Below are 115343 nucleotides of genomic sequence, written 5' to 3' on the forward strand. Positions count from 1 at the left end.
AAATCGAGATTGACTCATTGGGTACACAAATCAAGATCACCACAAACACATTTGTGCTGTTCCATTTGACAGGCTTGTTGAGAATCAGAAAGGCAACCGAGAGACGATTAACCGTTTCTGGAGCCGCATGAGGCAAGGCAACACCACTTTCGATTTCAGTAGGTCCAAGCCGTTCTCTTCGAAGTAGTGATTTACCGAACTCATGAGTAACTCCACCATTATTCTCCAAGACCTTAATCAGGAACTGTAAGGCTTCTTTTCGGTCTTTGACAGAGTCTTTCCAGAAGATCAGCTTTGGATCCCCTAATTTACTGAGTACAGGATAATGTTGTTCTTCATTACTTGTCTGCGGCCGAATCAAGTAAGATGCGTAAGCTTTGAGTAACTTTTCCTGATCATTTGCATCAAATAACGGAGAGATCCTAATAAAAGGCACTTTAGAAACAAGCCCTGGAATATTGACACCAACAATCAAACCAACATCCGATAAGTCAATTGACTTAAAAGCTGTGAGATTCGTCTTTAAAAACAGGGTACCATCCGGCAAGAGATGCTTGATCTGCCCCATTACATAATCACGTAGTTGACCATGCTGATTGAAAATGACCAACACACGACGAATTGGAATCGACTGATTAATCGCAACGTGGAAGTAAATAGTAATAAATGATACTTCATCATCACTCAGTGTTATCTGGTAGCGTTCTTCAAGAAACGATATTGCGTACCAAGTCATTCCAAATAAGGCAGGATACTGCGTTTTAATATCTTTAAACAGCGGATTCTTAACCACCAAACCTTGCTTAAGGCGAAGAATCATTGCTGGAATGTGGTACATGAGTTGTTTCTCAAGGTGTGCCTTGTTTAAAAATGGCATTCCCTGAACATCTTCCATACGCGCAATTAGTTCATCGATAATCGGTTTGTAGTTCTGGTCAGCCGGAGCGGAGTCGTTACTCATTCGGTAAGCTGAGAGATTTCGTGCGAGCCATTCTTTGTCAGCGATAGTGAATTGAAGACGCAGTGCTTGACTGATTTGGTTCAAAATCGTTTCAGCAGCTTTTGCAGAACCCGTTAGAGTAGACTTTAACTGATCAGTAAAATGGAATCCAAAACATGCACGTTGCGTTTGAACTAGCGAAATCACCTGAAGCGCAAATTTGTAATAGCTTGGTAGTTCAACGTACCACGGTTTGTCTGGATCAAATATTGTTAAGACACTTTGTACAACCTTTTTGGGGAAGAATAGTGAAAAATATGTGACGTCCCCAGCTTTTCTCGAGTCAGAAGCATCTACGATGAATGTTGCTGCGGCAGTTTGGATGTTTTCTTCTTCTCCAATCGCAATCAACTCAGACCCGTTAGAACAGATCTGCAAAGATGACGATTCAATTATGGTATTAATTCGATCAACATCATTCAAAATGGAAGTTTTGCTGATCCACCACCGTTCAGACAGTTCCTTCAGCGTCAGCTGCTTGCCCTCTAAAATGATCTCCTTGGCAAGTGCAATACGCCGTTGCCTTGGGCTAAACTCTTCCACCGGTGTTTTACGCTCACTTGCATCCATAAATCTCCGAATGACACGTTCACGTTCTAAGATTGTGCCTTGAATTCGTAAGCCCAACCCCCTTTTCACATCCAGCCTGAGAGATGTGCTCTTTAGTGTATTGAGGAGCGTATCAGCATCTTTGTATATTGTTTTGGTTGATACGTGGAAGCTATTCGCAAGATCTTTTGCTGGAATAAATTTTCCAGATGAACTTAAATTGATTAGCAAGTCGACTTGTCTTTTGTTCATGATCTGCCCTCCTCATATAGAAATGTAACACTAGAGACGGATGTATGCGATTACATTTAAAGCCATTAACTTGTGGAACCTTTAACTATTGCCTGATTGTCGGGCTTTACGCTGAAATCACTTTGAAACTTTATTATAATTGTTATTGACGCTTGACGGTTACACTTATCCCGCTGTAAGCGTCAAATAGCCCACATCTTTGAATTGATATGATCCCTATTGAGTTGACGTTGACAGATGAAATAATAAAAAATCTGTTAATTCAAGGAGGTCATTTTATGTCTTATAGTGTTTGGCTTTCTGCGAAGGAAAAACTGGTGGCATTTAAAGATACTGTGGGAAGGAGAGAATCACTAGACGAGCAGCACAGAATATAGGCGTTTCAGATATCTAAAGACTGGACAGGACAAACAGCAGTATGAGTCACTAGTACAAAAAAATACCAATGAACAGCAAAAATCCCATGGATTTATTAGAGGGGCAGCTTATTACGGGAGGTCAGAAAAATGATCAATGACAGTACACGTTCAAAGTTAAATGATATGTGCCTAAGTGCAATGGCTGAGTATTAACATGAACAGCTTCATAATCCTCAGTTTAATGACCTATCCTTTGAAGAACGATTCAGCCTGCTCGTAGATCGAGAATGGGATCGCAGAAAAAACAATAAGTTGGACCGTCTCATCAAAAATACCGGATTCCCAATATCCTCAAGCCTGCATTGAAGATATTGAATATCATCAGGATCGTAGTAAACTGAATAAAAATCAAATTCTCCGATTAGCCTCCGGTCAATACATTCAAGAAAAGCATAATTTGACTATCATCAGTTTGAGTTATATTTTAAATTTTATTTATCATCAATGTTAACTTGAATAGATTGCACAAAATATTCACACACTAAATTATCTACAGGTTGTTCTAGTCCTAATTGTTTGCCCAATGTCTTACTTACTTCATTGATAAACCTAATTAAATAATCAATATCTGTTGCATCATGTCTATCTCGTGTATTAAAGAAGGGGGCAATTCGATAAAATAACTTCTCTCCTTCTAAATAGCTCTTATATTCAAAAGACGGCGTATAATCCGCAAATACTGTTCTAATGTCTAAATCAGGTAGCTCTTCATCTGAAATATTCTAATTTTGATAATCATCCCAAAATTGTGAAATTATATTCTATTAGCATAGGTTGTGGCATCTTGATATATCTGTATCTTTTCTTCAAAGCTATTTTTCAATTTTTCTGATGTGCTAGAAAATTGTTTACGTGAATCTAATTTTATACTATGCATTAATTATCATTTCCTTTTTTCTATTTCTTGCTATAAATTTATCATAATTTTGATACCCGTATTTATATTTTTATACACTCAAAAAGATTATCACTCCAATGTTTTAGTTTTTCATTTAGTGATTTTCTCTTATACTGGTAAAATAGGCGAAGCCGCTAGCAAAGCCCGCGCGGTGACAAAAACAACACTAGCAAAGCCCGTAGAATCAGTGAATAATAACTTGACCAGTGGTGCACTCCTTTACTTCCACACACGCAATTTGAGGACGGTCCGGTTCCCTACAACCCGATTGATGCTAAAGAGTTAAAAAAACAAACTGCAACAGCTACCTGATCGTAATGACCCGCTCCCCAATCAAATCGACCATGTGCGAGATCTAATTCAGCAAGTATATGAACAAATTTCCTATTATGGCAACGTATAGAATGATTTGGTCAGAATTAGCATGTTCCGAATGTGAATGATTACCCCTAACCAAATGTACCACTAGTGTTTTTGATACCTACACTCCCAAATATTCTCTTCCTTCTCCAAAATAAATTTCAAGTACGCATAATCATTTCTTCTCCATAGTTTTATTAGCTACCAATCTGGCTTCAATGACTTTTATCACCAATTTTGTTCAGTTTTTGTCTATTTTTTCAGAGTATTATAAACCCAACTATAATTATGGTATTTCCGATTAAATAGATTAGAACTGGGAGGAAAAAATTATTGTTAGTTAATATATTGACCGGATCAAGACGAGCAATCATTTCAAAGTTACAGAATGACAACAAACAACTTGACATCCAGATTCTAGCCATAATAAATGAACGGAACCGCATTCGCACTCAGTATGAGGAAGATATAAAGAAACTAAGGACCATACAAGAGCATCTCGATCACATTGAAAAAGAAATTAAGTACTTTCCGAAGGATGTCGCAAAATGAAACTATTCAGTTGGAAAGAAAATGATCAATTATCGAGACTTGAAGAAGACATCGCTTCAAAAACAAAGAAAATTCAGCACTTTGCCAATGAAAATACCGAAGAACAGCGAAGACTGAATAACCTTTTAGAAGAGCAGCGACAAGAAATTGCCACTTCCTATGAACGAATTGAAAAAGAATTACATGAAGATTCACAGAGATGGGCGTTGATAAAACGGCAGATCCAAGAAAAAAATAATGATGATGCTCCTTTCTCACAATTGCGTATTGGAGAACGTCTTCTGCTCTTAGGCATGATAAATGCCAAGCAATTAAATAAGAGTTTAAATGAACAACAGATTCATGGTGGCAGGCTTGGGGACATACTCGTTCGCCTAGGTTATATAAGTCGCGACCAACTACAGGATATTATTAACCAATCGTTCAAACGCCTCTTACTAGGTGAACAACTGGTACGTGCGGGGTATCTGCAGCGTGGTGAGCTAGAGAAGGCGCTGCATCTGCAAGGAACAGTAGGCGGAGATATTGGAGAAATTCTAATCTCAATGAACATGATCACACCAAATCAACTTGCAGAAGCCCTTGCTTCCCAAAGTCAAACGGGGAGGTTCATGACATATGACAAAAATGATGCTATCAAGGCTAAGCTTCCTGAAATGATTGCACGACAATTTAAAACTGTTGTGATTCGACAATCGGTTGATCAATGCATTATTGCCGTTGAATCAATGCTCAATAATGAAGAAATGCAACAGCTTACTACAATTGTTGATGCACCGATTACGCAAGTCATTGCATCCCCATGGGAAATGGAACTTCTTTGGGATCAAATCTATCAAGCAGAATTGCTTCACGAGAGTACCGAAAAATTAAAGAACGAGCAACCGGAGAATTCTGCCAGTCAGACATTCACGTTTACACAGATACTTAGCATGATTGTGATTGGAATCACCATCGCTGCCGCTTTGCTATGGAATTGGTTTTACACACTTGTAATCATCAATATCATCATTCAGTTAATGTATTTTTCGATGACCGTCACAAAATTTATCATGATTCTTTATGGCACAAAAGAGAAGGCGCAAGTCCGGTTCAACAGGAAGCAAATTCAGAACATTGATGAACGAGAGCTTCCAATATACACGATTTTAGTACCCATGTATAAGGAAAGTAAGGTCATTCCGCAATTAGTCCAAAATTTGAACCAACTAGACTATCCCAAGAATAAATTGGACATTCGTCTGCTCATTGAAAAGGATGATACGGAAGCTCAAGAAGTGGTTCAATCGCTGCATCTGCCGTACTTCTTCCAGATGATTATCATCCCAGACGGTCAGCCGAAGACCAAGCCGAAGGCATGCAATTATGGGCTGATTCGTGCACGCGGAAAGTACGTAGTCATTTATGATGCTGAAGATCGGCCCGACCCAGATCAATTAAAAAAGGTCTTTCTCGCCTTTCAGCAAAGTCCTGATAACACTGCTTGCATTCAAGCCAAGCTCAACTACTTTAATAGTAAACAGAATCTACTCACTCGATTTTTCACCCAAGAATACAGCAATTGGTTTGAATTGCTGCTTCCCGGCATTATGCAGATTAACATTCCTATTCCGCTCGGCGGAACATCTAATCACTTTAAAACAGATGTGCTCAAAAAGCTCGGCGCATGGGATCCTTATAACGTCACAGAGGATGCTGATCTCGGTATACGTCTTTATAAGCAAAACTATACAACCAAAGTTGTGGATTCGCGAACGTTAGAGGAAGCGAACAGCAAATTCAGAAACTGGATTCATCAACGGTCTCGCTGGATTAAGGGCTATATGCAAACTTGGCTCGTGCATATGCGCCATCCCATTAGACTCCATCGTGAGCTTGGGATCAAAGGCTTCTGGGGAGCTCAGTTTATGCTTCTGTCATCACCGCTCTTGCCCATGTTGAATCCCATTTTCTGGTCCCTACTGGGTCTATGGTATTTGACACATGCCGGTTGGATACCCGCCTTCTTTCCTGGAGTGATCTATTATTTGGCGGCTATCCAACTGATTCTCGGTAATTTCTTGTTTATTTATACAAATATCGCAGGTACCTATTGGGTCGTACATGAGCTGCACCGAAAGAAGGAAACATGGCTTTCTTACAGTCTCGTAAGATATGCATTACTCACTCCAATCTATTGGGCAATGATGAGTATCGCTTCAATAAAAGCACTATGGCAATTAATCAGAAAACCTTTTTATTGGGAGAAAACTGAGCACGGATTTGATCAAGAACATTACGATACAACAAAAACAAGCAGTATGTAATAAAGGGGGGAAGTCACTATGGATATTAGCGTAATCGTTCCAACATTCAATGAAGCAAATAATGTTCAGATTATAACAAATCGTCTTCTGGAGGTTCTGCAATCGACCGGAAAGACCTTTGAAATTTTATTTATGGACGACAGTACAGACAACACGCCAAAAATACTTGATCAACTAAGCCAAGAGAAAACATATGTTCACTATATCCATCGAACGAATCAGCGGGGATTGGCGACCGCTGTCACTGATGGACTTAAATTTGCACAAGGTGACCTACTGGTTGTGATGGATGCTGATCTTCAGCATCCGCCTGAACTAATTCCGGCAATGATTGATAAGCTTAACGACGGTTTTCAAATGGTTATTCCTTCACGGTTTGTCCCCGGAGGAAGCGATGGCGGACTTAATCTTTATCGGAAATTTGTGTCATGGACAGCAAGAATAATTGCACGTATCGCATTAAAAAGACTCCGGAAAATTTCCGATCCAACAAGTGGATTCTTTGCTGTAAAAAAATCAGTGCTACAAGAAAATATGTACCATCCCATTGGTTGGAAGGTCATGATTGAACTGATTGTCCGTGCCAATATCACGTCAATCACAGAGATTCCTTATCAATTCCATGCGCGCGATTTAGGTAGTTCAAAAATGAGCAGCACGGAACAACTGCGCTACTTAATTCACCTCGGACGCTTGGTCATGATCAGTGAAGAGGATCGCCGCTTCTTTTCCTTTTGCACCATTGGACTTAGCGGCGTGATTGTGAATCTGGCTATTTATAAATTAATGCTTCTCGTTGGCAGCCCGGTTGTCATTGCCTTTATTCTATCTTCTATTGTCAGTCTCATTTCAAATTATATTTTAAATAGTACCTTAACATGGAAATCGAGGGTACTGCACCAGGCGAATGGACGGATGATTCAATTTATTCGTTATGCGACGGTATCTGTTGGAGGTCTCTGCATCTCAAGCGGTATTCTGTCCCTTCTCTACTATATCAGTCATTTTCATCCGATGTTGAGCGGATTATTGGGGATCGTGACCGGTGTCATTTGGAATTACATTGTAAATGATCGCTGGACCTTTGCCTCGAAAAAGACGATTCAACCAGCAAATACAATGGAGACGATAACGCAGCATGTTCAAAAATAAGTACGTACCCTATTATTTTGGCTTAATCTTATTTATTCTGGAGCTCTGCTTTGGCATTTGGATGACACATTGGAATCACTTTGTTCCCGGTGATGCTGTCAGCCGTGTCGCAAATGCCTATTATGTCTTATTTAGCAGAAATCCTCATCTGGGAGCTATAGGTTTCGTTTGGAACCCATTGCCAAGCTTGCTCATGCTCCCAATTCTATTGATGAGTCCTTGGTGCAAAATCCTTGCGTCCGAAGGAATTGCGGGAATTATTCTGACGGCATTATTTGCAGCGTTCAGTGCTGTTCTGATTTTTAAATCTTTGCTTAGAAGAAAACAACCGTTTCTATTTAGCTTCGCAATAGTACTGTTATTCTCTCTTAATCCATTTATTTTTCTCTATGGATCGAATGGCATGAGCGAAATGCTCTTCATCTATTTTATTATATTTTGCGTCATTGCATTCACTGATTGGTTGGATGAAAAACGTAGCGTAACCTCGATGATCATGGTCGGGTTTGCTTTAGCACTTGCTTTTCTCACTCGATATGAATCAATTTTATTTGGTCTTGCCTTAGCACTGTCCCTTACTATCATCATCTGGAGTAAACGAAAGAAAGAAGAAACAGCAGACTATGAAGCAGCATTCATCTATAATAAATGGGAAGCAACAGAATGGCTTGCTCTCCTTCCAGCTATTTATACCGGGATCATCTGGATTGGGTTGAATTGGTCCATTATGGGTGACGGCCTGTTCTTTTTACGATCGAACTATTCCAATCTCGCACAATCTGAAGGATTAAGTAAAAATCCAATTATCGGCCCTGTCATCAGTCATTTTGGCAATACATTGTTATTCGTATTTGAAAGAAGCATACCATTCCTTTTGCTCTTCCTTGCTATCCTGATCATTCGCATCATGAGACACAAGTTATTCCACGCAGACTTTCTTTGCTTACTCATGATCGTGTTATCAATTCCATTAATGCAAATATATATGCTATATAAAGGAGCTTCATACGGATGGTTACGTTTTTTCGTCTACCCTTTTGTGATTACCGTCGCCTGGCTGCCCTATGAATTGCAAAAGCTCAGAGAGCAAGTAAAACATCTTTATTTTTTTGGCGGATGTGTCACTCTGATCTTCTTAAGTGCATCTGCCTATGTCACCGGTTATGCAATGAACGATGCGCGTCTGTCGCCGGAAGAGTATCAAGCGATCCATTTCAAACAGAGTTCAACCTACACCAGTAACAGACAATCCATGCGTATTGCTATGGATCTTGATCAGCTTCTGAGTAAGAACAAACACGCTTCACTACTCGTTGATTCATTTAACGGTTTTCAAATTATTCTCGATATGAAGCAAACCAAGCAGCTGATCATTACCAGTGATCTTGATTTTAAAAGGAGACTAAACAATCCGGTTGATAGAAAAGTAACTTATATTCTCGTGCCGAAACCAGAAGGAGTAGCCGCACTTAATGCCGTTAGTGTACGGTATAAGAACTTCTACAACAAAGGTGCGAGCTTTGCCCGGTTATATAAAACCTATGGTGATCAGTGGCGGTTGTACCAAGTGGTGAAAAAACAGAATAAAAATTAATAAACACTTGAACAATAAGCCCATTAGAAAATGCTGGATAGGTTACACTTAATGGATGGATCAGTTAAGGCCATGTACCTTTAGTTCATCGGTACCCGGGGTGGTAACGGCCAGCTGATTGTACCACCTGTGACATCTTTTTTACCATCGATCGCCAACAATTTTACCACTTGTCGCCAGGGCGTTTACCAGATGAAAAAATTCCTATAGAAATCACGATATCCCTAAGGAATCTTCTTTGTCGATAGAGATCAATATCAATTTCCTAAGAAAAATCCCCCAATTCATAAGAGGGGGATGAAAATGTTCTTTTTACATCGGTTCTATGCTTAGTTGCTTTTCCAGGCGAAGATTCTTCTCTTTCAGTTCTTCGATCTCTTGTTTAAGTCGATCAACTTCCTCCAGAAGTCGGTTTATCTTTGTCTGCGTATCAATACCGGGTTCATAGGCTGTGCCTTTAATCTGGCGCCAATCATTAAACCGATACATCCAACTCTCATCCATGATTCCTTCTGAATCAGCTTGAACCAAGGGATCCTCTCTGAGCCATTGTTCGACTTCACTTTGATCAGCTTTCCAACCGTAGGAATGGATAAATTGAAAAACTTCATCAGCGGAGATCTTGCTCATTAGCTGTCCTCCAGTCGTAATTAAATTTATGAGTCATCCATTCAAATTGCCTGGTGAGGGTTGCTTTTCTAGTCCATGACGTTCACGCATGGAGACTTCTCCGTCAATTAAAATTTGATATGAATCATGAACAATGCGATCTAGGATAGCCTCTGCCAGGGTCTCATTGCCTAATTTTTGATGCCACCCTCTGGGATCGATTTGTGAACAGAAGATCGTAGACGCTATCTTATGCCGGGATTCAGTAATCTCCAACAGGATGGAAGCTTCATCCGCAGATAGATCGGTCAGAAGCCATTCATCAAGAATGAGTAGATCCGTTTTGGTATATTTCTTAATCAATTTTCGATAACTTCCATCCGCAGCTAACTTAGCGAGTGTCAGTTCATCCATTAACTCTGGTAAGCGAGTATACTTCACTTTGTAAAATTGACGACAGGCAGATACGCCAAATGCCGAGGCGAGAAACGATTTTCCAGAGCCCGTAGGGCCCATCAAAATGATATTATGATGGTGTTGAATATAGTTTCCGCTGGCTAATTTGATAATCAGTTCCTTGTCCAGTTTTCGGTCTTCATAGTATTCAATATCTTCGACGGATGCGCTTGAATATAACAAGGCGGCAGCGTTGATCAGCCGATGAAGTTTATTGCTTTGGCGTCTTGAATGTTCAAAGTCGATGAGTAATGAAAAACGATCTTCGAAACTCAGCTTTTGAAAGTCTTTATTCGTTGATTGCTCCTTGTAGGATTCTGCCATGCCACTCAGTTTCATTTCATATAGTTTGGTAAGCGTTTGTTCATTCATCGGTTGTTTTTCCCCCATAATATGAAGCGCCGCGCGTAAAGCCATAAGCATTTCCGCTGTCCTCTGCTCGACGTTTTTGTTCTTGTTCGGCGTCACTCTTTTTGTTATTTTTTAGGATTGTCTGAAGTATTTTGACCGTCGGTCTTTGGGTCATGGAAAGACCCATCTTGCAGGCACGCTCTATTTCATATTTGGAATAACGTTGTTCCAGTTTCTTTAATGAAAAAATGGAGTGGAGTGCCTGCTTTTCAGTTGGGTAAGCGTCTAACATATAGCGTATGAGGTTCGAGGTTGCTGATCCAATACCTTCAGCCCAATTTTGAGCCGCTTCAGGTGTTTGATCCACAAACAATTGATGATGATCAGGCATATGGTCGCGAAGAGTGGATAATTGACCAAACTTCCCATATAATCGTCTATGTGAGGCAATGCGCATATGGTTGAAAAAGATCTCAACGAGATCGTCTGATCGTTTTACTTCGACCTGTCGATTGATGTATTCGTAGGGAACCGAATAGAACATGCTTTCGACGGAGATATGATAGTCAGGGCGAACTTTCGCTGTTTTCCATTCAGACATTTTATAAGGGCGGTCCGGAAGAGGAGAAAGTGCGAATTTCTCTTCTTCTTTAAATGCTGAAAAGCGGCTGCCTTTTTTGCGTGTAAAGGGCCGATTATTGAATTCATCGAGTTTCTTCCAGACTTCTTCATTCAATTCATCAATAGTAAAACACAGTACATTTCTTAATGCGGCAATGATCCATGTAGAAAGGATCCCAACAGAGTTTTCCACATTGGCCTTATCTTTTGGCGTACGAACACGCGCAGGCATCACGATGGTGTGGTAGTGGTCCGCCATTTCTCTGTACGAAGGGTTTAAAACGAGTTCCTTTCTAGTATGCTTGGTCACGCTGGCTTTCAAATTATCCGGGACGATGATTTATGTTACTCCCCCGAAATACTCATACGCACGACGATGGGCAGCTATCCATGAATGAAGGTCCATAGATAATGTTGCTTCGGCATAAGACAGCTGACTACATGGGAGTGTCGCAATAAAGATATAGGCTTTGAGTTTTTCTCCTGTATCCCGATCAATAATGAACGCTGTTGCCCCTGCCCAATCAACCTCCTGTTTTTGTCAATATGAAATTGAGCCAGAGTGATCACATCAAAAGTGAGCCACTTTATCGTGTGGTACTTCCAATTATGGAATAATATGGGTGTTAGGTGGGGACTGGCCCGGGGAGGGCCAGTTCCCACCTAACACTTGCGCTGACATTATCCCTGTCCTGAGTTTTCTTTTCTTTCCATGCTCTGCCTAAATCGGTAAGATTCGCCGTTAAGTAGATGGATGTGACAGCGATGCGTTAGTCGGTCAAGCAGGGCAGCCGTCATCTTTTCATCGCCAAACAAGCTTGTCCATTCGCTGAATTCAAGATTCGTTGTCAGAATGAGACTGGCACGCTCATACCGACTTGAAAAAAATTGAAATAGGAGTTCTGCTCCGGTTTTGGAGAAAGGAACATAGCCGAGTTCATCCACAATGACTACATCAAATTTGAGCCACCTTTTCTCCATGGCGCTTAGTTTCTGTTCCTCATAGGCCATGAGCAGTTCTTCGACTAATTCGGAGGCCGTTATAAATTTTGCTTTAAACCCGTTTTGAATCATCTCTATTCCCAACCCAATGGCCAGGTGGCTCTTGCCCGTTCCACTGTTACCGAGAAAAATCACATTCTCTTTTTTTCGGACAAACTCACCTTTGGCCAGGGTGAGAAAATGATTTCGGTTCAGACTGGGCATCAAACTGAAATCGTACGTGTCCAGCGTCTTAGAAACAGGAAAACGTGCTTGTTTCAAACGCCTTTGTCGTTGATTTTCTTCTCGACTTTGCGATTCAGCTTCAAGCAATGCCAAAAGATAATCTTCATAACGCAAATTGTGCTCCTCCGCTTCCCGTGCTAGAGAACGATACTGTCTGGCTAGGGTGGGCATCCTGAGTTGCCTGGTCAGATGGTCCAACAGAAGTTCCGTGGTCATTGGTTTTCCTCCTTCACGAGTTGTCTGTATTGATTGATATCGGTCACTTTCACCTTGTAGTTCTCCAGAGCTTCCGGTGCTTGACCAACGGGTCCTGCCACATTACCTGTCATCTTTTGAATGACCTCATGAACCGCTTCATAGGTGAAAATTTGCTTCCGTTCTGCTTCCTGAATGGCTTGGGTTAACAGATTCTGGCCAAGTTCCCGGTGGAGAAGAAGAAGCCTGACAAATTTGCGGTCTCCGGCCGCTCCCTCAGTCTCACGCATTCTACGATGGAAATGCCGGAAGATTTCAGGAATATCTGGATTCTGAAAAGGATGTGCATCTCGGATCGCACGAGGCTTTTTCAGAAGCGCCTCCAGATAATGGTCCAGACGGGTGAATAGTTGATTTCGTCCGTACGAACGGGGATATTCAGTGATCACTTGATTTTGAGCCACAATGATCAGACGATCGACAAACTGTTTAACCCAGACAGCTTGTCCAACATAAGCGCAGGGAACGGAGTATTGGTTGGTCTCTACATGGATGAGAGACAATTGATTGACCTGACAGGATATCAACCGGCAGGCTTCAAATGGTGTTCCCGGAAGGGAATGAAGGGTAAGTTTTTCTTTGGCCCAAACCTGTGCGACCGTTTCATCGGTACGCGGAACGTGAATGCGGGCCGCCTCTTTAAGGCACCAATCCATAAGATAATGATTGAGTTCATCCATGGATTGAACGTCTGGATAAGGGACCAACGCGTTGCGTCGGACATAGCCAACCGTCCCTTCAACCCTTCCCTTTTCATTTCCCCTTCGGGGATTGGCAAAGGTGGCCTTGAACCCATAATGCGCCTGGAGCGCGATAAAGGCTTCTTGTTCTAAGCGATCTCTGCCTTTCAAAACTTTGACCACGGCTGTCTTTAGATTATCAAAAAGGCCTTCGACAGGCACACCACCCAGAAATTCAAAAGCGTGTACAAAGCCGTCCAGAAAAGCCTCCTGTTTTTGATGAGTGTAAGCTCGAACAAATCGAAAACGGCTAGATGAAAGCTGCAGACAAAAAAGAAAGATTCGCTGCGTTTTTCCCTGAAGAATAACATCGGCCTCGCCCCAGTCAAATTGAAATTGAAGGCCGTATCGGAATTCAAGGGGAATGAATACTTCCTGCTGTTTCTGTCTTCGCTTGGCAACAAGCTTACGAATGTTAGAGGACGACCCCTTAAACTGATATTCCTTGACTAACCGTTGATAGATTCTCGCTGCCGTATGTTTTTGTTTCACCCAATGTTTCTGGTCCTCAAGAAGCCACTGGTCTATGATTGGAAGAATGCGTTGAGTTTCCTCCGAGTATTCTTTCTTCCCGTATGAGCGTTGCCGAACGGGAAGGGTTGGGGCTTCTTCCTGTTTCATATACTTACTCACTGTATTCCTTGAAATTCCTAATTTTCTCGCAATCTGACGTTGTGAAAGACCTTCAACCTCCTTTAGAAATTTGATACGATGATAGTGAGCCATATCGATCATCCTTTTTTTCCCTCTCCCTTATGTAGAATTGCTGGTTACTTTTCTATCATAAGGAAGATGGGCTAAGAATTGGAAATCATGTGGCTCATTTTTATGTGAGCGAATTGCTTATCAATGGCTCAATTCTAGATTATCAAAAACAATCAATGATGGGATGACCATTTTGAGCACCATATATTAGGCAATGCGTGCACACCTTATTGATCAGCCGCGGTGTACCACTAGAGAATCGGTAGATTTCTTCAATGGCATCCTCTGTAAATACCGGACGGTCGCAACCAGAAAACTTGAGTTGACACTCAATATAGGCACTGGTTTCTGAGCGATCATAATGACCGATCTTGCACTGAAGATCGATGCGCTGACGAATAGCGGCGAAACTTTGAAGTTTCAGACGGTCCCAAAGCTCACTTTGACCGACCATGATGAGAGCCATTGGACTTTGTGAATCCATTTTAAAGTTCAAAAGGAACCGAACTTCCTCCAACATTTCACGACTGAGCAGATGAGCTTCATCGACAACGCAGACAGGCTGGATACCATGAATCCCACGCATGAGTTCGATTTCATGATGCAGTTGTCTTTTCGCATCCCCCCGATAAAATTTAGCCTCACAGCCCAACTGTTCCAGGAGTCCCTTGTAGAAATGACGTGGCGTTAGCTTTGAATCGGACAAATAGAGAACACTATAATGACTTGGATCTAATTCTTGTGTAAAGCGTCGGACAATTGTCGTTTTACCTGTGCCACAGTCACCTGTTAAGACAGCGAAGAGCTGACGTTCCGCTGCGTGTATCAGGCGCCCCAAAATCTCATCCATAGATTGTGAGTGATAGAGATTGCTTGAAGGAATTGATCGGGAGAAGGGTGCCTGCTTCATCTGGTAAAATGGCTCAAACAAGGTGCTCACCTTCTCTCATCACCTTGCTGTAAGAAACCGCCGGTTTCTGCACGTCTTGCCGTTCCTCGTGCTTTTGAGTTGCTGCACGCAAGAGCCGTGACGCATCCGTTTGTTTGGGTTGAAGGTTTTCAGGTAATTCTGGTCGTTTTCCGACATGTGTGCCAATCTCAAGTTTCTTAGCTTGCCAGGGAGTATAACCTTCTTTTTCAATAGTAATTTGTGACAGATCTGATGGATCATAGATAACATCCACGGTAGTGCCGATAAATGGAGTACCCACTTCATACAGTTGGTTCTGAAAACTGATACATCCGGATTTATCTACCTTTCTTTTTTCCGCATGAAGAAAAGCCAAGCGGATGGTTTCCGCATCCAGAAAGTGTAAGACCTTTTTATCGCTCCGGTAAGCCATCTCCGGTGTGACATGCTCGCCCAGGGCCGAGTGAGGCTTGTTCAGATAACATTCACTGAGCCAGACTTTGAAGAGGTCATTCAGTTGATCAAGTGACTTGGGCTTTTCTAATGCGATTTCTCCCAAAAAAGCATCCACAACACGGTTTAGACGTTCTACCTTGCCTTTTGAGCTAGGCGAGTACGGTCGGGCATAGAGGAGCTTTGTCCCCAGTTTGGAACAGGTCCGAGCCATCCATTTCGTGCGATACTGCTTCCCGTTATCAAAAAATACAGCTTCCGGTCTCCCATACTTCTGAACAGATTGGCGGAAAGCATCTTCAACGATCCGCTGATCTAGAGTGGGATAAAAAGCACCATGAAGGACAAAACGAGTGGCGTCATCGATGAATAAAACAAGATAGGCTTGTTTCTTGATACCGCCTTGACCAATGGGGAGGAATGGTCCAAATTTGATATCCGACTGCCAGAGCTTATTTCGATGAGATTGTTGGAAGCGTCGAGCGGCTCCTGCTGTTGACTGGTAGAGCCGCATTTGCCGTGAGCTATAACCTCGTTCCGTAAGTCTTTCCTGCAGTGTTGATCGCTTAATTTCACCCGGTTTTGCTCGTCCCTCCCACTCCAATATTTGGATAATCTGCCGGACACTTCGTTGGGGTGCTTCTCTTCTGAGCAGGATTGCTTCTTCCAATAATTCATTTCTTAACGCGCCTTTTATCAAGCCTGCCTGTTTACGCATGGGCTTGAGCCCCTCGAGTCCGAGCTCTCGATAGCTGCCCAGATAACGTCGGATCGTTCTTTCTGAGAGTCCACTTGTTTCACAGATCTGTTTTTTCACTTCAGTCGCTCTGGCGGTGTCCAAATCGCCAGATAACAATGGGGCGATCAGTTGAAAACGTTGAGACGCAATTTCTTCCAGCTTTTTAGAATTTCTCATCACACATCTCTCCTCGTTTTAGCCTTCATCATGAAGTTTAAACGGGAGTCAGCCGGACAAAAATGCAGAACGGGTCTGTACCCAAAGATGAACATTAACAATCGGTCTGGCCATTCTAGCCAGCCAACCTGGTGCATCGCCAAATAGCCGTCCAATTTTTTCGAGTGCGGTCAGTGATTCCACGGACGAAGGATCCACTGGGGCTAAATTGATTTGTTGAAAGCGGAGAACGATCGAATGAAGACAGGCCAGCCAGTAATCGATATACTCAAGGAACCAACGGTTCCAACGATATAGAGTCGAATTGTCCGCAGCGACATCATTTTTGTGAGGCTGGGAAACAACTTTTTCAAAGCAACGTGACTCATAACGTTTATAAGGAATAAGCAGATCAGGGAGTTCATGATGAACTTTTGAACACGTGCCACAACACAAACGACGAATGCGCAGTGAAACGCACGTTCCTGAATCCTTTATGTATTTTCTCAAACGGCTTCCAATGACTTTAAGTTCTCCTCCACAACAAGGACAAGGCACCTTTTCCGCACCCTTAACAGAAAACACCTGTGGATGGGTTATCAACAAGCCGATAGTCTGATATAATAACCATATTGTTGGTTTTAAGGGTATCCCTCGTGTAAGTAGGATTACACGGTAAAGGGATACCTTTTTCCTTTCGTAAAATAAGTGCCAGCTATAAAGTCCTATGGACATTATAGCTGGCACCTACTGGACAGGCAATCCCGTCAACTTTCGGCTATTTTCAGGCAGCAATAACAGTCGGAAGAAAGAAACAGGAGAGTGTCTCAATCCCCAATCGTTCGGATGTTTCCCTTGCGGAAGTACAAATGACTGAGTGAAAGGAGTAAATTGATGACCTGTGAGGATGCCTTCCAATATTTACAGACGTATGGTTTGAAGTGTAAACAAGCAGAAGTGGCACAATGGCTAAAGGAAGATGGATTGATCACTAATCAGGAGGAACTAAATGAGGATGTTCTCGAACGCTTTAATGACTGGCACAGATGGAAAGGAACCGCTTATGAAGCTGATATTGATCAACCTACCCAGATCAATCGGCTGATTGAAGAGAACGCAAAGCTCAGAAAAGAAATCGAGAAATTACACACAGAAATACAGGTCTTAGAAGATCAGCTTGGCATTCAACCTTTCTAGTCTTTACCTTCTCTGTACTGAAACGACGGATTCCCCTACCAAATAAAAAATGAGGTGGGGGAATTTTAAATGACTATGATTTTCTTAGTTGAGGCACACATCTTCTCTGTGATGCCCTGCTTTTTACCATTGTCCCTTGCTTGGAAGCTCTGTCCCTCGTTTCTGTCCTAAGTGTCCCTAAAACATGGCATAAGTGGGCTTATGCCATGGCAATATACAATAATCAAGGACTCAGGCATGCTCATTGGTATAATCGTTCGGAAATACAGGGTTCAAGGATCCGGTGAAAATCACCGTTGGCCTCATTCTTGGCGATCAAGAGATCATCTAACAGCTCAGGTAAGTGCACGTACTTGATCTTGAGGAATTGACGACAGGCCCCGATGCCCAATGTCGTCACAAGCCAGGTTTTTCCATTACCAGAGGCGCACATAATAATGATGTTGTGATGTTCCTTAATTTAACTCCCGAAGCGAGCCGCGTGATCAGTTGTTGATCCAGCTGTCGATCAGGAAGATAATCAATGTTGGTGATCGAAGGTTCGATCGTTTTAAATCCGGCTTGCTTGATGAGACGTTCTAATTTATTCGACTGCCGAGCCGCGTAAGCTGTATCGACTAACAATTTTAAAGCGGTCGTTGAAACTCATGCCACGGCAGTTCTCGTTCGTCTCTTGGGCAGTGGTGGCCTCGACCATGGGGCAAGAATTTCGTCTTCGATGAAGTTCGATAATTTCTTGACCGCTATACATTAGTGTATCTCCCCTGCCCCATAAAGTGGTAATGCATCAATTCTTTATAAAATACACGTTACTTTGCAGTAGCATCCTACTTAAACTGTTCGCTTCAGGACAGGAATTTTTCTAATTATCGCTGCTGCTGCAAAGCAGAAAATAAAAACGATTAAAGCAAAAAATATTGCGCCAATAAAAGGAATTGATAAAAATGTATCGACATTTAATCCAAACACTCTTTTTTGAAATATCCCTAGAACCATTGCATGCATAATATATATGGCATATGTTAGATTTGATAAAGCAATTATTTTGATTTTATAATTCGTATTTATTTTATTGCCAATTTTACTGTTCCAACATTTGAATATATATAAAGAACTAAAGCACACTATTATCATTGGCAAAGAAAAGGCATCTGAATAGTTAAAGAAAAAGTAATCATCATGTTCAAATAATAAGGTCATTATTAAACATACAGAAAAGATAACAGAGCTTATAATTATTGTTGCCGTTAAGTACTTTTTATTGACCTCTAATCTTTTAATAAAAAATCCTAAAATAATGTAACCCCACCAACCTGTGAAAATAAAGTTCATGTTACCATTAATCTTAATTCCTACCATTGGAATTATCGAGTTAATCGTTATCCATAGCAGCAATAGATAGATTAAATCTTTATTATTTAAATTAGTAAAAAGTTTCCTTAATATTGGCGTAAATAAATACACCGCAATAATAAAATAAACATACCACAAATGGTAAGAAGCTCCAGCGCTAGATAACACATTAATAAATTGATGTAAACTAATCCCACTTAAATTCGTTTTTTCGATATACGAAGCAAGTGAATAGTAAATAAAAGACCAAAAGACAAATGGTATTAATAGCCTATTAAATCTTTTTTTGAAAAAAATACTATAAGACTCTTCTTTGTTAAACATCAAATACCCTGTTAGCATTACAAATATAGGCAATGCTGGGTATGAAAGCGATTGCAAGATAATTCCTGATGCTCGATTGTTATTAATTAACTCAAAATTATCATTAACATGTCTAAGAATAATAAGAAAACAAGATAAGATTCTCAGAAAGTCAATTGAAATCTCTCTTTTGTTAATGCCGAAAACATCCATTTTCCACTCTCCATAATATCAATTTTCACTCAATATATTTTTTACAGTTTCCTCCCAAATCGTATATCCTTTGGCATTAAGATGAACACCATCAGTTGTTAAGCTTGGATTCATTTGCCCTTTTTTCACAAAAAGAGGATATCAATTAACAAACATTACATTCTTTTTATCGGCCATTTCATGAACTTTTTTATTAAGCTGAACGATATCGTGCCAAATCCATTATCACACTGATAACCGAACACTCGGTGATGCCCTCTACTGATGAAGTAGGCTAGACTGGACTGAGTTACAACGTGGAAAGGAGGTCGCTCTTTCAATCAAGACGCCACTGACTGTATTCCTAGAACTACCCACGCCTGAAGCAATGCTTCGAATACTTAAATCCTGCGCATGAAGACGTAAGATTTCACGGTATTTGATCACACAAAAACCTCCTAGTTTAATGGATTTGCACCGATGGTGCATGGCCATCATACAGGAGGGGGCTCTTATTATGGCACAAGTGGCTCTATATTTTGTCCTAACATGCTCTAAATTATGGCACAGCTGGCTCTATTCAATGGCAATATACACAATCCGCATCGGTTGCCCTTTTGCCCTTGTTATCCCTAAAAAGTGGTACAGCTACCAATGGCAATGTTATTTTTTTGCAGCTATTGAAATATAATTAAATATTATTAACACAGGGATTAACCAAAACTGGTAATATAAAAGATTGTTAAACTGAGATGTAAAAATAAAACAAAAAATTATATATAGTACAAAAGATTTATAGAATTTGGATAATATTATTAACTCTTTTTTTTCACTTAAAGCTATCCACAATGATATTGTTTTATACGCAAAATACCCTAAAACAATCATTCCAAGTATAAATCCCAAACTAATAAATAAATTTAGAAGTGATGAATCCAATGATGTTCGTGCTATATAATCTTTTATATATAGAGCTATATAGCCATTACCTACACCCAATAAATAATTATCTTTAAACAATTGTATTCCATAGTTAAAGGTATCTAAACGTTCAAGAGCGGATCCATCATTTGACATGCCTTGAAATCTCAAAATAAATCGTTGTAAATTGTTCAGAAAAATTGGTATCATAAGTAACGTTATGAAAATGGTTGATACCAGTATTAAAACCGATCGAGTGTTCATCTTGGTAAAAAGTTTAATCAGCTCCCAAAGATACGTTATACACAAAACAAATGCCAACGTTAATAGTCCACTCCTTGAAACGGTTAAGATAATTGACGATGCTAATAAAGCCATATAAACTAAATATCTTATTTTTTTTGTTTCCTTATAAAGGAAAAAGTTTATTAAAATGGGGATACATGCGATAGCTGCATAAAAGTTTGGATCAAAATAGACGGAAACTAATCTATCAACATGAGGATCTCCATTAATTGTTACTCCAAAATTATTCATAAATGCCCATAAATCTACTGAGGATGGAAAGGCAATAAATATAATGCCACTTATAAAGAGGACTGATAAATATATATTATTGAAATAGATAAATACACTTTTGAAATCTTTTCCATACTGCTTAAATAAAAGTTCCCCAATAGCATAAGCTGAAAAAAAAGTTATCAATATTCTCATGGTATAAAGAAAAGCGACAAAAGAGTATCCATTTTTAACAACACCAAACAAGAAAGAAAACAATAGTATATAAACAACTACAACATTTTTCTTAATTGCTTTAAAAACTATCTTTGATACTGCAATATAGCCAATTGAGATTATATAAAAAAGAATCTCTGAAATTGCAATATCACTATTTTCAAATCCAGGAATAGAAATTATTCTTGGAAAATTCCCTAAAACCAAATAAATATATAGAAAAATCAGGCAGATATTATACTTTACTTTAAACATGTTTTCCTCCAGATGACCGCATAAACGTTCATAAAGCAAACAATATCGCTTTTAAAAATAATTTACAAATAATTTTTTAACAATTTATTATTTAGGTCTTCTTTTTTTAATTAACCTAGCAGGTACACCTGCATACACGCAGTAAGGGGGGACATCTCGATTGACTATAGATCCTGCACCAATAATAGATCCCTTGCCAATAGTAACTCCATCCAATATCGATACATTTGTTCCGATCCATACATCATCTTGTATATTAATACCCTTAGAAATTTCGGGATTCTCTTTAATTGGTTTTGATATGTCTTCATAGGTGTGTTGATTAGGTACAATTTGTACATTCGAAGCTATCATCACATCTTTGCCAATATTTAAATTACCCTGTCCATATAAATTACAAAAGTCTCCTATTTGAGAATTTGAACCGATATTAATTACCCCTTGCATAGACTGAATGATGCTAAATCTCGAAATTGTTGTTCCATTTCCAATGTTAACCGAAAAAGGATTATCAGCAGAAATAAACGTACCCTTTTGAATTTCATTGTTACCATCGAGTGTAATCCAATGGTAATTTTTAAATGTACAGTATTTTTCAATTAAAATCCTTCTATTTTTTTTATTAAAAGGTAAAACGTTACCTCTAACTAAACACATAAATCTATTAAGTTTCCAAATCATCCAATCAACATTTTTCATCATTATTCACCTTTTGGGCAATTTCAGTATAAATTTTCCGTACATGTTTATCGACATCATCAGTGTTAAAATCATGCATATTTTTATATTTCATCAATGAAGTAATTTTATAGCACACCATAAGAAAGGAAAGCGCCAAACCGATTGAACCGTCCCGATAGCCGCGTTTTAAAAAATATCTATTAATAAATTCTTTAAAACTAGTAGTTATTAAAGTGGCTGTTGATATTTTTTTCCCTTTCTCTATTTGCTTTGCTTCTATGGTCGTGTATCTGTTAAATTTATCGATAAAATGTTCATAAGATAAATAGTTAAAATGAATGATACTTAAACTATCATCTTCTAAAAATAATATCTTTGCATTTTCATTTAAATGTACAAATCTATGGATTTGGTTCGTATAGTTCATAAATTGCTTTTTAAAAAATCTACATTGTTTATCTTGCAAAGGACCCCAACCAGTAGCTTTTAATGGTTTCCCAAAAAAATAATTCTTTCTAGGAATCCATACAACATCATAATTATCCTTGTTAGCAATGTTAAATAACCTGTCTTTTAATTTATTGACTATAAGTTCGTCGGCATCCACAACAAGAATCCACTCGTTTGAAGACTTTTCTAAGGCAAATTGCCTTGCGGGATCAGCATAGCCCATTCTTTCAAAAAAATAAATTTTATCCGTGTACTCTCTCGCTATAGATACTGTCGTATCTTCGCTATACATATCAACAACAATAATCTCATCCGCCCATTTGACACTTTCTAGACAATTTCTTATATTCTGTTCTTCATTAAATGTATTAATTAGCACAGATATTTTGTTGTTTATCATGACATTACCTCTCTAAATATTTCTAAGTAATCTCCAACTACTTTTTCCCAACTGAAATCAAGGGATTTTTGTCTTCTCGCTCTTATTAATTCTTTGTCGTTGGAATCAGAAAATGCTTTTTCAATTGTATTACTTAAAGCTTGTACATCAGCAGCATTAACCAAAAAGCCTACATCGCCAACTATTTTTTTCCGAACTTCATCATTGTTTGCAACAACGGCTTTCCCCATGGCTAATGCTTCTACAATAACGCTTCCAAAGGCTTCATTTGAATCTGCTGGATGCACAAATACATCAGCTAAACTGAAATATGATGGCATTTCGCTAAACGGTACATGGCTTATTAATTTTATATCATCCTTATTACTCATATATCTAATATTGTCTATTTTTTCTTGAATGACTCTTTTTTCAGGTCCGTCTCCAATAATTATCAAACTTCCTTTTTGTAGTAGAGAATATGCATCAACCAATAGTTGAACTCTCTTATATGGTACTAGAGCAGAAACACATAAAATAATTGGTTTGGGAAGGGAAGAATACCTTTGTGTCACTGTTTTATCTACATTTTCAGTAGAAAACAAGTTAGTATCCACACCATTATTTACACAGTAAATTTTTTGGGGTTGGGGAAGAACAATAGAATTAAAATCTCTTTCTGAAAGTGCAATGAAAGCGTCAGAAAACTTAACGTCCTTGGGTATACCAGCATGACCTACAATAACCATCTTGGCTTTTAGATTGTAATTTTTTTTTATTCTATATAATTCTTTCAATTCCCCACTTACTGACAATAGTATATCAGGATTTTCCTCGGCTATGTACTTTTCAATCTTTCTATAAAATTTTCTAACTTCAATATCAGTTGTGTATATTCCTAATCTTCTTCTTATTTTGCTTGAAAATCTTTGATCTCCACTTAAATCTAATATTTTATGTTTTACTATATTTATTTTTTCAGAATAATCTATCAAAAATTTAGGTATTTCATCTCCTCCTTGGATAAGCCTTACATCTTCACCATTTTTAGACATGTGAAACATGATTTGATTAGTCCAAGATTCTACCCCTCTATTAATTTGCCCATTTGTCACACTGATTAATAATATTTTCATATAAAAATAAACCTCACTTTTTTAGTTCTTTGGGATACTACGAAAATCTCTTGTAATTATATTGCTATACAGTACAATAAATATACTAATAATTAGCAATGAAATTGCCATACCAACTGATCCTGTTAACTTAGTTAATAATAAACTAATAAAAAGAAAAATAATTGAGGAAAATAGATACATCTTTCTCATCTCTTCATTTTTCTTCATAGATAGAATAAAGGAATTATACAATACATTTAAAGTCGTGAATATCATTGTAATTGAGAATACTTTAAGTGTAGTAGAGAGTACTGGATTGGTCTGGCCACTAATCAAGTTTAGTATATTATCCGCAAATAACATGATAATAATAGAAAGTGTAATACCAACTGTACTAGAAAATAAAGTAATCGTTTTTCTAATTGTGAAAAATTGCTCATAGTTTTTATTATTATATAATTTGCATAAATAAGGATACATTCCCTGTGCAATTGGCTGGGATAGTCCGACAATACTTCCTTCTATTTTCTGCGCTAACGCAACATAACCAGCTGCAACAGGACCTGTCACTATACCTGTTATAAAAACGCAACCATTTCCAAACAATCCTCCTAGTAATTGAGCGATAAATACATCCTTTCCCTCTGATACTTGTTCTTTTATCTCTGTTATATCTACTCTAAACTGTATTTTAATTTTAAATAATTTCCTAATTAAATATATACTAACTATTCCACAGATGATTACCCCTACAGATTGTATAAATAAAGCATTTGTATAATCTGTCTGCTTATGAACAAATATGAATAAACTTCCAGTGGCAATAAATTTGGCAATAATATTAAAAATTGTAATATATTTCATTTCTTCTAATCCTTGAAATACCCAAACTGGAAACAAAATATTACCTAAAACAATGAGTAAAGATACATTGAACACCACCCAATATTCTTGAATATGGGGTAACATTGAAAAAGCAATTAAACTTACAAGAAAAATTAAAACTAAAAGAAATAACTTCGTGAGAATTACACTTGTAAATAAGCTTGAAATCTGTTTGTTATTTCCTTGCAATAGAGCTATTTTGCGTGTGGCTGTATAATTGAAACCATAATCAGTTATAATAGTTAAATATTGTGCTAATGCCCAAAAAAATGTATAAATGCCAAAATTATTTAATCCTAAAACTCTTGTAAGATATGGAATTGATATCAACGGTAATATATAATTAAGTCCTTGTAAGATTAATAAATACAGTATATTTTTACTGACTTTTTTATCAATTATCAATTAATTATACCTCAACAACATTGTTTTATAGTTTCAAATATATAATTATTAACTTGAGAAGCAAACATGTGGTCAAAATTATCACTTTACTAATTTGAATTAATAAGCACATATAACAATTGAATTTTGCATGTAATTCTATCTGCTTGAATGTCATTCTAATTTTATTATGAAAAAGCGCAACTTGTCTAGCGATGTTTTTCTTTATCGTACAAGATTGATGATATGCTAATATCATTAACAAAAATATCAACAGCATTTTTTCTGATATCATTAAATATCTTATTAAGTATTGTCAAATAATCCCTTTATAATGTATCGTAATCGCAATTTTTTTTGATCTTGGTTATACACCACTAACTTGATTGTTTTTTTTACCGTATTATACCATTTGTAGACATACGCTGTGATTACTTTTATTTTGTTTCGTTGAGTACGTTTAATCATCAAAAAAGCATTACGAATATCATAATAAGCAACAAAAGGCGCAGTTGATTTTTCACTTCCCGTTGTTGTTGATACTTTATGATATACCCGAGACTGGGGCACATAGACAATCTTCCAACCACTATTTTTTGCTCTTAAATTCCAATCTGTCTCTTCGTAATACAGAAAATAATCTTCCTGCATTAATCCTATTGAATCAATCACTTCTTTTCTAAAAAACAAACTGCACCCAGTAACATAGCCAGTTTCACACTTTAAATTGGGTAACGCACTGTCTTTCATCTTAAACCCAATATGTTTTGTTTTCCCTAAATATGTATTGACTATTCCGCCAGCGAACCAAACTATATCAGAATTGTAATAGAGTATTTTTGAACCAGCAATACCAGTTTTATTGTTGTGAACAAATTCATCAATTAAATATGTAAGACTATTTTCATCAACCACAGTATCATTATTTATCATCCAAAAATAAGAATGGCCCAAATTATAAGCTTTTCTAATAGCAACATTATTCCCACCAGCAAAGCCTAAATTATCGCCTGACTGTATAAAATCAATCGCAACCTTGAACTTACCCTTTTTTCCATCCATTTTAAGCTTATCAAATGAATAATCTGTAGAAGCATTATCAACAAGGAACACATGAAATTTTTTATATTTCAGCTTCTCTAATGAACATAAACATTCGTATGTCTCTTCATAGGCGTTCCAATTCAATATAATGATCGCAACTTTTTCTTTTGCATTATCCATTCATTTGTCCTCAACTTTATTTTCGATGATTTGTTTCATCACTTTCTGAACCTCTTTAGAACATTTCAGCCAAGAAAAATTAGTTGCATGTTGTTTCCCCAGTCTAGATAATTGCGTCATTCGCTTTTTGTTATTTAATAAGTTCCTAATAGTTAGCGCAATGTCTTTTATACTATATGGATCAAAATAAGCAGCACAATTGCCGCAAACTTCTTTAAGTGGAGGTATATTTGACACTGCAACAGGTGTCCCACAAGCCATTGCTTCTAACGGAGGTAGCCCAAATCCTTCATATTGTGATGGGAACACAAAAATGTCCGCATTAGCCACATAACGTTTTAGGACACTATCTTCTACTCTTCCAGTTAAAACAATTCTACCATTAGCTTCATCAATCCATTGCTCAATATTATGCTCCCCTGTTACAAATCCTTCCTTTTTCCCAACGATGACTAAGTTGTGGGGGATCTGATTTTGAATTAATTTAAAAGCTTGAATTAAATTTTTTAAATTTTTGTGAGGTTTTACATTACCGACATACAGTAGATATGGAACATGGATCGGGTCAGTTTTTTCTAAACCCACTTCTTCAAACCATTTTTGGCTCACACCATTGTGGACTGTTATAATTTTATTTTGCTCACAACCTGATAACCTAGTTAGTTCATCTCTTGAAAAATTCGACACTGTTATTATTTTATTTGCTTTTTTCTTCACGGCATTAAACATAAATTTAGCATATGCTGTTTTTATACAACTATTTACATATTGAGGCATAGCGAGATGGAAAATATCATGAACAGTAACAAGTAAATTGCCACGATATAAAATGGGTATGTTATAGTGTGGAGCCCAAAATAAATCATTTTTATTAGGAATAGCTTTAATTAATTCAAATTGCTCCTTAATTGAGTATATCTCTGCTGAACAATTGATAATTTTTACGTTTGGATATTTCTTAAAATCCATCAATTCCTCAGAATGACCCAACAAAAAGAAGTCTATATCTTTCCGACTGTTAATAATCAACGGTGTGACATTAGCAATATAAGTACCAATGCCTGAACAATTAAGCATCCTCATATCTATTGTTACTATTTTTCTCATATAGTTACCTTTCAACAGAAGTCATTTCAGAAAATTATTGTTCACTTTGTATGGAAAAAATTCTTTTAATAATTACTTCATACAAATTGGCGGATCATATTTCTACGAATATATTAATACAAAAATAATATCATCTTTCCATTTAGACTTTATTGTGCTTCTATCTTTGATTCAATATATGTTTTTATCCTATTTCGAAATTTTTGAACAGTAAATCTTTCTGCGTTTTTTCTACACATTAAAGGATCAAATACATCTATAAGCTCTTCAAATTTTTTCACAGCAGAGATGATCGCATCTGGAGTTTGCTTGTCAAAAAAAATCCCTGTAGGTCTCTCTCCATCAATCGATCTTACACTTTCCAATGCTCCACCTCGACCATATGCAATTACTGGTGTACCACACGCTTGTGCTTCTACAGGTGTAATTCCAAAATCTTCTTCCGACGCAAATATAAAAGCTTTTGCTTCCTGCAGATATGATTTTAGTACAGAAAAATCTTGATACCCCATAATTTCAATGTTAGGTTTAGCTAAATTTTTAACTCTTTCATACCCGGGACCATCGCCAATAACGACCAACCTTTTATCAGGCATTTCGTTAAATGCTTCAACAATCGTCTCGACTTTTTTATAAGGAACAATTCTTGAGGCTGTAACATAAAAGTTCTTCTTATTCACTTGTAAAGGAAAACTTTCTATGTCAACTGGTGGATATATAACTTCAGATTTTCTGCGGTAAATTTTCCAAATTCTTCTCCCAATATATTTGGAATTCGCTACAAAAAAGTCAACACCATTTGCTGTTCGACTATCCCATAATCTTATTTTATGAAGAATATATCTTACTATCCAGCTTTTCAATCCATTTTCTAGGTTGGATTCCTTAAGATATTGCCATTGTAAATCCCAAGCATACCGAATTGGAGAATGAACATATGAAATATGTATTTGGTCAGGGCCGGTAATAACTCCTTTTGCCACAGCATGAGAACTTGAAATAATAATGTCGTAGTCAGAAAGATCAAATTGTTCAACTGCTAATGGCATTAATGATAAATAATTACGAAATTTTTTCTTCGCAAATGGCAACTTTTGAATAAAACTTGTCGTAACTTTTTTGCCGTGAAGAAAGCCTCTTTTTTCTGGAGGCATAAAATCAACTATGCTAAATAGATCAGCCTCTGGAAAGACATTTATTAGCTGTTCTACAACTTTTTCCGAACCAGCATATGAGACAAACCATTCGTGAACAATAGCGATCTTCATTTTGATACATCCTTTATATTAAATTTATTATACAAAAATAATAATCCTTACATTAATATGCTCCTTTTCCAATCATTACTGAATAGATAGTCAAAAATATTATTTTTATATCAAGAAAAAATGACTGATTAAAGACATAATATAGTTCTATGTCAACTCTTTCAGGATACCCAACGCTACTTCGACCACATGCCTGCCAATAGCCTGTTAACCCAGGCTGTGCAGACAAGAACAATTTTTTCTTATCGCCATATTCTCTAAGTTCTTCCTCCACCACAGGTCTTGGACCAACAATACTCATCTCCCCTTTTAATACATTAATAAATTGTGGGAGCTCATCTAAACTAGTTTTTCGTAATAAACGACCAATCTTGGTTATTCTTGGATCTTCATCTGGTTCAAGTTTATAATTGTTTTCAATATATTTTTTGTAGAGTTCGTTGTTAGCTTTTAATTTTTCTTCAGCATTAACCACCATAGATCGAAACTTGTAAATATAAAACAATTCTCCATACTGACCTGTTCTTTTTTGTTTAAAAAACACCGGTCCTTTTTGATCACCAAACAAATAAACTACCCCAATTATAAAGAAAATTGGACAACTGAGGATTAAACCAATTGTTGCTCCAATCAGATCCATAGCTCTTTTAATAAATAGATATGTAGCATTATGATTTATACTAGCTTCATCAACTAATTCAGTCTTCACCGAATATTGTGAGTTAGCCTGAGATTTTGACATTGCCATCTTTTATCACCTCACACTAATGGTAGCTTGTTATATTCGAGTATTTGCTTAATACCCTTAAGTACATCTTGTTGAATATCCTTATTTTTCAATGCCATTTCAATATTGGTTAATACAAATCCCAAGGTCTCCCCCACATCGTAGCGCTTGCCCTCGAATTGATAGGCATAGACACCTTGTGATTCATTTAGTCTCTGAATGGCATCGGTCAATTGGATTTCGCCGCCCGCACCGATTTCTTTTTTATCTAGAAAATCAAAGATTTCAGGTGTTAGAACATATCGTCCGATAATTGCGAGATTAGATGGCGGATTTTTTTTTGGCTTTTCAACAAACTGATGGACATTAAATAAACGACCATCTTGTGATTTTGGATCAATGATGCCATAACGATGTGTTTGATTCATAGGTACTTCTTGTACCCCAATAACGGAACAAACAGTTTGTTCATAGTTCTCTACAAGCTGTTGAATGCATGGCTTTTCGTTCTGAACAATATCATCACCGAGTAATACAGCAAATGGTTCATCACCAATGAACTTACGCGCACACCATACGGCATGTCCTAGCCCTTTTGGGGATTTTTGTCTTATGTAGTGAATATCAATTTTGGATGACGCTTGAACTTTTTCAAGCAAATCTAATTTATTTTTCTTTTTTAGGTTTTCTTCTAGTTCATACGAATTATCAAAGTGGTCCTCAATGGCTCGTTTCCCTTTACCGGTAACGATAATGATTTCTTCAATCCCCGCTTGTACCGCTTCTTCGACAATATACTGGATCGTTGGCTTGTTAACGATTGGCAGCATTTCCTTTGGTAATGCTTTGGTCGCCGGCAGAAATCGAGTACCTAAACCTGCAGCCGGAATGACGGCTTTTCTCACCTTTTTCATTTCTAACTCCCCCTGAATAAATTAAAAGATACCTAGAAATTTTTTCTCTTTTATCTCAACCGGCGCTTCTCGGTTTACGAGTTCACCGTTGATTAACAATTCCGCGTTTTCTCGAAACAGATTTGCTAAGTCTCTTCCAAATCGTTTCTTTAAATCTAGAAAGGCTTCTTGCATATAGAAAGGGCGCGTGGTGACATTATGTGCGTCCGAAGCAACAAACTGTGTGAGATTGTTTTCAATAAATTGTAAGGTCAGCTTTTTAGTGGATCGGCCGTTCTTGCCAATCAGGCTGGCTGCCGTCACTTGTGACAGAGCGCCGTCGGCAATGAATTGATAGAGCATGTTGGGATGTTGAACGATTTCTTCGTTCTTTTCCGGATGGACAATGACCGGTGTTACGCCTTGCACTTGCAGATCAAAGAACAGCTGCTGCGCGTATCTCGGGACATGGTGTGTTGGGAATTCGATGAGGATGTATTTCTTATTGTCATTAACGGTTAGTAATTCCTGTGATGCATCTTCACTGGCCATTTCACCGAAAATTCTCGGCTCCTGTCCGGGAAGCACCCGCAGGCCAATCTGATTTTGTTCAAAAAGCTGATTCATCTTTTGAACCCGTGAAAGTATTTCAGGCTTGGGATTATCCCAATGCCTGTTCTTATGATGAGGCGTCGCGACAATCTGTGTGATGCCTTCGGCGACTGCTTGCTTCGCCATGTTCAAGGACACCTGTTCATCTTGAGCACCATCGTCTATTCCAGGCAGTATATGGCAATGGATGTCAATCAATTGTACCGACGCTCCTTTCATTTAAGATCCAATTTCGTATGTTAGTCATTGCCATAATAGTTGTAGTAATAATAATCATTACCCTTGCTGATCGGCTTGGCATTCAGAATCACACCAAGAATACGTGCCTTTGCTTTGGTTAACAAATCCTTCGCCTTAATTGCTGCTTCTTTTTCGGCAACACCGCTACGGATAACTAGAATTGCGCCATCGCAAAGGTTCGCGAGTACTTGAGCATCAGTTACCGCGAGAATCGGCGGTGTATCAATGATGACCGTGTCAAACAGTGTTAATGCATGTTTGATAAAGCTAGCCATCCCGACAGAACTTAAAAGCTCAGCCGGATTCGGAGGAATCGGACCGCTTGTTAGCACGAACAAATTGTCAACCTCTGTTTTCTTGACTGAATCATCGAAGGTCGTCAGTTTCCGCAACATCGTCGTTAAGCCTTCCGTATTCGAGAGACGGAAGGTGTAATGCATCGTCGGTTTACGTAAATCGGCATCAATCAACAGTACTTTTTTGCCTTGCTGTGCCATGACCACTGCCAAGTTAGCCGATGAGGTTGATTTTCCTTCGCCAGGACCTGAGGAAGTTAACATAATCGTTTTTAATTCCGAATCGACCTGAGAAAAGTCGACGTTACTTCGAATGGTACGAAATTGTTCCGCAGTCGTCGATTTCGGTTTATGAAAAGCAATCAAATGCCGTTGTTTCGAAAGAATATTTTTACTTCGTCTCAACATGTCCAGCTCCTCTCACTTGATGACGTCCTGCCGTATGTGATGCAGATCGTGAATGTGCATTGTTTGGTTCACGATTATCTTTAATTTCTGAGATCACGCCAAGAACCGGGAGACCAAGAATCTTTTCAATATCTTCTTCGGTCTTAACGGTATTGTCTAGATATTCAAGCAAGAAAGCTAATCCGACGGATACCATCAAACCGACAACAAATGCGATTGCTAGATTAATCGTCGCTTTTGGCTTAACCGGATTAAGACTTGAAGCAACATTCGCTGGCGACAAGATGCTGACGTTATCGACATTCATCACTTTTTGAACCTGTGATTTGAAAGCCGTCGCAACACCATTAACAATCCGAACCGATTGAGAAGGGCTGTCGGTTTCCGCAGTTAACGTAAATACTTGGGAATTTTGCTCCGTACTTACCGTGAGCATACCTTTTAATTCACCGGCAGTCATATCAAGGTTCAGTTTCTTTATCACTTGATTCAGAACTGAAGGATTATTGATGATGACGCTGTATGTGTTGACCAATTGCACGTTCGTCTGAACGGTGTTTGCCTGCTGATAGATCGTATTGCTATTGGCATTCGACTGATTGACAAGAATTTGAGTTGAGGCATCGTATTTCGGTGTCATCAGAAAGAAGGTGACTCCTGCGCTGACCATGACTGCTAAGAGTGTAATCGTCACGATTAGCATCAAATGCTTTCTCAATGTAGCAAAAATCTCTTTAAGGCTGATTGTTTCTTCCATGATATCCCTCGCAAAGTAGATTAGTCGCTGAATCGCTCAACAATTTCCGATAAATTCTAATAAATTATATCATAGAATTCCATTTGCTAACGTAACAGTTTCATAGTAAATGCGGAAATTAGTGCCAATTGCGAGGCAACAAAGGTAGAAAAAGGGCAAAATTGCATCAAAATTACGGAATTTTGTTCAGAAACAGTACAGTTTCGTCTGTTAATGTTAAAATTGGGAAGAATTATTCATTACTATTCTCCGTGAATTAAAGACTACTGATGCATGAAATAAGTCTCAAATAAACAAGAAATATTATAGCACATTCACATACTTTATGTAGTTATTTACATAATCTTATTAAAGAGAACGAACGAAATAAACAAGCTCCTGCAGCTTGCCAAATAAACTCTTTTTTTCAAAGAAAATGCGGTAGTCTTTTTCAGCAAGCTGATCCCGTTTGACTTCCTTCACCTTGTTTTTCTCAGCAAAGTGACGTGCAGCCTGATCAATGGAATCTGCGACCATCGTCTCGACTGGCACGTCGTATCCATGTGATACCGTTTTGCGACCATCGTATTCCATGTAGAACTGATACGTGTTCATCATTTGTTCCTTTCTTAAACATATAGAAACTAAGTTATGATACTTGTCACGTAATCAGATTACCATGTACTATTAATCTCGTATTATCAATTTTGTCTCATTATTTTGACCTAGTTAGAATGTTCTACTTGTGGGGTGACATACAGTGCTTGGCGAAGTTCTTAGAAACCAGATGAATCGATATCATCATTTTACAGGCAGGGAAAATGAATTAGCACAGTTTAAAACGTGGTTATGTGATTCCGAGGCACCCTTTCGTCTGTTCTACATCTCCGGTATCGGCGGCATCGGAAAGAGCTCCCTGCTTATGGAAATGGCACGGATGGCGATGGACGATCATGCGCGGGTGATTGCCCTCGATGGCAGCGCCTGTCTTAAAACACCGACCGGATTTATTGACTACCTCGCTGCCTCTTTTAAGCTTGCCTTTATGGATATGGGGGAAAATACAAACACAATTGAGGCTCTACGGCATGCTGCTCCCCAACATCGAATTCTTATTACCGTTGATCATTTTGAGCAGCTCAAGCTTGTGGAACGTCTTTTTATCAATGATTTTCTGCCTCACCTGCCCGGTGTCGGTGTCACGGCTATTCTCGCTTCACGACTGCCGTTATCAGAAGAATGGCGGATCCATCCTGATCTTGATCGAAAAATCGTTGAACTTGCTCTGCAGCCATTCACTTATCAGGAAACGGTCACTTATACAAAAGGATACGGAGCGATGAAACCGGAGCTGATACATAAAATCAATCAAATTTCCGGGGGACTCCCTCTGGCGCTCGCATTGCTTACGGATTCGTGGCTCAGGCATGAACAGCTATCGGATCAGGACTATCATTTGGCCTCACAAAAAATAAGTGCCAAGGTGCTGCGAGAACTCACAGATCCGGAGCTTCAACCGATGATCGACGTACTGACCATTCTGCAGTATGCCAATCAAGAAACGATCGCTCAGATTATCGGGCATCCTGTAACACGTGAGCATTATCTCTCGCTTCTAAAGCTGTCATTTACTCGACTGCTTCCGGAAGGTATTGCTATCCATGATATTGCTCGAGCGCATTTACTGAATGACCTGAGGCTGCGCGAACCCGAACGTTTGAAATCGCTCAGAGCGAAGACCGCCGAGCTCTTGTATACTCAGCTCAGTAAAGCTGATAAGGGAGAACGGCGTCCCATAGCTACTCAGCTGCTTAATTTATGTAAGGATGAGCTGCCACTTGATCGTTTATATGCCGATTTCTCGGGTGCAGCCAGTGCGTCACCGATTGAATATGCCTCTGCACAGGACCTTCCAGTGCTGTACAAGCTGCTTGATCTTTGGTGCTCTTACAGCGTGGATTCGTGGCAGAGTGCGCCTTACTACAAGCTAGTCGCCGAACTCATCAACGAAGCGCCTGAGAGCATTGCCGTTCTTCGAAATGATAGCGGTGAAGCGATTGGCATGTTCATAGCTGTCCTTGTCCATCAGCAGACCGGTCAAATTCTGAAAAAGTATTTTCCGGCAGAAATGTCCGAATGCTTCTCAGAGGAGGAATTGTCACGCAGCCTTGATCACGCAGACACCTACTATGCCGTGCTTGGTGCTGCGACCGATCAGCTGCAGAATTACTCTCAGCAGGAGCTCGTCGGTCTGCTCTCACTAGATCAATTGTCATTGCTTGGAGAAGACTCGCGCGCCATCCTGGTCGCAACCAATAGCCACCTCATCGGCTTCCTCCAGCAAATTGGATTCACCGTGCGACAGGCAAAATCAAAGGACTGCGATACCTCATGGGCGAAGGCATTTGTTCTTGAATTGGATTTAAGAAACAAACGGTTCGGAGACTGGGCAATCTCCTTTCTTCTAGAAGCGCCCAATGCTCTATCCGCACCTGTTGCTCATGCAGAACTGACGGAAGCTGTTGTCCGCAAAATGATCAAACTGCTGCGCACGCCCGCCGAGTTGCAAGCTTACCTGATCCATTTTGACACGATCACTACTGTGCAGGAATTACGTCAGCATTTAATCGACGTCATCTCCAATGACTCGTCGATTCTTTCTGACGAAGACCGCATGCTTTTTAAGACCGGAGTCCTGCGTTATCCGGATAATACAATTGCGGCAGCAGAAGCATGTCAGATGAGCCGTGCGACCTACTACCGCCATGTGCAGAAAGCAATCAGCCACCTCACCCATCTCCTGCATCAGGAAGCAAATAATTGAGCTTAATAAACAAGAAGGGTAGCTCATCTCTGATTGAGACGAGCTACCCTTCTTGTCCAGACATTAAACAATTCAATTATTCTCTAGTATCTTGCTGAATGAAATAAACAATCTCTCTTGAACGGCCGAAATGCGCTTTTTTAATAAAAAATGCGCGATAATTACCATTATCAAGACCTTCATTTCTCACTTTTTTCAACTTATTTTTTTCCGCAAATGCAGAAACCGCGCCAAGCACCCCATCTGCCTGAACCACATCAACCGGCGCTTCGTACGTGTTGGATACCGTTCGTTTTCCATCATATTCCAAATAAAATAAAAAGCGACCCATTCCCAATCCCCCTAAAATGATGCAAATATCATTTATAAGCTATGTGGCACCAACCTCACGTCTGCCCACAGCTCCCAATCGTTTCTCTATATTTTTAAATAAAACCGTAGACCCCTACTTAATAACCGTACACATACCAATGAGTAAAAGAAAACCTGTAATGTTTTCCAAATCACTCCCTCTGTTAAATTTCCATATCAACTTTAAATCGGTGTTTTAGAAAAAATGAATGAAGAAAACAGAAATGGCTTAAAGAGGCAAAACACTTCCGATGCAAATTAACCGTACACGATGAAATTCTTAAAACAATACCTTAATCATTTACAAATATTTTTGTAAAAATTGGATTTACATAAGTCTTTAGAATCATGTCCTATGAATCATCTATGATTATAGCATAAATTTATTTTTGTACACCCGTATTTTCTGCAATTTTATTAAAAAAATAGAAAATTCATCGATTTTTTGAACACAACAGCAAATTTGATGCAAAAAAATAACCGGGTTCGATGGAACACGGTTGTGAAGCAAACGTTCAAATTATTTAGTAGGATTGAAAATCATTGCTTCCCGTCGTCACTTGCCCTTGCTCCAGAATACTTTGCTGCTGAACCTGAGTCTGATCTCCATTCACAGTCAGTAAAAAGCTAGGTGCAAATGTTGAGTGCTGCGTTGAGGATATATTGCGGTTCGTCATATAGCTCGTTATTAACAAATTGTTCGATCCCGATGAAACAGGCATTCCATAATAAGCATACGTATAGGTTCGGCTGTTATAGCCTTCATTCCCAACAAGTACTAATCCGGTCTTATTAAGTGGCTTATAAGGACCAGTCAAATTATCGGAAACATAGCCAAGCATATAAGTGTTATCTGACGGAAAACCATCCACTCTCTGGTTATATCCTTTCGTAATTGTGAAAAGATACCATTTTCCATTTATCTTTACTACATTCGGTCTCTCAATTTCATCAGTCACAAGATTCGCAGTCACGAGTGGCTTCATTACTGACTTTAGACTATAATCTTCATTCAGCTCAATGATGCCAATCGCAGCATTCGCCTTGATTACGTTGTTGCGATCTGTCCGTGCCAAGAGACTGTTCTTGGATGAGTTGAAATAATCATCGTTGCCACCATAATAGGCCTTATTAAATAATGCGCGGTATTCTTGATAACCATTTGCAGTTCCGGTATTGCCTTCAAAAACGAGGTACTTACGGCCATTCTCTTCCACATAGTGTGGATCGCGAAGACAATGATTGTCTCCTGAATTGCTCATTCCTAAATTTGAAAATTGATTGAAGGTTTGATAAGTTTTCCCGTCACCATCAAATATAGATTTGTGATCTTCAATGTCACTAATCTTCAACCCTGTACTATCGCTATCTACATCAATCTTAGCAGTTGAAAGCACTTGTTCGTTACCGTAACCTCCAATTGAATGATGGTCCAAATTCCCAGTATAAAACAACCTTATCTTGTTCCCAATTTTATATGCGGATCCTGACCATTCTTGTGTAAGTTTTTTAAGCAACTCATCATTTGAATGCGACAAATCTTCATCTGCAAAGACTCTCCCAGCACTTTTCCAACTTTCCAGAGATGTCTCACCAACTTTTTGATAAAACATGTAAAGTTGGTTTGCTCCAGACATAGCAAACACGATATGGTATCCATTGTACTCTGCAACTGTCCCATCAGGGTTCTGTAATGGCCAACTATCCCATACGTCCCTATCAGAAGCTGAAGGAATATTTGCTATATTCTTCGCACTAAATTCAGGCACCTGAAAACGGTTGTCGTTCTCTTGACTTGGAATCTGTGAGTAGTCGTATCTTGTGATCTGCGTTGTTCCGTACGTACGGGTATAATCCACGTACTCGCTTGAGAGATTTCTTTTATAGATATAGCCTGCTGCCTTTCCATAAGTTACCTTGAACATCTTGGCAGATTGCGGACTCCTCGTCGTTACTTTACGGTCAACCGAAATCTTGAGTAATGGTTTCTTATCTGATTTGTTTGAGCTGTATATATACGACGTACGATTCGTGTATCTATTCAGTGTTTTCGGTTTTGAAGACAGCTTTGATCTATATACATACCCTTTTCTTCCTTGATAATTAACCTGATACATCTTGTATTTCGTTGCCGTTCTCGTAGACAACTTATTGTTAATCTCAATCTTCTTAGTCCTCTTTTTATGATACTTAGTATTAGTATAGAAATAAGCCGTTTTTGTTACATAATAATGACGTGTGTTCTGCTTTGCTTGTGTACCTAGTGGATAAGCAACATAAGCAACAAAAAAACAAAAAGTAAGTATTAAACTTGTTTTTAACTTTTTCAATGCCTTTAACTCCTAATCGTTCAACTATGCCATGTCTAAATCGGAAAGATTCACCATTAGATTTATCTATTTCTCACTGATCAAATATATTCTTTTATTGTATTTTTATTAGATTGTTCAAGTGTATTCTTCTCAATTGTATATCTAGGTCTATGTTTTGTCTCTTTAAAAATTTTCCCAACATATTCACCAATAATTCCTATGGCAATTAATTGCATTCCACCAACAATCCATATAGAAATCATAAGTGAGGTCCATCCACTTATTGTATGTTCTAACAGTTTTTCAATAAGCGAATAGCCCGCAATACCCATACCAAACAAAACCAAAAAAAATCCAAATGCTGTAACGAGCTTAATCGGCACAACACTAAATGATGTAATACCATCCAGTGCAAAAGATAACATCTTTTTCAGTGGGTACTTAGACTCTCCAGCAAAACGTTCTTTGCGGTTATAGTATACCTTGGTCTGTTTAAACCCTAGAAGCGGAACAATGCCTCGAATAAACAGATTTTCTTCCTGATACTTTACAAATTCACTTAATGCTCTTTTGCTAATTAGCCTAAAATCTGCATGATTAGGTACCAAGTTTACGCCGAGATTACTCATTATCTTATAAAACGCTAATGCGGTGTTTCTCTTAAAGGGGGTGTCTGTATCTCTTTTATCTCTCACACCGTAAACTATGTCATAGCCTTCATGATATTTGTCAATAAATTCTAGAATTGCATTAACATCATCTTGGAGGTCAGCATCTATTGACACCACGCAGTCAGAATAATTTTGCGAAGTCTCCAAACCTGCTATAAGTGCCCCTTGATGTCCAAAATTCCGGCTTAATTTTATCCCTTGAACATACGGATTTATTTCATGGTTCTCTTCGAGGATTCTCCATGTACTATCTTTACTGCCATCATCCACGAATAAAATACTACTATTTTGATCTATCTTATTTTTTTCAACCAATTCCTTCATAATCCTAGTAAGCTCTCTCGTCGTTTCATGCAGCACCTGTTCTTCATTATAACAAGGAACTACAATTGTTAGAACCGGTTCGCCAACAGACATTTTTATGCTCCTCAAATTATATTTATTTTATCTAAGATAAATTCCGAAATCATTAATGGGTTTAAGATGAATAAGCAATCCATTGTAGTATAAAGTGCATTGATTTCATTTTAAGGCTTTTCAATTACAATTAATAAACTTACTATTTATAACATAATACATTTACAGTGGACACCACGATGACTTCACAAAAAAGCCCTACCGCTACCATTTAGAAATATCAAGCAAAAACAGCGCACATTTATCAATATTTATGTACGCTGTTTCTACCTAATACTTAAAAAGTATTTAAAAACTCTTCTATAGCCCAATACCATGGTCTTACTGTTTTAAACCCATTCAAACTCAATGCCAAGTGCTCAAACTCCGAATTTTTCGGGCGCTTCGCCGGTCGTGGAAATTCTTCTGTTGTACATGGATTAACTGTGACATTTATTCCTTTAATCTCAAAAATTGCTTTAGCAAATTCGTACCATGTACAGCTACCAGAGTTCGATAAGTGATACACACCATATTTGTCCGTCTGAAAGAGTTCAATAATCTTTTCAGCCAGATCCTTTGTGTACGTTGGGCAGCCCCTTTGATCATTAACCACTTTAAGCTGATCATTAGTTTCGGCTAAGTTCAACATGGTCTTCACAAAGTTGCCGCCATATTGACCGTACACCCAGGATGTACGTGTAATGAAGAATTTCGAGTGAAAATCATGCACGAACTGCTCACCTGCATATTTGGATTGTCCATAAACCCCAAGCGGTGACGGAAAGTCAAATTCAGAATACGCGCTCTTTTTCTCGCCATTAAAGACGTAGTCTGTGCTCACATAAACTAGCTTTGCACCAATTTCTTCCGAGGCAAGCGCAACATTACGGGTACCGATTGCATTGACAAGAAAAGCTCCATCTCGGTCTGTCTCCGCCTGATCAACGGCAGTATAAGCAGCTGTGTGGCAGACAACGTCCGGTTTGATTTCGCCAAAGACTTGGCGAACCTGATCTAAGTCAGTAATGTCCAACTCTTGATGACCTAGGTTGTAGGTCTCGAATCCTTTTTCCTGAAGCATAAGAGTCAGTTCTGTGCCGAGCTGACCATGTCCGCCTGTAACTAGTACCTTATTTGACATAACTCTTTGCTCCGTACTGCTTCTTGTAGTAATCCATATATTCACCGGACTTGATCTTGCGCCACCAGTCTTCGTGATCTAGATACCACTGAATGGTTTCTTTAATACCAGAGTCGAAATTATACTGTGGTTTCCAGCCGAGTTCTGTTTCAATTTTTGTTGGATCAATCGCATAACGACGGTCATGTCCAAGACGGTCTGAAACGTGCTTGATCAGATCCCGTGATTTGCCCAGCGTATCAACAATCAGTTCAACGATGTCAATATTGCGTTTTTCATTATGTCCACCGACATTGTAAACTTCGCCCGGTTTGCCCTGATGAAGCACGAGATCGATTGCGGCACAGTGATCTTCGACGTACAGCCAATCGCGAATATTCTTGCCGTCACCATAAACCGGAAGTTCTTTACCTTCCAATGCATTCGTGACCACGAGCGGAATCAGTTTCTCCGGGAAATGATACGGACCATAGTTGTTAGAGCAGCGGGTAATGTTCACGTTCAAGCCGAAAGTCTCATAGTAAGCGCGAACCATTAAATCTGCAGACGCCTTGCTTGCGGAATAGGGACTGTTTGGTGCGAGTGGTGTCGTTTCCGTAAAGTAGCCGTCCGAACCGAGCGATCCATACACTTCATCTGTCGAGATCTGCAGGTATTTATGAATGTTTTTGCTCTTCGCCACATCAAGTAGAGTCTGTGTGCCCAATACATTGGACTTCACAAAAATGTCAGGTTCAGTAATGCTGCGGTCTACATGCGATTCTGCAGCAAAGTTCACGACCGTATCAATGTCAAATTGATCAATAACATATTCAACAAGCTCACGACTGCAGATATTACCACGAACAAAGTGGTAATTCGGATGGTCTTCAACATCTTTTAGGTTCTCTAGATTGCCTGCATAGGTCAACAAATCATAATTGACAATCGTATCTTCCGGATGGAACTTAATCATATGATGTATGAAGTTGCTGCCGATAAATCCAGCGCCGCCTGTTACGAGTAATTTCATTAGTCTTCAGCTCCAAATTCAAAGTTGATTTCCGCATCTTTCAATAGTGGATGGTTTTTGTCCTTCTCAGAAAGAATTGGATTGCTAACCGGCCAATCAATGCCAATTGCCGGATCATTCCACATAATCCCACGATCGTATTCTGGTGCGTAGTATTCATCAACCTTATATAAGACGTTGAAATTAGGAGTCAATGTACAAAAGCCATGGGCAAACCCCTTTGGAATGAGCAATTGTCGCTTATTGTATTCACTAAGAATAAATCCGCCCCATTTGCCAAAGGTTGGTGACCCTTTGCGAATGTCGACAACCACGTCAAAGATTGCTCCGGTAAGTGCACGAAGCAGCTTGGTCTGACATTTAGGATTCAATTGATAATGCAGTCCACGTACAATACCTGGTTCACTGGATAGTGATTGATTGTCTTGAATAAACTTTGTATGTATTCCGTTTTCAGCGAATTCTTCTGCATTGTAGCTTTCCATAAAATAGCCGCGATTATCACCAAACGCTTTGGGTTCGATGATCTTGACGCCCTTTAAGAAAGTATCTGTAACCTTTATCTTTGACACTGTTTCCACCCGCCTAAACTATTTTATAATTAATCTTCAATTAATCGAAGCAAATACTGACCATAGCCATTTTTCTTTAATGGTTGCGCCAATTCATACAGTTTTTCCGTATTAATATAGCCTTTTCGATATGCGATCTCTTCAAGGCAAGCCACCTTAAGGCTCTGACGCTTTTCAACCGTTTGTATAAACAGGGAAGCATCAAGCAACGATTCATGCGTGCCCGTATCCAACCAGGCAAATCCTCTGCCAAGCAGCTCAACACTCAGTTTCCCTTGTTTGAGGTATTCTTCATTCACGGAGGTGATTTCCAGTTCACCACGGTCAGAAGGCTTTATATTCTTGGCAATATCGACCACTTGATTATCATAGAAATAAAGTCCTGTAACCGCATAGGTTGACTTAGGTACCTTAGGCTTTTCTTCAATCGAGGTCGCCCTACCTGACTCATCAAAGGCAACAACACCAAAGCGTTCCGGATCCTTAACATTATAGCCAAATACGGTTGCCCCTGTTTTTTGTGCAGCGGCCTTTTCAAGAGTCTCAGTAAATCCATGACCATAGAATATATTATCTCCCAGAATTAATGCAACTTGATCATCGCCAATAAACTTCTCGCCAATAATAAAGGCTTGAGCTAGTCCATCCGGACTTGGCTGCACTTTATATTCCAAATGAATCCCCCAATCTGACCCATTTCCAAGTAATTCTTGAAAGCGTGGGGTATCCTTTGGCGTTGAAATGATGAGAATATCTCTGATACCAGTTAACATAAGGACTGATAAAGGGTAATAAATCATCGGTTTATCATAGATAGGCACTAATTGTTTAGATATCGAGCGAGTAATTGGATAGAGGCGAGTGCCACTTCCTCCAGCTAGAATGATACCTTTCATATGTGACGCACATCCCTAATAAATTATTGTTAGATCACAACTAGATTAATTATATCGATCAATTGATTAACAAGCAATTGCAGATATAAACGTAAACAGAACACTTCCCACAATCAAGCAATCATTCGTGAGCAAATGCTTCATGTTAAAAAGCAGTTGAATAGGAATAATCTATATCTACATCCCCACTGATTCCCGGAACACTACCTGAACTTGTATTTTGCCAAATATCAGCATCTCGGCCTAGGGTATCATTATATCTTGCAATCCATTTTAATACTCCCGGTCGAAGATTTGATTCAATTAACCGATCTTTCATATAATAATAATTTGTGTATATGCCTAAGTTGTGATAACCCGCGTTGTACAATTCATCCAGAAATGCATTTACATAACTTGTTAATTTAGTAGCATCACCATCTAACCACTTATATTCGACATCGACAAATAAGTAACCATTCACTGGAAGATTTCGCAGATTTTTTATAAACCATTGTGCTTCTTCACGCGCATCTGATTCAGAAACCCCACGAAACATATGGTACGCATGAGTTTGCAAACCAGCTGCATTAGCATTGTTGATGGTTGTTTGGAAAGTATTGTCAATCATGGCGCTTCCAGCCTCTGATCCCTCTGTTGCTTTAGCAATGACGAAGCTGACTCCGGAATTTCTCACAGCATTAAAATCAATTGATGGTTTATTATTGTCATATTGATAATGAGAAACATCAATCCCCTTTTTTAAAGCTCCATTTTCAAACTTACTTACGTATATTGTGATACTTTGGCTATCCGTATGACCATTAACTGCGATTTCTTTAACAGTTAAAGTATGTGCTCCAGCTGAGAGACTTGATGTATCAAGGTAATACTCATAACCAGAATTCCAAGTATTGTACATTGGATATACACTTTCCACGTCCCCACGTTGAAAGCCATATTTTGCCTCTCCCATACTAACACCATCAGCAATTACTTCTATTTTTGATATTGGACTTCCATCCAAGTACCAGCCACTAAGTTTCACGATCCCTTGAACAATCTGGTTTGTATTGGGTGTTTCAATTACTCCGATTGCTGGTGGGTTATTAATGTTTACTTCTGAAGAAATTTTACTTGTTTCTCCATTTTGTGATGTTTCAACAAAAGTAATTGAATGAATCCCATTCATATAGTGACTTGTATCCAATAAGTACTGAAATCCGGAATACTTATTTTTATATTCTGGATAAGCATTTAGGACATCATCCCGCTCAGCTCCATAAAATGCTTCTCCAGCATACCAGCCATCAATGTATGCTTCGATTTTTTTTATCCCGCTGCCAGTTAAATACCAACCCTTTAAAATAGTCGTACCCTGTATCTGTCCATCCTTCTGCGGTTCTTCTATATATCCTATCGAAGGTAGATTTTGTATTTTAATCGTTTTATTGATTGCACTGGTTCCACCATTGTTTGAGGTTTCTTTAAATGTGATTGTGTGTTCACCATTTGTATAGAGTTTTGTATTTAAAGTATATTGAAATCCAGAATTTTTATTTTCATATTCTCGAAACACATTGTTCACATCGGTACGTTCAATTCCGTACATAGCTTCACCAGCGTACCAACCATCCAGATAAGCTTCAATTTTTTTTACTCCACTTCCATCAAGATACCAGCCTTTAATATTCGCATTATCACTGATTTGTTCTTGATTTTGAGGCTTTTCAACATTCCCTATAGAGGGCAAATTTTGAATGTTTATATTCTTATTTACTTCAGTCGTTTGACCATTATTCGAATATTCTTTAAGAGTTAGAGTATGTTCACCATTCTTATATCGTCTGGTATTTATCGTATATTGAAATCCGGAATTTTCATTATCGTACTTATTGAATACATTTTGAACATCACTTCGTTTAATACCATAAAATGCTTCTCCAGCATACCAGCCATCAATAAAGGCTTCTATTTTCTGTACTCCACTTCCATCTAAGAACCAGCCTCTAATGTTATAATCAGAGCGAATACCTTCCTCATCTTTTGGTGTTTCCACATAACCCATAGCAGGTAAATTTTGAACATTAATTCTTTGGCTGATAATATTTGTATTACCATTTTTCCCAGTTTCAACTATTCTCAATGTATGAAATCCATTTTTGTATACTCTAGTATTTAGGGTATACTGAAATCCAGAATTGTTATTCTGATATTCAGGATAAATTTGTGCAACATCGATTCTCTGTAACCCTATATTGGCACTTCCGGCCCTGTTACCATCCACTTCTATATCCACTGAAGCAACCTCAGATGGATCAAGATACCAGCCTTGTAAATTGATATCTTTACTAACCACTTCTTCATTTATTGGCTTTTCAAGGTACCCCTTGACAGATCGATTTTGTGTCGACAGTGATCTATTTAGATCTATATTTGTATTGTCATTTGGGTCCTCATTCTGTTCATTACTCGTACTTGATTCCAAAGAGTTCTGTTTCTTAATTTCGTTATTAATAACTATATTTGTTTCTAATTGATCAACTTTTCCAGAAACAGTAAGTCCTTTTATCTCAAGACTGTGCAAACCATTTGTGAATTGTGTTGAGTCCAATTTATATTCGTATCCTGAATAACTATTGTTAAATTCAGGATGAATTTCTTTTATATCTTCTCTTTGTAACCCGTATGTAGCGTTTCCTACAACTGTCTTGTCAATTATTACTTCGATTTTGTTTATATCCTCTTGATCTAGAAGCCATCCGGTAATGTTAATGTCACCTGATACGTTTGCATTACTAACTGGATTTTCAATTTCACCAATTGAAGTTTTCGTTTCTTCCGAAGCTTTAGTATCATCGAATGCAAATACATGATTTGATATGAACAGACATCCAAAAAGAATTACTACGCTAAGATATAAACTCTTCACCATAACTGATCTATTAATTTTGTACACCCCCATTTTATTCATTTAGAAGATTTATACGGGTAATAAATTAATAAGTAAATAAGAATATATTTATACTCGATAGAGTTGTTAGAAAAATAATACTATATACTATTTTATTATTGATTAAATGATCATCCAACATTTTATTAAATAGGATTATTGAACAGATAACAAATGAAAAATGAATAAATGCAAACGTTCTAAGGTCAGAAACCCATATGGATGGCGAAAAACCCATCATCAATCTTGAAACAAATCCTACTAGTATTATTAATACCGTTAATAACGTAGTTTTACTATTCTCAAACACTAAATATAACGAAATCAATACAGATGTGCTGATCAGGCCTAATAAAATTATTGGTATATAGACCTGTGGAAAAAAGTAGTTTTCAACACTAACATAACCATATTGTGACATTGGTCGAAATATTTTACCTGTTATATTAGGAAAAAGTTGAGTAGTTATCGGACTACACAGTCCAAATGTTATCTGCGACAGGACTGGAATTATCGCAATAACTCTGAATAACTTATCTTTGAACTTATTAAAAACAACTATAGCCAGCAGTGCACTAAATACGAAAAAAGTCAGGTTAGGCGAAAAAATAATATGCGCCAATGAGCTTGAAAAACCTAATTGGAATTTATCAAGATGTGATAGCATTGTATAATCAGGAAAATCATTTTTAATTGTTAAATTTTTTCTTATCAAGTTACCTGGACTGTTTAGAATTAACAATATATTGATTCCAATAATAACTAACTGTATTAGCATGTAAACTGATATTTTTTTTCTGGAAATTACATAGTAAACAAGAAAAGCAAAATAAATAATAAATAATCCAATTGCCATCTGCTCTTGATTAGATCCATAAGCAAGGGCAATCATACATAACAGATACTCATACCATCTAACTTTTTGTTTAAGCAATATTTTTTTTACAGGAATAAATGTTGTAACCGCTAATGAAAGTGTCCACAGATAATTCATTGTTGTTGATGCCCAACCTGCAGTAGCAAGATCTTGGATGGGAAAAATCAATAATGACGCAATAATAAACCAATTTATCTGCCGAGCATTTTGAGGAGTCGCTATTAGTTTTGAGGAAGACACTGCTAACAAGACAAAAAATAAAATGTCCAATATTTTCCAAACTATATAATTAAGATATAAGACGCTTGCTTCCGAAGCCTCAATTGCTAATCTTGAGGACCAGTTTAAATATCTAAACTTAAGCCATGGTAAAAGACTATTGCCGTGTAAAACTGTTGCAAATCCAATATCATCTCGGTTTATTTGCATCATTGCATGGAGAAAAACCATAATTATAGTAAAAACTATTATTGGATAATAATCCCATTGATAGACTTTCAGTAATCCATTATTAATTTTGGATCTCATTAAGCTTAACCCCTTCAGATTATCACTTGTTTATTCGTTCGTATTAAAATATTTTTATTATCGTTTCCATATTTTAAAAGAATGTCATATTTAGATGAATCTAATTTGTTTATCTTTGTTATCGACAAAAATCCACTTTTCGAATAGTCTTCAGCATTCTTAAATTGTTGAGCTACATCCGGCCGACGCATCATTTGTGTCGGAAGTTGGTAACACTTACCTGTTTTAGTATTTCTTAATACTATATTTGTATTGACTGTGTCAATGGATTCTCCTTTAATGAACACCCAGCCTTTGATTTGCAGCGTATTCGAAGATTGATCAATATTTATATTTTCAATATTAAAATTAAATCCATTTGCAGATGTAACACTTGGAGTACCTAAAAATCTAGTTTTACCAATGTTGTTAGCAAGTAAAATTGAAAAGAGAAGGATTAATAAGGACGCACTGACAATACATATCACAACAAACCGTTTTGAAATACTTTCTCTACTTATCACGGTCTACTTACCCCTTTCCAATTATGAATGATTTTCTCCCTTACTCCGAAATTTTTCTTGAACAAATGTTTTAATTTCAATAAACATTTTCCGATCTAAAATTAATACAAATAGCATATAACATAGAACTGAAATCGTCATATAGATAATTGAATTGAAATTAGGAATAAATTTAGCAATAACTAATGTAACCAAAAATGAAAGAACATTAAATTTGATACCATTTAATATAAATAGAAGTCCGCGTTTCATCATGATTGAATAGCCAACTAACAGTCCTAATTCAACAATAATACTAGCTATTGCTCCCCCCATGTAACCATATTCCTTACCTAACAACATATAGCTGCAAATGGCGATAACAAAGCTAATAATCAATACCAGAGTTCTTTTGTACGGCTCACCTTTAGTAGTTATGTAGTCCGCGACAGGATAACTTATAGATTGAAGAATAACAATATATGCTAATATTTCTAGTGCTGGTCCTGCAGATGCATAATTTTGTCCCAGCAAGCTAATAATCCAAAAGTTAGGGCTGACAATAAATGGAATTGATATGGCTATACCGAGGAATGACATTATCTTTAATTCAACCAAAGACAGAGATCTATGTTTGTTATTTAGTTCCTTGTTATTTCCAAGTTTGAAGAGTTTTGGATAGAATGCTACTGCCACTACACCAGGTATTTGATATAAAACTGAAGGAAATTTATACGCTGTTGAAAAATATGCTACATCACTAAGTGGTATAACTTTTGATAAAAGAATTGGACCTAATTGAGGTAATGTCATAATTATTATTCCATTAACAGTGAATGCAAGTAATTGATTTAATATGGCACTGTTCCAACCTCTTCTAATTTTTGAGAAGAACAGAACAAATACTAAAGAAAAAACACCCGTTATTATAAATGCTATTCCATATAAGATGGATATACTTAATATAGACATTTTAGCTAACATTCCATAACCTATAGCACAGCTGTAGGCAATTCCTTGTATGACAATCATTAAAGAGCTTAAACCCATTTTTTCTTTTGCTTGAAAAAATGTTGTGGATACACCAGTTAAAGTAGTTCCGAAAATTGTTGGATATACAATCCAATTAATTATGTCAATTAAATGTTGATTTGTATAAAACGAATGAACAAATACAAATGTAATTACTGATGCAATTATTCCAAATAGAATTCGCAACACTAAATAGTTGCCAAGAAGAACTTCCATGTTGGCCGTCTTTTTTACTGCCTCTCTAATGAAGGTATTTGAAATTCCTGCATCAGAAAAATATCCAGCTACCGTTGAAACAGCAATTGCTATTGCAAAAGCTCCATACTCTTTAGGGCTTGAATATCGAGCAAGTAATATTATCGTTACAGCAGTTATAATACGGATACCCATATTGCCCATTAACAAGTATACGGCATTCTTTAATATTTTCTTGATATTCATAACATAGTCTCCGAATTTTTTTACTTTAGTCCATAAGTTTAAGAATTAATTCACTGTAATGTTTATAACTTTCCTCAACGTTATAATTTTCTGCTATCAATTTCTTCGCACTATCACCAATATCTTGATGAATTGATTTTTTCTTTTTGAGTTGAACAATCGCTTGGATGTATTCTGAATCCGTCTCACAATGTAGGTAATGAACCCCATCAGAAGCAGGAATTCCTTCTATTCCAATTTTATTAGTTAAAACAACGATGCCTGCACTCATTGCTTCCAGTATTTTAATTTTAATTCCTGCACCTACAAATAATGGTGCGACCATACATAGAGAATTCAATAGATATTTTTCTGGATGATCAACAAATCCAGTAATAATTACCTTTTCACTTTTATACCGTAATAAACTATCATTGGGATGCGAACCAACAATCACAAATCTTAGTAAGGGATCCTTTTTGACAAGCTTGTTAAAAACATTCTCAATAAACCATATACAACTTTCATAGTTTTCTGGGCGTGACATAGCACCGTAAAAAACAATATCATTTTCTGTACTTCTAATTGTAGGGAACTTATCTTTCATAAAATGAAAATAAGGAGCCACCACATCAATATTTTGATTATTGATCCCTTTTGCTACAAGTAGTTCTTTATCTTTATAATTCAGTGTAATAACTTGATCTACACTTTTAAGAGCGTTCAATTCAGTATGTAATTCATTAGAATATTTTTTGTGTTTCATTTTTTTCTTTAAGGGATCACTTTCTACCAGACATTTGCGCTTCAAATTTTGAAAAAAAACATCATGTTCAAATGCTACATATTTCGCGTTTGGATAAAAACGCTTCACCTCATTAACAAGAAGAGCTGTTGGAGTCCAAACTAAAATTATAACATCAGGATGATAATCTTCATTTTTTATTTTTTTTAAGATCCGTATTACATTATTTCTAAAAAAGCTGCTAACAATGCCCCCGTACCGATCAAATATATTAACTGTTCGCATTATTCGATCTGGAATTCTTGTTATTCGATGTATAATTTTATTTGATTTTACTGTTAAATTGCAATTAACTTTATAATGTTGCAAATCAAGTTTTGGTACCTCAATACTCTCAGCAAATGTGATTAATCGAACATCAAAGTTATGATCATTATTAAATTTTTTCAAATAAAAATTGTGAATTTGTCCTCCAGCATGACTTACTTTATCGTATGGTGCGTAAGGTGAAATAATAAGCAATTTAATCACAAAAAACACCTCACTTATTTAAGCTTAGAAAAAGATGTTCATACTTACGAACGATAATATCCCAAGAGTAGAAGCCATCAATACGCTGCCTTGCTTTTGCCGCAAAGTGATTAATTTCATTTTCAGTTAAATTGTCTGCTTTTTTTATTATATCAGATAGACTACCACTTTGTTTTGTAAAATAGAGAGCGGCGTCCTCGGCTACTTCCTTATTAAAAACCACATCTAACAATATGTTTATTCTCGTAGAGGAAAGTGCCTCAAGTAATGAAGGATTAGTGCCACCAACCTCATGTCCATGAAAATATCCATACGCCTGTTCGCGAATTTTTTTTAACAGGCTCTGATCATACACCGTACCCACAAATTTAACTCTAGGGTCTTTTTTAAAATTTGTTACTCTAAGTAATTGATCATAAAACTTATTTTTTTCAACATTGGAAATAATAACCAAGTCTTTATTGGATTTAGACTTCATAAATTCTGTAATCATTAATTCATAATTGTTTTCAGGAACAAATCTACCGACTATTAAATAAAACTCATTTGCTGATATCTTATGTTTATTAAACCAATTATTTAATTGAGAATCAGTGTCTGACAACTTTGAAGGTATACAATCTGATCCATACGCAATGAATTCGGTTTTTGGATTATATTCAGAGTAGTCATTCAAAATATATTTTTCAATACCCTTTGAATCACAAATTAGCAAGTCTGCATTTTTTACCATTAATCGTTCTGAAAATTTCCAATACAATCTAATTGGCTTTGACCATTTGCTGCGTTTCCACTCATGTCCGTCAGGATTTACATAGACTTTTATCTCTAATTTTGATAATTTTTCTTTGTAGTAACCAATAAATGGTCCAATTCTACAAGCTAGTATGTAAACAACACAATCACGCAGCTGATTTTTTTGAATATAATCGAAAATTCTTCGCAGACTTAACAGATCATATAGTAGTGCTTTAGCGCTACCAATATTTGGAACCTTAATATTTATCAAATGTACCCCATTATAAACTTGCTCTTCATTGTTATCAGCCAAACATGAGACATAGTATTTAATATCACTACTTTTTTTCCTTGCTGTCAGCTGATCTACAAACGTCTCAAAGCCACCATATCTGGCTGGTATTCCTTTCGAGCCCATTATAAAAATATGTTTCATTTTGAATTATCCTTTTCAATATATTTGTATGTATCAAGTATTCGTTTGACATGATTTTCAATTGAAAAATCAAAATCACCTGAACAAATATTGTTATTCATTTTACTTAAAATATTTCTATTGTTAAGAATTCGTGCAAATACTTGAGTTAGACATTCTGCATTTGGTTCAACTATGAAACCATTGTCATTGTTTTGAACAAAGTCTTTTGCGCCAACTAATTTTGAGATAATTATCGGGACCCCATATGATAGACTTTCAAGTGCTACTAATCCAAATGTTTCTTTCCATAAACTAGGAACAATCACTAGATCAGAATGTTCAAAAATATCACCTTGCTGATTGAATTGATATCGCCCATGATACTTTACATGCTCTGCTATACCTTTCAATGATATTTCTGATCCATTACCATAAACGTTCAGCTCCCAGTTGGTAACTCCTTTATCAAGTAAAATTTTCAGCGCATCACATAGCATAAAAAATCCTTTATATTTTTCAAGAGGCCCAAAATAAGTTATATGTAAAATTGAGTTTTCATCGTATTTTTTGACTTGTCTATTATCTTTAATGTTATAACTGGTAACTGGAATTACTTTTCCTTTTAATGAATAGTAATGCTCATACTCTTCCTTTGTTGTGCTGCTGTTATAAAGTACTAAATCAATTTTTCTAAGTATATCTCCGTAATACATTCTCAATTCACGAAAGTATTGGGCTCTATATTGTAGTAAATTCGGTTTAGAAATATGTGGTTCTTGTAGGGTATTTGGTTCAGAGAATTGTACTCTACTTCTTCTTGATCTAATTGATTTGATCATTGAACTGTTTTTCATTTGTTTATAAAGATGAGATTGCATAATTCTAATTAAAGGTAAACTATAAGAATTTGAATTACAAATTGCACATCCTAGTCCCTCATCATAGTCAATACATGCTTTTGAATCATATTTAAATAAATTTACTGTTGGACAAATACCAAAATAATCATGGGTCGTAAATACCGTTTTAATTCCCAAATTATTTGCTGCATCAAAAAACTCGCAATGAATCCCCATTAAAGTATGTACATGTATTACATCTGGATTAATACTATTTAAAAAATCTTTAAAAAGTTCTTGGTTACTCAATGGTTTCATGAAAGCTGTTGGGTTAATTACCCCACCACGTAAGGGAACCGGGAGTGGATTGACTAATTCAAATACCCAAATTCCCTTAAAGTTTTTATTTTCGCTAATTTTTTCTTTTCCAAATAAGTTTATTTGACCAGGATAAAGAAGGAAAATTTCATGTCCCATTTTTTGCTGGCTAATCATTAGATCTGTTGCATATTTTGTTAACCCACCAGTCCTGTATGGTGGCAAACCTAATGTATAATGCAGTATCTTAATGATGTTCACCTTCTAAATTTCTTGTGCTCTTAATTAAATTCACATTTTCATGGATACCTAAAAGAGAAAACAGAAAAATTAACGTTTCAACATCTTGAATATGCGGAAGAAAGAAAAAAACAACTAGCGAAAATATGACTAAGCAAATATTGAAAAAGCCTAAGTTTTTCACAAATTCATTATGTGCAGACCTAGTTAGTAAAAATGATCGTACGAGTACAGAAAAATAAATTGCAAAATATAAAATTGCACCAATAATACCAACTTCAAAAATCATCAAAAAATATGATGATTCGGTTAGGTGGGGTGCTGCCATGCTAAGCAGTGCCTTAGGACCATTTGTCCCTAAACCTGTTCCAAATGGATGATCCCTAATTGTACTCAATGAATTATTTATAGAAACAATGTGACCGACTGCTGATGTGTCACGTAAAGAAAAAGTCTTATGCATGTATTGAATGAATATCTTTATAATTCCGTAATTTCTAAACACATACAGAAAAACAGCTAGAATTGCTATAATACAGGCACTAATACCAGCAATTTTTTTGTTAAGTCGAAACTTTTTCAATGAATTAATGTTATTTTCAATAAATTTAAAAATCCCACAAATTGCCAATGTCGCTAATATTCCGATCCAACTACTTCTAGAAAAAGTTAAAAACATTGCGATAAAGAATATAGCCAACCCTGCAATAACCAGCCCTTTATTTATGATTATTTTTTTGATCTGTACAATAACCAAAATAATAATCATACCTAGGAAATAAGCAAAAGTATTGGGATAAACAAAGGTTGATGTAACCCTCTGAAAATCTGGGAATCCCGACAAGAAAAAAACATCCCCAAGTTGACCATTATTGCTGGGATACCCTAACCAAACTAAAAATTGAGGTTTTAAAACTAATGATTGAAAAATACCATATATAGATATTAAAACTGTTAAATAAAACAAACCACGACACAATTTATTGTATCGATTGATATTTAAACTAACATTTTTAAACACAAAGTATGATATAAACGGTTCAACATAGATTCTCACATGATACAAGGCAGTCATTTTAATATCTGAAATGACTGTATAGTAGAGAGATACTAGAGTGAACAAGGCAATAAAAAGATACGTCCAATTAATAGAAAAGATACCTTTTTTTGACTTAAGTAAGGAAAAAAAAGTCAGCAAGAAAATAATAAAAAGGTCAATTTCTTTCCAGTATTTAAATACAGTAATATCCCCTAAAATAATAACAAAAAGTATATAGTGTATTGGCAGCAAAAAAAGTAATATAGCTGATAAATAATAACTCCATGGAATATTTCTAATATACATTTGCTTCTCCTTACCTTACCTATCACTCATTTTATTTTATCATTAAGCCCCTTTGTTCCCCTTAAACCATCAATTAAACCTACTACAGAGAAATATGACAATTTGAAGTTTCCTCTTAGAAATCTAAATATTATTTTTCTAATTTCACCTAATGTGTTATAAATAAGCATATAAATTTTAAAAGTGCCCTTTAAATTCTTTTTAAGCATATGCACTTTATTTCTCGTCGTATAGTATATCGATCTTACATTATACTCCATTCCGTCTTTTTCAGTTTTTCTATAAACGGTTAATGACTGAAAATAAACGACATCAAACCCATCAATAATTGCTCGCAGAGCAAGATCATCTTCATCTGAATACATAAAAAAGCTTTCATCAAACATGCCTATTTTATTAATTAGTTTGACATTAATTAATAAAGCCGCACCAAGCAATCTAGATGAAAGTCTTGCTTCATGCCCATATTTGTCAAATTCTAACGAATACTTCGACTCAATTTTTGACCACCATCTAGAGCTGTAATATTGGGTGAAAATTAATTTTCCATTAGTGGATGCAATTCTTGGCCCCATTAATCCTACATTGGGTTTATCCTTGACAAATTCAATCATTTTATTAAGGAACAACTGGTCTTTTACTAAGGTATCATTATTAAGAACCAACATATAATCAGCGCCATCATTTAAAGCAACTTTCATTCCAACATTATTGCCACCAGTATATCCAAGATTTTCCGAATTAATAATTATTGTATGCGTTTTTTCAAATTCATGCTTAAGTTTTTCAGCAGACCCATCGACCGAATGATTATCTAGAATAACAATAGAAAAATTAGGATAATCTAATTTTTCTAGATGATGAATGCACTCAGCAGTGTCGTTATAGTTATTCCAATTTAATACAATAACTACTACTTTAGGGAAATTCACGTTCTCTTTTGTCATTTCATCACTCTTTCAGTCCTTCTAAAAGACAACGAACATACGTGGTTAAAAAATATATTAAAAAGCATCTTTAGCCCTAAAAACTTCAATGAATGTTTTAAGAATAATTTTAATATCAACAAGCAAACTTCGATTCTGAATGTATTTCAGATCAAGTTCAACCATTTCTTCAAAACCTACATCACTTCTACCGCTTATCTGCCACAGACCCGTGCATCCAGGAATCACTAAGAGCCTCTGTTTGTCATATTCAGAGTACTCAACGACCTCTCTAGGAAGTGGCGGGCGTGGTCCAACTAAACTCATATTACCTTTAAGCACATTAACAAGCTGCGGTAGTTCATCAATACTCGTTTTACGTATGAAATGACCAATGCGAGTAATTCTTGGATCATCTTTCATCTTAAACATAGCGCCAGTTGTTTCATTGCAGTCCAAAAGATCACCCAGCAATTCTTCAGCATTCGAGATCATCGATCTGAATTTATATATATTAAATTTTTTTCCATTTTTCCCTACGCGGACTTGTTTAAAAATGACTTTGCCTTTAGGATCTTCCAGTTTAATAAGTAAAGCAACAACTAAAAATAATGGAGACAGTAAGACAAGGCCTATAAATGCCCCAATGATATCTATTGCCCTTTTTGTAACAAGATATCCTCTTTTTTCATTGACTAATTGGTTTTTATACAGAATATCTTCAACAAAGCGTGCTTCGATTTGTGATCTTGGCATAGCCATCGTCTTATCCTCCATCATTCGAGTGGTAGTTTATTATCGTGAAGAATTTTTTCAATCCCCTTAAGAACATCCTTCTGAATGCTCTTGTCTTGCAATGCCATCTCAATGTTCGTCAGAACAAATCCGAGCGTTTCACCCACATCAAAACGTTTGCCTTCGAATTGATACGCATAAACGCCTTGAAGTTCATTCAGTTTCTGAATCGCGTCGGTCAACTGGATTTCTCCGCCTGCACCGATTTCCTTCTTATCAAGGAAGTCAAAAATTTCCGGAGTCAGCACGTAGCGCCCGATAATCGCCATATTGGAAGGCGGATTGCTTTCCGGCTTTTCGACGAACTTGCGCACGTCAAACAGACGGCCATCCTGTGCCTTCGGATCAATAATACCATAACGGTGTGTCTGATTCTCTGGAACTTCTTTCACACCAATGCAAGAGCAACCGGTCTTCTCATATTGGTCCATCAGTTGCTTGATGCATGGAGTCTCCGCTTGAACAATGTCATCGCCGAGAAGGACCGCAAAAGGCTCGTCACCAATGAATTTACGGGCACACCAAACGGCGTGACCCAAGCCTTGCGGCGACTTTTGACGGATGTAGTGAATGTCAATTCGGGATGGTTCACGCACTTTCTCAAGTAAATCTAATTTATTTTTTTGAATCAAATTCTGTTCCAATTCGTATGCAATATCAAAGTGATCTTCGATTGCACGTTTACCTTTACCAGTAACGATAATAATGTCTTCAATACCTGCTTGAACGGCTTCCTCAACAATATACTGGATTGTCGGCTTGTTGACAATGGGAAGCATTTCCTTTGGCAATGCCTTTGTTGCCGGCAAGAAGCGTGTACCTAACCCTGCGGCCGGAATGACCGCTTTTCTGACCTTTTTCATCAAAAAACCCCCTGGAAAGTGGAGACATAGTCTGTTGTTTGTCGTGAAAGCTCTGAGATGTTGTCTCGCTAAGTAATGAGGACATTCTATGTTATCTCTATTAAAAATAAATTAATGGAATGGTTCAAGAACTCAAGATTCTCTCATTATACACTATTCATATGCGCCGTGAAGCTAAAACTCGACATTTTTTGTCTCGTCAAGCTACAAGCATTATAGCATATTTAATCTTATTGAAAAGAGGCAGATTTGGGAAGAAAGTCACGGGAGTTGATTCTAAAGGCATTTATTACATATTGTTGCTCTCTATTTACGATTTGTTTACAAATATGTTTCAAAGTATTGTGCTAAAAATGTCCCATTGTGTCACTGACTTGCACTTGTTAAGCTATTTTCTGCTGAAAATGACTTCATCCAATTTTGATTTTATTCCTCGGATGTGACGTAATACACTTCCTCTTCACGGTGCCAGAACGGTCGTGTCGTCTTGCTATACACACGGTAATTTCCGTAAAGCAATGAGTCGAAGTCAATGAGTTTCAGAGCGTACTTCTCATTGAACTGTTCTGCTGCCTGCTCAATGCTTTTGGCTTGTATCGATGCTATCGGTTTGTTATATGCGTCAGAGATTGTCCTCTTGTCATCGGATTCGTGATAAAACGTGTATACGGCCATTATTGTTCGCTCCTTTATTCTGCAATTGCATGTATGAATCTTTTCTCGCTTTCTCTGTGGAATTCCTTGTAAGCTCGTACACTCGATTAGTTGGGAATCTTGTCAACCCAAGTCATTTCTTGAGACAGATTCTCCGTCTTTTGCGAGCAGATAACCGATGAGACGTGCGGTATTACGGTCTGTGTCCTTTGTCCTGTTTTTGCCATAATCCCGAATTTTGTCAGAAAGTATTTCGTCATTTCGATTTCACTTAAGGTTTTCGCCGTACTCGCAATGCTCTTGGGCTATTTGACAATGATCGTTCTTTCAAATAAAGTAAATGTGACTTTCATGAATTTTTCGGATTATTTTCAGGGTACTTGGACTCTTTTTTGCGCATCCTTTAATAAAGGAAGATTATGATGAACAAACAATTTGCCGTCATCGGTCTTGGTCAGCTGGGCTCAAGCGTCAGCATCGAGCTGAGCAATATGGGCTGCGAGGTCCTGGCGATCGATATTGATTTGGATAAAGTGAATGATTACTCGGATGTCGTGACGCAGGCGGTTCAGGCGGATTCGACCGATGAGAAGGTGCTGCAGGCGCTCGGAATTCGCAATTTCGATCATGTGATCGTTGCAATCGGGCGCAACATCCAGGCGAGCATCCTGACGACGCTGCTGCTGAAGGAATCAGGCGTGAAGGAGATTTGGGCGAAGGCTCAGAATGACTATCATGAGAAGATTCTGAGGAAGCTTGGCGCGGACAAGATCATTCGTCCGGAGGTTGAAATTGGCTATCGAATCGCGCACCTGGCAACCGCGAATAAGATTCTTGATTACATAGAGTTGTCGAAGGACTACAGCATTATTGAAATTGAAGTGACGGATCGGCTGATTGGGAAGTCGATCATGGAAATTGATGTGCGTGCGAATTACGGATGCAACGTAATCGCGATCCGTCGCAACCGCGCGGTCGTTGTCCGCAATATTGGCGAATTGAAGCTTGAGCGCGACGATGTGCTGCTGATTATCGGAAAAAGTGAGGATCTGGAGCGATTTGAGAAAGAGGGCGTCTGATCTTTTTTCTTGCTCTCCTCCTATTTAAGGCAAGGAGTTTGATATGATGCAATCTACGAAGAAAATACTTTCCGCGCTTGACCTCAAGCCCTTCAGATTCAGCCCGCCGCTCTTTCTGTCCATTTTGCTGTTTGTCATTATCGTCATTGGGACTCTGCTTCTAAAGCTGCCGATTTCCACAAGGCATCCGATTTCGTGGCTGGATGCCTTATTTTTATCGACATCCGCTTCGACGGTTACCGGTTTGTCTCCTTTTGAGACCGGTCAGACGTTTACCTTTTTCGGACAGATTGTTCTGATGCTGCTGATTCAGATCGGTGGTATCGGTGTTATGGCGTTCGCCGTGTTTTTCGTTATTTTACTGGGTAAGAAGGTTTCGATTCGGCAGAGGCAGTTGATGCAAGAGGCGCTGAATGTTCCATCAATTGGCGGTGTGATCCGGCTGGTCAGCTGGATTTTAATTTTTTCGTTTGCGATTGAGCTGATTGGGACCTTCTTTCTCGCATTTCGATTTGTGCCTGAATTCGGCTGGGGCAAGGGGCTTTATTATGGTCTCTTCCACTCGATCAGTGGGTTCAACCAAGCCGGTTTTTCGCTTTTTCCCGGCAGCATGAGTCAATATCTTGGTGATCCAATTGTGAATTTGACGATGGTTATGATGATTACGCTTGGTGGGATCGGCTTCACGGTGCTTGCCGAGCTGCTGTCCACACACCGCTATCATAAGCTTTCGCTTCATGCTCAGGTCATGATCACCGGGACTTTGATTATTAATGCGGTGGCTGTGTTGGCGATTTTCATTATTGAGTATGCGAATCCGAATACGTTAGGTCCGCTTAGTCTAGGCGATAAATTCTGGGCGGCGTTCTTTCAAGGTATATCGCCGCGAACCGCCGGTCTAACGACGATTGATCCGGCCGGATTGAGCCAAGCGTCTCTACTGCTTACCATGCTGATGATGTTCATTGGCGCGGGCAGTACATCAACGAGTGGTGGCATCAAACTGACGACGTTTATGATTATCATCGCGCAGGTGTTCACCTTCTTGAAAGGGCGACGCGAGGTTGTGATCAACAAGCGTACGGTCAACCACCAGGTCATTGTGCGGGCGGTGTCGATCATTTCGATTTCTCTGATCGTGGTGCTTGTCGCGTTGTTCTTGCTGTGTTTGTCGGAAAACCAACCGTTTATGGTGATCCTGTTTGAGGTCATTTCGGCGTTCGGTACGGCCGGTGAATCGATCGGAGCTACTGCTCACTTCACCGCCTTCGGCAAAGTCGTGATTATGTGCGTGATGTTCTTCGGTAAGGTCGGTCCGCTGACGTTGGCGTTCTCCGTGACCAAGCGCTCGCATGTGGATATTCGGTATCCGGATGGGGAGATTTATACGGGGTAAGGGAAAACCGCGAGACCCGGTTGTGGAGTCGCGGCTTTTTGATTGGGAGAAGTTCTATGATTAGAGTTAAGGCGCGGCTCGGGTGTTGGGTCGCGGCTTTTTGTGCGTGGATTTGGGTTGGGATTGAGTTCGTGCATAGAGCTGGGGGTTCCGTGCATTGGATTTCTGTTTTCGTGCATTGAACCTACTTGTTCGTGCATAGAACTTGGGCAAAGGATGGAGTTTGTGCATAGCGCTCTGATTTTCGTGCATTGGATCACTGTTTTCGTGCATAGGCTCTGTGTGTTCGTGCATAGGCTCTGTGTGTTCGTGCATAGGATTAGCTCAAGCTTGAGTTCGTGCATGGAGCTAGGGGTTTAGTGCATTGGACTTTGATTTTCGTGCATTGAATTATGATTTTCATGCATTGAACTTGGCCCGGGCTTGAGTTCGTGCATAGCGCTCTGATTTTCGTGCATAGGATTACCTTTTTCGTGCATTGAATCTGTGTGTTCATGCGTAGACTTGGCTCGAACTTGAGTTTGTGCATAGGAATCGGGGTTTCGTGCGTGGGGCATTAATTTTCGTGCATTGGATCACTGTTTTCGTGCATAGGATTAGCTCAAGCTCGAGTTCGTGCATGGAGCTAGGGGTTTCGTGCATTGAATCACTGTTTTCGTGCATAGGATTACCTTTTTCGTGCATTGAATCTGTGTGTTCATGCATAGACCTGGCTTGAACTTGAGTTTGTGCATAGGAATCGGGGTTTCGTGCGTGGGGCATTGACTTTCGTGCATTGGATTACCTTTTTCGTGCATTGATTTGGGCTTTTCGTGCATAGGATTGGATCATAAAGGAAGCTGCGAGACACTGATTTGGATCTAACGGTTTCGGTTGAGATGTACAAAACAGTAAATAACAGTATCATAATCAATGGTTCTCCCAAAAGTCTCTTGTTATGGTACTATTTATTGAAAAGCAATTTTTGGGGTGTTACTATTACGAAAAAAAAATTTAAGATACTAGTGGTCATAACGATTTTATTGATCTGTTATTTTTTATTCGTTAAACCTGAAGTTGTTTTCGAAGAGCAATGTCCTGATAAGCCATATAGCTTAGAGATCGTGAGATATGGTACGGGAATTCTGGATATGAAGATCGCTTTTATACATTACAAAATGAATGGTGAAACTGTTGCCACTAAACAATTGGCTTTTTTTAGTAAATTGGGTAGAGATTTTGATGTTGTATGGGATACCTCTACCGATGATTCTACTCGATGGATTGACAAGAGCGTTCATCTAACTATGACCTACGCCAAAAATTTTCAAGGCGACTTGGGCACTAAAAATGTTGATTTCGATTATAACAGTGTAAAACACTAAAATGGCTTGGAGTTTTCCTCCAAGCCATTTTTAATGAATTTTATTAGGTTATTAATTAGGTTTCTGTCCCTCTCAACCGAACCCATTCATTTGGGTCCACGACTTTTTTCAAAATCCTCTCTGGACTTTTACCGCGTCTTAGTCGCTTACTGCACTTGTGTCTGCACTGACGTCGTTCTTTGCGATGCCTCTTCGTTTGATTTCGAAGAAGCCGATGATTAACGCATTGAAGACGACGATTAATCCAACGAGCACCGCGATGTCGGTTGCGATGCTGCCGCCGATTGAGATCGTTTGCCGGAGGGCATGAACGGTGTAGGTCATCGGCAGATACGGATGGATCGCTTCAAAGAAACCGTTGGTGAGCTGGATTGGGTAGGTTCCGCCTGAGCCTCCCAGCTGCAACACGAGCAGGATGAGCATGAGGAACGCGCCGATTCGATCCAGCAGAAGATTGAACAGATTGACAATGGCCATGAATGCCAAGGCGGTCAGAATCAGCACGCCGAGTGTCTGGAATGAGTCAATCGGATTGAGCCCGACGGTGATGACCAGCAAGACATACATGAGTACGGCCTGCAGAATGCCGATTGCGCCTAATACGGACATCTTGCTCGCCCACCAGGAAATGCTGTTTTTCGGATATTTACTTGGCTTGTATTGATCATAGAGCAGGTTCAGCACAACCGCACCGATGAACAGCCCGATAGACATCATATACGGCGCCATGCCGGTTCCGTTATTCGGTACATTGGCTGCCTCTATGTGCTTGTTGGCTACCGGCGCGGCCATCATTTGATAGGTCTTAGTGTCCGGACTAACACTGGTAATCTTCTTTCCGCCTTTTCCAAGCTTATCGGCCAGCGTTTGATTCCCGTTTGCGAGTTTCGTCAACCCGCTTCCGAGCTGTCCCGAACCGTCCGCCAATTGACCTGATCCTTGATGGATCTGATCCGCACCGCTGCTGAGTTTCTGGACACCACTGGTTAAGGCGGAACCATTGGAGGCGAGCTGGTGTGTGCCACTTGTTAACTTGCTGCTTCCGGCAGCCAGTTGCTGCACGCCATTGGATAATTGCGGCAGTTTACCGTTCAATGTCTGAATTCCGGTATTCAACTGTGACGCGCCAGCCTGCAGATCCGTGCCTTTATCTGCCAGTGCCTGCGTTCCTTCAGATACCTTGCGGCTGCCGGTTTGCAACTGGGTCACACCGCTACTCAGTGAAGGCAGCTGGCTATTCATTTGATTCAAGCCGGTTGCCAAAGCGCCTGCCCCTTGATTCAGCTGGCTGTTCGAATCCGCAAGCTTGCTTGCGCCTGATGCCAGGGTACTACTTGATTCGGCCAATTTGGAGACGCCAGTCTGGAATGCGGGTAGCTGCTTGTTCGCAGCCTGGACTTGCGTGTTGGTTTGCTGCAAGCCAGTGTTCAGATCATTTGCACCGGATTGTAACTGTGAAATTGCTGTGCCCATTTGCTGGTTTTGCTTCAAGAGAGTATTTAATTGGTCCATTAAATCTTTGAGCGGCTGCGCGAGACTTTCTTGTGTCTCTGCCGGAGCTTTTTTAATCGTTTCCTGAAGCGTTTTAATACTAGCTTCCAAGTTTTCAACTTGTTTCGCATTTTTACTACTGTTCACTTGATCATTTAACGCGTTCAGTCCTGAACTCAATTGATCGCTGCCATCGCTCAGTTGCTGCAATCCGGCACCCAGCTTTTGCGAGTTGGAGACCATGCCGGGCACTTGGCTATTCAACTGCTGCATGCCACCGCTAAGTGCTGCGGTTCCATCCTTGAGCTGGGTCACGCCGTTCGTATAGGTGGATAGGCCAGTCGTTAATTGATTGGAACCATTGCTGAGCTTGCTCACGCCGGTCTGGAGCGGAGCAACATTTGCGGCGAGAGTGTTCAATCCTGAATTGAGCTGCGCGGTTCCGTTATTCACCTGTCCGACACCTTGAACATAGGTACCGATTCCGCTGCTTAACTGACTTGAACCGTTGCCCAGCTTGCTGACGCCTTGGCTGAGCGGACCAACGTTTCCGGCGAGCGATTGGATCCCGTTGTTCAGCTTCGTCGCTCCTTGATCGACTTGGTCGATACCTGCGACGTACTTACCAATTCCTTTGTTCATGGTCTGAACGCCGTTCGAGAAGGTGAGTGAGCTGTTTGCCAGCTTCTCCAGTCCGCTTGTCAGTTTCTTGTTGGCTTCAGTCGCTTGATGCGTGCCTGAAACCAGCTTCTTATTCCCCTTGGCGGCCTCATTCATTCCTTTCCCAGCTTCAGCGAGTTCCTTAAACACGGTCCGTGCATAGGTTTCTGCTACCTCTGCCGACACTTTGTCTTTCAATCGGACCACTGCCGATTCCGAGAATTTGGAACCGATGAAATTGTTTCCGGCATTTGTTTTATAGTTGATCTGCATTTTTTTCGGATTTTTATTCAGCAGCGTGGTCGCATGATCCGAGAAGTTCTTGGGGATCGTCACAACCATGTAATAATCGCCGCTTGCCAATCCTTTTTCCGCTTTTTCCTCACTGACAAAATGAAAATCCAGTGATTTCGATTTCTTCATATTTTTGACCATCTCGTCACCAATGGCCAGATTACTGCCCATGTAGCTGACCTTTGTATCGTGGTTGACAACCGCTACGGGCAGGTCGTTCATTTTGCCATAGGAGTCCCACAATGATGCAAGAAAAATGAGCCCGTACAAGGTTGGAATGGTCATGATGCCGCATAAAATAACAAGAATCTTTTTATTACCGAAAATTTTCTTCCATTCACTTCGTATCATAGATGTTTTGTTCTTCCTTTCTTAGATCAGTTGACTTCGCGAGCAATGCTTTCCCAGTCAAATGATTTCTTTTCATAGTCGTGACTCGTCAGAACATCATCCAGTGAAAAATGGTTCAATTTTTCCTTGAAAAGCCTTTCTGCATCATAGAAAATGTTCAACACTTCGTTTTCCTTCTTGATCACCGAGTCATTGGTGAAAAACACATGTTCAGCGAGATGCGATGAGTGAATGGCACTCTCTTTGCCCTCAATGGCTTCAAAAATATCCAGCATGGTCATCTTAGATGAAGGCTTTGCGAGTGAAAAGCCGCCTTCCTTGCTTGCTGAGGATTCGACGAGACCGGCGACGACCAGCTTTCGAACCATTTTCTTCAAGTATGAATCGGAAACCTGCAGCCGCTGACTGAGCACGAAGCTCTTCAGCGGTTTTTGATCCTCCTGTGTCGCGAGCATCGCAAGAATACAAATCGCCTGTTCCACACCGCTTTTCATTTTCATGTCTGCTCTCCCCTTTCTATGGATCGCTCTTTACTTAGCTATTTTATATCCATAGATATATTTTGTCCATAGATAATTATTATCCAAGGGTTATTTTTTCAGTTTTTCTCGTCATTAGTGAAAAAAATATGTATGTAAAAAAGCAGCGCCATTGTGCGGGCGGCACAAGAACCTGCTTTTGGTCGTGATAAAATTTACTGCTGCTCTTCCATTTTCTTTAATTTCTGCTGGATCCGTTCAACATCACTTACGAGCTCTGCAACGATTTCCGGATTTTGACGATGTTCATGTATTTTATTTTTCAGCTTATTCACATCTTCTTGTAAATCGTAAATCAATGTGACTAATTTTTCTATTTTCTGATCCAATCTATGCTGCCTCCTTCTTTAAGCCAATCCATAAGATAGATGATGATTCTTAAGAATTGCTTAAAAGGCATAAAAAGAGAGATTTTTCCTAGATTAATTTTGAGATTCCCTGGATACATGCGGCGCTCGGGCTCGTTTCTCGGATTATGAGCCTTTTTCACCTGATTGGTTTGGATTTTTACCGGATTAAATTGGGGTTTTCTCCGATTAATTCGGAGATTGCATGGATACATGCGGCGCTCGGGCTCGTTTCTCGGATTATGAGCCTTTTTCACCCGATTGGTTTGGATTTTTACCGGATTAAATTGGGGTCTTCTCCAATTAATTCGGAGATTGCCTGGATACATGCGGCGCTCGGGCTCGTTTCTCGGATTATGAGCCTTTTTCACCTGATTGGTTTGGATTTTTACCGGATTAAATTGGGGTTTTCTCCGATTAATTTTGAGATTTCCCGGATAAAGAATAAGCCACTAAACCAAGGTACGGTTTGGTGGCTTTGCGAACTGATGAATGATAGTGAGTGTTGCGCAGTAGGTCCGCTTTTACCCGCCTCTTCTCAGGCTGAGCACATGCGTACCTTCAGGAATTGACGTGTCTTTCGGCTTGATTGAATAGTGAATTTCATAGTAGACCTTGTTGTCTCTAAATTGGAATTTTGCGATTCCGCCTTTATTATGAAAACTGTCGACGAAGTGAAATTGTCCTCTGCCCTTGAGATCGATCGCAACCACATGTTTCATTGTCCCCGGGGCCTGCATATTACCTAGAATGTTGTCTATGGAGATCTTCGCGACATTATAGACCGGCATTTCAATCGTTACGATTTGTATAGGTTCGGTAGGTCCATGATCGGTAAATTGGTTTTTATAGTATTGGTTAAAGGTTTTCTTTGTATTGGACCAGATTCCATTATATCCGGTACCGGAATCGTTGGCAGGCTTTGTACTGTTAGCACTGCTCGACTGCGTACCAGAAGATGCGGCTTTACTGTTTTTGGTCTGCACTTTTTTGAACACGCCGGAGTAATACTTATTAAAACGCGCGTAGTACTGAGCCCATGCTGTATCTTTGCTGTAAGCCTTATTTTCGGATACACTTAACGTCTTTTTGTCTTTCGATAAGGTCATGGTCTGCGTCACGAAGCCGGCTGCTTGGCCGCCGTCTCCAATCAGCGGTGCTTTCCGCACGATGATTTGGTTGCCTTTGGTCGTCAGCTGATTACTCCAAGCGACTTGTCCGTAACTGTCCATTCCTTCATTGTACAAAATTCGGTCCGGCCGAATAGTTATGGAATGAAGCGGATCGTTCGTGGATGTCCAATACCCGCTATAGGGCTGCTTCTTGGCAGCATTCGAATCCATTTTTGCCCCTTGATTGGATGTAGCCGAGTCGGTATTTGTGGAAGGGGTCAACGGTGCTTCTTCTTTCACATGTTTGCTCATTTCTGAACTTTTCACATGTGTTTGCTTGGATTTGTGATCGCTTTTTTCTGAATCCGCTCCGCCGCAGGCAGCCAGCAATACGAGCAGGCATAGGGACACGAGCGTACCCGCTGTTTTTTTCATTGGATCTCCCCTCATTTTTATCGTTTACGAGCATTATAAACTGCAACATGCCTTTTCGTATACTCTGAATGTCCGACCATGACAAAGTTAAGGCTGACCGTGCAAAAAAGGCAAACGTCCGGTTATAGACATTTGCCTTTTGGTTTCTTTATTTTCCCGGCTTGATCACTTGGCCCAGTGGCTTGTGGACGATTTCGCCGTTCTTCATAACGGTTTCGCCGCGGACAATGGTTTCGACTGGAACGCCTTTGACGCGCCAGCCGTCATAGGCGGTGACTTTGCTCTTGCTGTGCAAGTCGGCTGCTTTGATCGTCGCTTCCTTGTTCATGTCGACGATCGTGATGTCGGCCTTCAATGAACTTTTAGCTTATATTGATTTAACACCTTGACCAGTTCGTGTACGGTTGTCGAAGGATTATCTTCGCATGGATTACTAGGTGAGTAACAAGCAAGCAACCTTTCCGCATTCCTTATTGCATATTGTTGATCACCTTTTTCCAATAATAGTTGATATATGGTAGGATCATTTTTCTTATAAGGGCAATCAAGATATTCGTTTAACTTTTTAATGTAGTCTTGTCTCATGATTCCAGAGTTGAGGTATTCAAAATGCAAAACATACCATAGCTCAAATGCCTCATTGGAATATGCTGAATGAAAATTTTTCAGTTGTCTTGTTGTAATTATTGCATTGTTAAACCGTTCTGCCGGAAATTCATCTCGATCAAAAACGCACCAAATTTGATCATAGTTTTTTCCAAGCTTGTGCTGTTCCAAAACGATTTCTTTTGCTCGTTCAACTACGGTCATAGGATCTGCTCCTGCACCATCGACATCTACATTGGTTAACTTGAAACCTCTGAAATAATTTGGTTCTGTTTGCTTACTTTCACAGACAATGAGAATCAAATTTTTTATTTGGCCACGTTGCCCGAATTTACGGCGAAAGTCTTTTGTTTCTCTTCTTCTTCTCGCACGATTCATTTAATTTTCCCTTCCTTATCGGAGAAATCAAATGAACCTATATAAGGAATGGATCCATACTTACCGTGTAAATAATCTTTTTCATAACTTGCATCTTTTCTGACGTTGTAGTCAGATAAGGCATATAAGTCAGTTGCTCCATATTCGTCCTTTTCGGTAAACCAAAGCTGATCTCTTCTGAAAAATTCCTTGCTTAATAAATTCGTGTCATGAGAGTTAAAAATCAGCTGTGCATTTTTTTTATTGAACTCATTTGAATGAAATAAACGAATAATAAATCGTGTTAAAAGCGGATGCAGTTTTGCATCAAGTTCGTCAACAACAAGAATTCTGCCATGGTTTAGTGTATCGATAATTGGTCCCAATAAGGAAATGACTTTCTTTGTTCCCTCCGACTCATTGACCGCCATGCGAAACTTCTCTAGACCTACGAACTGATTATTTCCATCATATTTTTTATGCAGAGTACTGACGCTATGATGTGTTGGCAATTGATCAGTATTGGCAGGTGAAGATAGTCTTTTTATTATTTCATACATTTCATTAGGGATCGGTTCGTCTTCAACAATGAGATCCTCAATACCTAAATCCAGTCTATTAATAAGTATCATTAATTCTTTCTTAGAAGATGCATCTTGAATTTTTTTCATGGTGTAACCAATTGTGAAGTCAGTTAGTCCATCTAGTACGCGCAGGTTTTTAAACCAATAGAGGATACCTGTTGCTTGTTCACCATTTAGATTAGCCACTACCGATAAAAATAGCGCATTGCTTCTTGTCCTTTTTTCTAGCCCTTCACCTTCCTGAAAATCTTTCGTTACTGTTATTTTCCCATTCTCGCGATAAAAAAGTTCTTTCTCTTTTCCACCTAAATTGGCAACGTATAACCATTCGCTTTTTACTTCTTTGCGGTCTGCCTCGAAACCATAACGATATTGTTTCTCTTGATGAACAAATACAATTTCAAATAAACTTGGTTTTTCTGCGTTTACCGTATTCAGCTTAAAACTGTCGATTCCACCAATTTCTTCTCCAATTTGTCCCTCTTTCGAAGATGACTGAACAAATCCCCTCATAAACGCAATTGCCTTGATCAGATTGCTTTTACCACTTGAGTTCGCTCCGTAAATAACGGCAGTTTTTAGAAGCTTCATGTTCGGTAACTTTATTAAATGAGTATCTTTATGTTCCGTTATTCTAGAGGCTACCATGCTCAATGTCACTTCATCCCTGAAGGATAGAAAATTACCAACACTGAATTGCAGGATCATACAACACACCTCAACATTCGAATTATTCTCGATTTATATTCCTATTATATACATTATGTAGAAATAAAACACGTATATTGAGATTATTTCTCATTTTGTCTAAAAAAAGATAGTGGACGATTTCGCCGTTCTTCATGACTGTTTCGCCGCGAACAATGGTTTCGACTGGAATGCCTTTGACGCGCCAACCATCGTAGGCAGTGACTTTGCTTTTGCTGTGCAGGTTGGTTGCTTTGATCGTAGCTTCCTTATTCCATGTCGACGATCGTTATGTCGGCATCGGTGCCGACTTCGAGCGAGCCTTTCTGCGGGGTAATGCCGAAGCGTTTGGCTGGGTTCTCGGACATCAGCGCGGTCAGCTTCTGCAGGCTGAGCTTGCCTTCGTGGGCTGCGTTGAGCATGAGCGGCGCCATCGTTTTGGTGCGAGGCATGCCGGCCCGCTTTTTTGTGAAAATAAAAATTTCTACGATATTAACCGTAGAAATTATTTTATATATGATCCTTTTCATTCCAATCAATTTTGTGTAATGTATCAGTCCTTATAACAGTGGTATTCGTCGTGTCCGAGATTTGTTATAATTTTTTATGTTGCCTAAATATAGTTTTGATTGCTTTCTTCGCGTTTGATTATACAACGTGAAGGAGGTGATCACGTGGTTCGACGCAGCAAGAAACAGTTACAAAAAAAGCAAGAAGAGCGCCAACACATTCTCATTGAGGAACTACTCATTCCTCTGATTATTGCGATTGTGCCGGTTCTTCTTACTTGGCTACTGTCTCAGTTTTAGGCAACAGAAGGGAATTTATACCCTTCGGAATGATAAAAGACTTCTGACTTACTCAAGGTCAGAAGTCTTTTATGTGGTTCGACGCATTATTTATATTTTTATTGTAGCAAAAAAATTCTCGAATGTCATCTAATGATTAAACATAAACAACAGCCATCCTTCGCCCTAGAATCTGCGCTTAGCCATATATCCTTTCAATATTTTATTGAAAGGTACGGTTTCGTGACTGTTTTGAGAACTGATGAATTATAGTGGTTGTTGCGCAGTAGGTCCTAAACTGCGCAAAAAAGGCAAAAGTCCTCGCTCTGACTTTTGCCTTTTCGTTTCTTTATTTTCCCGGCTTGATTACTTGTCCCAGCGGCTTGTGGACGATTTCGCCGTTCTTCATGACGGTTTCGCCACGGACGATGGTTTCGACTGGAACGCCTTTGACGCGCCAGCCGTCATAGGCGGTGACTTTGCTCTTGCTGTGCAGGTTGGCTGCTTTGATTGTCGCTTCCTTGTTCATGTCGACGATCGTGATGTCGGCGTCGGTACCGACTTCGAGTGAGCCTTTTTGCGGGTAGAGGCCGAAGCGTTTGGCCGGGTTTTCGGCCATCAGCGCGGTCAGCTTCTGCAGGCTAAGCTTGCCTTCGTTGACTGCGTTCAGCATGAGCGGTGCCATCGTTTCGGTTCCGGGCATGCCGGCGGGAATCTCCCATAGGCTGCCCGCTTTTTCTTCAGGCGTGTGCGGTGCGTGATCAGATGAGACGATGGTGATCGTACCGTCACTGATCGCCTGCCAGAGTGCTTCTTTGTCTTTTTCATATTTGACCGGCGGATAGATTTTCATGACCTGGCCAACCTTCGGATAGTCCTCGTTGCTGAGGAACAGGTAGTGCGGACAGGTTTCAGCACTGACCGGCGCGCCTTGCGCTTGGGCGCGTCGGATGGCGTCGGCCGCTTCGGCCGTGGTCACATGAAGCACATGCAGCTTGGCGCCGGAGGCTCTTGAAAAAGAGGTTCCCATCTGAACCGTGACTTCTTCAGCCAAATTCGGCCGTCCGTCGAGCAGCGCATTGTAATCGGTGCGGCTCGCTTTTTTCACCTGCTCTGTGAGCACTTGGATCAGGCTGCTGTCTTCACCATGGATCGCCAGCACCTGACCGGTTTTGGCCACGTTTTGGAAAATTTCGTAGACTTCGCCGTCGGACAGTGGCGGCAGGACGTCGGTCATTCCCGGCTCATAGTTGTAGGTGAGCTGGAAGGTGTTCTTGTTGACGGCGTAGCCCCAGAAGTACTTGAAGCCGATGACGCCGGCTTCATGGAGCTCGGGCAGCTGCGCGTTGTTCATCGGGCCGAGTGCGATACCCCAGATGCCGAAATCGACATGCGCCTTGGGCGTCAGGTTGGCGACCTGTGCATGGAAGCTTGCTGCATCACGCGTCGGCGGTGTGGTGTTCGGCATGTCGAAGATCGTTGTGATTCCACCGGCTGCGGCTGCCTGGGTTGAGGTGAAAAAGTCCTCTTTGTAGGTCGGACCTGGGTCGCGCGAATGCACGTGGACGTCGATCAGTCCAGGTAGTATGTATTGGCCTGTTGCATCGGTTTCTCTTGTTGCTTCTCCATCGAGCGGCTGCTTTGAGATGGCGGCGATTTTTCCATCATTAATATAAATATGAGCTTGATAAGTTTCGTGTGGTGTGACGATGGTTCCGTTCTTGATGACGTAATCCCAGTTCATCTGTTGTGAGCCTCCATCCGTTCTGTGCGCTTTTGTTGTCTTTCATTATACGGGATTTGCGAGCGGATAGCCAAAGGCTTGTCCGCGCTTTTCTATTTGGAAGATCCGCCGGATGGGCGGATCTGTCAGCTCGGTAATTAAGTGAGTTGAGTATCGTTTTACATGTTTGGTTGAACTTTTATTCGTTTGGGTTCAACTCTTTTGTTCGGTTCAACTTTTGACTGCTTTGGTTGAACTTTTGGTTCATTGGGTTCAACTTTCCTTCGTTTGGGTTGAACTCTTTCTGTTCGGTTCAACTTTTGACTGCTTTGGTTGAACTTTTGGTTCGTTAGGTTCAACTTTCCTTCGTTTGGGTTCAACTCTTTTGTTCGGTTGAACTTTTGACTGCTTCGGTTCAACTTTTGGTTCGTTGGGTTCAACTTGCCTTTGTTTGGGTTGAACTCTTTCTGTTCGGTTCAATTTTTGACTTCTTTGGCTGAACTTTTGATTCATTGGGTTCAACTTTCCTTCGTTTGGGTTGAACTCTTTTTTTCGGTTGAACTTTTGACTGCTTCGGTTCAACTTTTGGTTCGTTGGGTTCAACTTTCCTTCGTTTGGGTTGAAATCTTTTTGTTCGGTTGAACTTTTGACTGCTTCGGTTCAACTTTTGGTTCGTTGGGTTCAACTTGCCTTTGTTTGGGTTGAACTCTTTCTGTTCGGTTCAATTTTTGACTTCTTTGGCTGAACTTTTGATTCATTGGGTTCAACTTGCCTTCGTTTGGGTTGAACTCTTTTTGTTCGGTTCAACTTTTGACTCCTTTGGTTCAACTTGCCTTCGTTTAGGTCTAACTCGCCTGTCGGGATCTCCGTGTTTTTCTTTAGCTGACATCAACCTGACCGATGAGATCTGTGATTTGGTCAATGTGATGACGTTCCAGATAATCCGTGATTTCATCGGTGATTATATTCATGGCATTCGGTTGAACAAAGGTTGCCGTGCCGATCTGGACGGCCGTTGCGCCGGCAAGGATCATCTCAATGGCATCTTGGCCGTTCATGATGCCGCCGCTGCCGATAATGGGCAGGTCGGTTGCTTGGTGTGCTTGATAGATAAGCCTAACGATGAGCGGTTTGACAGCCGCGCCGGACAATCCGCCCATGATGTTGCCAATGCGCGGTTTGCGAGTTTCCGTATCAATCGCCATCGCCAGGAATGTATTGGCGACTGTAAGTGCGTCGGCACCCCCTCGCTCTGCGGCTTCGGCGATGTCCTGAATGCGTGTCACATTCGGTGTCAGCTTGGCAATCAGCGGCTTGCCGGTCACTTTGCGCACAGTGCGGAGCAGCTCATCGGTGGTCTCCGCACTCATACCAAAGGCTTGTCCGTTATCGCGCAGATTCGGACAAGAAATATTGAGTTCGAGTGCCGCAACGCCGGGCTGCTTGTCCAGCCGCGCGGCAAGCAGTTCGAATTCTACTATTGATTCGCCGGAAATGCTGGCGATCAGCGGCGGATCATAGTCTTGATAAACGGGCAGTATGTGCGTGATGTACTGCTCGATACCTTTGCTTTGAATGCCGATTGAATTGATCATCCCTCCGTCCGTTTCGCAGACGCGCGGTGTTTGATTTCCTCCGCGCGCAGACAAAGTGATGCTTTTCGGCACGATCGCACCAAGCAGATTGATGTCGAGCAACGGCGCAAGTTCGGGACCGAATGTGCCGGAAGCCGGCATGACCGGATTTTTCAAGGTCAGGCTGCCGATTCTTACGGATAAGTCAGTCATTGCAGCACCGCCTGACTAATTGGGAATACCGGGCCTTCTGTACAGACGCGGACTGTTTTCAGCTGGTTGCCTTTGCGAATCGTGCATGCGCAGGCGTAGCAGTCGCCGATCCCGCATGCCATGTGTGCTTCAGTTGCAAGCTCCCCTTTTAGATGATAGGTCTCTGCGAGTTCCTGAACGAGCTTGCCCAGTCTGCTCGATCCGCAGGTATAGATCGCGCTGATTCCTTCTTCGCAAATTAATGTTTCCGAAAGCGCGCGTACGGATTCTACTGAGCTGGTTCCTTCTTGATCAGTCACTGTGTATACCGTTGCACCCAGTCGGCTCAGTGTGTCTACCGTCAATAGATCGCCTGGCGTTCGCGCGCTCATGATCACGTGTACCTCCATATTTTCGCTACGCGCCTGCCTTGCTAAGGCGTGCAGCGTGGCAACGCCTACGCCGCGCGCAATCAGAAGCAATGCCCCTTGATCCGGCAGCGTAAACCCATGCCCGAGCGGACCGAGCAAACTCAGCGTATCGCCTTTTCTCATCAAGGTCATCTGCTGCGTACCGTTTCCTTTGACCAGATAGAGAAACTCGAGACAGTGCGATTCATGGTCATAGTTGTAAACGCTGAGTGGACGCCGAAGCGGGTGCTTCCAGTTATCACTGCACCGGATGTGGAAAAACTGACCGGGTTGAACCGGCCGGTCGAGTGCAGACACGTCAAGGGTCATCTGCCAATAACGCCTACTTACAGGATGATTGTCTATTAGTCGTGCATCGAATAATTTCATAGGCTTTGTTTTACACCTGCTTTCGTGTTGGATTCAATGACTGCTCGCTCAAGCACGGCTGCCTCCAGAACCTCGATTCCTGTCATGATGTCTTGTAAATCGGTATGTTCATCAGGATGATGGCTGATACCGCCGGTGGATGGCACAAAGATCATGCCTACGGGGCACAGGACTGCCATGTTCATGGTGTCATGTCCTGCCCCGCTTGGCATACGGATGAATCCAATTTTTTTCTTGCGGCAGACGGTCTCAAAGGTCTTAATGACATCGGCATCCATACGTACCGGGGTTTCATCGCTCAGCAGCGTACAATCGATCTGCAAATGCCGCGTCGCGCGTAAATGATCAAGGAATGTGTAGAGAAATTGAACGACGCGATCCTTAGATGTACGTGAAATACTGCGAATGTCGACCTTCAGATGGGTTTCGCCCGGGACCACATTCATCGCGCCGGGTGCAATCTCAATATCGCCGACCGTGGCTACCGTTCCGTGCTCCATTTCACGTCGGGCGGCTTTTTCGAGCTCAATGGTGATCTCGGCTGCTCCGATCAAGGCATCCTGTCTCTGATTCATCGGCGTGGAGCCTGAATGTGCCGCATGTCCCTTCACACAAATGTTGAACCGCGTCGGCGCGGCGATGCCGCTGACCACACCGATTGGACTGTTTGTTCCTTCAAGCATGGGTCCCTGTTCAATGTGCATTTCCATAAAAGCAGCAAGGGCATGTTTCTGCAGTTGTGCTTCTTCAAGGCGGCCGAGTTCAAGCCCGCGTTCCGCAACTATGGATTGGATGGTCCGTCCCTCTTTATCTGTAAGCCTTGCAATGTCCTTTTGCTTGATCAGTCCGGCTATTGCTTTGCTGCCGATTTGCGAGAATCCGAATCTTGCCGATTCTTCGCAGGCGAACGCAAAAATGTCGATTGGATGTGTCGTCCGAATGTGTCGATCATTCAGATCACGCACAATTTCCAATGCTGCAAGAACGCCTATTGCCCCGTCATATTTTCCGCCTTCATAGACTGTGTCAAGATGTGAGCCGATTCCGATCGCCGGAAGCTCCGGACAGGTACCAGTCCTGCGCGCGATCACATTGCCGGCCGCGTCCATTCGTACCGATAGTCCCGCTGCCTTGCACTGTGCCATAAAATAGTCCGTCGCTTGTTTTTCCTCTTTACTATAAGCGAGTCGTTTCATCCCACGATCCGTGCTGCCTATTTTTCCAAGTTCATCCATTGTCTGTTTGAATCTTTGTACCTCTACCATTGCTATCGCCATCCTTAATGCATTTCCTAAATAGTTACGTCATCCGTTGTCTCTCTACGTGTTCGCGCAATGACTTTTTCTCTCGTGCTTTGAAGTAAATAGAGCTGGCCTCCCGAGTAGATCCCTCGTCAGCCAGCTGTTTTAATTTTAAAATAATGAACTCAGTGCCTGCATCGAGCTCAGGTGATCGCTTGCTTGATCTGCCACTCGCTGTAATGCCTGAATCAATTTATCTTTATGTGCATCGAAATAATGATATTCGCCAACCAAGCTCAAGCTGATCGAGGTCTGATCTTTCCCATGAAAAATCGGGACAGATAATGCCGCTGTGCCGAGTTCAAGCTCCTGCTCGCAGTATGCCGCTCTTTCAACTCGTGCCTCTTGAATCTTTTGCCGAAGATCGTTGACATCCGTTAAAGTAAAAGGTGTCAATGGATCCAATTTTTCTTTGTCCAACAGGCGGTCAATCACTGCATTCGACTGAAATGCCATGATAATCTGAGCCGCCGCTGCCGCGTGTACCGGCATACGCTGTCCGACATGGACGAAAAAGCTGTTACCTGCACTGGACGGCTGATGCGTATGCGTGCAGAAAATTTCATCGGATTGAAAACGGCAGATAAATGCGTACAGGCCGGTTTCTTCTCCAACCTGCTTGCAATACTGTGCTAGCAAGCCAACAGGATCCCGATTCTGGAGAAACGCACTGCCCCAGGCCATTGATTTCGGCCCAAGCATATACTTTTTCGATTCCGGATCCTGCACCACTAATTGGTATCCCATCATGCTCTGCAGCATTCGGTGCAAGGTTCCCTTACTGAGCAAGGTCTGCCGTGAAAGCTCCGCAATCCCAACTCCGGCAGCCGGGCAATTGCTGATTTGGTCCATCAGCTTTACAAACCGGTCCATCCATTCGATCGTGATCACGTCCTTTCTCTTCGTACCTTTTTAATTAAACGAGATCTTTGCCCTTCGTCTCCGGAACGAGTAGGAGAATCGACACGGCTGCCAAAATATAAACAAATGAGATGGTACCAAGCGCCGCACTGAGTGAATGGTTCATCGCCATAAATCCGATGATCAGCGGACCAAAGCTGCCGATGAATCGACCGGTATTAAAGATAATATTTTCAGCGGTTGAACGTGCTCGCGTTGAATAGTGCTCAGCCAGCAGCGCGCCGTAACCGCCCATCATTCCGTTTACGAAGAAACCGAGAACAGAGCCGAGCACTACGAGCGTTGTCGGATTGTCAATATGGAAATAGATCCATACGATAATTGCCGCGCATATTTGAAAGGTAATGTATGCCGGTTTGCGGCCCCATTTGTCTGCAAGCCAAGCGAACGTAATAATGCCAATGACCATGCCGATAACCGTTGAAATCGTCCAAACCACGGTACCGTTAATCGTGTAGTGGTGCTGCTGCGCGAGCATCGTCGGCATCCAGTTCATGATGCCGAAATACCCGAAATTCTGCACACTGCAGATGATAATCAAGCCAAGCGTTGTACCGGTAATACGCCAGTTTTTGAAAAGTTCAACGATGGAGATAGAGGATTTCTTTTCATTCTTTGTTTTCAGCCAAATATCCGGTTCTTTTAGACTGCGGCGCGACCACCAAGCGAGCAGTGCGGGAATAACACCAACAAGGAATACGCCTTTCCAGCCAAAATGCGGTGCGATAAATGCCGCGGTCAGCGTCGCAAGTATTGTTCCTCCTTGATACCCCAGCGCAACGTAAGAAGTTGCACGCGTCCGCGACTTTTTCGGCCACGTTTCAGTTACAAGGGTCATACCGATCCCGAACTCGCCGCCAAGACCAAGTCCGGAGAGAAACCGGAAAATGTTAAACGTTTCGTAATTTGGTGCGAACGCGCATAATCCAGTAAACACGGAAAATACGAGAATCGTCCATGTGAACACACGGACACGTCCATAGCTGTCGGCCAGAATACCAAATGCATAACCGCCGATCACAACGCCAAGCATGGTAATCGTCGAGATGCTTCCTGCTTGCGCAGGATTGAGGCTGTAATAAGCGATAATTAATGGCAGTACAAACGAAAGCATCATCATGTCCAACCCGTCCATCGCATAACCAACAATCGATGCCCACAGGGTTTTGTGCTGATAAGGTCCAATTTCATTCAATTCCACAGTGCTGTTTGACTCGGTCATTTTTCTTCTCTGCCCTTCTTTTTCTGAAATTTGTTATGAGTGCCCAAGGTGTTTATTCAAATGATCTAGATAATAGTTCCACCCAGTGGAACATCGTTTCTATTTTGAATAAACTAAAATTAAAGGAATGAAGTCATTGTAACCTTTCTTATAAACAAGCAAAAGGATCGTGTCAGAATATATGACAAACTATTTTTTCATTCGACATCATACGATTCATTTTATCGCATGGACATGTTTCCGGGTTCGATTGATTTATCGGCATTTCATGCAAACTCAGAAAAATGGGCATAGCCTACTCCCTATTTCCGCAGTATGCGGACTTTCGCTTTGCGCAGGACGTACTTTCACAGGACGCTTGGCAAGAACCTTTGCTCCAAATGCAATTTTGAATCGTTAACCTTGTGCTTGAACAGGCACTCCTGTTTCCGGGCAATATGTAACGAGTAAAATAAGCGGAGATTTTCCGGTTATGTGCACTATGGAGCTTATTTCGCCGGTAAATAAGGGGAATTTTTCCGCTTATGCAAAGCAAAACCCTTCATTTTCACGTTTTTCGATTGAATAAGCGGAATTTCTCCGTCTATTTAAGCTATTTTTTCATTCATTTTCGAATTAAGCGGAATTTTTCCGCTTATTTCTCAGATTAGACGCTTATCTGATTACCCAACCGAATCTATAATCTGATCGTCGTCAATCCTTTCCTAAATTTAATCGGTGATCGCGCCTGAATGAATCAGTTCGATATGCGGATGAATGCGCAGCTTAATGGTGCGGTAGATATCCGGCCAGTGCTTTTCCCACTTTTGAAACTCTGCCGGGTATTTGCGGTCAAAGGCCTGATAGGTCATGTAGACATCGCTGTTCAGCTTTTGGCTTTTGTGGAATCCGCTGTGAATGACGGAGGAAAGAAAATGGCCGGTGCTTTCCTCAATGATCGCGTAGTCTCTGTTTTTCATCGGGTCCAGATGGGTACTGTTTTCTACCAGCGCCCCTCTGCCGCGCAGGTCAACATCGAGAATCCACTGTCCTTGGTGTATCGTCGGTCGCACATGGACATGGACCGCCTGTACATCAACTGAAATTGCTCCTTTTTCATCTCTTGGCGAAAAGGAAAAGATATTATCTTCAAAAGCACCGGTCATCATCAGCATGCCAAAGGTTTGGCGTACGTTGAGCCTTCCATTCAAAATTTCTTTGGAAAAAATGGCTGAGCCCACCGTGTCAATGACCTTCTTTCGCGGGTCGGTGCGATCCTCGGTCAGTTTGATGCATGGAATCGTTATGGGTTTGTTGGGGCGTGTCTTCATCAGGCTGATGTCACGGATCGTTGTCTCCAGGTTCACATGCTTTCGCTCCTGCTTCATGAGTGCGATGGACGAGTTCCGTTCCAAAACGGATTGGGCAGCCAATATATCGGAAACTTTATCATCGGTGACAAAAAGCAACGTTCGCTGTCGTATTTCCCGCATCCGCTGGAAGTAATCGAGCACTTCACCTAAGCGGTCGCGTGCGACGCTCGTGCTGATCACGATCACTGTGTTGTGGCCGCGAAACAGGCGCCGCGACATACGTCTGGTAATATTATTGAATGCGTCGGTGATGGTTTCTCCGGTCTCGGTGGTGACAAAAGATTGATTCTGAATGGGGGTTGACCCGGCAGATTGCTGTGCTTGTCCGGTCTGCGGCACAAACAGCTGCAGGGAGATCCGGATCCGCCCCTCATCTGTCATGTCGATTCCCGTTGCCATGACCAGGGCGAGATTGTCCAACTCATGGTGATCCTTGCATCCGCTGAGGGTCGGAAGAATGAGCAGGATTATGAGCAGCAGGATTTTTCCCGTATGTATTGCGTGTTGCTTCATGTCTTTTGCCCCCTGCCTTTCACGGATTGGTTTCTGTTTCCATGAGCACCTTGAGGATTCTGTTTCTGAACCCATAGCGGTGCACGCACGACGCTGTCGAGTGACGCTTTTTTCCTGAACGGCGCGAACGGTTCAAAATAAGGGATACCGAATGACCGGAGCGAGGTCAGATGAATCACAATGCAGATGACCGACAACACAACACCGAGTAAGCCGAACATACTGGCAATGATCATAATCGGAAAACGCAGGATTCGGATCGCAATGGACAGGTCATAATGCGGAATCATGAATGAGGCAATCGCAGTGATGGAGACGACGATGACCATCGCCGGTGATACGAGACTGGCTTGAATGGCCGCTTGCCCGATGACAAGCGCGCCGACGATGCTGATTGCCGGTCCGATCTGACGCGGCAGACGAACACCCGCTTCGCGCAAGCCTTCGAATGTAATTTCCATGCCCACGGCTTCAACCACTGCCGGGAAGGGCACCTGCTCTCGAAATTGGATAACAGACATGATCAATGTGGTCGGAATCAGCTCCTGATGGAAGGTGATGACCGCAATGTAAAAAGCCGGTGCAAGTAGTGCAATGAGAATAAAAATCGTACGCAGGATTCGGAGCAGCGTGCTGATTATAAATCCTGAATAGTAATCTTCCGGTGATTGCATGAAGGCGAAAAAGGTGGTAGGCATGATCAGTACATTCGGGGTGCCTTCAAAAAAGAGTGCGGCGCGCCCCTCTAACATTGCGGCGCAGATCGTGTCCGGCCGTTCGGTTGTCTGGATCTGCGGAAAAATACTCCAGCGCTGATCCTGAATCTGCTCCTGAATCATGCCTCCGTCCCAGACGCCGTCAATGGAGACCCGATTGACGCGATCCAGAATTTCCTGAATCAGCTTTTTATCGCAAATACCATCCATATAAGTGAGTGCGACCTGCGTGCGCGAATAATCACCGACCTCCAACGTCTTCACCTTTAGTTTCGGTGTCCGAATCCGCCTGCGAATCAGAGAGATGTTCACATGCAACGATTCGACAAAGCCTTCTTTGGCACCGCGGATGACTGGTTCCGTCGGTGTATCTTCAACCGAACGCGTTGCCCACTTGGTCAATCCCAGGATCAGCGCAGACGGCACCCCATCCAGAAAAAGAACCGGCTTTCCATCCGAGACATTTTTGAATACATCGGCGAATTGCTTGATCTTCTGGGCATCGGTTACAGACAACGCCTGCTTCATATCCTCAAGACTGCGCACAGGTTTCTTGCTTTTTTGCAGACTTTTTATGACATGCTCGTCGATCTCCTCAACATTTGCGGTGCCTTCAAGATAAACAAGCAGTGCACCGCTCTCTCCTTTTTCCCCGAATCGAATGACGCGCTGAATCACATCGGCACAGTCTTGATATGCCTGATCCAAAATGCGCTTGTTTTTATTGAGGCTGCCGCTGATCATTTGCGACGCTTCCGGAGCAAGATACAGTTGTTCCGGCGTTTTCTTTTTGCTTTTTCCTTTCCATTGACGCAAAAAGTTCCAGACACTCATCAGCACCTATTCCTTTCCATTGTTATCAACTCACTGCCCGCTGCTTCTTGGTGTATCTCGATGAAACAACAGGCAATAGATGAGGAGCAGAATTGGCAGAATCATATTTCCAACGAGGCAGCAGATATTCAGAAAAAACATGCCGTTTTGATACATGCTCTTCATGCTTGTAAAGCAGAATGAACTGATCAAAAGCAACAGCAGCATAACCGGAAGTGCCAGCTTGGCATAGCTTATCTTTTTCACGAAATGCGCGGTATTCACACTGATGATGAACATAAGAAGCGCCATTTTAACAAACACGCCAAGCAGCCAGACGATCATGAATAAAGCGGAGCTGCGTTCAATCAGTCCACTGACTTGGATGTAGCGTTCGACAATATCGAAAGAGTACAGATATTGAGACGTCGCATCACCAAGAAAACAAATAACGACGAAAAACACAATCAACAGCGAAACCGTTGTTGCCGTGACAAAGAGAAAGCCGGTTGTCAGCATTTTTTTAGCCGGAACGGAGACGGCAGGCATGTAGAAAGCACCCCAAAGAAATTCGCTGTACCACGCAAAAGAAAATACTGCCCCCTTCAGCGGATACAGAATACCCTTGTCCAAAATCGGCAGCAAGCGGTAAGGCGATAATTCCGGCAGAATCAGCAGGCAAGTGATGAGTTGAACTGCAATGATAAACGGAAAAAAGAATACGGAGGAGCGGCAGATCACCTCCAGCCCTTGATGCACTGCGTACATGCAGACCAACAGCAGCAAGCCGATAACGACAACCGCGGGCATGTATTGGTAGTAATTGATGGTCACGTACATTTGATATTCTCGGAGGATGAAGATCGCCTGTCCAATTAACAAACCGAGCAGGAGCGCCGAGCAAAAGTTGCCGATCCAACGGCCCATGGTTGTTCGAAAAATTTCAATGAGGGTCTGCCCAGGAAAACGATGGTAAAGATACGTGACTACAAGCACCATTACATAGCCTGCGAGCGAGCTGACGATCAATGGCAGCCATAAGTTCTGCTCGGCTGCTTTATACAGCATGGTCGGCATCGTCAGAATCCCGGTTGTGATCATCCCCAAATAGATAGGTAAATAATAGTGAAAGAGCGTAATTTTCTCGGATTTGATCATTTCGTCCCAACCTTCTATCAAATAGCGCAACTCAAAAAGAAGTTATTTTTTAATATGTTCCTGATGGGCGAATTTTATTTATTGGAATGTGCACGGCGGCTTTTGATCGCAGGCTTTATCTAATGTCGATTGGCTCGTAAACTCACTCAGGTTTACATTGAGTCCAAACTGGGTATATCTCTAGTTAACAGTTAATGATTTGTATATGGAGGCATTCTATTTTGAAAGAAGATCAGTTTGGAGCATTACCAAGAGGAATTAATCACATTGGGCTGACTGTACCAAATTTAGATCAAGCGGCCGCTTTTTTAAAAAAAGCGCTTGGTGCAGAGTATGTATATGACGGTTTAACATTAGATGATGCCCCTCGAAAAGGGCGGACGGTAGAGCATCAGCTTGGCCTTTCGGATGGCAGTAAAATTATCAAGCAACGATTGCTCCGAATTGGGAATGGAGCAAATCTTGAGTTGTTTGAGATTGTCTCAGACAAACAGACACAGCCTGCCGGATTGCAGGATTTGGGATGGAATCATATCTCTATTTACGTAGATCATATTGAAACGGCTGTGGCTCGTGCAAAAGCTGCGGGTGCCCAATTTCTATCTGAAATTCACGGAAATTCGAAGCATGAAGATACACCTGAAAACGCCAGCGTCTACTTTGTGACTCCATGGGGTTCACTTGTTGAACTGCAATCTATTCCCAACGGATATTATTATCCTGATGACAGCGAAGCGGAGACCTGGATTCCGGAACGATAATTGATTGATGAGCATAGCTATTAAACCTCGGCCATAACCGGCCGAGGTTTTTTATGGCTTGCTTATTAGGCGGAGCTTGTTTGACCTCATGTGTGCCAACTGAATTGTAACCTTGGCAGATCACCCAGACTTCTGTACACGCACAATGACTTCTGAGGCGATCTCATTTTTTTCAATTAATCAAGCGGATAAGCGGTCCGAGCGGTTCATGTTCCAGTCGATTAATTAATGCGGTGATGTCGGTCGCGTTCTCGGATGCTTGGCTGAGCTTGGTTTGGTGTTCAAGCTGAGATAGCGGATTGGCAGGACTGCCCTTCGGCTGGTCAACAATCGTCGAATAGATTTTGCCGGATCGGGTGGTCACTTTGACTGCCGTGTATCTGCCTTTCGGCTGCGCATTCTCGGATGCTTGCCATTCCGGATCATCGTAATTGCGTTGCACTTTGAGCAGCTCGGCACGTGTTTTCTCCGGGATCGGTGTTGGCGCGAACGCAGCCCGTTCCAAAGGCTGACCGGTTAACGCAAGCCAAACAATATATTCAATACAGAAGCGTCCCTCTTCACCTGTCTGCGGTGCACGAACAAGCAATGCGCTGTCACCGTTTTTCGGGAAAAAGACATCGATGCGAGCAATATCGGACGCTTTAAATCGATGGGCGTGATAGAGGCTTTGTGCTGCATCCGCGCCCTGCATCGCGGCCGAGCAGAAGGTATAGCGCTTGAACCACAGCCCCGGCGAGACGATTCGCCAAGGTTTCCCCCAGGTTTGCTTCCATTTGGCGATATCCGGATTGGCGGTTCCATAGACGCGAAAATAGCCGTTTGCTTCATTAAAGAGCTCTGTCGATCCGGCAATGCCCGCCTCTTCTACCGCTTCATAAGCAAAAACAGCCGCACGTGCCGCAAGTCCTGCGTGCAGCGGCTTAACTGCTGTGCCTACCTGAAAACGAAGCCCGGCACTTTGTGTCGCTGCAATGCCGAGTACTTGCGCGAGCCGAGTATTAGGCAGATGCTTAAGCGCGCCAATTGCTGCTGCGGCCGCGATTGCACCGAATGTTCCGGTTGCGTGCCATCCGTGCAGATAGTGATAGGGATTGACGGATTCGCCAAGGCGGGCCATCATCTCGACGCCAATGATATAAGCGCGTAGGAACTCATCGCCCATAGTATCCGCATCAGATACGGCAAGCAGCGCGGACAAAATGGGCGCACTCGGATGTCCGCGTACGCCGGCATGTGTATCGTCATAATCAAGGTAATGTGCTTGAAATCCGTTAAACAAAGCGGCGTTCTGTGCTGTAACCCATATATTGGCACCGATTAAGGTTGCCGGGCCCTGTTCGCGTGCAACATAATCGTGAAGCTTTGCAACGGCTGATTCCTGAACGGCGGCGAGCGACGACGCGATATAATCGGAGAGTCCGGTTCGCGCGGCTGCCAACGCCTGATCATCCTGCAACGGATCCGAAGATTGAATAAGCTTTACAATTGTTTCCGTTTGATGGTCCATGTTCCGTCCTCCTTGCAAATTAACTGATCTATTCGGAAGATCCGCCTCTTTCGGCGGATCCGTCCGCTTCTGAAATAAACGAACGGCTTGATTCGAACTTTTTCGGATCGAGTAAAGCAGGCGCGCATTGTTCAGTGGTTTGTTACCTCTGTTTCATTAAGGTTCTGGTCCTTAATTAAGTAACGAGTAGAATAAGCGGAGATTTTCCGGTTATATGCACCATGGAGCTAGTTTCGCCGGTAAATAAGGGTAATTTTTCCGCTTATATGCACCATGGAGCTTGTTTCGCCGGTAAATAAGGGTAATTTTTCCGCTTATATGCACCATGGAGCTTGTTACACCGGTAAATAAGGGTAATTTTTCCGCTTATGCAAAGCAAAACTCTCCATTCTCACGTTTTTCGATTCGATAAGGGGAATTTCTCCGTCTATTTAAGCTATTTTTTCGTTCATTTTCTAATTAAGGGTAATTTTTCCGTCTATTTATAAGATTGGGTGCTTACTTGATCGTACAACCGATCCGTGCGGATTAGGAGTCAACAGCTTATGACCCTATCGTTGTACCGGCAAAGGCGAAACGATAAACTTTCTTTTCCTGTGAAAAAGGCCGGGCATATGTTGGCCCGGCCTTAACTCGTTGCAGATCAGATTGCAGGTGCGGATTCTAATTCTTTGTTCAGGTCGTCCTGCGTGATTTTGATCGGCGTTGATCCATTCTTGCTGAACAGCGCGGTCGGCACGGAAGTTGCGTCGAAGGCAATCGCTTCCTGAGTAATGGTCAGGCTGTACTCTGTGTTGTCTGGCTGCACAGTCAGTCCATAGTTGTCGGTCAGGTAAGTCTTGATTTCACTGTCGTTGAGCGCTTTCCATTCTGCCTGATCCTTGAACAGCTGCAGGATGATCGGGTTGGTTTTCGCCTGATCCTTGTAGTCGAGGAACAGGTGCACCAGGTTGCCCTTGAGCAGGCCGACCTTCGGCTTATCAAACGGCTTGAGAATGAGCTCAAGCTGCTTGTTTTCGATGGCCGGAAGCAGCTCTGTTTCATAGTTTTTCAGATAGTTTGCGCAGTGCGGGCAGGCAAGGTTGGTCATCACAGTCAATTTCAGCGGTGCTTCTTTGGAACCGAAATGAAAGCCTGTATCGGATAGTGTAGGCATGGTGATCCCTCCAATTTGATGTTACTTTTACGCTAACTTAATCTGCGGCGAGGCGCAAGAAATATGCAACGGCTTATACCGGTACTTCTTTGTGCTTGTCAAGTTGCTGCAGGAAACGTCGCGTACGCTCATTTTTTGAATAGCGAAGGACATCGTTCGGTGCCCCTTGTTCGATAATTTTGCCATCCGCCATGAACACGACCTTGTCGGCGACTTCACGTGCAAATTCGATTTCGTGGGTGACAACAATCATGGTCATCTTTTTTTCCGCAAGGTTGCGGAGAACACGTAATACACTGTCGACCAGTTCGGGATCGAGCGCGGAGGTCGGTTCGTCGAGCAGGATCGCTTTCGGATTCACCGCGAGCGCGCGGGCGATACTGACGCGCTGCTGCTGACCGCCGGACAACGTGACGGGATATTGGTCACGCTGATCTTCGAGATTGACCTGTTTGAGAAATTCCAATCCGAGACGCTCTGCCTCACTTTTCTTCATGTTCTTGGCGAGGATCAGTGCGGCGGTCACATTTTGCAGTGCGGTCTTATTACGGAACAGGTTGTAGTGCTGAAACACCATGGCCGTCTGTTGGCGCAATGCGACGACCTCTTTTTTTCCATAATGTTCCGCACCCAGACTTGCTTCGCCGATTTTGATTTCACCTTGATCCGGCTGTTCGAGCAGGTTCAGACAGCGCAGCAAGGTTGATTTTCCGGAACCGGACGGGCCGATAATCGCGACAACTTCACCTTCGTCGACCGTGAAATCGATACCGTCCAACACGACGTTGTCTTTAAATTTTTTGTGCAGATTGTGTACGTTAATCATGCTCATTTTATGCCCTCCTCAATGGTTTCCCAAGCCATTTTTCCAAATAGCTCTGCAGCCAGGAATAGATGATCACAAGCATCCAATAGGTGAGGCCGATTGCCAGGTAGGTCTCGAAAAATTTCAACGAGGCTGAAGCGATCATTTTCCCTTCGGCGAACAGCTCGGTAACGCCGAGTGTGAACGCGAGCGAGGTCTGCTTAATCAGCGATACAAAGGTGTTACCGGTGCCGGGCAAAGCATTGAGCGCTGCCTGGGGCAGGACGATATGGGTGAAAATCTTGAATCTGCTGATGCCGACGGCGAGTCCCGCCTCGAGCTGCCCTTCATCCACGGAATCGAGTCCGGCGCGAAAGATTTCCGCAAGAAAAGATGCTTCCTTTAAGCTCAAGCCGATAATGGCCGCGACCATTGCGTTCAACCCGGACAATGATGGAAAGAGCTGCGGCAGGCCGTAATAGATGATGAAAAGCAGGACCAGTGTCGGCATCGCCCGAAACAGTGAGATATAGACAATAGCAAGCTGCTTGACGCCGGGCAGATTGGATTGACGTGCAAGCGCAATGACCAGTCCGAGCAGGCAGGCGAAGATCATCGATATCACAGCAAGCAGCAAGGTGATGGGTATATAGTTGAAAATCAATGGAAAAACACGAAGCATATAGCCAAAGTCGAAATTCATGATGTCTTTGTCTTCCTTTCTGTCTGAATGGACCGAATGTGCGCGAGGTGCTCGCCAAAATGCATTGCAGTACCTTCTTCAATGCATGCCGCATTAAAGGCGTCGATGAGCCGTCCCCATGATATACCGCCGAGGTCCATTTTACTTCTCAACAGTAATATCTTCATCGAAGTACTTTTCCGAAATTTTCTTGAGTGTGCCGTCTTCCTGCATTTTTTTCAGTTCCTTATCGAAAGCCTTCTGCAACTTTTTGCCTTTGGCATTCTTAAGGAATGGAAAGGCAACTTTATCTTCCGCTGCCGCTCCGTCAATAATTTTTAACGGCAGTTTGTTTTTTTCAATGGTTGCCTTCAGGATCGGGCGTGTGTTGACGAAACCGGCAACCTGATTTTTCACGGCGTCACTGATTGCTCCGTCGCGTGTTTCATAGGTCTTGATTTTAATTTTGGAATCGTAGGCTTGCAGGCTCTTCACGTTGTTTGATCCGAGGACACCCGCAACCGTTTTGCCTTCCAAGTCTTTCAAACTCTTAATCTGTGTATTTGCTTTATTCGTTGCAACCTGTGTCGCGTAATAACTATATGGCGTTGAAAATGCATATTTTTCCGCGCGTTCCGGTGTAACTGCTACTGCATTGGCAATCGAATCAATTTTACTGCCGTCCAATTGGCCGATCAAGCCTGCAAAGTCAACGGTCACCCATTTGACTTTGTAATTCAAACGCTTCGCAATCGTCTCGGCCACTTCAACATCAAAACCAACGAGGTTATCGCCGTCTTTATAGCTGTTTGGGTAGCTTTGTCCGGTTGTTCCGAGTGTGATGGTTTTATTGCCGGATCCTGTGCTTTGCCCGTTGCCGCAAGCAGCAATAGGAAGCAGTAAGAGAATAGATAGTGTGAGTGCAACTAATTTCTTCATAAGTAAAAAATTCCCCTTTTTCCGTTCATGTCGATTTAATGTTGTGTGGACACAGTCAGCGGGTTCGTTTTTCTCCACTGTTCATAGAGCTGCTGATCAAGCACCTTCAGAAAATAAATGGTGATGTGCCCTTTTTTCAAATCAGCCGTACCGACCTTAACGAAGCCGAGCGATTCATACATCGAGGCAAGCCAAGGATGGCTGTCGGCCGTGCCGAGCGTCACGGCGGGCAGATGCAGCTGCTGAATGAGTACTGTTTCCTCAACCCAGTGAAGCAGGTTCTTGCCCAAGCCGGAGTTCTTCTTTGACGGTGCGGTGGCGAACCAGCCGATATGCGGCAATCCGTATGGGCCGGGATTCGGTCCCCACGGAAAACGAAGAGACAGACTGGAGACAAGTTCGCCCTCCTCCTCGATGACGTAGACCGCATTGCCGCGCAAGTGGCGAACAATTTGCTCGCGATCTGCGGTGGCTGCTGCAAAATGGATGCCGAGCTCGCGAATCGATGCATAGGCGGAATGAATGAGCCGATAGTATGCGTCCGTGTCGGCGAGCGTCGCTTTTCGGTAAATATAGGTCATGCTTGTCGCTCCTTTATTGCTGAACCGGCCGACCGAGTACGGTGTCGGCACGCTGCAGGACGCGGTTGATTGCCGTCTGCGTACTGCCGAGATAGTGTGCCGGGTCGAGCCAGTGATCAATTTCTTCTTTACTGAAACGTGAACGAATCTCCGCTTCCTCCCACAGAACATCCTCAAACGGACGTTCCTGTTCAAAGGCGGTCATCGCGCAGGTGTAGACAAGGTGATGCGCGGTTTGTTTGCCAACCTCCTTGCCCAGCTCGAACATTACTTTTTCCGATAAAATCAAGCCATGCTGCAGCTTGAGATTTTTCAGCATGTTATCCTTACGCACCGTCAAGCCTTTCAGAATCCCCTGAGCCAGCTGCAGCTGAGCGGAGAGGTAGATATTCAATTCAGGCAGTGCAATCCATTCGGCGCGCCAGCTCATCGCGTCGCGCTCATGCTCCATGGTCAGTGATTGATGAATCAGCGCGGCTGCATGCAACACTGGCTGTGTCAGACTGGCCAGTCCCTCGCATGAGCTCGGGTTGCGCTTATGCGGCATAGTCGACGAGCCGACCTTGCCGGCTGTGAACGGTTCTTCAATTTCGTCGATTTCTGTATGCATCAGCAAGTAAAATTCATTGCCGATTTTACCCAGAGTACCGCTGATCAGTGCGATCACAGAGGCATACTCAGAAAAACGGTCACGCGAGGACTGCCAGCAAATGTTCGGCACGTTCAAGTCAAGCTTTTCTAATGCTAATTTCTCAATTTCCGGCCCTTTGCCGTCGAACGATGCATAGGTGCCAACTGCGCCGCTGATGTTTCCGGTCAGGACGCGTGCTTTGATTTCCTTGAGCCGATCGAGATGACGCAGTAATTCGTCGAGCCAGATGGCGCATTTAAAGCCGAAGGTAATCGGCAGCGCCTGAACGCCGTGCGTGCGCCCAGTCATGAGCGTATTCCGATACTTCTCGGCGAGGCCGCGAAGCAGGAGAGCAACAGCCTTGGTGTCGCGTTCGACAATAGTGAACGCTTCCTTCAGCTGCAGAACAGTGCCGGTGTCAACGATGTCCTGGGTTGTTGCGCCATAGTGAACGAATTCACCGTAGTCGCCGCTTTGATGCTGCAGCGCTTCAATCGTCGGCATGAGCGTATGCTGCAGTTCGGCGACTCGTGCTGCGATCGCATCAAGATCGTAATGATCCGCGTCGGCATGTGCCTCGATTGCTTTCGCCGCTTTCTCCGGAATTAAACCAACCTCGCCCTCAGCGTATGCAAGCGCGGCTTCAACGTCAAGATGCTTTTGAAAGCGATTTTTTTCATCCCATACTTGGCGCATCTCCGTAGTGCCGAAGCTGCCGCCGACCATTCGATTATCAATGATGTGTGCTCCCATTGCTACCCTCTCCTCTCACACCGACGCCGTTAGTTTTTTCAATGCCTCAATGGCAAGTGATTCAAAATAGCGCGATGTCGGATAGATGGCGTGATCATCGGCTCGGAATTTCGGATGGTGCAAGGCATAGGGACCGCCGCTGCCGACCATGACAAAAGCGCCGATCAAGCTTTCTTGATAAAAGGCAAAATCTTCACCGATGGAGGTCGGTTCGAGAAGCTTTGGTGTTAAGCCTTCTTTGCCTGCAACATCCAGTGCAAAATCAGTCCATTCCGGATCATTTTCAACGGACGGCGGGCCAGGGAACCATTTGAGTTCGATCTCTGATTCGAAGGTTTCCGCGATTCCGTTAAGGATCGTCCGAAATCGTTCGGGAATATAAGCGCGTACGTCTTTGCTGAATGTACGCACGGTGCCTTCAACAAATGCGGAGGCCGGGATGACATTCCATGTATTGCCGGCGTGTACCTGAGTGATACTGACGACCGCGTTTTCCGTGGATGCGATGTTGCGGCTGACAATGGATTGAAACACATTGATGACTTGTGCGAGAATGACGATCGGATCCTTGCCTTCATATGGGCGGGCAGCGTGTGCTCCCTTCGCGTTAATATGGATTTCGAAACGATCGACACCGGCGGTCAGTGCATGATGGCGCGAACCGATTTCGCCAACCTTTAATGTCGGATCGTTATGCAAGCCGAAAATCACCTTGACGTCATCGAGCACGCCGGTTTTCACAACTGACTCCGCACCATGTCCGGATTCTTCACCCGGCTGAAAAATCAGACGAACAGTTCCTTGGAGCTCATCTTCATGATCTTTCAGCAAATAGGCTGTACCAAGCAGCGTTGAAGTATGGAAGTCATGGCCGCAGGCATGCATCACGCCGTCGTTTTCCGAAGTGAAGGCGACGCCGGATTGCTCATGAATCGGCAATGCGTCGATGTCCGAACGGAGAGCAATCACCGGTCCGTCTTCTTTTCCGGATACTTCTGCAACCACACCGGTTTTCAGTGGAAGATTGAGTATCTTGATCTTCTTTTCTTCCAATGCAGCTTTAATTTTCTTCGTTGTTTCAACTTCTTCAAAGGACAGCTCAGGATGGCGATGCAGGTCATGTCTGAATGCGATCAATTGCTGTTCCAATAATTGTGTTTCCGAGGTCTGACTCATTATTTAACGATCCTTTCCTTTTGAGAGATTGCAAGTCTTTCAGATTTACTGCTGTGCTTTCGTCACATCAATGCCGAAATATTTATCGGACAGTTTGGCAAGCGTTCCGTCCTCTTTCAATTTCTTGAGCTGCTGGTTAAACTTTTTCAACAGTGCTTGTTCTTTCTTCGATTTCTTTGAGAACGGGAAGCTGATGTGTGTATGAGCAAGCGGCTGGTCAATCACACGCAGTGACAGATTGCTTTTCTTGATCGTTGCTTGAAGAATGGATGCTGCCTGAACATAGCCTGCGACCTGACCTTTGAGTGTATCGGTTTGCGGCCCTTCTCTTGTGTCATAGATCCGCACTTTGATATTCAGCTTATTTTTTTTAATGTAGTCATTTAAAATGTCCACTTTATTTGAACCTGAGACACCACCGACTGTTTTGCCCTCAAGGTCTTTAAGCGATTGAATTTTGCTGTCTTTCTTGACGGCAATGGCGGTTGTTGTGTAGGTGTACGGCGTTGTAAAATCATATTGCTTCGCTCGTTCCGGAGTCACTTCAAATGCGTTGGCGACCGTGTCAATTTTACCGCTGCCGAGTTGACCAAGCACACCGTCGAACGCTGTCAGATGCCATTCCACTTTATAGCCGAGCTTTTTCGCAATCGTCTCCAGCACTTCAACATCGTAGCCGGTCAGTTTCCCATTGTCATCCTTGTATGCGTTCGGATAGCTCTGTCCGGTCGCACCAACGCGCAATATTTTTTCTTGTGATTCTGCCTTACCGCTGCTTTGTCCGCAGCCGGCCACGCTCAGTAGTAAAAGTGCGGCTAATGCTCCTGCAAGCCATTTTTTCATCGTGTAATGTCACCCCTGATTTTTAATTGGTTTTGTTTGATCCGTTCAACGGCCGCCCGCAATCTCGATTGCGGTACAACCAGACTGACTCGAAAATAGGATTCGCCGGAAGAGCCGTATGCTGTTCCGGGAACAACAGCAATTCCCAAGTTATCTAATAGATTTTCTGAGTATTGGGTTGCAGAAAAGCCTTGAGGAACCCTGACCCATAGGAAAAACGTTCCTTTTGCCGGATACACTTGGTAACCGAGCGCGGTTAATTCTTCGATTAAGTAATCGCGGCGTGATTGGTAAAGCGCGCGCAACTGGGCTCGTTGACGTTCCTGAGTGCCGAGAGCGAATGCCGCGGCATCCTGCACGGCTCCGAACACGCCACCGACGTTGTTCACCAAATAGTGATTCAAATGCTTAATCAGTGACGCGTTGCCTGCCGCGAAGGCAACCCGCCAACCCGCCATATTGAATGTTTTCGAAAATGTATAGATTTCAATGCCTGCGTCCTTTGCCCCCGGCGTCTGCAGAAAGCTGCGCGGCGCTTCTTCCTCGAATCCGATGTCACCGTATGCGAAATCGTGGACAACGGCAAGGTTATTCTGTTTTGCATAATCAACGGTTTTTTCGAAAAAGGCTGCATTTGCCGAAGCCCCGGTCGGATTGTTCGGGTAATTAAGAAACAATAGCTTTGCCTTTTCGCTCACGTCTTGTGGGACATGCGTGTAATCGGGCAGAAAATCATTTTCCTCAAGCAGCGGCAGAGAAGCCGCATGCGCTCCCGCCATTGTGACACCGATCTCATAGCCTCCGAATGCCGGATCGGGAACAAGTGCTGTGTCGCCCGGATTGAGCAATGCCAGCGAGATCGCCGTCAATGCGACAATTGATCCGTTAAATATGGCGATTTCGGTGTCCGGATCGAGATCGACTTGATAATTTTTTTTATAAAAATCCGCGATCGCCTGCTTCAGCTTCTGTTTGCCTCCGTAGGGCGGATATCCTTGATTGGCCGTTTCTTTCGACGCTTGATGAAGGATGCTCACGATTTCCGGAAAGGTCGGCTGATCGGGATTCCCGCGGCCGAGATTGATGACATCGAGGCCTTTTTCCTTCAGCGCCTTGATCTTTTTGGCTTGCTGGGCGAAAAATTTCGGTTTAAGTGCCTGCAACCGCTCTGATGCTGCAAATTCAGTCATGAGTCGTTTCCACCTTTTCTGCGTGCTGCTGCGCGCGTGCCTCAAGTTTTTCAATCGCCGTCCGGACGCGCTCTGCTGTCACGTCAAAGGGCAGCTCGTGAATGCGCGAGTCCGAATCGGTCATGTGACGGGCAAGGATGCTCAGCTGCTGCTCGTTGCCGAGTGAAAGTCCGACCTGAGCTAGCTTCGTCGGCAGGCCGAGATCCTGATACAGATCAAGGACTTGTTTTTGTTCCGCCAGCTTGCTTTCGAGTTCGAGCTGAAGCAGGATTCCATAGGCAACCAAGGTGCCATGTGGTGCGACTGCTTCGAGTCCGAGAAAGGTCGAGGCGTTAAAAAACGCATGTGCGCCGACGCTTCGGCCATGTGCTTCGGCTAATCCGCCGACGAGTCCGGCAGCGATGAAAATGGTGTCGATGACCCTTTGAAGGGCAAGCGTTGCTGTCTTTTCTTTCACAGCGTCCAGCGCCTGCTTTCCGTTTTCAAAAACAGTATCTCGACAGGTTTTGGCGTAATCATAACTCAGTTGGAGCGGCAGGCTTCGTTCTTCCTGCGGAATTTTACTCAGACGAACGCGCGCTTCGTACCATTTGGCGAGCGTGTCACCAAGACCGGACTGAAACGCCTCGATTGGCGCTTCGGCGATGATTCTCGGCTCGACAAGCACAACGTTATTTGACTTTCGATGCCTCAGCGTTCCTAGCCGGCTGCCGTCTTCTTTATAGACGATGCTGATCGGTGTAAAACTGGCACAGTTCGAGGCAAGTGTCGGCAGCAGCACGCATGGAATGGATTGCCGCGCGGATACCGCTTTGACGGTATCGAGAATTTTCCCACCGCCGACACCAATGATGACATCGCTTGAATGCTGAATGCTTAATTGCTTAATGCGTTCCATTTCGCTTTCCGAGCATTCGCCTTGATGCACAGCTTCAGCAACGTTGGTAAGCTGGTCCAGCGGGAGATAAGGCTTAGCTGCCTCCCATGATCGATGTCCGTGAACCAGTAAGACGTTATGCCACCGCCTGTCATTCAGAATTTCGGGCAGCTGTTCAAACGCGCCGGGTTCATTGCAATAATACTCAGGCCCGAATCTTTGAACCACATGTTCACTCATCTTGTTCCTCCCTCTTTTCCATTATTCCAATTTCTTAAAGGGAGATTTATTGCTCCTGTTTCAATTAAAAAAGCTACTTTCCGCGATAAGAAAGTAACTTTTACTGAGCGTAATCGTTGACTCTTATCTTCCAGTACCGCCGGAGCAGTCTGCTAGATTTAACACCATACACTTAGGTGCTGGTTGTCGGACTTCATCGGGCTAGTTCCCTCCGTCGCTCTCGATAAGAAATGGAATTGTTCTGTTAGTATATGGCCTAATCCCCAGTTTGTCAATATGATTTATTTAAATTAAGCAGCATTCCCGATTTTTTCATAATTGAGATGCTTGAGTTTGTGCATTGGGAGTGGGGGGCGTGCATTGATTGGGGTTTTTCGTGCATTGAACCATGATTATCGTGCATTGGATCATGATTATCGTGCATTGGATCACTGGTTTCGGGCATGGGGGGCGATCCTGAGCCTGGTTCGTGCGTTGGCATCGTATTTTCGTGCATTGGACTCGGGTTTTCGCGCATTGAACCATGATTATCGTGCATTGGATCATGAATTTCGGGCATAGTGCTGATCTAGTTCCCCGGTTCGTGCGTTGGCATCGTATTTTCATGCATTGGACTCGGGTTTTCGCGCATCAAACCATGATTATCGTGCATTGGATCATGAATTTCGGGCATGGGGGGCGATCCTGAGCCTGGTTCGTGCGTTGGCATCGTATTTTCGTGCATTGGACTTGGGTTTTCGCGCATTGAACCATGATTATCGTGCATTGGATCATGAATTTCGGGCATGGGGGGCGATCCTGAGCCCGGTTCGTGCATTGGCATCGTATTTTCATGCATTGGACTCGGGTTTTCGCGCATTGAACCATGATTATCGTGCATTGGATCACTGGTTTCGGGCATGGGGGGATCCTGAGCCCGGTTCGTGCATTGGCATCGTATTTTCGTGCATTGGACTCGGGTTTTCGTGCATTGAACCATGATTATCGTGCATTGGATCACTGGTTTCGGGCATGGGGGGATCCTGGCCCAGGTTCGTGCGTTGGCGTCGTATTTTCGTGCATTGATTGGGGTTTTTCGTGCATTGAACCATGATTATCGTGCATTGGATCATGAATTTCGGGCATGGGGGGGATCCTGAGCCCGGTTCGTGCGTTGGCGTCATGGGTTCGCGCATTGATTTAGGGATTTCGTGCATTGAACCATGATTATCGTGCATTGGATCACTGGTTTCGGGCATGGGGGGATCCTGAGCCCGGTTCGTGCGTTGGCATCGTATTTTCGTGCATTGGACTCGGGTTTTCGCGCATTGAACCATGATTATCGTGCATTGGATCATGAATTTCGGGCATGGGGGGGATCCTGGCCCCGGTTCGTGCGTTGGCATCGTATTTTCATGCATTGGACGGGTTTTCGCGCATTGATTTAGGGATTTCGTGCGTTGAATCTCATTTTCCGGGCATGGGTTCTGGTCCTTGTCCCTGGTCGTGCATGGGCATTGGGGTTTGCTATGTCATCATTCAATTTCACACAGCATTGAGCTAGTTTTTAAGCAACAAAAAAAGCGCGGCACCGGCCGCGCTTTTTGTCTGCATCAGCTGAGGTCTACTTGACCGATCAGGCTGGAGACGGAATGGATATCTTCGCGCATCAAATAGTCGCGAATCTGGTTGATGATTTCAATCATCGCGGCGGGATTGCGGTAGTTTGCGGTCCCGACCTGGACTGCGGCAGCACCGGCGAGCAGCATTTCAATTGCATCGCTGCCGGTCATCACACCGCCGCTGCCGATGATCGGCAGATGGCTGATTTGGTGCACTTGAAAGATGAGGCGCACAATCAGCGGCTTGATCGCTGAGCCTGAAAGTGTGCCGATGACATTGCCTAGCTTCGGCTTGCGCGTGTTGATGTCGATGGACATGGCTGAATATGCGTTCGCCACGGTAAAGGCATCCGCGCCGCCCTGTTCAGCGGCGAGTGTAATTTCCTGAATACGCGAGACGGACGGCGACAATTTTGCAATCAGCGGCTTGTCGGTGACGTTTCGAATTTTGCGGATTAAGCTGTAGGTTGACTCGCTGAGCAGTCCGAACACTTGTCGATTGTCATCACTATTCGGGCAAGAGAGATTGATTTCAAAGCCGGCAATCTTATCCCATTTGTTTAACTTTTCGGCAGTCTGAGCGAATTCATCAACGGTTTCTCCGGAAAGATTGATGATCAGCGGCGGTTGATAGGGTTCATACACCGGCAAAACGCGTGCTTCAAAATATTCGATATCCTCGCTTTGAAAGGTCACGGAGTTCAGCATGCTGCCCTCCGCCTCGAAAATGCTTGAAGCCTGCTCTTTGCTGTGTTTGTTCATGGAAATACTTTTCGGAATAAACGCACCGATTTGGTTGGCGTCGAAATCCGGTTTACTTGTTAACTCAAATGTTCCGCAGGCGGGCATGACCGGACTGGTCAGCGTCAGCCCTGCAAAATTAACGGAGAGGTCAGGTTCTTGACTCATCTTTGACCACCCGAGTTTCTTAAGCTTGCTTCTGTCTCTTTATTCATCAACTTACTCACTCCTAATCTTGATGCTTCTTTCTTTACCTTCTGGTGTTGGTCGGCGAGCTTAGGTGTTGTCAGTATAAAGGACTGGTTGGGAAACTTCCAGAGAAATATCTTCCAATTAATCCGTGAAAATAGAACAGACGTCCGATCGAATCGTGACGTCTGAATGTTCAACGTTATTCTGCTGCTTTCAGGGCAAACATCATTTCTGCTTCGCAGGCGACTTCGCCGTCAACGGTGGCGACACCTTTGGCTTTGGCGAAACCGGCACGGAAGCGAAGAATTTCTGCTTCTAGTCTCAGCTGATCACCGGGTCGTACTTGACGCTTGAAGCGGCATTTGTCGATACCGGCATAAAGTGTCAGCATGTTCTCCTGCTTACCTTGGCTAAGTACCGCGATGCCGCTGACCTGAGCAAGTGCCTCTACAATCAGGACTCCGGGCATGACCGGATAATCCGGAAAATGGCCTTGGAAAAACGGTTCGTTGACCGTAACATTTTTAATAGCGACCGCTTTTTTACCGTCTTCGACTTCAAGGACTCGGTCGACCAGCAGGAATGGATAGCGGTGCGGTAATATTTTTTTGATTTCGTCGATCGTTAACAAACGATCGCCTCCCTTCAATCAGTCCCTTTTCAGGAAATCGAGAATGTGCTGCCAAGTAGCAGGTTCAAAGACTGCCAATGGGCTGCGATGACCGAGCCCGCCATAACCAAACATTGCACCGGCGGCAAGGGCGATCGCGCAGAGGGCGATCAAGGCGATCAGCCGCTGCCAGATCGGAAAGCGCCGCTTTTTGTAACCGAAGAACGGGTTAAACAACGGCTTTTGTTCTTCGTTTGCTTTTTCCGGCGTTTTGCGTTCGGCCTTTTGTGCCTCTTGTCGTGCTGCTCGGGCCGCTTTTCTCGTTTCCGGACTTGTTTTCGGTTTATTATGTAGCTTTTCGTTCGTTTCCATTACGTGTTCCTCGCTTAACGCAGCAGACCGTTGACCAGACCGGCCATCTGATCGCCGATCGTAATTGATCGCGCGTTCAGCTGATAATTGTGCTGCAGATTAATCAGATCCGCCATTTCTTTGGTCAGATCGACGTTTGAATTTTCCAGCTTGCCTTGTGCCACGCTGCCTGCATTTTCGGCAACCGGCTGAACCACATCATTCAGACCGATGCCGAGCTGTGCTAAATTCGGTAAGGTGTAGAGGCTGTTGCCCTGGTTCTCCAGCAATTGCGGTCGGCTGATCGTAACCAGTCCGAGCTGTCCTGCGTTTACGCGCGCGCCATTTGCCAGCTCAACCGATATCGCGCCGGTACTGCTGATCTGCAGATCATGGTAAGTCGCCGGAATCGTGATCGGCTGTCCGTCTGTGCCGAGCACCGCGTCGCCGCTTTTCGTGAGCAGACGCAGGGTGTTCGGATCATTAGGATCCGGCTGCGTATTGAAGGCGCCGGCACGTGTGTATGCTGTTGCGCCGCCATGATTTACGGTGAAAAATTGGTGATCATCGGTCAGGGCGAGGTCGAGCGGATTATCGGTCTGTTGGATCGCGCCCATGGAAAGATCCAGTGACGTATCGCCGATTCGCGCGCCGGAGCCGTCACGAATGCCGGACGGAGTCAATCGGTTGGTTTGGTCCGTCTGATCGGCATCAGCCGGGGTCATGTTGTCGATTTGCTGAAAAAGCAGATCGGTAAACTTCGCGTCCCTGCTTTTGTAGCCGGTCGTGCTGACGTTCGCGATGTTGTCTGCAACCGTCGCAAGCTGCTGCTGAATCTGTCCTAAAGTTACTGCCGAAGCCATCATTTGCCGCTGCATCACACTCACCTGCCCCTATATTTTTTAAAATCTGTTCGAAAAGGAGGACAAAAAGGACCTCATTACCTTTTCCCCGGATTTTTCGAACATCCTCATTTAGCTTATGCGTCCGACTTGATTCACTGCTTTATCAAGTGAGCCGTCGATGATTTGCAGCACCTTTTGGTTTGCCTCAAAGGATCGGTACGATTCCATCATATCGGTGACGGTCTGATCTGCCTGAACATTGGACCCTTCAACAAATCCCTGTTTCACGTTAAAACTGACCTGGCCGTTTCCGTTTGCCGCGGGCAGCGCGCCGCCACCATCGAGACGGAACAGGCTGCTGCCTTCTTTGACCAGCTGATTGGTGTTTGCCGCATAGCTGACACCGATTTGTCCGTAATTCGCTCCGCCGGAAGTAATCGTACCATCGGCTGCTACTTGGAATTGGTCGGATGGGAGCTGTATCGGCTGACCGGCAGTATTCACTACCTGATCGCCCACGTCATCGGTCAGATAGCCGGTCGGACTCAAGGTAAAATGGCCGTTGCGTGTATAACGCGCATCGCCGGCAGGTGTCCGGACATTGAAGAGCAGAGCGCCTTCCTGTGCGCCGGTTTGCGGATTGACCGGAAGTGCCGACGTTATGAGCGCGACGTCGGTCGCTTTTCCCGTTTCCGTGACCGTGCCCTGTGAAAAATCGGGAACTGCCTCATCCATATACACACCGGTTGCAAGGTCGCCGACCTCAGTTGAGGCGGTCATGTCGCCGCCGAGCCGGTTAATCAGCTGCTCCGGGAACGTGCGCAGTTTCGTCTGGTCGCTTTTATAGCCGGGGGTGTCCACGTTGTTCAAGTTGTTTGACAAGGTTTCCTGTCTTCTCTGCTGGGCAATCATGCCTGCAGCCGATGTATACAAGCCTCTGATCAATGTCCTTCACCTGCCTGTTTTAATTTCTGCACATTTTGCCTCACACTAAAATTGCGTACGAAGTGCTGAAACGCCGCCAACCGGTGCGGCGGATGCCGCACTTTTGACAAAACGACTTGTCCTTATTCTTGATGCGCAAAAGCGCAGAGCTGTTAATTTGCTTTGCGCTTTGGTAATTTATCCAGATGTTCGAGCATTTTGCCGGCGCCTTCAACGACGCAGGTCATCGGGTTGTCGGCCACTACGACAGGCACTTTCAGCTCGCTTGCGAGCAGTTGGTCGATGCCGTGAAGCTGCGCGCCGCCGCCCGTAAGAATGACGCCGCGGTCGATGATGTCTGCGGAGAGTTCCGGCGGTGTTTGTTCGAGCACGTTCTTTGCCGCGCGGACGAGTGTGCCGACGGAATCGGCGAGTGCTTCTTCGATTTCATTCGAATGAACGGTCAACGTTTTCGGAAGGCCGGTCACCATGTCGCGGCCGCGGATATCCATGCTTTCGTCGCGTGCATTCTTGAAGACGGTGCCGACGGTTATTTTAATTTGTTCTGCGGTCCGTTCACCAATGAGCAGTTTGTATCGCTTCTTAATATAGTTCAAGATCTCTTGGTCGAATTTGTCGCCCGCCAGTTTAATGGACTGGGAGGTCACAATATCGCCCATAGAGAGGACGGCGATGTCGGTTGTTCCGCCGCCGATATCGATGACCATGTTGCCGCTCGGCTGGAAAATGTCCATGCCGGCGCCGACTGCGGCTACCTTTGGTTCTTCCTCAAGGTAGACTTGCTTGCCACCACTTCGTTCGGCAGCTTGGCGAATCGCTTTCTGCTCAACCGATGTGATATGGGTCGGTGTGCAGATCAGGATTCTCGGTTTTTTTAGGAAGCCTCTAACATTAATTTTATCAATAAAATGCGTCAGCATAAGTTCTGTGATTTCAAAATCTGCAATGACGCCATCGCGGAGCGGACGCAGCGCGACAATATTGCCTGGCGTACGTCCAACCATTCGTCTTGCTTCTTCACCGACTGCCAGCATTTGTTTCGTATCCGTATCGATTGCGATTACTGACGGTTCATTCAGAACGACGCCCTGTCCTTTTACATAAATCAGTACATTCGCCGTACCGAGATCAATTCCGATATCTCTTGAAAACACGTCAAATCCTCCCTGTCAAAACACCTGGAGTACATCCAGGATATTTATCAATCATTATTTCATTTTATCACAAATTCAATCAAACAGGGAGTCGTGTCGAAAAATATTACATCCGGTCGATTCGAATGGTTTCCGACGTTCGGATTTGAAGCATCATCTCTTTTAGTATTGGTCTTAAATTAGTGCTGAACTGCTTGTTCGGTATCTTTTTGATATTTCAGTCGCGTTGCCTCCCCTCCCCGAAGATGGCGGATTGACTTATGATAATCGAGCACGTTTTTTACTGCGTTTGCCAGTTCCGGATTGATGTTCGGCAGCCGCTCCGTCAAGTCTTTGTGAACGGTACTTTTCGACACTCCGAACTCCTTGGCTATTACCCGTACCGTCTTTTTTGTCTCCACGATATGCTTTCCAATCTTGATCGTACGCTCTTTGATGTAATCGTGCACACCACTCGCCTCCTGTAATCATGAATGCGAAATGAGACAATCTTTGGAGGAAACGGAACTTATTCAACGCATCATGCTCGTTCCAAGCCCGCCGCGCTCACCTCGAAACCCCGTATGTGAGTTTGTAACATCTTATTAAACGAGTTCCGGTTATATGCCAAAAAGTCAATGGGGACAAGGGTTGACGAGCAGGGGCACGTCCCACTTCATCCGTTCGGGAGCTACGTTGTTGTGGTGTGGGGAACTTTCCATGCTGGGTGCGGGCTGGAAAGTTCTTCTTTTGGAACGAGAATGTGGGAATTGATCCGAACGTAAAAAAACGCGTCCTCTTTGATGGCTGGAGCGACGCGTTTATCTGATGCGGTAGAATTTTCGTGGGGCATTAGGTGGTTTGGTGGGAAATTTTTCTTTTTATATAAGGATGTGGGAATTTTCTTTGTGGAAAATTCCTTCATAATAGATTCGATGGAGTTTGGGGCTCATTCAGTTCAACTTTCCAACGGTTCGGTCTAACTTTTGAAGGGGTCGGTCTAACTTTCTATGGGTTCGGTCTAACCTCCTCTTTACGGTCTAACTTTTATATGATTCGGTCTCATTTTCCATGGTTCGGTCTAACTTTTATATGATTTAGTCTAACTCTTGAAGGGTTCGGTCTAACTTTCCGTGGCTTCGGTCTAACCTCCTCTTTTCGGTCTAACTTTTATATGATTCGGTCTAGTTTTTGATGTGTTCGGTCTAACTCACGCTTTTCGTTCTCATTTTTCTCGAGTTCGGTCTAACGTCTTTTTATTTGTCTATATTTTTTGTAGATTGTTTCTGCCCACTCATGAGATGGGCGTTCATAGTAAAGACCTGGCCCGGTACCATTTCCTTTGGGCCAAAATTCCATCTTGATTAACAAATTTCTAATGAGTTTTCTATCATTAACTCTCAAAAACTCTCTACATTGTTTATTGGTCATTGAGCTTCCAAGCAGGAGAAAATAGTCGAGAATCATTGGTATGTGAGCGTTTTTGGATTTATTTCCACACCTTGGGCAGAGCCAGTTGGCATAAATACGCTGCATGTCGAAGGCACGGCACTTGTCGCAGCAAACACCACGCTGCAATTCTGATTGGTGAACATTGAATAGGGTTAATACATTAGGGGGTTCATCGATATGTTCTTGGAGCAATAACTGTTCAACCTGAGGAAAAAATTTTGCGAGATTTCCGGTGTGCTTATATTTTCCCATTAATTTTTCGATTTTCAGTGGGGCATGTTCTGCATGGAATACATGTTCTTGAACATGTCGTAAATGGCCTGGATTCTCGATAATCGTTGTCGGAAATGCGATCGAGACATCAGCCTCAATCGACAGTTGGGGCACGCCGTAATTGGCAAGCCATTTCCTTAGTAACGCTCTGTGTCGGCCGACTTGTAGAAGTGGATTGGGATAGCCTTCGTACCGATCGGTGACGCGGCGCAGGAACTGTCCGTCTGTCTCAAAACGAACCGCACCAGCATAATTTTTCGATTCCAAAAGTGAAATGAACGTCGGGGTTAGAAGCAGCGTGTCGATTTGACAATCTTTAAGTTTGAGCGCATAAAAGAGGTGCCAATCATCTTTCTGGAATGTATCGAGGAAGTAGGCTAAATTTTGTTCGCCGCGAAAGCCGGCTTGATATTTGGCGAGATCAGCTTCGATTTTCGCCCTTGCCGGATGACCGCTCTCAAGATGTTCAAGTAGCGCTTGGTCAGCAATCACTCGCCAGGGGACATATAATTTTTTTTACGATCAATAGACACCATCCCTAATAGTTGATAGATTTTACTTTCGACAATAAGCCTTATTTTTCCTCTTTAGAAAGTTTTATGAAACACAGTATAGCTCCCCTCTATTTCTTCCAACTTTCCCTCCTCTTCACAAACCAGTAGAGTACATGAAATTCTACGAGTACCAGCACCTCGACCCAGAGCAGGTACCATGGCCACGGGCCGAGCCAATTCAGTACCGAGACGCCGGGTTTCTTCATTAAATAGAGATAGTTCGCATCGAGCAGCCGATTGACGACAAAAATCACTGCCGCATACCCGTTCAGCCACAGCACCGCCCACCACAGCGAGCGGTACGACGGACGCGCACGTTCAACCGCAACCATGTACAAACAGGCGAGCACCGTTGCCCCATGCGTTGCGAAAAATTGCAGAAAATGCAGCTGCGGAAAAGACGCGCCAAGGTCCGGGGTCACAAGTGCCTGCACCGCACTGCCGATCCCGACAAAATACAAAATAGCGAACAGTCGCCGCGACCGAGTTAAGAGCATCACTGCCGCAAGCAGCGCCGAAACATCGCTTACCTGAAGCGGAAGCGACGCACGCACCGACCACGTGCCCGCGATCAGCGTGCCGATTTGATACCCCGCCTCTCCAATCAGCAAAACAGCTGCGAGAATATAGCGCGTAAAAAAGGTCTGCCTGAAAAGAAACAGGCAGACCGCTAACGTCGTGATAACAAGTAGTGTGCTTATATGTTCTACCGAAAAGAGTGCGAAACCGAAAAGTTGCGGATAAAGATATTCAGACAATTTTTTTCACCTCAAAATCATTATGCCGCATCAGCCGGCTTTTTACCCTTCCGATTGGTCTTCCTTTGGCGCTACGGTGCGCTTCAGGAAGAATGAAAGCAGCAGTGAAAGAACGCCGACCACCAGTGCGATAAAGAAGGCTCGGCTCATTCCCGAGACGAGCGCCTGCAGCATCTGAGCCGGCGCTTTGGGATTTGCGGATTGGCTAAGGTATGCCTGCTGTCCGGACACCATAATGCCGATAAACAGCGCGGTTCCGATTCCGCCCGCGACCTGCTGCAAGGTGTTCATGATCGCCGTGCCGTGCGGATACATCTGCTTCGGAAGCTGATTCATACCCGTCGTTGTCACCGGCATCATCACCATCGACATTCCGATCAGCAAGGCCGCATATAAAATGATCACATACAGCATGCTTTCGGAGACCGTCAATCTGCTGAACAGCCAGATGACGACGCACATGATCACCAATCCTGGTGTGACGAGCCAGCGCGGGCCGAATCTATCAAACAATTTGCCCATTACCGGCGACAGCATACCGTTGATCAGTCCGCCCGGCAGGAGCACAAGTCCAGCGGAGAACGATGATAAAAGCAGCGCCCGCTGCAAATAGAGCGGCAGCAGAATCATCGTCGCGAACAGCGTCACCATAACCAAGATTAAAATGATGGTCGCGAGCGTATACATCGGGTATTTAAAGGCGCGAAAATCGAGAATCGGGTTTGCGATCGCGAGCTGACGCCAAACGAACAGAATTAAACTGGCCACACCGACGATCAACAGGACGAGACCGAGCCAGCCGCCTTCCGCGCCGGAGCCCATGCCATACACGAGTCCGCCGAATCCGAGCGTGGACAGAACCACAGAAAACACATCCACCTTAGGCTTCGTCGCTTGCGACACATTAGTCAGGAAGCGGGCCGCAAACAGAATTGAAAATACGGCGAGCGGCAAGACGAGATAGAAGAGCCAGCGCCATGAAAGCGAGGCAATGATCAGCCCGGACAAGGTCGGACCAAGTGCCGGTGCGAACATGATTACGAGTCCGATCAATCCCATTGCGCCGCCTCGCTTGTCCGGCGGATAGATGAACAAAATTGTGTTCATCATGACCGGCAAAATGAGTCCGGAGCCGGCCGCTTGGATGACGCGACCGACCAGTAAAAAGGAAAAGGTTGGTGCGAATCCGCAAATGACGGTGCCGATGAGGAAAATGGTCATCGCGCCGAGAAACATCTGTCGTGTTGTGAACCAGCCGGTTAGTAGTGCCGTGACCGGCATTAAGATGCCGATCACGAGCAAGTAAGCGGTGGTCAGCCACTGAACCGTTGTCGGCGTGACGTGGAAGTAGCCAATCAGATCGGATAGCGCGATGTTCAGCAGTGTCTCATTCAGGATCGCAACAAATGCGCCGATGATCAGAGCGACGGTAATCGGACCGCGTTTAATTTCTTGATTTGTTGCTGCGAGTATTGTCATCAATGAAAAACTCCCTGTCTTTATTCCCTATTATATAGAAGAAATTTTTTGCGGTCAGAAAAAGAGTCTGACAAAATGTCTGAACTTTTTGCCAGGCTCTTTCCTATTTATTACCCTAACTGTATTTGTTTAAAAGTTAAAGTTGTCAGGATCTGCTCCAAAGCGTTTATCTTCATTCAATGCGTCGATTTTGTCGATGTCTTCCGGAGACAGTTCAAAATTGAAAATGTCGGCGTTGCTGATGATATGCGCCTCCTGAGTCGAGCGCGGAATGGTGATGATTTCATTTTGCACATCCCAGCGCAGCATGACTTGAGCGGCTGTTTTACCGTATTTTTCTCCGATCGCTTTGAGGGTCGGATGATTGATCAACCCGCCGCTTCCAAGTGGTGAGTAGGCTTCAACGGTGATGCCTTCTTTGTAGCAGTAGTTGCGCAGCGGCACCTGGGAGAGGAGCGGATGCAGTTCGATCTGATCGACAGCCGGCTTGATCTCCGCATCCTGCAGCAAATCCTCAAGATGGTGCTCGTGGAAGTTGCAGACACCGATTGCACGTGCTCGGCCATCCTTATACAATTTTTCCATCGCCTTCCACGTTTCCTTGTACTTTCCTGCAGTCGGCCAATGGATCAGATACAGATCGACCGTCTCAATGCCCAGCTTTTTCATGCTCGTATCAAAAGCCGCCAGTGTCGACTCATAGCCCTGGTCGGCGTTCCACACCTTTGTCGTGATGAACACATCGTCCCGTTTCACTCCGGATTGACGCAGCGCTTCGCCAACGCCGGTCTCATTGCGATAGATCGCTGCCGTATCAATCATCGGATACCCGGCCGCCAGCGCAGACCGAACCGAATGGATGACCTCCTCGCCGTCCTTCACCTTCCAGACGCCAAGTCCGAAGCCTGGCATAGGCAGTCCATTATTAAGTTTTACCGTATCTTTCAATGACTGAATCATTTCATCCGCCCTCCTTATCATACTTATTTTCTCACAGATTCCAATTAGAGAAAATAAATTTGCTCATTATATTCTGTACCAATTTGCACAGGTTATCATGCATTGAAATGGAATCAGAGACGAGCAGATTCGAGCCGACCAACTTATGAGTAAACGCTGGCCTTTATAAAATTGTTTCCGATTTATGCATTGATTGTCGCACTTTTATGTATCAAAATTCAGCTTTTATTTGCACAGGGTTGGTTTTACTTTTGTGTGATTGGCTTTCACTTTTCTCATGTTCGCTTTAACTTCCGGAGTTAGCTTTTATTATCCCCAGGATCGCTTGATAATACGTTTTACCAGGTTCACTGCAAAAAGAAAAGGTGCCCGCGGGCACCTTTTTCTCTTCATTAGTTAATGCTGGGCCGACCAGTACCATGGGCTGGTTTGCGCCAGATTGTCACTGGTCGTACTGTCGTCGCGCTCGGATAGTTGCGCGGACAGATCCATAAACCAGTCACGGTCGGATGTAATCAATGCAAGATCGGTCATGCTGCGCAGTTCCTGGCCGTTCAACGGCGTAACCGGGAACGGCTTGATCAGGTAGCCGAGTGTTTCGATCACTCGACCGACCGTCGTTTCGCGGTCGCAGGCAACAACGTGGATCTTGACGGTCCCTTCCTCATGGTTGTAGTCAACGACAAAACCATGCATGAGCTCGCCATTTACCGTTCTGCCTTTTACCCAATCGCCTTTTTTCCATTTGGATTCATGTTGCATCAACCTTCACCACCGATCTTTTTTATATGTTCCTTCATTTTTCCTTTGATTCGTGCAGCAATCGGCACGTCATGCTCCGGAAGCTGCTCGGTCGATGATCCCGTTCGCTTGATCAGCGAAGCGATCGACCAATGTTCAAGATATTCTTCGAGACCGCGTTCTGCGCCTGTAAACGCAAAGTCCATTACAGAGCGAATTCGGTCGAATTCAGGGTCCTGCTCACAACCGGCGGAACACCAGCTGAGCTTTAAAGGGGTGCAAGAAATAGATTGATAGATCCGTGCCAATGTGCACTCGCTGGGATCACAGCCGATCCGATAGCCGCCGCCGAGACCTTCCTTCGTTTCGACGAGACCATTCTTACGTAGAATACTCATAATCTTGCGAATTCGTGCCGGATGCGTATGCACCTTTTGCGACAGCGACTCGCTGTTCCAGACGAGATCCGGCGTCCCGGCGAGCACAATCAGGCAATGAACCGCAATAGTAAACTGACTGTTCATTCTATGATTCCCCTTTTCGGAGATTAGTGTAATTATAATAGATACAGTTTCGAAAATCAATTGATTCCTACGTAAAAAGTGTTTTTGCCAGCATTTTACACCGTGATTCATAGTTTTTTCCAGTCATATCAAGGTTTGTGCATTGCCATATTTTGCGGAAAACATGGCGTTTCGAGATTTGTACTATTTTTTGAACACACGCATCGCTTCATAATAATTGGTGATCGGATGATAGTCTGTTTTTGTGAGCGGACTTTTTTCATAACCGATGCGGAGATTCGCGCGGCCGAGCTTCGGATACCACGCTCCGTAGCGATGATCAATGAAGTGTGCCCAGCAATAGCCGAAAAGCTGGCGATAATTATTTAAATAAAAATCGGCGTCCGGCGCTGCGGCGGCAAGCCATGCAGAGGCACCGAGCGCTTCGGCCATTACCCAGTAGTATTTATAGGGATCAAGAATCCGTCCATCCGGTGCCATTGAAAAATAGAGTCCGCCATACACGTGATCCGTCCCTGCTTTCCAAGCGGTTCGATAGAGAAAAACGGCGCGATCAACAAGCCACTGCTCCGGCACATAGTCATGCAGCTTCATCAAGAGCTTGCTCCATTCAATCGAGTGACCGAGAACGAATCCGTACAGCCGAAACTCGTTATTCTTATATTCGGCATGCTGCCTCCAGTCCGGCTGCCAATCGCGGTTGTACTGCTCCCAGACCAATCCCCACGTTTGGTCGGCCAAGGTGATGGTCACAGAATGTGCGAGTGTCATCGCGCGGTGCAAATAAGCCTGTTCGCCGGTAACCTCAAAGGCAGCAATCATCGCTTCACAGGTGTGCATGTTCGCGTTTTGCCCGCGATAAGGATCCGTCACGCTCCAATCACGATTTTTTGCGTCGAGATAGAGCTGATGCTCATCGTCCCAAAGATGTTTTTCCAAAATTTGCACCTGGGCATTGAGCAGCGGACGTGTGCTGCCGATTCCCGCCTTGCCGGCTGTTGCCAGCGCGAGCAGTACGAAGGCTTGACCGTACATGTATTTTCCGTTGTCGGTCACCTTTCGCTTTTCCGCCTGCCAAAAATAGCCGCCGTAGTCATGGTCGTGCATCACCTCTTCGAGAAAACGCAGACCGTGCTCCGCCATGACTTTCCAGCGCTGCGGACCGCCGAGCAGGAAACCGATGCTGAATATGTAGATGAATCGCGCGGTACCGACGAGCGATTTGGTTTCATAATCACAGATCGTGCCGTCATCAAGGTAACAATGATAATAGCCGCCATTCACGCGATCGATACACTGCGGATCATAAAAATCAATCGTCTCGAAAATTTGCTTACGCAGCCAATCCTGATCAAAAAATGCCCGGCCGCCATCGATCTTCTCATCAAGCATTGCGCACCCTCTCTCTGCAGGTAGTCATACTAGATGTATGCAGCGTGACGGCTTGCTATGAAAACAGTGTGGAATTCGAGCGATCGAATACAATGAAAAAAGTGAGCAGAATGCATGGACTCACTCTCAGATCAGGCTCATGCTCAAAAATCGTAATCCAATGCACGATAATCCCAGTCCAATGCACGAAAAAAAGAGCGGAACGCATGAACTTACTCTCAGACTAGGCTCATGCTCAAAAACAGTGGGCCAATGCACGAAACTATCGGTTCTATGCACGATAATCCCAGTCCAATGCACGAAAAAAAGAGCGGAATGCATGAACTCACTCTCAGACCAGGCTCATGCTCAAAAATCGTAATCCAATGCACGATAATCCAAATTCTATGCACGATAATCCCAGCCCAATGCACAAAAATGTGAGCGGAACGCATGAACTCACTCTCAGACCAGGCTCATGTTCAAAAATCGTAATCCAATGCACGATAATACAAATTCTATGCACGAAAAAAAGAACGGAACGCATGAACTTACTCTCAGACCAAGCTCATGCTCAAAAATCGTAATCCAATGCACGAAACTATCGGTTCTATGCACAATAATCCTAGTTCAATGCACGAAAAAAAGAGCGGAACGCATGAACTCACTCTCAGACCAGGCTCATGTTCAAAAATCGTAATCCAATGCACGATAATCCAAATTCTATGCACGATAATCCCAGCCCAATGCACAAAAATGTGAGCGGAACTCATGAACTCACTCTCAGACCAGGCTCATGCTCAAAAATCGTAATCCAATGCACGAAACTATTGGTTCTATGCACGATAATCCCAGTCCAATGCACGAAAAAGTGAGCGGAATGCATGAACTCACTCTCAGATCAGGCTCATGCTCAAAAATCTTAATCCAATGCACGAAACTATCGGTTCAATGCACGAAAATTAGGTCCTCATGCACGAACCCAGACCTGACGAAAAAGTTCAACCGACTAACACAATCATGAAATTCGTATCCAATCGAGAAATTTTTAGCAACAAAAAATCCTCCCCACACCGCATAAGCGGTACGGGGAGGATTTATGTTCATGAGCGGCGGCTTGGTTTTTTCACAAAGAATGCGAGAATCAAGGCCGCTAAAATAATCAATGAAGCAACGAAGAACGCGGCATTGACGCCACGGATCAGCCCGTCAACGCCATATTTCTGCGGGTTAAGCGCGGTTGAGGCCATGACGGTGAACAGCAGCGCCGTTCCGATTGATCCGGCAACCTGGCGCATGGTATTGTTCATGGCGGTGCCGTGCGGAATCATGTTATTCGGCAGCTGGTTTAAGCCGGCTGTCGTTGTCGGCATTAAGACCATCGACAGGCCGAACATGCGCCCCGCATTCACAAGAGCCAGATAAGCAAACGATGTTGATACGTCCAAGCGGCACAGCAGCAAGGTCGTCACCAAAACAATGATGAGACCGGTGATTGCAAGGCCACGTGCGCCGACCTTATCAAAAATTCGTCCGGTGATCGGGGACATGACGCCCATCACAATTGCTCCCGGGAGCAGCATCAATCCGGATTTGAGCGGCGAGAAGCCGAGCATCGTCTGCATGTAGATCGGCAACATCGTTGCACCGGCAATAAACGCCGTAAAGCAGAGCATGCCGATCACCGTTGTCAGTGTAAAAATCGGGTAGCGGAACACCTTGAATTCCAGAATCGGCTGTTCAAGCCGAAGCTGCCTGAGAATGAACACCGTGAGTGCCACAGCACCCAGCGCGAGTGTCAGCAGTACCTCCGGATCCCCCCAGCCATGACTTCCGGCAATACTTGATCCGTACAGCAAGCCGCCGAAGCCAAGCGTTGAGAGAGCAATCGACAGAATATCCAGCTTCGGATACGTCCGCTTGGTCACATTTTTCAAAATGAAAAAAGCGAGAATAAAATCAAGCAGCGCAACCGGAAGCACAACATAGAACAAGATCCGCCATGAATAATGATTAATCAGCCAGCCGGACAAGGTCGGACCGATCGCCGGAGCGAACCCGATTACCAGACCGAAGATGCCCATGACCGATCCCCGCTTCTCAATCGGAAAAATGATAAACATAATCGTCATCATGAGCGGCATCATGATCCCGGCACCCATCGCCTGGATGATACGACCGATAATCAGAAAAAAGAAATTGTTCGAGACAAGACATACGAGCGTGCCAACCGTAAATGATCCCATCGCCGATAAAAACAGAGCGCGCGTGGTGAACCTTCCCTCGAGGAAGGCCGTAATTGGAATCATAATCCCGTTGACAAGCAGAAACACCGTCTGAATCCACTGCACCATGACCGACGTCAAGTTCAAATCATGCATAATGCTCGGCAGCGCCGTAACAAGCAGTGTCTGATTCAGAATCGTTATAAACCCACCAAAAACCAAGACAAGAACAATTGGTACCACATTGAGATTCCGGTGGACCTGAATCCTATTTTCTTCCATAATACTCATTCCAACACTTCTTTCTAAAATGTTCATGATTGACAATGCTGATTAGAATTCACCGATCATCAGCACCGGGCAACCTATTCATCATATCATGAAAATTTTATTCGTGTAAGCATTATGAAGGGAACCTAATCCACCTGAGCAAAATTTACAATGCTCTTAATAAATACGCAATACACCGCTGTTTACCGTTGCATCAAACGTGTAGGTTCCTGATCCATGGACACCGCTGATCGTTTTGTCGCCGGTTTGCTTCTCTTTGAGCGGCAGGATGCAGCGAAGCATTCCACTGTTCGTCTTTCCGTTGAGGCGGAAATCTGCATCATTCGGCAGATCAAAATTTGCCAGACCCGAGTTGACCGAAGCCTTGACCGGTCCGCTCAATTCGGTGATTCCCATCTTCAAATTACCGGAATGCACCTGCGCATTGAACGCTCCGGAGAAATGGGTAACCTTTAAATTGCCCGAACGAAGATCAAGCGTTGCCGACCGCACATGTAATTGATCCATCTCCAGATTGCCCGAATGTACAACCAATTGGGCAGAGTCGGCAGAAATCCCCTTCACGTTAGCAGATCCCGATGAAACATTCACCGCAAGCTTTCGATAAGTCGCCTCATCATCAAAGTTTATCGTTCCCGAGCCAATATCCAAGCTGAGCGCCCGAGCATAGCTGCGCGGAATCGTAATCGTTACCTTAGAGCGGTCCCACCAGGAAAAAAAGGAGAACTGCCTGTGCGTTTTCACCTGAATCGAGTCACCCGACCGTTGAACCGAGACACTCCCTTTGCCGCTCAACTTGGCGCGCACTTGATTCCCTTCACCGAGCACAACTTCCGCTCGAATACTTCCCGTTTTAACTTGAATCTGATTCACCTGCTTTGTTAAAGTTGCCGAGCTTTGCTGCTTGCCAAAGGGCAACCCAGGTAAATGAATCGGATTGAAAAAGATCAAATACACAACCACAACAATAGCCAGCACAATCGCAAACCGTTTCATACAAATCGCCTACCTTCCTTAAAGTAATGTCATGTAAAAAACTTGGCTCCGCCAAGTATCTGAGGCAACGTTTCGTGGAACATCCATCGTCAGCGGTGATGCTTTACTTAGTATAAAAAAACGCCGGCGATCAAGTAACCGTCCGGCGTTCTATAAATGTATACGTCTTAAGTGCTATCTATTCAGGCTTCCGGTTCATCCTGCCAGCCTTTGCAGGCATTGACCCATGATTTGCCGTTGCCGAGGCTGTACAGGTCATCAATGGTGAGCTCAATGGCGGAATTGCTGCTGCCGCATGCCGGGAACACGGTTTCGAAGCGTTTCAACGATTCGTCCATAAACACCGGCCAATCGTGTGTCAGACCAAATGGACAAACGCCGCCGACCGCGTGACCAACGAGTTCCAGCGTTTCTTCGGGCGAAAGCATATGCGCTTTGAAGCCGAATTCATGGCGGAATTTCTTGTTGTCGATCTTGGCATCGCCAGCCATGACGACCAGCATCGCACCTTCCTTATTTTCGCCGCGAAAGGCGAGCGTTTTTGCGATCCGTTCCGGTTCCACATGCAAATGCTCCGCCGCCAGCTGCACCGTCGCGCTTGAGAGTTTCAGTTCAATGACATCCTTTTCACGGCCGACCGACCGAAAATAGGCCTTCACTTTTTCCACAGACATCCTAACGCCTCCCGTTCCTCTTGCATTATCGTCAAGTTTAGCAAAAAATAGTGTCCTGTCAATCCGTACTGGTTAATATATACTTTGCAAAATCTACGGATCTATTATAAATTTAAACTATTATCATTCGCGCACTTGCACGGATACTTTGGGAAAATCATAAAGAAGGGGTTGCGCATGGCAGAATTATTAACGGGAAAAGAAATTTGCGGACGCTACAGCGATCTTCAGCATGACGCGTTCGGCACTGATGACCATCAATTCAAGCTGATCACAATCGAGAAGGAAAAGTTGTATGACGTGCCTTGCTCGTTCAGCAGCAATGGAAAAAATCTGGTGACCTATAAAGAATGGGCAAACGACCCGGAAAATTACGATGATTATCATACCGATAACGTCAAGCAGATGGTTGATTATATACATGAAGGCGGAAAGCTGCCGCCAATGATGGTCAATAAGGATTTATGCTTGTATGACGGTCAGCATCGACTGACGGCATACAGCCTGATCCCGGAAATCAAGGAAGTCGAAGTATACAAGGAAGTCTGACATGAAGCGAGCGCCGCGGCGCTCGCTTTTTTACTTGGCAGCTGATGTTTCTTTTTTAAGCATATGCGTGATCCAATAGCCGAAACCAAGCCGGACTCCGGCTATTGCAAGTACAAGTCCATGCCCCATGTCATTGTCACCGCCTGAAATACTGAGATACCAAGCCATCAGCATTCCCTCAAGCGTCACCTGTGCAATCACTAGATTGCTGATTTGTTCAAGCGTTTTGACGCTGACTCCCTTGTTCGCTTTCAACGCTTTAATTGCTTTTTCGTTCAGAATAAATGGAACAAAATGGCTGTCAAATTTGCCTCTTCTAAACTTAATAAATCCAATCAACATGCATACGATGACGATACTGACTATTGAGAGTGCTATGTAGAAAAACATCCGCTCACCTCTTCAATTCGCGGACCCACTCCGCAAACGTATATTGCCAATATTTTCCCGAAAGCGGTACTTCATCCGCTTTTCCCGAATCGAGTTGCTCAATCAGGCGGCGCCACAGGTCCTGGCGATTCCGGTCCGCAAAGCGATACGTCCATTTTTCCACAACCCATAGAAACAAAACACATGTCAGTGCCACGTTCAGCAGCGTAAAGAAACTGCCCAGATCAACAGACAGTAGGAGTCCGCCAAACAATCCGCAGATCAGCATGATAGCGACGATGATCAATTTGACAATTTGAAAAATCTTGCCTTTCTTTAAGATGCTCTCCGACTTCGGCACATGAAGGCTGGCCTCAGTCCGTTCCATCAGTGGAAGCAAATAATCGCTCGTTGGAATTTCAATTTTTTTATCGTAATGGTCGACGAGTTGATTGACGGCCTTCACTTCTTCCTTCTTTCCTAAATAACGGTGACCCTTCATGACAATGGCTGAGACCAACGAAGGAAAGGCGAGACAAATCAATACCCACATGATGATGTATTGGTTAAGAGGGAGATCGCTAAGCTCATCCCGATGGGCCAGCAGCTGATCGATCATGGTCGCATCAATTAGCGCATGGTAAAAAATCATGATGAAGACGAGCAGCGAACAGACTCCGGCAACCGATCTTACGATCCGGAGCGGCGACTGGGTTCGAGCATTGTAGTCCTCCCACGTAATACTCGGATTGGCGGCCCATGCTCTGAATGTAAAATTGATTAAGGCAACGATCGCGAAGAAGATCAGTGCGCTCAAGCTGATCCAGACATGGCCAAGGTTGAATGTGAGGCCGATCGCGCCGAGCCAAACCACGAATACGATCGCATTCTCTATGTATAGGCGGCGACGCTTTTTCCAATGATCTTGATTCCAGTGAATCCATTTGGCACGTTGCTGTTCTTCCGAGTTGACATGAATCCCGCTCAGCAGCGCCCAGAAATAAAATAAGCACAAAAAGACAAGGACTAACGACATCGTGAAGCCTCCCTGATTACTCGTTTCTCATATTGTAGCAGAGTATAGAAAAAAGATGGCACCGGATATTCGGAGCCATCTCTTTTTGCATGAGAGAATTTTTTAACGGCATGCCGGATGCCATGGAAATTGCGGGCACCACCACGGTCTCGGCGGACGCGGCGGCTGTTGCGGGAACGGTACCCCGCGCGGCGGATACGGCCCGAGATAAGTAAGTCCGGACATATCTGTAAAATGTTCCTGGTGCTGTACCCAGCGCCGCTGCTGCGGCAAATAGACATTCATGCTGACCATGCCTGTATTCTGGTTGACACCGAGCAGCTGGATCAGCATCATCCGGTTGTAGCTTGCAAGCCGCGTTTGGTAGAAATGTCCACGCCTTCCGCGATTGAGTTCCTGCTGAATCGCATTCGGCGGAACAAGAAACGTCTGCGGTTGTTCGCGCTCATCGTAATCATCATCATCATATTCGGTCACATATCTATATGGCTCATATTCGTATGATTCATAGCCGTACGGATACCCATATCCGTTCTGATCGTCATACATTTTTATTAACACCTGCCTATCTTGTTTGTAATACTATATGCCGGGCATCTTCATTGGGTTGGGCTGTGGCCCAGTT

The 115343-nt window shown here is 42.8% G+C and carries 107 protein-coding genes and 1 riboswitch (1 of these 108 only partly in view); of the genes, 14 read left to right on the plus strand and 93 right to left on the minus strand.

Translation table 11 applies throughout. The annotated features are described in order from the left end of the window. Positions 1-1801: the 5' portion of a BglG family transcription antiterminator gene (locus tag NOM01_RS05780; protein WP_255747186.1), read on the minus strand. Its footprint begins 110 nt before the window's first position; the window shows 1801 of its 1911 coding nt (coding positions 1-1801); the start codon lies at positions 1799-1801; its stop codon lies off the left edge, out of view. A 2010-nt stretch (positions 1802-3811) separates the two neighbouring features. Here NOM01_RS05780 and NOM01_RS05785 point away from each other — a divergent pair. From NOM01_RS05785 to NOM01_RS05800, 4 genes are read left to right on the plus strand one after another with little or no spacing between them, the layout of a single operon-like run. Then, the gene (locus NOM01_RS05785; RefSeq protein WP_255747188.1) at positions 3812-4030 is read left to right on the plus strand and encodes a hypothetical protein; all 219 of its coding nucleotides are present in this window, start codon (positions 3812-3814) and stop codon (positions 4028-4030) included. Then, positions 4027-6336 carry a cyclic di-GMP-binding domain-containing protein, MshE-related gene (locus NOM01_RS05790; protein WP_255747190.1) on the plus strand — a complete coding sequence of 770 codons (2310 nt, stop codon included), beginning with the start codon at positions 4027-4029 and terminating at the stop codon, positions 6334-6336. Before NOM01_RS05785 ends, NOM01_RS05790 begins: the two co-directional genes overlap by 4 nt. Positions 6337-6354: 18 nt before the next feature. Further along, positions 6355-7488: a glycosyltransferase gene (locus tag NOM01_RS05795; protein WP_255747191.1), complete on the plus strand. Its 1134-nt coding sequence runs from the start codon at positions 6355-6357 to the stop codon at positions 7486-7488. Beyond that, the gene (locus tag NOM01_RS05800; protein WP_255747193.1) at positions 7475-9082 is read left to right on the plus strand and encodes an ArnT family glycosyltransferase; all 1608 of its coding nucleotides are present in this window, start codon (positions 7475-7477) and stop codon (positions 9080-9082) included. Before NOM01_RS05795 ends, NOM01_RS05800 begins: the two co-directional genes overlap by 14 nt. Before the next feature lie 312 nt (positions 9083-9394). Here the strand turns inward: NOM01_RS05800 and NOM01_RS05805 are convergent, their stop codons facing one another. The 8 genes from NOM01_RS05805 to NOM01_RS05840 all read right to left on the minus strand — a co-directional run bounded on the left by NOM01_RS05805 (position 9395) and on the right by NOM01_RS05840 (position 16862). Beyond that, positions 9395-9712, minus strand: a complete 318-nt coding sequence (locus NOM01_RS05805; protein WP_255747195.1) for a cell division protein ZapB — start codon at positions 9710-9712, stop codon at positions 9395-9397. A 33-nt stretch (positions 9713-9745) separates the two neighbouring features. Further along, positions 9746-10519 (minus strand): IS21-like element helper ATPase IstB, encoded by a 774-nt coding sequence (gene istB / locus NOM01_RS05810; RefSeq protein WP_255747197.1) that lies wholly within the window; start codon positions 10517-10519, stop codon positions 9746-9748. Continuing rightward, the gene (locus NOM01_RS05815) at positions 10512-11429 is read right to left on the minus strand and encodes a Mu transposase domain-containing protein (protein WP_255747199.1); all 918 of its coding nucleotides are present in this window, start codon (positions 11427-11429) and stop codon (positions 10512-10514) included. The genes istB (NOM01_RS05810) and NOM01_RS05815 overlap by 8 nt, the downstream gene beginning before the upstream one ends. A gap of 371 nt (positions 11430-11800) precedes the next feature. Then, positions 11801-12562 (minus strand): IS21-like element helper ATPase IstB, encoded by a 762-nt coding sequence (gene istB / locus NOM01_RS05820; protein WP_141306172.1) that lies wholly within the window; start codon positions 12560-12562, stop codon positions 11801-11803. Then, on the minus strand, positions 12559-14067 hold the full coding sequence (istA, locus tag NOM01_RS05825; protein ID WP_255747202.1) for an IS21 family transposase: 1509 nt from the start codon (positions 14065-14067) through the stop codon (positions 12559-12561). The genes istB (NOM01_RS05820) and istA overlap by 4 nt, the downstream gene beginning before the upstream one ends. A 142-nt stretch (positions 14068-14209) precedes the next feature. After that, positions 14210-14977, minus strand: coding sequence for an ExeA family protein (locus NOM01_RS05830; RefSeq protein ID WP_255747204.1), 768 nt, complete (start codon positions 14975-14977; stop codon positions 14210-14212). Beyond that, positions 14970-16325 (minus strand): DDE-type integrase/transposase/recombinase, encoded by a 1356-nt coding sequence (locus tag NOM01_RS05835; protein ID WP_255747206.1) that lies wholly within the window; start codon positions 16323-16325, stop codon positions 14970-14972. The genes NOM01_RS05830 and NOM01_RS05835 overlap by 8 nt, the downstream gene beginning before the upstream one ends. A gap of 48 nt (positions 16326-16373) precedes the next feature. Continuing rightward, positions 16374-16862: a DUF6431 domain-containing protein gene (locus tag NOM01_RS05840; RefSeq protein WP_255747208.1), complete on the minus strand. Its 489-nt coding sequence runs from the start codon at positions 16860-16862 to the stop codon at positions 16374-16376. 336 nt (positions 16863-17198) lie between these two features. Here NOM01_RS05840 and NOM01_RS05845 point away from each other — a divergent pair, with 336 nt between their 5' ends. Further along, complete coding sequence (locus NOM01_RS05845; RefSeq protein ID WP_255747209.1) at positions 17199-17501, plus strand: hypothetical protein; 303 nt, start codon at positions 17199-17201, stop codon at positions 17499-17501. Positions 17502-17742: 241 nt separating this feature from the next. Here the strand turns inward: NOM01_RS05845 and NOM01_RS17205 are convergent, their stop codons facing one another. From NOM01_RS17205 to NOM01_RS05925, 17 genes are all read right to left on the minus strand, one after another. Continuing rightward, positions 17743-17934: an ATP-binding protein gene (locus NOM01_RS17205; protein ID WP_370645947.1), complete on the minus strand. Its 192-nt coding sequence runs from the start codon at positions 17932-17934 to the stop codon at positions 17743-17745. Further along, a complete protein-coding gene (locus tag NOM01_RS05850) occupies positions 17898-18125 on the minus strand; it encodes a hypothetical protein (RefSeq protein WP_255747210.1) in 228 nt (75 codons plus the stop codon). Before NOM01_RS05850 ends, NOM01_RS17205 begins: the two co-directional genes overlap by 37 nt. A 207-nt stretch (positions 18126-18332) precedes the next feature. Further along, positions 18333-19370, minus strand: coding sequence for an acyltransferase (locus tag NOM01_RS05855; RefSeq protein ID WP_255747211.1), 1038 nt, complete (start codon positions 19368-19370; stop codon positions 18333-18335). A gap of 642 nt (positions 19371-20012) precedes the next feature. Beyond that, on the minus strand, positions 20013-21260 hold the full coding sequence (locus tag NOM01_RS05860) for an O-antigen ligase family protein (RefSeq protein ID WP_255747212.1): 1248 nt from the start codon (positions 21258-21260) through the stop codon (positions 20013-20015). 87 nt (positions 21261-21347) lie between these two features. Then, complete coding sequence (locus NOM01_RS17120) at positions 21348-21959, minus strand: acyltransferase (protein WP_304654790.1); 612 nt, start codon at positions 21957-21959, stop codon at positions 21348-21350. Then, the gene (locus NOM01_RS05870) at positions 21946-22791 is read right to left on the minus strand and encodes a glycosyltransferase family 2 protein (RefSeq protein ID WP_255747214.1); all 846 of its coding nucleotides are present in this window, start codon (positions 22789-22791) and stop codon (positions 21946-21948) included. The genes NOM01_RS17120 and NOM01_RS05870 overlap by 14 nt, the downstream gene beginning before the upstream one ends. Next, complete coding sequence (locus NOM01_RS05875) at positions 22788-23906, minus strand: glycosyltransferase family 4 protein (protein WP_255747216.1); 1119 nt, start codon at positions 23904-23906, stop codon at positions 22788-22790. The genes NOM01_RS05870 and NOM01_RS05875 overlap by 4 nt, the downstream gene beginning before the upstream one ends. 21 nt (positions 23907-23927) lie before the next feature. After that, the gene (locus tag NOM01_RS05880) at positions 23928-25178 is read right to left on the minus strand and encodes an oligosaccharide flippase family protein (RefSeq protein WP_255747218.1); all 1251 of its coding nucleotides are present in this window, start codon (positions 25176-25178) and stop codon (positions 23928-23930) included. Between the two features lie 285 nt (positions 25179-25463). Then, positions 25464-26381, minus strand: a complete 918-nt coding sequence (locus NOM01_RS05885; protein WP_255747220.1) for a glycosyltransferase family 2 protein — start codon at positions 26379-26381, stop codon at positions 25464-25466. Further along, the gene (locus NOM01_RS05890) at positions 26382-27488 is read right to left on the minus strand and encodes a glycosyltransferase family 4 protein (protein WP_255747222.1); all 1107 of its coding nucleotides are present in this window, start codon (positions 27486-27488) and stop codon (positions 26382-26384) included. A gap of 149 nt (positions 27489-27637) precedes the next feature. Further along, positions 27638-28756 carry a glycosyltransferase family 4 protein gene (locus NOM01_RS05895; RefSeq protein WP_255747223.1) on the minus strand — a complete coding sequence of 373 codons (1119 nt, stop codon included), beginning with the start codon at positions 28754-28756 and terminating at the stop codon, positions 27638-27640. 52 nt (positions 28757-28808) lie between these two features. Continuing rightward, positions 28809-29498: a sugar transferase gene (locus tag NOM01_RS05900; protein WP_370645956.1), complete on the minus strand. Its 690-nt coding sequence runs from the start codon at positions 29496-29498 to the stop codon at positions 28809-28811. 17 nt (positions 29499-29515) lie between these two features. Beyond that, complete coding sequence (gene galU, locus NOM01_RS05905) at positions 29516-30397, minus strand: UTP--glucose-1-phosphate uridylyltransferase GalU (RefSeq protein ID WP_255747225.1); 882 nt, start codon at positions 30395-30397, stop codon at positions 29516-29518. Between the two features lie 21 nt (positions 30398-30418). After that, positions 30419-31186 carry a tyrosine-protein phosphatase gene (locus NOM01_RS05910; RefSeq protein WP_255747227.1) on the minus strand — a complete coding sequence of 256 codons (768 nt, stop codon included), beginning with the start codon at positions 31184-31186 and terminating at the stop codon, positions 30419-30421. Positions 31187-31227: 41 nt separating this feature from the next. Beyond that, positions 31228-31932, minus strand: a complete 705-nt coding sequence (locus tag NOM01_RS05915) for a CpsD/CapB family tyrosine-protein kinase (protein ID WP_255747228.1) — start codon at positions 31930-31932, stop codon at positions 31228-31230. Further along, entirely contained in the window at positions 31916-32689 is a 774-nt protein-coding gene (locus tag NOM01_RS05920) for a YveK family protein (protein ID WP_255747230.1), read from the minus strand. Before NOM01_RS05920 ends, NOM01_RS05915 begins: the two co-directional genes overlap by 17 nt. Positions 32690-33037: 348 nt before the next feature. Then, positions 33038-33283 (minus strand): hypothetical protein, encoded by a 246-nt coding sequence (locus NOM01_RS05925; RefSeq protein ID WP_255747232.1) that lies wholly within the window; start codon positions 33281-33283, stop codon positions 33038-33040. A 145-nt stretch (positions 33284-33428) separates the two neighbouring features. Between NOM01_RS05925 and NOM01_RS05930 the strand changes: the two genes are divergently transcribed. After that, positions 33429-35492 (plus strand): P-loop NTPase family protein, encoded by a 2064-nt coding sequence (locus tag NOM01_RS05930; protein ID WP_255747233.1) that lies wholly within the window; start codon positions 33429-33431, stop codon positions 35490-35492. A 76-nt stretch (positions 35493-35568) separates the two neighbouring features. Here NOM01_RS05930 and NOM01_RS05935 read toward each other — a convergent pair whose 3' ends face one another. The 19 genes from NOM01_RS05935 to NOM01_RS06025 all read right to left on the minus strand — a co-directional run bounded on the left by NOM01_RS05935 (position 35569) and on the right by NOM01_RS06025 (position 57550). Then, complete coding sequence (locus tag NOM01_RS05935) at positions 35569-35823, minus strand: hypothetical protein (protein ID WP_255747234.1); 255 nt, start codon at positions 35821-35823, stop codon at positions 35569-35571. Positions 35824-36367: 544 nt separating this feature from the next. After that, a complete protein-coding gene (locus NOM01_RS05940; RefSeq protein ID WP_255747236.1) occupies positions 36368-38173 on the minus strand; it encodes a glycoside hydrolase family 68 protein in 1806 nt (601 codons plus the stop codon). A gap of 80 nt (positions 38174-38253) precedes the next feature. Beyond that, positions 38254-39243 carry a glycosyltransferase family 2 protein gene (locus NOM01_RS05945; RefSeq protein ID WP_255747238.1) on the minus strand — a complete coding sequence of 330 codons (990 nt, stop codon included), beginning with the start codon at positions 39241-39243 and terminating at the stop codon, positions 38254-38256. Between the two features lie 277 nt (positions 39244-39520). After that, a complete protein-coding gene (gene rfbD, locus NOM01_RS05950) occupies positions 39521-40366 on the minus strand; it encodes a dTDP-4-dehydrorhamnose reductase (protein WP_255747240.1) in 846 nt (281 codons plus the stop codon). Next, the gene (gene rfbB / locus NOM01_RS05955; protein ID WP_255747242.1) at positions 40356-41378 is read right to left on the minus strand and encodes a dTDP-glucose 4,6-dehydratase; all 1023 of its coding nucleotides are present in this window, start codon (positions 41376-41378) and stop codon (positions 40356-40358) included. The genes rfbD and rfbB overlap by 11 nt, the downstream gene beginning before the upstream one ends. After that, positions 41378-41941: a dTDP-4-dehydrorhamnose 3,5-epimerase gene (gene rfbC / locus NOM01_RS05960; protein ID WP_255747408.1), complete on the minus strand. Its 564-nt coding sequence runs from the start codon at positions 41939-41941 to the stop codon at positions 41378-41380. The genes rfbB and rfbC overlap by 1 nt, the downstream gene beginning before the upstream one ends. A gap of 38 nt (positions 41942-41979) precedes the next feature. Continuing rightward, positions 41980-42846, minus strand: coding sequence for a glucose-1-phosphate thymidylyltransferase RfbA (gene rfbA / locus NOM01_RS05965; protein ID WP_255747244.1), 867 nt, complete (start codon positions 42844-42846; stop codon positions 41980-41982). A gap of 145 nt (positions 42847-42991) precedes the next feature. Then, positions 42992-45757: an Ig-like domain-containing protein gene (locus tag NOM01_RS05970; RefSeq protein WP_255747245.1), complete on the minus strand. Its 2766-nt coding sequence runs from the start codon at positions 45755-45757 to the stop codon at positions 42992-42994. Positions 45758-45824: 67 nt separating this feature from the next. Next, positions 45825-47183: a DUF6056 family protein gene (locus NOM01_RS05975; protein ID WP_255747248.1), complete on the minus strand. Its 1359-nt coding sequence runs from the start codon at positions 47181-47183 to the stop codon at positions 45825-45827. A gap of 14 nt (positions 47184-47197) precedes the next feature. Continuing rightward, positions 47198-47686: a hypothetical protein gene (locus tag NOM01_RS05980; protein WP_255747250.1), complete on the minus strand. Its 489-nt coding sequence runs from the start codon at positions 47684-47686 to the stop codon at positions 47198-47200. A 21-nt stretch (positions 47687-47707) separates the two neighbouring features. Beyond that, positions 47708-49138 carry an oligosaccharide flippase family protein gene (locus tag NOM01_RS05985; protein ID WP_255747253.1) on the minus strand — a complete coding sequence of 477 codons (1431 nt, stop codon included), beginning with the start codon at positions 49136-49138 and terminating at the stop codon, positions 47708-47710. A 25-nt stretch (positions 49139-49163) separates the two neighbouring features. Continuing rightward, on the minus strand, positions 49164-50393 hold the full coding sequence (locus NOM01_RS05990; protein ID WP_255747256.1) for a glycosyltransferase: 1230 nt from the start codon (positions 50391-50393) through the stop codon (positions 49164-49166). Between the two features lie 10 nt (positions 50394-50403). Next, the gene (gene cps2T, locus NOM01_RS05995) at positions 50404-51567 is read right to left on the minus strand and encodes a beta 1-4 rhamnosyltransferase Cps2T (RefSeq protein WP_255747259.1); all 1164 of its coding nucleotides are present in this window, start codon (positions 51565-51567) and stop codon (positions 50404-50406) included. Continuing rightward, positions 51564-52967 (minus strand): glycosyltransferase, encoded by a 1404-nt coding sequence (locus NOM01_RS06000; RefSeq protein ID WP_255747262.1) that lies wholly within the window; start codon positions 52965-52967, stop codon positions 51564-51566. The genes cps2T and NOM01_RS06000 overlap by 4 nt, the downstream gene beginning before the upstream one ends. Next, entirely contained in the window at positions 52954-54291 is a 1338-nt protein-coding gene (locus NOM01_RS06005) for an O-antigen ligase family protein (protein ID WP_255747264.1), read from the minus strand. Before NOM01_RS06005 ends, NOM01_RS06000 begins: the two co-directional genes overlap by 14 nt. A gap of 26 nt (positions 54292-54317) precedes the next feature. Then, positions 54318-55238 (minus strand): glycosyltransferase family 2 protein, encoded by a 921-nt coding sequence (locus NOM01_RS06010; RefSeq protein WP_255747267.1) that lies wholly within the window; start codon positions 55236-55238, stop codon positions 54318-54320. A gap of 57 nt (positions 55239-55295) precedes the next feature. Further along, on the minus strand, positions 55296-55973 hold the full coding sequence (locus NOM01_RS06015; RefSeq protein ID WP_255747409.1) for a sugar transferase: 678 nt from the start codon (positions 55971-55973) through the stop codon (positions 55296-55298). 20 nt (positions 55974-55993) lie between these two features. Next, the gene (galU, locus tag NOM01_RS06020; RefSeq protein WP_255747270.1) at positions 55994-56875 is read right to left on the minus strand and encodes a UTP--glucose-1-phosphate uridylyltransferase GalU; all 882 of its coding nucleotides are present in this window, start codon (positions 56873-56875) and stop codon (positions 55994-55996) included. 426 nt (positions 56876-57301) lie between these two features. Beyond that, positions 57302-57550, minus strand: a complete 249-nt coding sequence (locus tag NOM01_RS06025; protein WP_255747273.1) for a hypothetical protein — start codon at positions 57548-57550, stop codon at positions 57302-57304. A gap of 398 nt (positions 57551-57948) precedes the next feature. Between NOM01_RS06025 and NOM01_RS06030 the strand changes: the two genes are divergently transcribed. The 3 genes from NOM01_RS06030 to NOM01_RS06040 all read left to right on the plus strand — a co-directional run bounded on the left by NOM01_RS06030 (position 57949) and on the right by NOM01_RS06040 (position 61368). Next, entirely contained in the window at positions 57949-58608 is a 660-nt protein-coding gene (locus tag NOM01_RS06030; protein WP_304654791.1) for a potassium channel family protein, read from the plus strand. Between the two features lie 46 nt (positions 58609-58654). Further along, entirely contained in the window at positions 58655-60004 is a 1350-nt protein-coding gene (locus NOM01_RS06035) for a TrkH family potassium uptake protein (RefSeq protein WP_255747276.1), read from the plus strand. Positions 60005-60858: 854 nt separating this feature from the next. Beyond that, complete coding sequence (locus NOM01_RS06040; protein ID WP_255747278.1) at positions 60859-61368, plus strand: hypothetical protein; 510 nt, start codon at positions 60859-60861, stop codon at positions 61366-61368. 138 nt (positions 61369-61506) lie between these two features. Here the strand turns inward: NOM01_RS06040 and NOM01_RS06045 are convergent, their stop codons facing one another. From NOM01_RS06045 to NOM01_RS06080, 8 genes are all read right to left on the minus strand, one after another. Continuing rightward, positions 61507-64164, minus strand: coding sequence for a YhgE/Pip domain-containing protein (locus NOM01_RS06045; RefSeq protein ID WP_255747280.1), 2658 nt, complete (start codon positions 64162-64164; stop codon positions 61507-61509). 26 nt (positions 64165-64190) lie between these two features. Beyond that, positions 64191-64664: an Rrf2 family transcriptional regulator gene (locus tag NOM01_RS06050; RefSeq protein WP_255747282.1), complete on the minus strand. Its 474-nt coding sequence runs from the start codon at positions 64662-64664 to the stop codon at positions 64191-64193. A gap of 194 nt (positions 64665-64858) precedes the next feature. Next, positions 64859-65032 (minus strand): hypothetical protein, encoded by a 174-nt coding sequence (locus tag NOM01_RS06055; RefSeq protein ID WP_255747284.1) that lies wholly within the window; start codon positions 65030-65032, stop codon positions 64859-64861. Positions 65033-65574: 542 nt separating this feature from the next. After that, positions 65575-66597: a hypothetical protein gene (locus NOM01_RS06060; protein WP_255747286.1), complete on the minus strand. Its 1023-nt coding sequence runs from the start codon at positions 66595-66597 to the stop codon at positions 65575-65577. 148 nt (positions 66598-66745) lie between these two features. Then, positions 66746-66952 carry a hypothetical protein gene (locus NOM01_RS06065; RefSeq protein WP_255747288.1) on the minus strand — a complete coding sequence of 69 codons (207 nt, stop codon included), beginning with the start codon at positions 66950-66952 and terminating at the stop codon, positions 66746-66748. Beyond that, positions 66949-67581: an RloB family protein gene (locus tag NOM01_RS06070; RefSeq protein ID WP_255747290.1), complete on the minus strand. Its 633-nt coding sequence runs from the start codon at positions 67579-67581 to the stop codon at positions 66949-66951. Before NOM01_RS06070 ends, NOM01_RS06065 begins: the two co-directional genes overlap by 4 nt. Then, a complete protein-coding gene (locus NOM01_RS06075) occupies positions 67578-68792 on the minus strand; it encodes an AAA family ATPase (RefSeq protein ID WP_255747411.1) in 1215 nt (404 codons plus the stop codon). The genes NOM01_RS06070 and NOM01_RS06075 overlap by 4 nt, the downstream gene beginning before the upstream one ends. A gap of 308 nt (positions 68793-69100) precedes the next feature. Further along, positions 69101-69283 carry an amidohydrolase family protein gene (locus tag NOM01_RS06080; RefSeq protein ID WP_255747291.1) on the minus strand — a complete coding sequence of 61 codons (183 nt, stop codon included), beginning with the start codon at positions 69281-69283 and terminating at the stop codon, positions 69101-69103. Positions 69284-69505: 222 nt separating this feature from the next. On the opposite strand from NOM01_RS06080, the gene NOM01_RS06085 reads away from it, so the two are divergent. Further along, positions 69506-69640 (plus strand): hypothetical protein, encoded by a 135-nt coding sequence (locus NOM01_RS06085; protein ID WP_255747293.1) that lies wholly within the window; start codon positions 69506-69508, stop codon positions 69638-69640. Positions 69641-69968: 328 nt separating this feature from the next. On the opposite strand, the gene allB is transcribed toward NOM01_RS06085, so the two are convergent. The 9 genes from allB to NOM01_RS06130 all read right to left on the minus strand — a co-directional run bounded on the left by allB (position 69969) and on the right by NOM01_RS06130 (position 81904). Continuing rightward, complete coding sequence (allB, locus tag NOM01_RS06090; protein ID WP_255747294.1) at positions 69969-71363, minus strand: allantoinase AllB; 1395 nt, start codon at positions 71361-71363, stop codon at positions 69969-69971. A gap of 857 nt (positions 71364-72220) precedes the next feature. After that, a complete protein-coding gene (locus tag NOM01_RS06095) occupies positions 72221-73129 on the minus strand; it encodes a dihydroorotate dehydrogenase (protein ID WP_255747296.1) in 909 nt (302 codons plus the stop codon). Next, a complete protein-coding gene (locus tag NOM01_RS06100) occupies positions 73126-73908 on the minus strand; it encodes a dihydroorotate dehydrogenase electron transfer subunit (RefSeq protein WP_255747298.1) in 783 nt (260 codons plus the stop codon). Before NOM01_RS06100 ends, NOM01_RS06095 begins: the two co-directional genes overlap by 4 nt. After that, entirely contained in the window at positions 73905-75173 is a 1269-nt protein-coding gene (locus NOM01_RS06105) for a Zn-dependent hydrolase (protein ID WP_255747299.1), read from the minus strand. Before NOM01_RS06105 ends, NOM01_RS06100 begins: the two co-directional genes overlap by 4 nt. 147 nt (positions 75174-75320) lie before the next feature. After that, complete coding sequence (locus NOM01_RS06110) at positions 75321-76100, minus strand: IclR family transcriptional regulator (protein ID WP_255747301.1); 780 nt, start codon at positions 76098-76100, stop codon at positions 75321-75323. 25 nt (positions 76101-76125) lie between these two features. Continuing rightward, the gene (locus NOM01_RS06115; RefSeq protein WP_255747303.1) at positions 76126-77352 is read right to left on the minus strand and encodes an MFS transporter; all 1227 of its coding nucleotides are present in this window, start codon (positions 77350-77352) and stop codon (positions 76126-76128) included. A gap of 710 nt (positions 77353-78062) precedes the next feature. Then, positions 78063-79217, minus strand: a complete 1155-nt coding sequence (locus tag NOM01_RS06120; protein WP_255747305.1) for a Ger(x)C family spore germination protein — start codon at positions 79215-79217, stop codon at positions 78063-78065. Beyond that, a complete protein-coding gene (locus NOM01_RS06125) occupies positions 79214-80767 on the minus strand; it encodes a spore germination protein (RefSeq protein WP_255747306.1) in 1554 nt (517 codons plus the stop codon). The genes NOM01_RS06120 and NOM01_RS06125 overlap by 4 nt, the downstream gene beginning before the upstream one ends. A gap of 30 nt (positions 80768-80797) precedes the next feature. Beyond that, positions 80798-81904 carry a GerAB/ArcD/ProY family transporter gene (locus tag NOM01_RS06130; protein ID WP_255747308.1) on the minus strand — a complete coding sequence of 369 codons (1107 nt, stop codon included), beginning with the start codon at positions 81902-81904 and terminating at the stop codon, positions 80798-80800. Positions 81905-82125: 221 nt separating this feature from the next. On the opposite strand from NOM01_RS06130, the gene NOM01_RS06135 reads away from it, so the two are divergent. Then, on the plus strand, positions 82126-82665 hold the full coding sequence (locus tag NOM01_RS06135; RefSeq protein WP_255747310.1) for a VOC family protein: 540 nt from the start codon (positions 82126-82128) through the stop codon (positions 82663-82665). 172 nt (positions 82666-82837) lie between these two features. Here NOM01_RS06135 and NOM01_RS06140 read toward each other — a convergent pair whose 3' ends face one another. The 11 genes from NOM01_RS06140 to NOM01_RS06190 all read right to left on the minus strand — a co-directional run bounded on the left by NOM01_RS06140 (position 82838) and on the right by NOM01_RS06190 (position 94048). After that, positions 82838-84175: an MmgE/PrpD family protein gene (locus NOM01_RS06140; protein ID WP_255747312.1), complete on the minus strand. Its 1338-nt coding sequence runs from the start codon at positions 84173-84175 to the stop codon at positions 82838-82840. Positions 84176-84818: 643 nt separating this feature from the next. Then, positions 84819-85331 (minus strand): thioredoxin domain-containing protein, encoded by a 513-nt coding sequence (locus NOM01_RS06145; RefSeq protein WP_255747314.1) that lies wholly within the window; start codon positions 85329-85331, stop codon positions 84819-84821. Positions 85332-85404: 73 nt separating this feature from the next. Then, on the minus strand, positions 85405-86157 hold the full coding sequence (locus NOM01_RS06150; protein ID WP_255747413.1) for an amino acid ABC transporter ATP-binding protein: 753 nt from the start codon (positions 86155-86157) through the stop codon (positions 85405-85407). Positions 86158-86164: 7 nt separating this feature from the next. Continuing rightward, on the minus strand, positions 86165-86839 hold the full coding sequence (locus NOM01_RS06155; RefSeq protein WP_255747316.1) for an amino acid ABC transporter permease: 675 nt from the start codon (positions 86837-86839) through the stop codon (positions 86165-86167). 141 nt (positions 86840-86980) lie between these two features. Beyond that, positions 86981-87757 (minus strand): transporter substrate-binding domain-containing protein, encoded by a 777-nt coding sequence (locus NOM01_RS06160; RefSeq protein WP_255747318.1) that lies wholly within the window; start codon positions 87755-87757, stop codon positions 86981-86983. Positions 87758-87792: 35 nt separating this feature from the next. Then, the gene (locus NOM01_RS06165; protein WP_255747319.1) at positions 87793-88338 is read right to left on the minus strand and encodes a GNAT family N-acetyltransferase; all 546 of its coding nucleotides are present in this window, start codon (positions 88336-88338) and stop codon (positions 87793-87795) included. A gap of 13 nt (positions 88339-88351) precedes the next feature. Next, complete coding sequence (gene purB, locus NOM01_RS06170) at positions 88352-89722, minus strand: adenylosuccinate lyase (RefSeq protein WP_255747320.1); 1371 nt, start codon at positions 89720-89722, stop codon at positions 88352-88354. A gap of 15 nt (positions 89723-89737) precedes the next feature. Next, positions 89738-90898 (minus strand): amidohydrolase, encoded by a 1161-nt coding sequence (locus tag NOM01_RS06175; RefSeq protein ID WP_255747321.1) that lies wholly within the window; start codon positions 90896-90898, stop codon positions 89738-89740. Between the two features lie 45 nt (positions 90899-90943). Then, on the minus strand, positions 90944-91741 hold the full coding sequence (locus NOM01_RS06180; protein WP_255747322.1) for a transporter substrate-binding domain-containing protein: 798 nt from the start codon (positions 91739-91741) through the stop codon (positions 90944-90946). Beyond that, the gene (locus NOM01_RS06185) at positions 91738-92931 is read right to left on the minus strand and encodes an aminotransferase class I/II-fold pyridoxal phosphate-dependent enzyme (RefSeq protein WP_255747323.1); all 1194 of its coding nucleotides are present in this window, start codon (positions 92929-92931) and stop codon (positions 91738-91740) included. The genes NOM01_RS06180 and NOM01_RS06185 overlap by 4 nt, the downstream gene beginning before the upstream one ends. Beyond that, entirely contained in the window at positions 92924-94048 is a 1125-nt protein-coding gene (locus tag NOM01_RS06190; protein ID WP_255747325.1) for an iron-containing alcohol dehydrogenase family protein, read from the minus strand. Before NOM01_RS06190 ends, NOM01_RS06185 begins: the two co-directional genes overlap by 8 nt. Before the next feature lie 120 nt (positions 94049-94168). Next, a riboswitch (SAM riboswitch) is annotated at positions 94169-94278 on the minus strand. A gap of 130 nt (positions 94279-94408) precedes the next feature. Here NOM01_RS06190 and NOM01_RS06195 point away from each other — a divergent pair. Continuing rightward, positions 94409-94609: a hypothetical protein gene (locus tag NOM01_RS06195; protein ID WP_255747326.1), complete on the plus strand. Its 201-nt coding sequence runs from the start codon at positions 94409-94411 to the stop codon at positions 94607-94609. 90 nt (positions 94610-94699) lie between these two features. Beyond that, positions 94700-95029 (plus strand): hypothetical protein, encoded by a 330-nt coding sequence (locus NOM01_RS06200; protein ID WP_255747327.1) that lies wholly within the window; start codon positions 94700-94702, stop codon positions 95027-95029. Positions 95030-95640: 611 nt separating this feature from the next. On the opposite strand, the gene NOM01_RS06205 is transcribed toward NOM01_RS06200, so the two are convergent. The 17 genes from NOM01_RS06205 to NOM01_RS06285 all read right to left on the minus strand — a co-directional run bounded on the left by NOM01_RS06205 (position 95641) and on the right by NOM01_RS06285 (position 112764). Further along, positions 95641-96558 (minus strand): dihydroorotate dehydrogenase, encoded by a 918-nt coding sequence (locus tag NOM01_RS06205; RefSeq protein WP_255747328.1) that lies wholly within the window; start codon positions 96556-96558, stop codon positions 95641-95643. 223 nt (positions 96559-96781) lie between these two features. Further along, complete coding sequence (fabZ, locus tag NOM01_RS06210) at positions 96782-97213, minus strand: 3-hydroxyacyl-ACP dehydratase FabZ (protein ID WP_255747329.1); 432 nt, start codon at positions 97211-97213, stop codon at positions 96782-96784. 18 nt (positions 97214-97231) lie between these two features. After that, on the minus strand, positions 97232-97564 hold the full coding sequence (locus NOM01_RS06215; RefSeq protein ID WP_255747330.1) for a DNA-directed RNA polymerase subunit beta: 333 nt from the start codon (positions 97562-97564) through the stop codon (positions 97232-97234). A 14-nt stretch (positions 97565-97578) separates the two neighbouring features. Next, positions 97579-98421 (minus strand): flagellar hook-basal body protein, encoded by an 843-nt coding sequence (locus NOM01_RS06220; RefSeq protein ID WP_255747414.1) that lies wholly within the window; start codon positions 98419-98421, stop codon positions 97579-97581. 96 nt (positions 98422-98517) lie between these two features. Further along, complete coding sequence (locus NOM01_RS06225) at positions 98518-99333, minus strand: flagellar hook-basal body protein (RefSeq protein WP_255747331.1); 816 nt, start codon at positions 99331-99333, stop codon at positions 98518-98520. A 152-nt stretch (positions 99334-99485) separates the two neighbouring features. Then, the gene (gene mreB / locus NOM01_RS06230) at positions 99486-100487 is read right to left on the minus strand and encodes a rod shape-determining protein (RefSeq protein ID WP_255747332.1); all 1002 of its coding nucleotides are present in this window, start codon (positions 100485-100487) and stop codon (positions 99486-99488) included. 179 nt (positions 100488-100666) lie between these two features. Next, on the minus strand, positions 100667-100936 hold the full coding sequence (gene spoIIID, locus NOM01_RS06235; RefSeq protein WP_023509445.1) for a sporulation transcriptional regulator SpoIIID: 270 nt from the start codon (positions 100934-100936) through the stop codon (positions 100667-100669). Between the two features lie 775 nt (positions 100937-101711). Beyond that, a complete protein-coding gene (locus NOM01_RS06240) occupies positions 101712-102683 on the minus strand; it encodes a nuclease-related domain-containing protein (RefSeq protein WP_255747333.1) in 972 nt (323 codons plus the stop codon). Positions 102684-102813: 130 nt separating this feature from the next. Beyond that, the gene (locus tag NOM01_RS06245) at positions 102814-103503 is read right to left on the minus strand and encodes a YwaF family protein (RefSeq protein WP_255747334.1); all 690 of its coding nucleotides are present in this window, start codon (positions 103501-103503) and stop codon (positions 102814-102816) included. A gap of 42 nt (positions 103504-103545) precedes the next feature. Then, positions 103546-104982, minus strand: a complete 1437-nt coding sequence (locus NOM01_RS06250) for an MDR family MFS transporter (RefSeq protein ID WP_255747335.1) — start codon at positions 104980-104982, stop codon at positions 103546-103548. A 129-nt stretch (positions 104983-105111) separates the two neighbouring features. Next, positions 105112-105942: an aldo/keto reductase gene (locus tag NOM01_RS06255; RefSeq protein ID WP_255747336.1), complete on the minus strand. Its 831-nt coding sequence runs from the start codon at positions 105940-105942 to the stop codon at positions 105112-105114. Positions 105943-106338: 396 nt separating this feature from the next. Next, positions 106339-106704, minus strand: a complete 366-nt coding sequence (locus NOM01_RS06260; RefSeq protein ID WP_255747416.1) for a hypothetical protein — start codon at positions 106702-106704, stop codon at positions 106339-106341. Next, positions 106704-107207, minus strand: coding sequence for an Rrf2 family transcriptional regulator (locus NOM01_RS06265; RefSeq protein WP_255747337.1), 504 nt, complete (start codon positions 107205-107207; stop codon positions 106704-106706). Before NOM01_RS06265 ends, NOM01_RS06260 begins: the two co-directional genes overlap by 1 nt. Positions 107208-107390: 183 nt before the next feature. Next, entirely contained in the window at positions 107391-108599 is a 1209-nt protein-coding gene (locus NOM01_RS06270; protein WP_255747338.1) for an AGE family epimerase/isomerase, read from the minus strand. A 1082-nt stretch (positions 108600-109681) separates the two neighbouring features. Beyond that, the gene (locus tag NOM01_RS06275; protein ID WP_255747340.1) at positions 109682-111094 is read right to left on the minus strand and encodes a DHA2 family efflux MFS transporter permease subunit; all 1413 of its coding nucleotides are present in this window, start codon (positions 111092-111094) and stop codon (positions 109682-109684) included. Between the two features lie 156 nt (positions 111095-111250). Then, entirely contained in the window at positions 111251-112090 is an 840-nt protein-coding gene (locus tag NOM01_RS06280) for a DUF4097 family beta strand repeat-containing protein (protein WP_255747342.1), read from the minus strand. Positions 112091-112272: 182 nt separating this feature from the next. Continuing rightward, a complete protein-coding gene (locus NOM01_RS06285; RefSeq protein WP_255747344.1) occupies positions 112273-112764 on the minus strand; it encodes a YbaK/EbsC family protein in 492 nt (163 codons plus the stop codon). Between the two features lie 177 nt (positions 112765-112941). Here NOM01_RS06285 and NOM01_RS06290 point away from each other — a divergent pair, with 177 nt between their 5' ends. Then, entirely contained in the window at positions 112942-113313 is a 372-nt protein-coding gene (locus NOM01_RS06290; protein WP_255747346.1) for a ParB N-terminal domain-containing protein, read from the plus strand. A gap of 30 nt (positions 113314-113343) precedes the next feature. On the opposite strand, the gene NOM01_RS06295 is transcribed toward NOM01_RS06290, so the two are convergent. The 3 genes from NOM01_RS06295 to NOM01_RS06305 all read right to left on the minus strand — a co-directional run bounded on the left by NOM01_RS06295 (position 113344) and on the right by NOM01_RS06305 (position 115267). After that, a complete protein-coding gene (locus NOM01_RS06295) occupies positions 113344-113703 on the minus strand; it encodes a hypothetical protein (RefSeq protein ID WP_255747347.1) in 360 nt (119 codons plus the stop codon). 4 nt (positions 113704-113707) lie between these two features. Next, positions 113708-114718 (minus strand): hypothetical protein, encoded by a 1011-nt coding sequence (locus NOM01_RS06300; RefSeq protein ID WP_255747349.1) that lies wholly within the window; start codon positions 114716-114718, stop codon positions 113708-113710. Between the two features lie 102 nt (positions 114719-114820). Further along, entirely contained in the window at positions 114821-115267 is a 447-nt protein-coding gene (locus NOM01_RS06305; RefSeq protein WP_255747351.1) for a hypothetical protein, read from the minus strand. Positions 115268-115343: the final 76 nt, after the last annotated feature.

The organism is Sporolactobacillus sp. STSJ-5 (assembly GCF_024385605.1).
Lineage (GTDB): Bacteria > Bacillota > Bacilli > Bacillales > Sporolactobacillaceae > Sporolactobacillus.

Excerpts from the sequence above, each read along its gene's own strand:
- NOM01_RS05790 (WP_255747190.1), top strand. The coding sequence starts at position 4,027 with ATGAAACTATTCAGTTGGAAAGAAAATGATCAATTATCGAGACTTGAA.
- NOM01_RS05795 (WP_255747191.1), top strand. The coding sequence starts at position 6,355 with ATGGATATTAGCGTAATCGTTCCAACATTCAATGAAGCAAATAATGTT.
- NOM01_RS05800 (WP_255747193.1), top strand. The coding sequence starts at position 7,475 with ATGTTCAAAAATAAGTACGTACCCTATTATTTTGGCTTAATCTTATTT.
- NOM01_RS05805 (WP_255747195.1), bottom strand. The coding sequence starts at position 9,712 with ATGAGCAAGATCTCCGCTGATGAAGTTTTTCAATTTATCCATTCCTAC.
- istB (WP_255747197.1), bottom strand. The coding sequence starts at position 10,519 with ATGAATGAACAAACGCTTACCAAACTATATGAAATGAAACTGAGTGGC.
- istB (WP_141306172.1), bottom strand. The coding sequence starts at position 12,562 with ATGACCACGGAACTTCTGTTGGACCATCTGACCAGGCAACTCAGGATG.
- istA (WP_255747202.1), bottom strand. The coding sequence starts at position 14,067 with ATGGCTCACTATCATCGTATCAAATTTCTAAAGGAGGTTGAAGGTCTT.
- NOM01_RS05835 (WP_255747206.1), bottom strand. The coding sequence starts at position 16,325 with ATGAGAAATTCTAAAAAGCTGGAAGAAATTGCGTCTCAACGTTTTCAA.
- NOM01_RS05845 (WP_255747209.1), top strand. The coding sequence starts at position 17,199 with ATGACCTGTGAGGATGCCTTCCAATATTTACAGACGTATGGTTTGAAG.
- NOM01_RS17205 (WP_370645947.1), bottom strand. The coding sequence starts at position 17,934 with ATGTGCGCCTCTGGTAATGGAAAAACCTGGCTTGTGACGACATTGGGC.
- NOM01_RS05855 (WP_255747211.1), bottom strand. The coding sequence starts at position 19,370 with ATGGATGTTTTCGGCATTAACAAAAGAGAGATTTCAATTGACTTTCTG.
- NOM01_RS05860 (WP_255747212.1), bottom strand. The coding sequence starts at position 21,260 with ATGTTTAAAGTAAAGTATAATATCTGCCTGATTTTTCTATATATTTAT.
- NOM01_RS17120 (WP_304654790.1), bottom strand. The coding sequence starts at position 21,959 with ATGAAAAATGTTGATTGGATGATTTGGAAACTTAATAGATTTATGTGT.
- NOM01_RS05870 (WP_255747214.1), bottom strand. The coding sequence starts at position 22,791 with ATGATAAACAACAAAATATCTGTGCTAATTAATACATTTAATGAAGAA.
- NOM01_RS05875 (WP_255747216.1), bottom strand. The coding sequence starts at position 23,906 with ATGAAAATATTATTAATCAGTGTGACAAATGGGCAAATTAATAGAGGG.
- NOM01_RS05885 (WP_255747220.1), bottom strand. The coding sequence starts at position 26,381 with ATGGATAATGCAAAAGAAAAAGTTGCGATCATTATATTGAATTGGAAC.
- NOM01_RS05890 (WP_255747222.1), bottom strand. The coding sequence starts at position 27,488 with ATGAGAAAAATAGTAACAATAGATATGAGGATGCTTAATTGTTCAGGC.
- NOM01_RS05895 (WP_255747223.1), bottom strand. The coding sequence starts at position 28,756 with ATGAAGATCGCTATTGTTCACGAATGGTTTGTCTCATATGCTGGTTCG.
- NOM01_RS05900 (WP_370645956.1), bottom strand. The coding sequence starts at position 29,498 with ATGTCAAAATCTCAGGCTAACTCACAATATTCGGTGAAGACTGAATTA.
- galU (WP_255747225.1), bottom strand. The coding sequence starts at position 30,397 with ATGAAAAAGGTGAGAAAAGCCGTCATTCCGGCTGCAGGTTTAGGTACT.
- NOM01_RS05915 (WP_255747228.1), bottom strand. The coding sequence starts at position 31,932 with ATGTTGAGACGAAGTAAAAATATTCTTTCGAAACAACGGCATTTGATT.
- NOM01_RS05920 (WP_255747230.1), bottom strand. The coding sequence starts at position 32,689 with ATGGAAGAAACAATCAGCCTTAAAGAGATTTTTGCTACATTGAGAAAG.
- NOM01_RS05925 (WP_255747232.1), bottom strand. The coding sequence starts at position 33,283 with ATGAACACGTATCAGTTCTACATGGAATACGATGGTCGCAAAACGGTA.
- NOM01_RS05935 (WP_255747234.1), bottom strand. The coding sequence starts at position 35,823 with ATGGGTCGCTTTTTATTTTATTTGGAATATGATGGAAAACGAACGGTA.
- NOM01_RS05945 (WP_255747238.1), bottom strand. The coding sequence starts at position 39,243 with ATGTCTGTTGGCGAACCGGTTCTAACAATTGTAGTTCCTTGTTATAAT.
- rfbD (WP_255747240.1), bottom strand. The coding sequence starts at position 40,366 with ATGTCAAATAAGGTACTAGTTACAGGCGGACATGGTCAGCTCGGCACA.
- rfbB (WP_255747242.1), bottom strand. The coding sequence starts at position 41,378 with ATGAAATTACTCGTAACAGGCGGCGCTGGATTTATCGGCAGCAACTTC.
- rfbA (WP_255747244.1), bottom strand. The coding sequence starts at position 42,846 with ATGAAAGGTATCATTCTAGCTGGAGGAAGTGGCACTCGCCTCTATCCA.
- NOM01_RS05975 (WP_255747248.1), bottom strand. The coding sequence starts at position 47,183 with ATGAGATCCAAAATTAATAATGGATTACTGAAAGTCTATCAATGGGAT.
- NOM01_RS05985 (WP_255747253.1), bottom strand. The coding sequence starts at position 49,138 with ATGAATATCAAGAAAATATTAAAGAATGCCGTATACTTGTTAATGGGC.
- cps2T (WP_255747259.1), bottom strand. The coding sequence starts at position 51,567 with ATGAAACATATTTTTATAATGGGCTCGAAAGGAATACCAGCCAGATAT.
- NOM01_RS06005 (WP_255747264.1), bottom strand. The coding sequence starts at position 54,291 with ATGTATATTAGAAATATTCCATGGAGTTATTATTTATCAGCTATATTA.
- NOM01_RS06010 (WP_255747267.1), bottom strand. The coding sequence starts at position 55,238 with ATGACAAAAGAGAACGTGAATTTCCCTAAAGTAGTAGTTATTGTATTA.
- NOM01_RS06015 (WP_255747409.1), bottom strand. The coding sequence starts at position 55,973 with ATGCCAAGATCACAAATCGAAGCACGCTTTGTTGAAGATATTCTGTAT.
- galU (WP_255747270.1), bottom strand. The coding sequence starts at position 56,875 with ATGAAAAAGGTCAGAAAAGCGGTCATTCCGGCCGCAGGGTTAGGTACA.
- NOM01_RS06025 (WP_255747273.1), bottom strand. The coding sequence starts at position 57,550 with ATGGCCGTATACACGTTTTATCACGAATCCGATGACAAGAGGACAATC.
- NOM01_RS06030 (WP_304654791.1), top strand. The coding sequence starts at position 57,949 with ATGATGAACAAACAATTTGCCGTCATCGGTCTTGGTCAGCTGGGCTCA.
- NOM01_RS06035 (WP_255747276.1), top strand. The coding sequence starts at position 58,655 with ATGCAATCTACGAAGAAAATACTTTCCGCGCTTGACCTCAAGCCCTTC.
- NOM01_RS06045 (WP_255747280.1), bottom strand. The coding sequence starts at position 64,164 with ATGATACGAAGTGAATGGAAGAAAATTTTCGGTAATAAAAAGATTCTT.
- NOM01_RS06050 (WP_255747282.1), bottom strand. The coding sequence starts at position 64,664 with ATGAAAATGAAAAGCGGTGTGGAACAGGCGATTTGTATTCTTGCGATG.
- NOM01_RS06060 (WP_255747286.1), bottom strand. The coding sequence starts at position 66,597 with ATGAAAAAAACAGCGGGTACGCTCGTGTCCCTATGCCTGCTCGTATTG.
- NOM01_RS06070 (WP_255747290.1), bottom strand. The coding sequence starts at position 67,581 with ATGAATCGTGCGAGAAGAAGAAGAGAAACAAAAGACTTTCGCCGTAAA.
- NOM01_RS06075 (WP_255747411.1), bottom strand. The coding sequence starts at position 68,792 with ATGGTAGCCTCTAGAATAACGGAACATAAAGATACTCATTTAATAAAG.
- NOM01_RS06080 (WP_255747291.1), bottom strand. The coding sequence starts at position 69,283 with ATGCCTCGCACCAAAACGATGGCGCCGCTCATGCTCAACGCAGCCCAC.
- allB (WP_255747294.1), bottom strand. The coding sequence starts at position 71,363 with ATGAACTGGGATTACGTCATCAAGAACGGAACCATCGTCACACCACAC.
- NOM01_RS06095 (WP_255747296.1), bottom strand. The coding sequence starts at position 73,129 with ATGACTGACTTATCCGTAAGAATCGGCAGCCTGACCTTGAAAAATCCG.
- NOM01_RS06100 (WP_255747298.1), bottom strand. The coding sequence starts at position 73,908 with ATGAAATTATTCGATGCACGACTAATAGACAATCATCCTGTAAGTAGG.
- NOM01_RS06105 (WP_255747299.1), bottom strand. The coding sequence starts at position 75,173 with ATGGTAGAGGTACAAAGATTCAAACAGACAATGGATGAACTTGGAAAA.
- NOM01_RS06115 (WP_255747303.1), bottom strand. The coding sequence starts at position 77,352 with ATGACCGAGTCAAACAGCACTGTGGAATTGAATGAAATTGGACCTTAT.
- NOM01_RS06120 (WP_255747305.1), bottom strand. The coding sequence starts at position 79,217 with ATGAAGCAACACGCAATACATACGGGAAAAATCCTGCTGCTCATAATC.
- NOM01_RS06125 (WP_255747306.1), bottom strand. The coding sequence starts at position 80,767 with ATGAGTGTCTGGAACTTTTTGCGTCAATGGAAAGGAAAAAGCAAAAAG.
- NOM01_RS06130 (WP_255747308.1), bottom strand. The coding sequence starts at position 81,904 with ATGATCAAATCCGAGAAAATTACGCTCTTTCACTATTATTTACCTATC.
- NOM01_RS06140 (WP_255747312.1), bottom strand. The coding sequence starts at position 84,175 with ATGGACCATCAAACGGAAACAATTGTAAAGCTTATTCAATCTTCGGAT.
- NOM01_RS06145 (WP_255747314.1), bottom strand. The coding sequence starts at position 85,331 with ATGCCTACACTATCCGATACAGGCTTTCATTTCGGTTCCAAAGAAGCA.
- NOM01_RS06150 (WP_255747413.1), bottom strand. The coding sequence starts at position 86,157 with ATGATTAACGTACACAATCTGCACAAAAAATTTAAAGACAACGTCGTG.
- NOM01_RS06155 (WP_255747316.1), bottom strand. The coding sequence starts at position 86,839 with ATGAATTTCGACTTTGGCTATATGCTTCGTGTTTTTCCATTGATTTTC.
- NOM01_RS06160 (WP_255747318.1), bottom strand. The coding sequence starts at position 87,757 with ATGAAGAAATTAGTTGCACTCACACTATCTATTCTCTTACTGCTTCCT.
- NOM01_RS06165 (WP_255747319.1), bottom strand. The coding sequence starts at position 88,338 with ATGACCTATATTTACCGAAAAGCGACGCTCGCCGACACGGACGCATAC.
- purB (WP_255747320.1), bottom strand. The coding sequence starts at position 89,722 with ATGGGAGCACACATCATTGATAATCGAATGGTCGGCGGCAGCTTCGGC.
- NOM01_RS06175 (WP_255747321.1), bottom strand. The coding sequence starts at position 90,898 with ATGAGTCAGACCTCGGAAACACAATTATTGGAACAGCAATTGATCGCA.
- NOM01_RS06180 (WP_255747322.1), bottom strand. The coding sequence starts at position 91,741 with ATGAAAAAATGGCTTGCAGGAGCATTAGCCGCACTTTTACTACTGAGC.
- NOM01_RS06185 (WP_255747323.1), bottom strand. The coding sequence starts at position 92,931 with ATGACTGAATTTGCAGCATCAGAGCGGTTGCAGGCACTTAAACCGAAA.
- NOM01_RS06190 (WP_255747325.1), bottom strand. The coding sequence starts at position 94,048 with ATGAGTGAACATGTGGTTCAAAGATTCGGGCCTGAGTATTATTGCAAT.
- NOM01_RS06205 (WP_255747328.1), bottom strand. The coding sequence starts at position 96,558 with ATGAGTCAAGAACCTGACCTCTCCGTTAATTTTGCAGGGCTGACGCTG.
- NOM01_RS06215 (WP_255747330.1), bottom strand. The coding sequence starts at position 97,564 with ATGGAAACGAACGAAAAGCTACATAATAAACCGAAAACAAGTCCGGAA.
- NOM01_RS06220 (WP_255747414.1), bottom strand. The coding sequence starts at position 98,421 with ATGCAGCGGCAAATGATGGCTTCGGCAGTAACTTTAGGACAGATTCAG.
- NOM01_RS06250 (WP_255747335.1), bottom strand. The coding sequence starts at position 104,982 with ATGACAATACTCGCAGCAACAAATCAAGAAATTAAACGCGGTCCGATT.
- NOM01_RS06255 (WP_255747336.1), bottom strand. The coding sequence starts at position 105,942 with ATGATTCAGTCATTGAAAGATACGGTAAAACTTAATAATGGACTGCCT.
- NOM01_RS06260 (WP_255747416.1), bottom strand. The coding sequence starts at position 106,704 with ATGCAACATGAATCCAAATGGAAAAAAGGCGATTGGGTAAAAGGCAGA.
- NOM01_RS06265 (WP_255747337.1), bottom strand. The coding sequence starts at position 107,207 with ATGAACAGTCAGTTTACTATTGCGGTTCATTGCCTGATTGTGCTCGCC.
- NOM01_RS06270 (WP_255747338.1), bottom strand. The coding sequence starts at position 108,599 with ATGCTTGATGAGAAGATCGATGGCGGCCGGGCATTTTTTGATCAGGAT.
- NOM01_RS06275 (WP_255747340.1), bottom strand. The coding sequence starts at position 111,094 with ATGAGTATTATGGAAGAAAATAGGATTCAGGTCCACCGGAATCTCAAT.
- NOM01_RS06280 (WP_255747342.1), bottom strand. The coding sequence starts at position 112,090 with ATGAAACGGTTTGCGATTGTGCTGGCTATTGTTGTGGTTGTGTATTTG.
- NOM01_RS06285 (WP_255747344.1), bottom strand. The coding sequence starts at position 112,764 with ATGTCTGTGGAAAAAGTGAAGGCCTATTTTCGGTCGGTCGGCCGTGAA.
- NOM01_RS06290 (WP_255747346.1), top strand. The coding sequence starts at position 112,942 with ATGGCAGAATTATTAACGGGAAAAGAAATTTGCGGACGCTACAGCGAT.
- NOM01_RS06295 (WP_255747347.1), bottom strand. The coding sequence starts at position 113,703 with ATGTTTTTCTACATAGCACTCTCAATAGTCAGTATCGTCATCGTATGC.
- NOM01_RS06300 (WP_255747349.1), bottom strand. The coding sequence starts at position 114,718 with ATGTCGTTAGTCCTTGTCTTTTTGTGCTTATTTTATTTCTGGGCGCTG.
- NOM01_RS06305 (WP_255747351.1), bottom strand. The coding sequence starts at position 115,267 with ATGTATGACGATCAGAACGGATATGGGTATCCGTACGGCTATGAATCA.